Below are 115343 nucleotides of genomic sequence, written 5' to 3'. Positions count from 1 at the left end.
ACGATCACGTCATCGAGTACAACGAGATTTACAACGTCTGCGAGGAATCGAACGACGCGGGCGCGATGTATGCCGGGCGCGACTGGACCATGCGTGGGCACATCATCCGGTTCAATTATCTGCACCAGATCAGGGGCTTCGAGGGCCGGGGCTGCGTGGGAGTTTATCTCGACGACATGTTCGCCTCGGCGGCGATTTTCGGCAATATCTTCCACGAGGTGACCATGGCGGCCTTTATCGGCGGCGGACGCGACAATACCATCGAGAACAACGTGTTCGTGGACTGTTCGCCCGCGCTGCACATAGACGCGCGCGCGCTCGGATGGGCCGGCTATCATGCCGATGGCTGGATCAAGGAGCACCGGGAAAAAGGAACCGTCTGCAACATGGCGTACAACAAGCCGCCGTACAGCGATCGCTATCCCCAACTCGCCGGCATGATGGAAGACGAACCCAAGGCCCCGAAAGGCAACCTCATCGCGCGCAACATCTGCGTCGGCGGAAAATGGGACGACATCGAAGACAAGGCGCGCGGCTATCTCAAGTTCGAGGACAACCTGCTCGATGCCGATCCGCGCTTCGTGGATGCCGCCAACAAGGATTTCCGCCTCAAGGAAGATTCCCCGGCCTTCAAACTCGGATTCAAACCGATTCCCGTCGAAAAGATCGGCCCCTACCCGGACGCCGACCGCGCCTCGTGGCCTATCGCGCGGTAGAAACGCCGCCCTCGGCTTCTGGAAAGAAAAGCCGCTTCAACCAAGACACGAGAACGTCCACTTGAGGAACGGAAGGGTCTAAGTACTTGGCAGTGATAGCCTGTCCCAAAGGCTTTCCTGGTTCCTTTTGCCACGCCAGCCATGTGTGGATAGTGGCCTTGGGTTCATCCTTTTTCGCGAACTCCCTTTCGGTTTCAGGAATGCCGGCAATGCTTGATTTGACATGCTCGAACAGGCAGGAATCTTTCGGCACAAGAAATGACAGGAAGCTCTCCAGAATGCCTTTCTCTTGGTTGTCCGGCATGATCCAGATTCCCATGCGTGGCATCAGAGATCCCGGCGGAGAGGAAATCACGGTGCCTGCACGGTCCGGTTCGGCAGGAACGTCGTTGTATCCCGCTTTCACCAAACGGTCGCGAAGAGATTGCCAGCGCGCGGGCATGTCGGTATCTGCGTCAACGACGACGCCCAACGCTTCCAGATCGCTTTCCTTCAGACGTACAGGGAAGCTGTCCAGCAACCGGCTGACACTTCCCTGTTGCTTGATCTCATCGATTTGCGGGATTCCGCGATTTCCACAAATGTGTTTGAGAACGTGTTCATCGTCGTTTCCTTCAACAAGGAGTATCTTCTTGCCCATCTTGTTATCGCACCTCGATACGGTCGCGAGTGGCGATGGCCAATTCGTCTTCGCGAAAAACAGTCGGAATGATGTCGTCGCCCTTGCGCGTCAAGCGAATGAGAACCCCTTCCTCCTCGGTTTCGCTGGCCGCTTTCTGAAACGCCTCAATCGCATCCCAACTGTGCGAGGTGGCCACGACCTGTATATCAAGACGGCTCGCCAGTTTGAATATCGCCCGCCATGCGTCAGTTTGAACCGTGTGGTGCATCCCATTCTCGAATTCGTCTATCAGGAGCAAGCCTTCTCTGGCATTGACCAAAGAAAGGATGATTCCAAAAAGACGGTTCAGGCCGTCGCCAAACGAACGAAGTGGCACAGGACGTGGCAGGCGCGTCGAACGGACTATCGCTGTGCGCGATTGGCGTGGTCCCTCACCTCCGACCATTGAAACGGCCGATATATCAGGATCAATGATGCGCAAGGCTTCGACAACATCGTTTTCGCGATCCGAGAGCGCGATCTTATCCCACAGCGGGCCCAACTTGGCTGTTCCCTCCCCACCGTAAGGACTCACGAACACGCATGAGAGGCGAGATTCATCTAGGGCGAATTCAGAACGAATCAGTCGGCCGCGAGAGTAACGACGATAGACGTCCAATGTCAATATACGCGCAGTATCGCCGATCTTGATGAGTAGTGCGGGCACTGCATCAGCCTCGCCAAAAAGATCCTGTTGCTGAGGAATCCATCGCCTCGATCCGTCTGCCTGTCGTTCTTCAGAAAACCAGCCTGCTTCCAAGGTCAATGCCATCGAGCGTTGTCTGCCATTCGAAGTGATTACTACGGGATCAAGCTTCGTGGAGAACTCAGGGAAACCATTGAATAGACTCGACAAGGGAAACAATCCCTCTGAATCCAATGGGCGCGCAGGTTCATCAATGTCGCCAGAGTCCTCCTCTCTAAAGCGAAGAATATTGGTGACAACGGTTGGCGATGCGTCAGATGCCAGAACGCGAAGGGCCTCCAGTACCGATGACTTGCCGGTGTTGTTGCGGCCAGTAATTAAAGTGACTCGCCCAAAGCCCTCGATTTTGAGGTCTCTGAGCGCCCGAAATCCCTTGATAGTCAGTATGCCGATTTTGGGTTCCATGGTTCCGCTCCTTCTGCATCATCATACACTGGCACAAACACCTCTTTCCACGCCACTCTTCCACTCCTCTTTTGTGAACCACGACGCGCGTAGATTAGAATACGCATCGGCATTTTGCCGAACAATTCGGAGGGAGCAAGACTGGCGATGGGATCGACAATTCTTCTGCGCGGAATGAGTCTGCTCGGGCTTGCAGTTATCATTCTCATCTGCTACTTACTTTCGTCGGATCGGCGGAAGATTCCGTGGCGGCTGGTGGCGTGGGGCGTGGGCTTGCAGTTGGCGCTGGGGGTATTGGTGCTCGACACGCGGTTTGGACATACTTTTTTCAGCATGGTGGACCGGGCGTTCAACGTCCTGAACGACTGCACGAAAGAGGGTTCTCGCTTCCTTTTCGGCAACCTGGTTGACGATATGAGTATCGGGGCTATCGTGGCGTTTCAGGTGCTTCCGGTCATCGTTTTCGTCTCTTCGTTGTCCATGGTCCTGTTGCATTTTCGCGTGATTCAGGCGGTGGTCAACGGCATGGCGTATGTCCTGCGGCGCACGATGAAAACGTCCGGCGCCGAGACGTTCGCGGCGGCGTTGCAGGTATTCATGGGCATCGAGTCGCTGCCGGCCTCGCGCGGCTACTTGGAACGGATGACACGTTCCGAACTCTTCGTCATCATGACGACGTTCATGGGCACGATTGCGAGCAGCGTGATGGTGGCGTATGCGTCGTTCGGCGCACAGCCCGGCCATTTGCTTGCGGCGTCGCTCATGTGCGCGCCTGCGGCGCTGCTCATATCCAAGATGCTCGTACCCGAAACCGGGAACCCGCTTACGGACGGTTCGGAACGCATCGAGATTCCCGTCGAAAGCCGCAACATGGTGGATGCGGCGGCCCGCGGCGCCTCCGACGGACTTCAACTGGCGCTGAACGTCGGCGCGGCGTTGATTGCATTCATTGGTCTCGTATACCTCGCTAACCTTGCGCTCAAGGGTATTACGGGCATTTCGTTAGAACAGGCGATGTCGTGGCTTTTCCACCCATTCGCGCTGCTGATGGGCGTTCCGTGGCACGATGCGGGCGCCGTCGCGGAACTGCTCGGCAAGAAGACCGTCCTGAACGAGTTTCTCGCCTACGCGGATCTGAAGCCGCTGATTGAGCAGGGCGCGTTGAGTCCCCGTTCCGTGACTATCGTCACTTACGCCCTCTGCGGATTCGCCAATCCGGGCAGCCTCGGCATCCTGCTCGGCGCGTTGAACAACCTCGTGCCGGATCGCCGTTCCGAATTTGCGAGGCTTGGCCTGTTGTCGCTTGTCGCCGGCACCCTGACCAGTTTCATGACGGCCTGTGTGGCTGGAATGCTGACAAGCGAATAAGAAGCGCCCTTCATTTTTTCATGTGAATTTGCATCCAAACGGTTTGCGTGGCACACTTGAGGCGGATTGGAGCGTTGGCGGCATGGCGACTATTCTGGTCATTGACGACGAAGAGCCGGTCCGCATTGTGATGAGGAGGCTGCTTGAGCGCGCTGGGTACAGGGTGATTGTGGCCGAAAACGGACGGACCGGTCTTAAAGCGTTCCGCGACAATGACGTGGATGTGGTTTTAACCGATATTTTGATGCCGGAGCACGACGGATTGGAACTTATCATGAAGTTGCGTGGGGAAAAACCGGATGCAAAAATCATCGCCATGTCGGGAGGAGGAAAAACCGGCGTGATGGACTTTCTGGATCTTGCCGCCTCCTACGGCGCTTCTCGGATTTTATCCAAGCCCGTATCAAACGCGGAACTGCTGGAGGCCGTCGAACAACTCCTTAAACGTGCATAGATTGGTATTGGATATAATAAAGACAAATAAATGGAACGACGCTGATCGTGTTTTCGGGGATGCAGAGTCCCATGTTCTTCGTTATCAATGGTTTATAACCAAGGTGTAGCGTCATGTCGGAATCGGTTGTTCGTGCGCATCTGAATTTGTACGCCGTGCTTCAGAATATCGAGGATCTGTTGCTTCTCGATGCCGAGGCGGCTTCCTGGGCCAAAGATTGGGATCTCTCCCTGCAATTCGCGGTCAGGGGCGGCCCGGCCGCGCATCTTGTCTTTCGCGACGGACGCTGCACGCACGCCATCGGAACCATGCCAAGTCCGGACATCAGTTTGTATTTTCTGACCCATGGGCATCTCAATGCGCTGTTCGATGGAAAAGGCGTTCCGATACCGCTCAAGGGCTTTTCGCGCTTGGGATTTCTGCAGAAAGACTTTACTCGATTGACGGATCGCCTCCAGTATTTTTTACGGCCCGACGCCCAACGGTTGGCGGATCCGGCCTATCTGCGCATCAACACGCATCTTACGCTGAACACCGCCCTGTTTGCCGTCAAGGAACTGGCCGCGCACGATCCGGCATCCAAGACTATTGCCGCGCATATCCCGCACGGCATCCTGCAGGTTGAGGTCCGGCCCGATGGCCCCTGCGCATTCCTTGAATTCAGCCCGCAGGGCATTCGCGCGGCCAAAGGGGTTTGTGCCTCCCCCGCCGCGCGCATGACGTTTCGCGACATCGGCGTGGCCAACGCCCTGCTGACGAATCAACTCGACGCCTTTCTGGCCGTGGCGCAAGGCAGCGTCATCCTGGAAGGCATGCTGCCCATGATTGACAACACGAATCTGATTTTGGACCGCGTGCCGGCCTATCTGGCCTGATGGCGCGCAAACGGCATCCGCCAAGCAACAAAACGGATGGTATGGACAGGACAGACAAGATAAACGGCGTTTTCTTTTCGCCTAGTGTTCATCCGGCGTCGTTTTTCGTCTTTTCGGCGGTTGTTGTCTCGGTTCTGGCTTTCTGGCCCTTGGGCGCCCTAGCCGGCGAAGTCACGATTGATCCGGATAGGCCGGTTTTACACGTCTCGCCGCTTTTGGAATATCTCGTATTGCCCGCTCCCGCCTCGCCGGAAGAATTCCCGCCGCCGCCGGAACAGGGCGATTTTCAACCCATCAAGGGGCCGGACATTCGCTTTGGCCTCACCGATCGTTCCACGGCCTACTGGTTTCGATTGACCATCAACAATCCCTTGGACGTGGAAAACCGTCAATTTCTCAAGGTGGACAACCCGCGATTGAACACGGTGGTTTGTTATGTTCCCAAGCCCGAAGGCGGTTTCACGACATATCACGCGGGCACCGATCATGCCTTCAGCCATTACGCCCAACCGTGGCCGCAGCCCACCTTTCGCATCATCACGGCTCCCCATTCCCAGACGACCCTCTACCTTTGCATTCGAAACAAGGGATGGACCGAGGCGCATGTCTATCTATGGCAAACGTCACCATTCCTGGAGCATATGGCCCGTTGGATACTTATACTCGGATTGTTCTACGGCGTGCTGATCGCCATTGTCCTGCATAACATCCTTATTTCATTGCGGCTGCATGGGCAACCTTTCTTCTATCATGCCCTGTTTGTGCTGGCTTGCATCGGCTATCAGCTGTCGTTTCACGGCACGGCCCACCAGTTTCTTTGGCGCAATGCCCAGTGGTGGACCGACCGTTCCGTGTTCTTCTTCATTGGATTTGGCATATGTCTTGCCTTTCTTTTCACCCGGAGTTTTTTGAACACGGCATCCTTGGCGCCCCGTCTGGACAAAATCCTGGCCGCAATGGCCTTATTGAGTCTCGCGATTCCGCTCGGCAAAACCACCGAATTCCTCTGGGTCAACGTTTATACCCATGTCCTGAGCCTGATAGCCCCACCCTTGCTTATTGCGGCGGGATGGATTTCGCATCGCAGGGGCAACCGGTCCGCACGGGCCTTTTTAATGGGTTGGGGCGTCATGCTCACCGGCGCCATCGTCATTGGTCTGTGGGGACTCAATCTGCTTCCGGATCATTTCATTTTCAGAAATTTGTTCCATATCGGATTTATTTTCATCCCGCTGCTCCAATCTTTCGCACTAATGGATCACATCCGCCATCTGGAACAGCGCAACCAGCAGGAATTGGAGCGTCAAGTGGCCGAACGGACGCACGAACTGCAGGAGGCGCTCGACAATGTCAAGACGCTGCGAGGCTTTATCCCGATATGCGCGCGCTGCAAAAAAATCCGCGACGACGCGGGATACTGGAACAGCATCGAAGCCTATGTTCGCAAACATTCCGACGCGGATTTCACCCACGGCATTTGCCCGGAGTGCACCCGCGTGCTCTATGGAATTGAACTTGACTTGGACAGGAAACCCGGCAAAACAACAACCCGAACACAATCAACCGTACCGCCGGTGCTGTCCGAAGAGGATGAAAACGGGAGTCAATCATGAAGAAGTATGAATACAGCCAATCGGCGGCCCTGTTCGCCCGCGCGGCGAAAGTCATTCCATGCGGGGTATACGGCCACTTCAGCCCGGCGCCCTGCGTGCCCGTCGCGCATTACCCTTTTTTTACGGCACGCGCCAAAGGTTCGCATTTCTGGGATGTAGACGGAAATGATTTCATTGATTACATGTGCGCATACGGCCCCATGGTCCTCGGTTACATGAACCGAGTGGTGGACGCCGCCTACGCAAAGCAGATGGCCCTTGCGGATTCCGCCAGCACAGCCTCCCCGCGCATGGTTGAACTCGCCGAACTGCTTGTGGATCTCGTACCCGTGGCGGACTGGGCGTTCTTTGCCAAAAACGGCGCGGATGTGACGAATTACGCCTTCATGACGGCGCGCGCGGCGACAGGCCGGAAGAAAGTCGTCGGCATCATCGGGGGCTATCACGGCACCTCGCCCTGGATGCAGGCGCCCGGACACCACGGGGTCGTCGAGGACGACCACAAAAACGTGATTCGCATACCGTGGAATGATGTCGGCGCCTTGGAACGCACCATCGCCGCACATCCCGGCGAAATCGCCGCGTTTATCTCGACGCCGTATCATCACCCTGTTTTCGCCGACAACGAATTGCCCGCGGACGGCTATTGGCAGAAAGTTGAAACGCTGCTCCGCCGGCACGGCATTGTTTTTATCGTGGACGACGTGCGCTGCGGATTCCGGCTCGACATGGGCGGGTCGAACGAATACTTTGGGTTCAAGCCGGACCTGATTTGCTTCTGCAAGGCCATCGGAAACGGGTACCCCATTTCGGCGCTGGTCGGCACGGATGCGCTAAAAAACGCTGCGGCGAAAGTGTTTCACACGGGCAGCTACTGGTTTTCGGCGGGTCCCATGGCGGCGGCCATTGCATGCTTGAAGGAACTGAAGCGCCTTGACGGTCCGCGCGTCATGATGGAAAAGGGCACGAAACTTCTGGATGGCATGGTCAAAATCGCCAAGAGCCACGGGTATACGCTCAAGGTATCCGGGGCGCCGTCCATGCCCTACCTGCGCATCACCGACGATCCCAGCCTCATGTTCCATCAACGATTGTGCGGTGAATGCACCCGGCGCGGCGCCTTTTTCACGTCACATCACAACTGGTTCCTCTCCACGGCGCATACGGACAAGGATATCCAGCGCACGTGGGATATTTTCGACGATGCATTTGCCGCCCTGCTGGCCAAACCGGTGAAATCAACAAAAAGGGTTGAGTCCGCCCCCAGACGGAAAAAGATCAGCGAAAAATCGGAGGCCGAATAAAGCGAAGCGGCGGCCCCATTTCAGACAGCCAAAACGCAATCCGTCGCATTACCGGCTCAAATAAGTGGCCGTCTTCCTTACGCGCGTCGTTTGGGGATCAAGGCCGAGCAGTTGTGCGATTTCGCGCGTTTTCGCGAGCCGGCCGCCCACGAGCCGCGTGACAAACCGCACGCACCACCGATCGCCCTCACACGCTTCCAAGGCCAATTCCGCGATGGCGGGACGTATATCCACCGTAACGGAAGCCGGTGAACGCCGTGGCCCGCTGGGGCGTCCCTTCCGCTCGACGAATACGCTGGAGGATTCGACGATTTCGCGTATTCGCACGGCCGCCTCTTTCGGATCGCCGACGGCATATAACCGGTACTCGCAGCCGGTCACGGCGCTCATCAGCGACGGCGCGTTCAACGGGACCTCCGCCGCCTCATACGCACACATTCCCACTGGAAGAGTTGCCTGCAATCGCGCCAGGCACGAATCCGGAGCGATGCGTTCCCGCAACAGCACATCCATGTAATCGGCTTCGGATTCCTCGCCGACAGGCGGCGCGGTCGAAAACGTCACTTTCGGATGCGCGTGAAATCCCTGCGAATGCGACACCGGCAACCGGGCACGCCGCAAGGCGCGAATCCACGCGGCAATCCATTCGAGGTTCGAGAGAAACCGCGCCTCGTCGAAACGTCCGACACGAAAACGCACGCGTTGCGCGGGCGGCGGTTCCTCACGCGATTCGATCACAACCGGCGCGGCGCTTTCCCTGCGATCCGCCGCCTCCCGCCAACGCGCCTGCATCGCGTTGCATTCGGCGGACAATGCCCCGCGCACGCCGCATTGATTGCAGACGGCCCGGCGGCAGTCGGAAGTCTCCGCGCCGTCTTGCGCCTTGGCCCATTCCAAGCGCAGCCAGTCCATCGAAACGCCCGCGTCAATGAAATCCCACGGAAGAGGCGCATCCAACGGGCGTTCGGCAAGCATCGCATCCACCGGATACCGAGTTTCCCCGATGGCCTTGCCCCACGCGTTCATATCGAGTAAATCCGACGACGAATCGAGGCGCGCGCCATGGCGGAAGGCCGATTCGATCAAATCGGCCGCGCGCCGATCCCCGCGCGCGATGAGACCCTCGATAAACGACGATTCCGGTTCGTGGTATCCGAACTTGATCGCCGAAAACCGCTTGAGTTCCCGCGCAAGGATGGCCTGCCGCCTGCGGATTTCATCAAACCCAATCTGCCCCGCCCACTGGAACGGAGTGAACGGTTTCGGCACAAAGGTTGACACCCCCGTTGTAATCCGGGCGCGACGGTTTATTTCTTTTGCGCGGGCGAACGCTTCCCGGCACAGGGCCGCGATCGCCTCGACATCTTCATCCGTTTCCGTCGGCAGTCCAATCATGAAATAGCATTTGACGTGCTGCCACCCGCGCCGCATCGCCTCCCCGATGACCGTGAAAAGCGTTTCGTCGTCGAAATTTTTATTGATCACCGCGCGCAGTCTCGGCGTGGCGGCTTCCGGCGCGAAGGTCAGACCGCTGCGTCGAACGCCAGAAATGGCATCGGCCAGTTCCACCGCGAAGGTGTCGAGCCGCAGCGACGGCGCCGACACGGCCGCATCGTCCGCATGGGCACGACGCGCCGCCTGCGCAAACAAAGTCCGTGCTTCCGGATAGTCGCAACTCGAAAGCGACAACAGTGAAATTTCCTCGTATCCCGTCCTACGAAGCGTCTCGTCCATCAATCGTTCAATGGTGTCAATCGAACGCGTTCGCACGGGACGGCCAATCATTCCAGCCTGGCAGAACCGGCAGCCGTGCGCACACCCCCGCATGATCTCGATGCCGGCGCGGTCGTGGACAAGTTGCGCAAATGGCACCAGATACGATTCGGGCACGGGCGCGGCATCCAAATCGGTCACAGTCCTCCGCACGATTTTCCGTGCGGGATTCGATACGATTGCGCCGTCCGCCCGAACCGCCACGTCATGAAGGGCCGGCACGAACACACCGGATAGGCCGCCCAGGGATTCAAGTTTTTCCCGGCGCGTCCCCTGCCTAAGGCCACGCAAACAGGAAGCGATTTCGCAAACGGCCTCCTCCCCGTCGCCAACGACAAAGGCGTCAATGAACGGGGCCATCGGATCGGGATTCAACGCGCCCGGCCCGCCCGCCACGATGATCGGGTGCGCGTTTGCCCGTTGATTGGAACGCAACGGCAATCCGGCCCGATCGATCATGTTCAACACGCTGGTGTATGTCAGTTCCGACTGGAGGGTAAAACCGATGAAATCCATTTCCGCGAGCGGCGTTTTCGATTCAAGCGTAAACAGCGGCGTTCCCCGCGCACGCAAAACCGCTTCCAAATCCGGCGCGGGCGCATAGGCCCGCTCCGCCCAGCACCACGGCAACCGGTTCAAGATGGCATACAAAATGTGCAGCCCCAGGTTGCCGAGTCCCAACTCGTACAAATCGGGAAATGCGAGACAAACACGCAATTCCACGGCGCCCGTGTCCTTGTGTACGGCATTCCATTCCGTGCCCAGGTATTGGGCCGGTTTCGACACGCGTGGGAGGATTTCATTGAGAACGAGCGACCGGAGATTCATTGGTCCATTATCCCGAAGGCGCCGGCATTCGTTCAAACCTTGCACCGGCGCAATGGCGTTGCGGGATCAACCCTTCCCCGCGAGCGCCGATGCGATCGCTTCGGGACTCGGCGGGATTTCGTCCCAAAAGGCACGTTCCGCGCCATCCTGTATGAGATAAAATCGCGGCGGCGATTCCCCGATAAAACTATAGAACAATCGAATTTGGTCCCCAAGGGAATAGATTGGAAATTCCGGGCGCGTGTTTTCGTAAAAAACCGCGGCCGATCCGGGTTTTTCTTCATAACCCAGCCCAATGATCGGCGGGCATTCGGGATCGGAGGCAAGGGCGTTCAGGGCCGGCACCGTCGCCATGCACTCCTCGCAGGTCATGCTCATCATCGCAACCAAATAAGTCCCTTCTCCGAGGTTCCATGCCCGGCCATCGAGTTCGAATACAAACTGCGCAAACGGCCGATCCTTGGGCTTGACGGATTGAAGGCGTCCCGCCGCAAACGCCGTGAGGGCCGTGGTTGCCAAAATCGCCAGCGCGACGCCGGCAAACAATACTCCCTGCGACGGCTGTGCCTTTTTGCGTCCGCCAAAACCCACGATGGCCAAAACGGCCAGAAGGATGTTCTTTGCCATCGAAATGCCCGGCGACATTTCGATGGGGCCGAAACAGCCGCAGTCCTTCAATCCCGCGAAGGCCCAACCGTACGCGATAAGAATCGTGAACAGCGCGAGAACGATCAATACCAGCAGATGCAGCAATCCGCGCAAGTCAATCCGGGCCAGCAACAAGATTCCGAGCGTCGTTTCCACCGCGAGCGTCGCCAATGCGGCCGCCGCCAGCAATACCGGTTCATGAATTACGCCATAATGCGCGATCTGGACCGAGAACAGGTTGATATCGAGCGCCTTCAGAATGGCGCCCGCCAAAAATACCAGTCCCAGCAGCCGATCGGTCCATGGCGCCAGCGCGTGACATGCGTTTTTGAAAGAAAACATGCGGAAAGTGTACGAAAGCCGCCTCGCCGGGGCAAATCATCTCCGGAATGTGCGATTGGAAGGTTCTTCATGCGCAAACAAGGCGATCGCGTCCGTTGGCGCTGGGATTTTGAAATAGGATACCATTCCATCGGCATCCGAGACGCAACGCACAGACAAAGGAAGCAACGGCATGGAACACGTCAATCCCCCCGAAGGTTCGGTTGTTTCGGTAAACATTTCTGAACGGCAGGGCACATCCAAACAGCCGGTGGACGCGATCGTCATTGATTCGCAAGGGGTAAGCGGCGATGCGCATGCGGGCCATTGGCATCGCCAAGTGAGTCTGCTTGCCGCCGAAAGCATCGAACGGTTCTCAAGGGAGGCCGGCCAGACCTTTCTGCCCGGCGAGTTTGCCGAGAACATCACCACGCGAGGCGTTGGACTGGCCGATGTGGCGATTCTGGATCGACTCTTGCTTGGCGGGTCGGTCGAGTTGGAAGTGACGCAGTTGGGCAAGGAATGCCACGGATCGGGCTGCGCCATATTCCAGCAGGTGGGGCGTTGCGTCATGCCGAAGGAAGGCGTGTTCACCCGCGTCATACGCGGCGGGACGGTCCGGCCCGGCGATGTCCTTGCGCACAAGCCGCGCATCCTGCGCTGCCGCATTGTCACGTTGAGCGATCGGGCCAGCCAGGGCGTTTATCCCGATCGCGGCGGTCCGCGCGTCCGCGAATGCCTCGAGCGTTTTGCAAGGGAGAAGCGTTGGCAACTGGACGCCGCCTCGGCAATCATTCCCGACGACGCGGACCAACTGCGCGGCGCGTTGATTGACGCGCAGGATGCCGGCGTGCATACGGTTTTCACAACCGGCAGCACCGGTCTCGGCCCCCGCGACATTGCGCCCGAAGTCGTCTCCGAACTCGCCGATAAAATAATCCCCGGCATCATGGAGCACATCCGAATCAAATACGGCGCCGACAAACCGAACGCCCTGCTCAGCCGGTCAGTGGCCGCCATTTTCGGCCATACCCTTGTATATACCCTTCCGGGAAGCGTCAAGGCTGTGGATGAATATATGGCCGAAATCCTGAAAACGATCGAACATGCCATTTTCATGCTGCACGGTCTCGACACCCATTGAATACCCGCGTCTTGAATGCCGCGGATGAAGCGTTGTAGAACACGTGCGCGGGTTGCTGGGCGCATTCCTCGACACCGGTTTGGGAACGACGGCGCTTACCAGGCCCGAGGACGTGCTGGCCAATGAAATAATCGTGTTCGGAGATTATGTCCGAATAGACGAGCAGACGTGGGCTCCGGGCATTTCGTACCAGGACGCGAGAATATGCAGACTGACCATCCAGGTAGAAGGTCAATTCTTTTACATTGTAGCCCGCCATTGCTGTCCAAAAGAATTGTAAAAAAAACACAAAACCGCAAGGAGCCACGTTTTACCTCTTTATTCCGTTCATCGGTTCGATATCTGCGACTATCTGCGTCATCTGCGGAAAATCACATGATCCACAGATGACGCAGATATACGCAGATGGAAAACAGGGCACGGATATTCGGGCCAGGCGATTCCGAACTCAAATCCGCATGTCAGAGCGGCCCAAAATACGATTGATCGGGAACACTTCTTCTTCATCGCGAAGAAAAGGTGTCCCAAGAACGCTTTCCCGGAAAAAACGTTGTTTATTTACTCAAAATGGCTTTCTACAAGCCGCCATTTGGACAGAGATGGTAGCCCGCGAAGACTTGATAACCTCGAAAAAAGATTCAGGAAGAGACGTCGATCTGGAAGATGTCCGAGTCTTGGAGACACTCCCGTAAGACACGCCAAGATCGTCGTCTTAATCCGCTCGCTGGCTGTGAACTGTTCCCGGAATGGCGGGGACGGCATATTTGATTATCGTGTTTCTTCAAAATACTCGAAGGCGTCTATGATGTCGAGGTAGACACCGTCGAATCCGGCGGCGAGGATGCGGTCGAGGTAGGCGTCCGCGGAGCCGAGTATGACAGCCTGCCAGGCCGGATCCCAATACCGGACTTTATAGTTGCCGGGCCAGTCGGGGTTTTCGGCGGCGATCCATGAGGGGGGGTGACTGCTCCATGCGCTTTGCCAATAATAACGGTAGTCCTCGGCCTCGCCAATGCTCATGTAGGCGACGACGAGACGACGTCCGCCGCCGGCTTTGGTCTTGAGGGATTCGATGTCCGCGCTGGACAGGGTCTCATCCTGGAAGAACAGGTCCATGATGAAGAGGTCGTAATCCGTGGCGCGAAGGGCCGACAGGAACGCGTCCTTTGTCGGATACCCGCCGGGATTGATAAGGTAGAGGAAATTCTTCGCGTCGGCGAGCGTGTTTACATCGTTATTGTGGGCGAGATAGGGCGCGGACGGATAGCCGGGGATGTTGTCCAACTCGCGGTGGTCGGCGGCAAAACCCAGGTATCCGCGCGCGGCATTCGACGCATACGAATTGTCCATCTTGGCGTGGTCCCAGCAGTAATCCGTCACGAGGGGCCGAATCCCGTGCGCGAGGGCCAGTTCAAGAAATCCGAGCAAATAGTCGCGCTCGTTCGCGGGTGTCGCGACGTTGTCGTTCGTGAAACCGTAGAAGAGGTCTTCGCGGCCCACGCCGTCTATCGCGTTCATGTATTCCTGCGCGGGCGGTCCGTCAGACTCGCCGTTCAGGGACAGCAGTTCCTGTCCGTTCTGCGGAATGACGATGAAGTCTGGGGCGATCGTTTTCGCGTGCGCGGAAATGGACTGGACAAACGCTCGCATGTCCTGGCGGAAATCGCGGTCGCCTTCCGGTTCCAGACAGCACCCGGCCAATGCAATCAGTAAAACTCCCGTCGAAAGCGAGAAACTCGTTCGCATGATGTCATCCTCGCGGCAAGACTGCACTACCTTCAATTAGACATCGGACAGCGGAAGAAATCAACCGCCCGCCGGAGCTTGTGGCGGAGAGCGATCCGCCCTGACACGATTATCATTATGCGCACAAGCATGAAAACAAAAGCATTCTCTTGGATTACTCCACAAGCGATTGAAGAGGTTCATAACTTCTTGTTTCGATTACGATTACGAGCACGAACCGAGTCGCGGTCAGATGAATTTTCAAAATAGTTCTACCGGCGGAAGTCCTTTTGCCTCAAATAAAAATCTACTCGGAGTGGGAAGTTTGCAGTTCGCGGTCAAAGTGGGCAAAATAGCGGCTTGCCCGGTCGCCAAGCCTGCGCTTGCTTTTCCATGCAGCGCCGAATTTCAATTCGGTATTTCATGGCCGGTTTTGAAATCGGCGCCGCGTTGTGCGGGGAAGGTTGCGTGCGCAAACAAGCCAGGAGGAATTATGCCGATGACATCCAAGGAACGCGTATTGGCCGCGGTCAACCACCGTCAACCGGACCGCGCGCCTATTCAGGTTTATCTGACGCCGGAAATTCATGCCCGGCTCGTGGAGCATTTCGGCACACCGGACATCCTTCCGATTCTCGGCGTGGATTTCCGGCACGTCGAGCCGCGGTATATCGGCCCGGAACGCCCGATTCCGCCCGGTTGCGACCATGTGGATGAATGGGGCGTCGGGTACAAGACCATTCATTTCACGACCGGCGCCTATGCCGAGGCGCACCATTTGCCGATGGCGCCGCCCGTGACCCTGGAAGAAGTCGAGGCGTTTCCATGGCCGACGGCCGATTTGTTCGACTATTCGGACATCGAGGCGCAATGTGATCAGTTGAAGGATTTCGCGGTTTGTCACGGCAGCGCGGGCATACCGGATATTGTCAACGGCGTCAGCCGGGGACGCGGCATGGAACAGGTCGTCATGGACATCGTGACGGAGGATCCGGTGGGCGTGGCCATCATTGACAAACGCTGCGACGTCTTGTACGAACGGTGCCGCCGGACGCTCGAAGCGGGCAACGGCAAGATTGACATCCTGTGCTTGGGCGAAGATTGCGGCAACCAAGCCGGACCGATGTTTCCGCCGGACGTGTTCCGGCGCTTTTTCTATCCCCGGCTCAAACGTTTTTACGATCTTGCGCATGAATTCGGCGCGAAAGCCATGATGCACTCGTGCGGCAACACGCGGAAATTGATGCCGATATTCATCGAAATGGGCCTGGACATTCTCGACGCGATGCAGCCGGAACCCCCGGGGATGGACGCGGCGGAAATCAAGGCGGAGTTTGGGGACAGGCTTGCCTTTTGCGGCCTTGTCAGCACCCAGGACACGCTGCCTTTCCGGGACGAGGCCGCCTGCCGCGCCGAAGCCCGCCACCGTTTGGAAGTCGTCGGTAAAAATGGCGGATACATCTTCAGTCCGGCCCACTGCATTCAATCCGATACCCCGCTCGAAAATGTGCTGGCCATTTATGAGGAAGCCCTTGGACTCGAAGCGGGGGCGCTGAAAAATTGGAAGAAGTAACCGACAGGAAAGCCGATGAAACATCTGCCGAAACGACATGAAGTGGCCGTAAATGACACATGGGATTTGTCGCCTTTGTTCAAAAGCGACGAGGCGTGGATGCGCGCGTATCGAAAATTGGAACGGCAGATTCCACGGCTCGCCGGTTTCAAGGGCACGCTGGGCCGTTCCGCCCGTTGTCTGCTGGCCTGCCTGGAATTCCAGACACGATTCGAGCGCGAGGCGGAACGCCTAGGCGAGTATGCCGGACTAAAAGCCGCGGAAGACGTTGGAAACAGTCGGTACCAGGGGTTAGTGGCCCGGTACATGCACCTCGCGACGAATGCCAACGAACAGGCCAGTTACATCGCGCCGGAAATCCAGGCCATTCCTGCGGGGCGCATGCGCGAATTTCTCAAGGACAAATGCCTTGCGCCCTATCGCTTTCAACTCAAAAAATTGCTGCGCTACAAGCCCCATATCCTCTCCCACGCGGAAGAGCGGCTGCTGGCGATGCAGGGCGAGGTGATTGAAGCCTTGCCGCGCATCTTCAACCAGTTGAACGACGCCGACCTTTCCTTTGGCGCATGCGAGGACGATCGTGGGAAGAAAGTTCCGCTCACGCAGGGTTCGTTCCGGAGTTTTCTCGAATCGCACCGGCGCAGCATCCGCAAAAAGGCCTTCGATCAATTCTATGCGGAATACGACGCGCATAAAAACACACTGGCGGCCGCCCTTAACGCCTCGGTATTGCAGGATGTATACCAGGCGCGTGTCCGACACTTTCCCTCCGCGCGGGAGGCGGCGCTTTTCGCGGACAACGTTCCGATCGCGGTCTACGACAACTTGATCGAAACGGTGCGCGCCCATTTGGATATTGTCCACCGGTATCTTGCCATTCGGAAAAAGGCGCTAAGGCTTAAATCGCTCCACGTCTACGACACCTACGTGCCGTTGGTGCAGACGGTCACCCGCCGCACCCCCTACGAAAAGGCCGCGCGGACCGTTTGCGAGGCCTTGTCCCCCCTGGGCAAAGAATATGTCCGCCCGCTGGAGGAAGGACTTCTGAAAAAACGCTGGGTGGATCGCTACGAGAACGCCGGCAAGCAAAGCGGCGCTTTTTCAAGCGGAAGTTACGATGGTCTTCCCTACATTCTCCTCAACTACCGGGACGATGTGCTCGATCATGTTTTCACACTCGCACACGAGGCCGGACACTCGATGCACTCGTACCTCAGCGCACGGAGCCAATCCTTCCAGGACTACCGGTACAGCATCTTCGTGGCCGAGGTGGCCTCGACCTTCAACGAACAATTGTTGAACGCGCACCTGCTCGAACAGGCCAAGGATCGCGAAACACGGGCATATCTTGTCAACCGCGAGATTGACGAGATCCGGGGCACGCTGATCCGGCAAACTATGTTCGCCGAATTCGAGCGGAATATCCATGCTGTCGTCGAAAACGGCGAACCGCTGACACTCGAACGGTTTCGTGCGGAATATCGTTCCCTGCTCGACGCGTATTTTGGACCCGAAGTCGTAATTGACGACGCGTTATCGCTTGAATGTTTCCGCATCCCCCATTTCTACAGCGCGTTCTACGTGTACAAGTACGCGACGGGACTCTCGGCGGCCATTGCGCTGTCGCGGGCCGTCCTGCAAGGCGGCGAGGCAGAGCGAAAACGTTATCTGGCCTTTCTTCAATCGGGCGGGTCGCGGTTCCCTCTCGACCAACTGCGCCATGCCGGCGTGGACCTTTCCCGCCCACGGCCCGTCACCGACGCCATGGAACACTTCAGGGCGCTTGTAAACGAACTTGAAACGCTTGTGTGAAAAAACGTATATCAAGGGATGGACGATGTTTTATACCATTCATGCCACCGATTGTGAATGTTGTTTTCACTAATGGACAAGGGGGTAAAGGCAGTGTTCAAAATGTATTGGATGGTTCTGTTTGTGTTGTTTTTTGTGCCGGTCGTTGCCGCCGGAGACGGCGCATCGGCTTTGTTCGACGATCTTGCTACAATGCCGGATTTCACATCGCGCCGCGAAAGCAGCAGCAATGCGGACCTGTACAAGAACGGCGACGCGAAAAACATCGCGCCCGGGCAGACGCTCACACTGGGCGAACTCGAGGGACCGGGCATCATCACGCATATTTGGTGCACGGTTGGTATGAACGATCCGTTCTACGGGCGTTCGCTGGTACTTCGGATCTATTGGGACGGGCTGGACAAGCCCAGCGTCGAAGCGCCCCTGGGCGATTTCTTCGGGGTAGGCCACGGGGCGTGGATCACCTACACCTCGCTGCCCGCGGCGGTCACATCGAACGGACGCGCCCGCACGTGCTACTGGCGGATGCCGTTTCGCAAGAGCGCGCGCGTTACGTTGACGAACGAATCCGAAGATATCGAATGCGATTCCTTCTACTACTATCTGGACTGGCAAAAGAAGGATTCGCTTCCCGAAGACACGACGTATTTTCACGCACAATACCGGCAGGCCACGCCCGCCGAACCCGGCGATTACACGATCCTCGAAACGGACGGCGCCGGACAGTATGTGGGAACCGTGTATTCCGTCCATCAGATGGAAAACGGCTGGTTCGGTGAGGGGGACGACCGCTTCTACATTGACGGCGAGGAAACGCCCTCGCTACGCGGAACCGGCACGGAAGACTATTTCAACGACGCATGGGGTTTCCGGCCCTTCTCGACGCCCTATTACGGCGTTCCGCTGTTCGAGGGTTATTTCGCCGGGGACCGCGTCACGGCGTATCGGTGGCATTTGATCGATCCTGTGGCTTTCAAGAAATCGCTCAAGGTCACCATCGAGCATCGGGGCAGTATTTTCACGGACGACCTTTTGGAACTGGGCGGTTTTCTCGAGCGGTCGGACTGGATTAGTTCGGTCGCGTTCTGGTATCAGCGACCACCCGCTGGCCTTGATCGCCCTTGGCCTTCCGCAAGGGATCGCCTTCCCCCCTACAAAACCATCGAAACCCATGCGCTCGAAGTCCGCGGAACGCCGTCTCAACTTCTTCTCAAGGAGAAAGACGGCGTCATGTACATGCCCGCACAAGGCGACGGCGCCATCGAACTCGACTTTGAAGTGGCCGAAAAGGGCGTTTACACACTGCAAGCGATAATGCTTTACTCGCTTATAGGCAGCGTCTACCAGCCGATGATTGACGGCAAAGCCTTTGGCGGACCAATTGATTTCAATTCGGTTGGAATGGACCGCTTGCCGGTATCGCTCGACCGGCACACCCTTGAGGCGGGCAAGCATACGTTGCGTTTCGAAGGCCGGGGATCATCGCCCAACATGCGCGCCGGCACAAAACCTCTTTTCGCCCTCGGCATATCCCATCTGATCCTGCTGCGCCTCGAGGACATGAAAGGGTTTCGTGTGGAGATGGAAAAAGCCCTCGCGGAAAAGGCCGGCATCAAGTGATTGCGGCCCTCGTGGGACTCCTGTGCGCCGTCGTCCCGGAGGAACGGGAAGCGTCGTTCGATATCTGGGATTGGACCGCGCCCTGCCAGGATCTGGCCCTATTCGAAACATGGACCGCGGATCTCGTTGCGATGGGATTCAATCGCATCGAGATTTCCGTTCCTTGGAAACATGTCGAGCCACGACGGGGCCAATACGAGATCAAATGGCTTTCTGAACGCCTCGCCGTCTGCAAGCGCCACGGCGCCGGCATGCGGTTGCGCATCAACAGTTACTATGGCGGCGCCACACCCGACTGGTACGACGGCGACACATGGGTCGCGGCGGACGGATCGCCCGTGCCGCAGAAACCGCCGTCCATTATGGATGAGCGCTTCTGGAGTCGCTTCGCTCCTCTTTGCACAACGCTTGCCCGGGCATGCGCCGGCGAGGACGTCTATTTCAGCCCGTTCATCGGCATCCATGCGGAACTGAAATGGTCGGAGTGGTGGAGTTACGATCCTTCGACGCTGGCCGCGTGGCGCAAGGCGATTGCATCGCCCCGCCCCGCTTGGCTGCGCGACGTGGTCGAGCGCAACACGCCTCTCCCCGAAAAACCGCCGGTTCCGGGGCCAACCCAAGGCGTTCCCGACCGCAATCCGGCAAACCGCGCATGGATTGCATTTCGCGAACAGTGCTGGCGCGAAGCCGTAGAACGGTTTGCCGCGGCCGTTCGTGCGGGCGATCCGAAAGCGCGCTTGTCGGCGCCGTTGGGCGAAAGTTACCGGAAAGAAAGCGCAGCGATGTCCAATCTCGACTATTGGGGCTTGTCGCGCGGCATGGATCAGATTGTTCATTCCTACGATTTCTTCTGGCATGTCAAGGATGATGCCTGGACCGCGGCCACGGCGGTGGACAGTTTTCGCGGCATCGCGCAACGGCCCGTTCAATTCGAATTCGATGCCTATCAGTCCACGATTGGGCTTGGATACAGCCACGGCCAACTTCTGGCGATCGGCCGGCAGGCCGCACAAGCCGGCGCTGGATTGAAAGTCGCCAACTACTCGTACAATGCAGAAATGCCCTCTACTTTTCCCTTGTTGCGGGACTTGGTCTCTGTATTCGCCGAACACGGGGAGAATGTACCGCACGGCACGAACCGATTGGTATCCCGTAAAGACACGGTCCTTCTGTTTTTATCAAAGTGGACCCATTATTCATACCGCGAAGCAAACCAATGGGTTCACGACGCCCAATTTGGTGTATACAAGTTGTTTCGCGATCTTGAAATTCCCGTTCGCATCGTGAATGAAGATAATCTTTCCGAAGACCTATCGGGCTACCGGCTGTTGTTCAAAGCCTTCAGTCCGCGGGCCTTGCTGCCCCAAAGCGCCCAGGAACGCCTTGATCGCCATCCCATGCCGGTCATTGCGGATTTGGAAGGGATTCCTCCGCTGTACGCCGAATCTGCCCCTTTGCCGGCGGAAGGCATCGCCCGCCTGAACGTTGCACCGGCCAATGGCCCCATAGGCCCCACGGATCTCGCATCCATGGGAAACGGTTATGCCTTTGCACTGAACACGGCCCACCATAAACTGGCGGCGCACAAGCCCGGTTCCGTCATTCTCGGATATCCGATAGGACTGCTTTACTTGCGCGACAGCGAACCGCGAGCCCATCGGGAAATGATCCGGTGGGCCATGGAACGCGCGGGGACTTCCCGATAGGCAGGCCCCGTCAAGGAAGCAGGCGGCGAATTTCCTGTTCGACCGCTTCCGCCACGACATCCGGCCGGGTTGGGATGGACAGGGTCCAGATACAGCGACTCTTCCGCACCCACAAACGCCTCGTACAGGTTGATCAGCGAAGCGCCGATTTCCCGGCAGGTTTCCATCAGCGTCGGCTTATAGTGCTCGGGCGCCGGTTTCCGTTGAGGAACCTGCTGTTCCTCTGGCCAGCGCAGAAAAACGATCGGGATCCCGCAGGCGCAAGCAGCGGATTGCGCAAACCCTGCTCATTCGTGGACAGTATAAAATGGACGTCACAATTCTAACAGCGTCCCTTTATCTCGTAATTCTCCAGATTCGGTCTCAGCAGCCAGCAAATACCCGGACCGCTGACATGTACCCGGTCCAAGGCCGACATGTCGTGCGCCTTGAGAGGCGCCGGGCCATCCTGCCTCGCCGCCTGTTGCCGGCGGGCTTGCCAGTTCAGAGTCCTATGCGCATCCGCTTCCAATACGGCGGCCGCCAGAATGACGGCGGCAACGGCCAACACGTCGGCAAACAAGACTCTTCACTTCCAGGATCGCTTTTGTTATAATCCGCCCGCTTTGACAGGTTGAGTTGGATAGCGTTACCGCAAATTACCCATGAAAGGGACGATTTCAATGGCGGTGAAATATCATTGTCGGAAATGTGGAAAACGTTTTTTGGACTGGGGCGCCGAGAAACTGGGATATAAGTGCCCGGAATGCGGCGACGAGGAACTGGTGCGTCTGGGCGCGGGTGACGACAAGGCCGTCCGGAAACCCTCACTCAAGCGCAAGCCCCGGCGCCTTATGCCATCCACCGCCCCAGACGAGGCGAACCTCCTCGGCGAAGATTTGGATGAAATCGAACCGGAAGAAACGATCGTCGAAACCACCGATTCCATCTTTCTCGATGCAGATGACGATGATACGCGCACGGACGTGGCCATCGAGGAAGTTATCGTGCCCGACGACCTTGCCGAAGAAGAACCCACCGATGTCGAAGTGGTAGACGATCTTGGCTTCGATGCCGGTACACAAGTTGAAGTGGAAGTGGACGAAGCGCCGATGGCCGATGCCGACGATTGGTCCAAGTAAGATTATCCAATTGGAATATTGAATAAGCCTTATTCTGACAACGGAGGCAAAGACTTGGGTTCGGAGACCAGATCCGCCGCCGTGGTCGCCTGAAGAAAACGAAGCACTTCGTTGCGCACAGGTTCCCACTTGGCGTCCAGTACGCAGAGACCTTCTTCCGGGCATCCTTTTTTCCCCAGCATGCACTCCGTCCACCGTCGGAAATTTTCGAATGGCTCGAGGGCCTCGTAAAGCGTCACCTCATGCGCGGGGTGGGCCAGGCGAACCCCCCCTCGCACGCCTTTTTGCGAGAGAATGATGCGTTCGCGCGCAAGGATATGGAGTAATTTGCCCAAGTAGTTGACTGGCGCATCTATTTCCTTCGCCAGCACCGCCGTCCCCAACCAACTGTCTTCCGGAACTTTGGCCAATTCCGCCAACGCCCGGATCACGTACAAACCCGTCTTCGAAATCATGCATTCCCGACTTTCAACCGGCATCCCCGGCACTTCAAGGACGTGTTTTATACACGACACCGGTACAGAAAATCAAAGTCTGGCACGGGTTTCAGAAACAATCAACCCTTCTGGCGGGAAAGGGCCGGTTCACTGGGCGCCACGGGTTTCAATGCAAGCGATCGCGGGGCAATGATGCCCAAGGACACAATGAACTTGATGGCGTCTTCAACCGAGAGTTTACAGTATCGGGCATCGCCAAGCGCCACCATCTGCACAAATCCCACAGTCATGTTGGGGACGGTCGGCACGAAAACCTTCAGGTATTCGTTTCCATCGGGTAGCCGTATGCGGCCGGTCACGAATCCGACAGCCTTCATGCCGTGTATGGGATAATCAATCAGGACGACTTCCCGGCCTTGCCCTCTTCTGTCATCGCTGGGGGCAAGCCCCTCGATGACCTGTTTTGACGCGATATAGACCGTTTTCACAACCGGAATGCGTTGGATGATTATTTCGGTGAGGGAGAGTAGTTTGCGGCCCAGCACGAAATTGGTCACGAATCCCACCCCGTAAAGCGCCAAGAAGAAGATCAGTACGGATATGGCCACGACCGTGTACGGTTTCATGGGGCCGGCCCATCGAAGGATGTATGGCGACAGTTTGCCCGCAGTGAGATCGTAAAGAAAACCCAAGGCGAAAACGGTGATGCCCAACGGCACGATGACCAATAGTCCCGATACGATCCGCGTGCGCATGTCGTGCCGAAACCGTTGCCACATGTTTTTCTCTTGCCGGCGTCTCTTGCCTAGCATGCCGAATCTCCCCGAGCGCCTGAAGACTCGTCGTCAATGGTTTCCGGCGCCAGAATGCCGCCCGACATAAGGATTTTTACCCCATCCTCGACAGAAAAACCGGTCAGACGTACGAGCGAAGGGTCCATGATCTCGAAGTACCCGCTGGTCGGATTGGGTGTGGTTGGCACGAATACCTTAAAAAATTCGCGCCCTTCGATCTCGATCGTCCCTGTCACGAAGGCAAGCGAATAGACGCCGCGGCGGGGAAACTCGACCAGCGCCACCGACTTGAAACCGTCCCCGTCGCTCTGCGACAACAAGGTTTCGACGATTTGCTTCGAGGCGCCATAAACGCCCTTGACCAAGGGTATGCGTCGGATGATGGATTCCGCAAGGGCTATCAAGCGCCGGCCTACCACCACCGCCGTGACAAGCCCGACCCCATAGAGGACGATAAACAACAACAGGATCGAAAAAGCGGCGGTTAGATAGGCCGGCCATTCCTCGGTAACCCGATTCACCGCAGGAGTAAGACGGCCGGCCGTGAGGCGATAAAACAACTGGATGACATACGCCGAAATGCCCAGTGGCACGATGACCGCCATCCCGGAAATCAGGTTCGCGCGAATGCGCAACCAGATTCGCTCCCAAACGGGCTTCTTACGCGATTTTCTTCTTCGTGCCATGAAAACTTGGGCCGGCGTTTCACCGGGTCGGCGCTATTCCCGCAGCCAACCCTTGTTCCCGCGCCACGCGCACACGCGGATCAGGTTTTGGATTTCTTTGTCTTCTTGGGGCGCGTATTGCCGTAACTGCCGTGCCAGATTTTGCCTCTCTTCGTGCGTCTATCGCCTTTGCCCATTGCATTTCTCTCCATTGCCTTCAAATAAATTATTGGCTGAATGAGGGGATCATAACTTTTCACATACCATACAGACAACCCCCCTCATCATCCACGCCAGTTAGGCCAGGCATAACCGCACGGTCGCCAGTCCACGCGACGGAACGCCCACCGCCACCGAGCCATCCCGGCCAGGCTTGAGGGGTTCCAAGTGTTCCTCATTCAGGTTGCACAGCGACGCTTCAGCGACCGCGCGTTCGCAGACGATCACGGCCTTTGCCTTGCCTTCCGACGGATTCCACAAGCGCACGACAATCCCCCTGCCATCGAACGCCGGTTTGATCGCCGTGGCGACAGCCTTGAGGGATTCGACGCGCAGGAACGAACGCGGCGCGGGTAATTCCGCCGCCGAATGCGTTCGCACGCCGGCCTGCGCGCACGCGACGAGTCGAAGTGCTTCCGGCGCGTCGAATACGCCCGCAAAGGGATACAGCAAGTACTCGAATTCCAACGGCCCAAGCAGTTCGCCGTCCGGTTCGCCGGGCGTGCCGACCGTCTTGAATGTCGAACGGAACAACGTCAGCGCGAGGGATCGGTCGGGCGTTTCCGCGGCCTCGTATTCATGCAGACCAAACGGCGCCAATACAGCCAGACCGCCTGTTTCTGTTTTTACGCCAAAAAAGGACGTGAACGCTTTTTCGGGATTGACACGTTCCTGCCACGCCGCGGATTCCGGCGGCGCCGCGACCGGCCGCTCGACCACGGCAAACGGCGTTTCCGCAAACGACACGTCCGTATCGAGATGCGTTGGAAACAATACACGGAACCGATGGTCCATGCACGTGTTTTCGATCCGCGTCCGCACGCGGACACACGAAGCGCCTTTTTCGACATAAATCCGGTCGGTAACGCGCAATTCGACGCGTTCGCCGGAACGGCGATAGATTCCGCGTTCCATCATGCGCGGCAGTTCGAACACGCGCTCGGCGCGAAACACGGTGCGCAAGGCGCCATCCTCGTCAACGGCCGTTGTCACGCGCGATCCCGGACTGCGGAAGATTATGTCGTCAATCAGCCGCCCACGGGTCCAGCCATCGCCCGAATCACCGCAATCCTCGTAGAGGAACAGGCCGTCGAAGGCAACGCCGCTGGCCTCATGCGTCAAGCAGGCCAAGCCGTTCGGGTGCAAGGTAAAGCCGACAAGGCCCGTGGAAGCAGACAACACGCCCGTCATGCACGAACCGGCATTGCGCGTTCCTTCATCGGTCGGCTCCACGCAAAACCCCGCATAACCGCACGGCGGAAGCGTCATCTCGACGGCAAGATGGTACACGTCTCCCCCATGCGTGGCCTTGCGTCCCATGGAATTGATCGCCTTGAGTTCGACGCCTCGTTCGATACGGGACAGTTGGAACGGAATGCGCCCTCCATCCGCATCCACAAGCGCGAACTTGTTGCAGATTTCAGCCGTTGCGAGACCGTCAACGTACTTTTTCGGCCAGTCCGCGCGAAACGGCACCGCGACCTCGAACACGCCCGATCGCGCGAACGGCAACGGATTGTGGACGACAACGTTCGGCCACGCATCGGGAGCATCGGACGCCTGCCCGACAAGGGCCATCGCGCGGCGCAAGACACCATCGCCGATCAACTCGCACTGATCGAACCGGTATTGCATGTCCCGGTGAACCTGATCGATGCTGCACCCGCCGATTGAATCGTGCGGATGGTTCCGGAGGAGATACTCCCAGGCCTTGTCCACGTAGCGCATGATCGGCACGCAGCCCGCCATCGCCTGGAACGCGGCGTACGGTTCCACCCATTTTTCCAACAGCGCCTGACATCGATCGTTGCGTTCCTTGATTGGATAACGCGACGAAAGGACATGCACGATAAGATATTGGCCGCCGCGGTCCGCCGCGCGCGCCGGTTCGCGCAACTCGCCCGTGCGCTCCGGCAACTGCGCTTCGTGCGCAAGCATTTCTCGCCCGTACTCTTCAAGCGTCGTCCATGAAAACTCGACATCCGGGAAACGTTTTTTCAGTTCGTCCAGCAACCACGGCATTTTTGGATCGGGCCGCTGATGATCGATCGCGTCGAGCAATAAGACGATCGGCGCCTGCGCCCGTTCGGATTCGGACTTGAAATACGGTTCGAAATACCCGGCAATGGCTTCTGTGGGATATTCCTCCCGCTTGAGCCGGCCGCGCACGGCGAAATCAAAGGGGCCATAACTGCCGCAGTCGCGCAGTTTGTTCGTGACCATCCGGCTGCCATCCGGTCCAATCCACACAAAATGCGCCGGATAATTCTCGTCCTGCGTCCCGCGCCAGCAGATCCCCGCGCGAAGGCCGAAGCCGTTCATGATCGTCGGCAACGCGGCAATATGGCCGAACTGATCCGGCGTGTAGGCAAACCGCATCGGCTCGAAACCGAGCGACCGGCACACACGCATGCCCATGGCCAGATTGCGGACATAACTTTCGCCCGAAATCAGCCATTCATCCGGAAGGTCGTACCACGGGCCCGCCAAAAGCCGCTTCGACTTCAGAAACGACACGAGGCGATCGCGGCGTTCGGGACGGATTTCGAGATAGTCCTGCAAGACCACCGCCTGCCCGTCGAGATGAAAACATTTGTACTCCGGATCGCGATCCATCAAATCCATTAGTTCGTCAATCAACTCGACGAGCCACATCCGAAATTCCTGAAACGGCTCGTACCACTCGCGATCCCAATGCGTTCCGACACAATACACAGCCTTCATGCATCCGCTCCCTGCCGCTCCCGCGCGGCGAATTTGATTCCGGGAAGTCTAAAGATCTCCTTGTCTGCTTTCTACTTTCCTACAATCAGGAAAACAAGACGCGAGCGTAGAGGCTTGCACGCAGACGCTTCAAGTACTCTAAAAAACCAGCCGTCCAAGATGAAGGGAGGGGCTTTCAGTCTGAGCATTTCGGATTGAATGCGATGATTTGGCATTTGTCCGCCATTCACAACGCACAGACCGATAGCCGGATCATTCCCTGCATCTATGGCGCATTGCCGGGAGTCAATTGGCGGCGGGTCAAGGTCAGATTATACAGTTCCTCGCCATCCTCTTGGATCAACCGAAAAGCAACTTCGGGATCCGCAACGGTGGCATCGAAATTGAACTCGCCGAATGCGTATTGGCCCTCGATGCCGTACAACTGGGTGGTCCATTCGGGATCGGTCACGGGCGGGCCGGTTCGGGCGCCGAGGCAGGCAGCTCCGAACTCATAGAAGGCGAACCCTCCTGGCCGCGGAATTCGGAATCCACGGGCGCCGTGCCGATCGCCGGATATCAACAGCACGCCGCCAATGTGATTTTTCTCAATGAGTCTAAAGATGCGTTCTCGCCCTTCGGGGTCCCAACGCCCCCAGGAATCCTTGCCGGCGGAGACATAGTCACTCCACATGGTGCCGCAGGACAAAATGATGAAGGGACCTTGGCAATCGAGCAACTGATCCTCAAGCCATTGCATTTGCTCCTCACCCAGAAAGGAACCTTTCTGCCCTGTTCGGAAGTACCTGTTGTCGAGCATGACGATGTCGCAAGGCCCGATGCGTGTACGAAAAAAAACGCCGCCCCGATCATCGGGGAATCCATAAGCGGGGTTGTTCCAGGCTTGCTCAAACACGCGGCGAACCCCCGCCCGGTCCTTGCCGGTGAACCCCGGAGGGATGCCGGCCTTGTCGTTGTCGAAATAGTCATGGTCGTCCCACGTGGCATACACGGGGATTGAGGCAACGAGGCTCCGCCATGCCGGATGGCAATCGCGCAGCAGGTAATCGGCCCGGTGCAGTCCGAGGTGATTGTTTCTGTCCTGCACGGCAATGTCGCCCATCAACAACAACGCGGCGGGATTCCGGCCGCGGATACGGTCGGCCAGAACGTGGTTGCCCAATCCCCAACGGTGAAAACAACTGCCGAAGGCGATTCGTACCCTGCCGGTTCTTGAAGATTCCGGCGCGGTACGGATGGCGGCATCACCCGGAACGGCAATCGGCATGCCATCAATGAGTACCCGGTAAGGGCATCGGGTGTTCGGCGGGAGGCCGGTCACCGGCACAATCGCCGTCAAATCGGACGCATCCGACGTCGTTACGGGGCCAAAAGATTTTTCTTCTCCATTTACAGTGGCACGGACTTCCACCTTCGCCGGTTGCGCGGTCCGCACCCAAATTGTTGCACCATCCGGCGTAACCGATCCCAGCATGGGGCCGCCGAAGTGTAAAATGGCGTTTTCGCTGCAAAGACGGCGTATCCCCGGATCACGCGCGACATCCGCAAAGCTCGCTTGCGGATCCGAAGCCAGCACGGCATAGGCGGCCGAGTACAGTTGCCGCATCGTTTCCGGCTGTTCTCCAAAGAGGTTCAAAATGGAAAGATTGCCCTGCAGGTCCCCGTTGGTTGTTCCTGTTTTTGGCTGGGCTTGAACAGACTGCGCAAGCAGAATGAACACAGCCATCCAGGCGGCGAATAAAGATGCTTTCTTCACGGTTTCTCCTCTTTATCAGAAGGCGCTGGAATCACAACCGTTTGATCCCATAGTCGGCCACTCCGTTTCTTTCGGCCTGTTCGGGGCATAAAACAGAATGGAGTGCATCGGCAAAATCAAGGCCGCTTTTCGTCAGCACACTGCCGTAAGGCCATCTTAGCAAAAAAAGGGAGAACACGGGCAAATCCAACTTTATCGGAGCGTACACGGTTCCTCGTGCTTGGTCGGTTCCCCCCATGCAATAACAAGACGGCGGAAGTTCCCGGATGGGTTTGGGCATCCATCCGGGTGTCGCGGGATTGTGCAGGAATTTGTTTGCAAGGGTACAGCCCCAAGGCCTTTGCTATGCTATAATCACGCGGTAAATCGGCGTGGTGGAAATTGCAACCAATAAATTGGGAACGGGGACGATGAGTGATATTTATGTGCGGAGGCGCGGCAGGCGCCCATCGGGCATGTTGCTGATTACTTTTGTGCTCGGTGTTGCGGTGGGTTTTTCGTCGGCGTTTGTATTGATGGCTGTGAAATCCAGCCATGCCCCGGAAGCGACTCCGGCAACCGTTGTCCAAAAACCGGAACCGCCCGCCCCGTCCGAACCCGCACCGGAAGCGGCCGCGAACACGCCGGCACAGACCGCCGAACCGTTACCGCCCGCCCCGGAAAAAACGGAACCGATAGCCACGAAACCGGTTCCCGGCCCCGACGATTTGTGGCCGGGTCATTTCCTGTTCATCGCCATCGAGGGAACGTCGTTGGACAACTCGACAAAGGTTTTGTTGAAGGAAATCCGTCCGGCAGGAATAGTCTTGCGCGAGTCGAACATGGTTGACGGGGTTCAGACGTCTTCACTGGTTGCCGATATCAAGCGCGAAAGCGGTTTTGGCGATACCTTGGCCGATTGGCCCCTGATAGCCGTCGAACAGGAAGGGGGAAATCTTAATCCGCTCAAAATGGATCCCGCGCCGACTGCGGCTGAATTGGGTAAAAACAAGGATATCAAGGGTGCGCGCGAGTTTGGAAAAGCCTGTGCAGCGGCCGCCCTTTCACGCGGCATCGGCATACTGCTTTCGCCGGTGCTCGACGTGGCGCCCGTTGAAGTCGCTTCTTCCGTTGCGGACAGCCGCACCTACGGCACGGATCAGGAACAGGTGGCCCTGTTGGGTCTTGCGTTTGCGGATGGCATTTCGGCCGGGGGCGCGATACCCGTGGCCAAGATCTACCCGGGCGCCGGCGCGATGCGCAAGATTGACAATGAGGATCGCCTCGTTCTCGAATATGAAGTATCTCGTCTGGCCGAACTCATGTACCCGTTCGACGAGGCGGCCCGTCAAGGCATTGCCGGCATTCTGGCCGGTCATGCCGCCGTTCCCGCGCTGGACGAACAGTTTCCCAAGCGCCCCGCGTCCATTTCCCCGGTGCTGGTGCGCAAGGTATTGCGTGAACACTGGAATTTTCCGAATGTTATTCTCGCGGACAATATGGCCTCGTCCATTATCGAACGATCACGGCCCGCCGATCGGGCGGTTGTCGAAGCGCTCATGGCCGGCTGTGACGCCGTCCTGTTTCTCGACGCGCGTCCCGATCGCATTCGCGCGGCGGCCAATGCCATCCATGAAGCCATCGAGACCAGCGCGCTGTCCCGCGATGAACTCGCCAAGAGCCGCGACCGGCTTCGCCAATGGCAGGATCGTCTTCGTTCAACCGAAATCCCGGCGGCCCCGCCATCCGTCGAACCGGCTCCGGTTTCCCCGGCTCCTGCCCCCCCACCGGTAACCGGGAACGCCTCTGATGCGCCAAGCGGCGAAAAAATAATGCACGTCGTCGAGAAGGGCGAAACCCTTGAAAAGATCGCTCGGCGTTACGGCGTCAAGGCCAAGGATTTGGCGGCATGGAACAATCTCGATGGCAATGTGATCAAAACAGGCCAGAAATTGGTCATTTACAAGGGAGAACCGACGTCTCTTCCGCCGCCGGTGGTGGATGCCGCGCCGGCGGAAGAAACCATCGAACATCTGGTGCTGCCGGGCCAGACGCTTCAAAAGATTGCCGTGCAGTATGGCACAACGGTCAAGAAACTGTTGGAGTTAAACAAAATGGATAAAAGCGATCCGCTGTTGGCCGATAAAAAGATCCGGGTGCCGAAACCCGGGGAATGAAGGGAGTCCGCCGCCATGTATGTGTTTGCCCCTCTTTCGATCGATCAAATTCAACGGGTTCAGGAATTTGAGCGGGCCGAAGGCATCCGCCTGCTTGCTCTGAAGGAAGTCCAAGTCGAACCGGAACTTCTTCCGGCGGACAAACTCATGGCTCTCAACGAATTGGAGAAAAATCTCGGCGTTTGCCTGCTTGCCGTGCGATGAATGGTTCACGGATTGATGGTATACTGAAGCCAGAAGGGTTGACACGTGGCCGCTTCAGGAAATGGAACGGGCAGGCATGGGCCATTGAACGGAGGTTGTCGTCATGGGACTTGAAATCAACTCGCTGAATCGCGCATTGGGCACGCAGCGCATGCTGGCGGATGCGGCCGCCAAGATGCAACGCAAGCAGGCACAACTTGCCGGCGGCCTGCGAATAACCGGCGCCAAAGACGACGCCGCGGGTCTCGCCATCGCCGAAACCTTTCGCGCACGAATACTTCAATACACGCAGGAAGCCAACAACCTGCAAACGGGCATCAATGTCGTTCAAACCGCCGACGCGGCCCTCGGAACGCAGCAGGAAGCCGTCGGACGCATTCGCGAACTGGCCTTGCAGGCCGCCAACGGCGCCTTGACCGATGAGCAGCGCAGCGCCCTCAACCAAGAGGCGCAAGCCCTTCTCGGACAAATTGAGGACACCGCCCGGAACACCGAGTTCAACGGAACCCGGTTGCTCGACGGCTCCACGGGGCCGATTGCCGTCGGAACGGAAGGCGGCGAACAAATCGTCATCAACGCCGGCACGACAAACGCGCTGGGACTGAACGGCCTTGATCTTTCAACTCAAACCGGCGCGGCCGACGCGCTGGAACGACTCGACAACGCGGCAACCGCCCTCGACCGGAACCGTGCCAGCCTCGGCGCGCAGCAAAACCGTTTTGAACAGGCCCTTGCCGTCCGCGGCACAGCCGCACAAAACATGCAGGCGTCCGAATCGCTCATTCGCGACTTGGACATCGCCGGCGCCGTAATCGAACAGACGCGCAACCAGATGCGCCTCATGCAAGGGACATTCGCGCAAATTCAGGGCAACATCTTGCCTCAAGCCGCCGCCCAACTACTGGGCGCGCGTTGAAAATGTTGCCCTCACGGCTTGCCGTGTACAAGATGTAGCGTTTCGACGAGCGCGGAGGGGGTGACGACGCGTATGTTGGGGGAAAGGTGGCGGGCGGCCCATACGGCAGGCAGGTAGCCGCGTGCGGCAGGGTCCGGCTGCATGTCCTTGGGATCGGTTTCCTCGGTCTGCAAGGGCGCGTTGAATTCCGCTTCTTGGAACCATGACCACGCATGGACAATCACCCATGCGAAGCGGTCGTCTTCATTTTTGATCGGCTGCGCCGCCCATTCATTCAACAGACGCGCCACACGATTCGGCGTGCCTTCCCGCGGAAATTCGCCGCGTCCGGCCCATATCGCGTTGCGAGCGGCCATCACGGGCAGGCCGTTGACCCATCGGATGGCTCCGCCGCCGCCCGTATACGGCGCGTACTGGATGACGAACAGACCGCGCAGGTTCGGCATCTCGCGCGCGTAGGTTTCATAGGCGCGCGTCGCTTCCGGCGAATCCCATTGCTGCACGTTGACCATCAGCAGGTTGAGGCCACACGCGTTCATATATTTCGCCGTGCGCCGCGCCTGCATCGCGAGCCAATCCGCGCCCGGACGTTTCCGGCCAAACCAGTCGGGATAGTAGTATCCGCCGCCCAGCAGCACGAAATCATCCTTCGGCGTGGCCGTGTCGCGCAGGTAATCGAGCGTGTACGGGCAGAGTTGCAACAGGTCCATCGCGCATATCGTCCAGCCGAACGGGATCGTGCCGCGAGCCGGGCTTGCCCAATACTGTTGCGCTTCTTCGCCTTTGCAGAAATTCAACATCAGCCATTGCACATTGTCGCCGTCGCTCAGAATGAACGACACGTACCGGGCAGTATCGTCCGGCGCCGCATTCCGGTCCGCCGGGGACGTGAATGGCTTGAATCCATAGTCGAGGCCGGTCTCCCCGCTGGACAATAGCGGCAGGTTGGCGCACCAGTTCGTCGCCGTCTGAAACGAGGCGTACTCGCTGGCGGGACCTGTCTGCGCGTCTTCAAGGCCGATCCCCCAGCCCAGCAACGGCGAACCGGGACGCAGCCGTTCAAGCATTCGTTCATACAACGGCCCCGTCTCGCCAATCACCGGCGCGCGCAGGGCCACGATGGCGTCCCGATTCACGCCGCTCTTCGGATCCTGCCGGCCCAGGACCGACCGCGACAACCGCCCGCTATATGTCTCGAACAACCATGCTTCATCCTTCCCGCGCGCGTCCAGCAACAACGGCAATCCATGCGCCTTGGCATCCGCCTCGATGGATTCCTCGACGGCCACCCCGCCCCACACCGCGCACAGCGATGTTGCGACATTGACGGACGTGTCCGACGGCGTTCCTTCATACAGCGGGCGATCGCCCGGTTCGCGGCGATACAGGATGTATCCCTTTACAATGCCCTGTTCACGATAACGGTCAACCAAATCCCATGTTGAAAGGACGCGTTTTTCGCACGGCACGCCGGTTCGGGCGAGATATGCAGCGAGCCACGTGTCGTAGGAAGGACTGTTCGTCAGACCAATCCACACCATCTCGCCCGAATGATTGCACCGGGTATCATGGGCCACAAGACCGCTTACGGTATTCAGGACGACGCGCACCGCCTCGTTGACCCCGTTGTGCGATTCGCCCAAAACCACCCGATCCGGCAAGGGAAAGGCCGGCCAATAGCGAGCCGGCAGATCCATTATAGTTTGTGCTTCGGAACCCATTCCCGCGGCACATAACGCAAACGCCGCAAGCAACAAGGCTTTACATCGCCAAAGTTCCGTCAGTCCCGGGCCTTCCATCTTCAACCTCATTCTTTCCCTTTCCCGAGCGACCGCAGAAATGCGTCTATGTCAATCTCGTCTCCGCCGCCGCCCTGTTCGGGATGAAAACGCAGGGGAGTTCGAATAAACACCCGCTGGCAGGAAGGGCACAAGTCCAATTGCAGGTGCTTGTAGACCGATTCCTCGATCTCCTGGATGGGACGGTGCTTCAGCCGATTAATCAACGCCAGCATTTCCGCGCGGTGGTCCCGCACGAGATCCGCCAAACCAATCTCGATCGTGTCGTAGGCCGCTTTTACATCCACCTCGACCCTATACCGTAGCGCATCCTTTGGGATTTCCCTGCCGCATCCATCGCACCGGTACGTCACCATGGTTTTTCTCCTTGCCTTCGCCCTGATCCGCCGCATGGCGGACAGGCCCGCCGCCATCAAGACTACTTGCGCGTCAACAATCCGTTCAAATCGGATCGCCGCCAACGGAAATGGATACGTTTGCCTGCGGCTTGTCACGAGGCAAATTTGCGCGCAAGGATGCCTGTATGCTAGGCTTTCACTTCATTGCAACGAAATTCCCCGCAAACCCACGGTATAACCCGATCCGGTGCGTTTTGCGGGATGTGAAAGGAGAAACTGGTGAAAAAGGGCATTCATCCCGACTACGGTCCGGCACGGGTTACATGCGCGTGTGGCAATACGTTTGAAACCCGTTCGACGAAGAAGACCATCAATGTGGAAATTTGTTCGTCCTGCCACCCGTTCTTCACAGGCAAGCAGAAGTTTGTGGACAGCGAAGGCCGCGTCGAACGATTCCAGAAAAAGTACGCCAAGAAAAGCTGATAGTACAGCATGGAGCAAGTCATGCACGACAAACTCCTCGCGGTCGTCGAGGAGTTTGATCGCCTTTCGCGAGAAATGGCCACACAGGAAGTGGCCTCCAATCCCGATGCTTATCGCCGCCATGCCAAGGCGCAAGCGGAGATTCAGGAACTGGTGGCATGTTTCCGGCATTACCAGTTAAACATGGCGCGCCTCGAGGAAGCGGAACACGTCCTGCGTGAGGAAACCGATCCCGAAATCCGCGAATTGGCCGACGAGGAAAAACGCGATCTGACGCGTACCCTGGAGGATCTCGAAGCAAAGCTCAAGATCCTTCTGCTTCCCAAGGACCCGCTCGACGAAAAAAACACCATCGTTGAAATTCGCGCGGGCACCGGCGGCGAGGAAGCGGCCTTGTTCGCAGCGGACCTCTTCCGCATGTACAGCCGGTTCGCCGAACGCAAGGGATGGCGGCTCGAAGTCATGAACACCAATGCCACCGGCCTCGGCGGCTTCAAGGAAATCACCTTCAAGGTGTCGGGGGACAACGTCTACAGCCAGCTCAAGTTCGAAGGCGGCGGACATCGCGTCCAGCGCGTTCCGGAGACCGAGGCACAGGGCCGTATCCACACCTCGGCGGTCACGGTGGCCGTTTTGCCTGAAGCCGAAGACGTGGAAATTTCCATCGATCCGAACGATCTCCAGGTGGATGTGTACCGGTCCTCGGGACCGGGCGGGCAAAGCGTCAATACGACCGATTCCGCCGTCCGCGTCACACACAAGCCCTCCGGTCTGGTTGTGACGTGCCAAGATGAAAAATCCCAGCACAAGAACAAGGCCAAGGCGATCTCAATCCTGCGTGCACGCCTCCTTGCGCACAAAATCGAGGAAGAAAACGCAGCCCGTTCCGCCGACCGTCGCAATCAAGTCGGCAGTGGCGACCGCAGCGGCAAGATTCGCACCTACAACTTCCCGCAGAACCGTCTTACCGATCATCGCATCAATCTCACGCTTCACCGCCTTGAAAGTATTCTTGAAGGCGATCTGCAGGATGTGATTGATGCCCTAATCGCCGCCGACCGCGCGCGACGTCTCGCGGAAGCATAATGGACAGCAGACCGCAAATCACGGTGTCCCGGCGCCTGGCCGCCGCCACACAACGTCTGGCCGCCGTTTCCGATACGCCACGCTTGGATGCCGAAATGTTGCTTGCACACACATTGGGCATCACCCGTTCCGCGTTGCTGGCCCGTTTGCGCGATTGCACGGATGCGCCTGGTTTCGACGCAATTGTCGAGCGCAGGGCCAACGCCGAACCAATCGCCTATATTTTGGGTGAATGGGAATTCTTCTCGCTGTCCTTTGCGGTGCGCCCGCCCCTGCTTGTACCGCGTCCGGAAACCGAGCATCTGGTGGAAACCGTTCTGGCTCATGTCGGCAAGCATCCCGCCCGTGTGCTCGATCTCGGAACAGGAACCGGTTGTATCGCCGTGTCCATAGCCGTCAATGCGCCGAGGGCTTCCGTCGTCGCCACGGATATCCGACCCAAGGCCATTGAAACCGCGGATGAAAACGCAACAAGGCACTGTGTTCGAGAACGCATGACGTTTCGGTTGGGCGATCTCTTCGCGGCGCTCGATGCGGGCGACGGTCCCTTCGACGCAATCTGCTCGAATCCGCCCTATGTGGAAGATTCGGCATGGGACACACTGCCGCCCGTCATTCGGCTCCATGAAGATCACGGGGCGGTATGCGGCGGCCCGGCCGGACTGGACGTGACGGCAAGGATCATCCGGAACGCCCGGCGGCATCTGAGACCCGGCGGGCTGCTGGCCCTTGAGATGGATGACCCTCAGCGTGACGCGATCGCGGCGTTGCTCAAAGAGTCCGGTTATCGGGAAATCGCTTTTACGCGCGACCTTGCCGGCCTCAATCGGGTTGCCTCCGCCCGCCTATAAGCGCTACAAAAAACCGGGTCCACAACGCCCGTCCCTTCCATGGTGTCCATGAAAATCCTTGTTCAACCGCTGAGTTTCTGGTTCGAGCGAATACCATGTTCCCCGTGCTTCGCCAACTAAAAGACCCGGTATTGAAATCCGGCCTGACAGGCCGTCATGCTCGGTTCCGAGGACACCTGCTTCGACCGCATCCTCGCCGACGGATTCGACGGCGTCTGCCTTGACATCCTAGTTGCATTTGAATATTTTGAAGAAACATGATAATCAAATATGATGTTTCCGGAAATGGAGGAGGGTATCGAAATGAAGGTAATTCAAGTCATTATGATAATCATGCTTTCTGTAATTGCTAGTAGTGCATATGCGCTGCGCAGCATTGTTACTGAGGGCTTTACCGATTCAGATTATAAAGGCTACATACCGAAAAAAGTTGTTCTACTTGTTGATAACGCATCTAACAGCATGCGCAAGGAAATCGAGGAAAGCGTCAAGGAGCAACTGGAAAAGGCTGGTGTAACCGTTGTTCTCTATCGTGACCTTTTTCCTCCCACCCGAGAGTGGACTGAGGAAGATGAAAAAAAAGTATTTCTAAAGGAAGAGATTGATTCAGGAATCATCGTTTCTTTTGGAGCAAAGTCGCAGTCGCAGCAGAATGTCGGCACTCATACATTCAGCACAGCAAAATTCAACAGCTTTGGGGCTAGCGGATCTTCAACATCAGTGAACATTAATCGAGTGAAGTCGACAGCAGAGTTTTGCGTCGTGATGAAAGATATTAAGACTATGAAGACAGCATGGTATGCAGATATCACCACGAAGGCTGGTGGCAGTCTGTTTGTCGGTGAATTGCGAGACGCTCGCGCGGTAGCAAAGGGCTTGATAGACGGTCTCAGAAAAAACGGTCATTTACCTGAGGCAGCCAAGAAATGAGGCTCTTCTTGTTTTGGCAATCTTCATTCACCTGCATAACAGGGTTGAATTCTTCGCAGGACACTGCACGTATTCAATATTCCCTGACGAAACAAACCCGTAGTCTGAAGAGGCGACGGCAGAAATAGCCAGAGCCCTATTAGCAGGCCCGGCGGAGATAACGGAAATCGAGAGGTTGGTCGCGAGTACGCCGCATGGTTATCTCTGGTCCAGCTATGACCGCGAAGCCGACGTCCTCTATATTAACTTTAAGAAGCCCGCCATGGCGACCGACAGCGAACTGACCCAGCGCTGACGCGTTCGCATTTCATTTGTTCCCCACGCAATCCGGATGGTATGATCGTTGTTTCCGGCTGGTTTTTTTACGGAGGAGCACGGCCATTACGGCGGAGGAACGGCATACGGTGAGGACGATTTCGGTTCAGGTTCAGGACGATCATCTGGAATTGTTGTCGCGCGCGAAACCGATGCTGGCGCTGTCGGAACTGATATGGAACGCCCTGGACGCGGAAGCCACGGAAGTGCGCATCGAGTTCGCGGACAACGACATGGGCGGCATTGACGCCATCCGCGTGCGCGACAACGGCCATGGCCTCGCCTATGATCATGCCCAGGATGCCTTCCGGAATCTCGGCGGCTCGTGGAAGCGGGAGGAATCGCGCACGGCGAACCGGCGGCGGGCCCTGCACGGCCAGTACGGCAAAGGCCGCTTCCGCGCATTCGGACTCGGCAATTTCGTTCAGTGGATTAGTTCGTTCGATCGAAACGGCGAGCGGCACACGTTTCGCATCACGGGCCGCGCGGCGCGTCTGGGCGAGTTCGAGTTGAGCGACCCCGAACCCTCCGAAGCGCCGATAGGCATGACCGTGGAAATCGCCGATCTGCCGTCCAATATCGGCCTGCTCCGGGGTATCAAGGCCATCCAGGAGGCCACGGACTTCTTCGCCCTCTATCTGCGGCAGTATCCGGATGTGCGCATCGTGTACGACGGCGTTCCGCTCGATCCGGCCAACGCGGAAGATCGCTCGACGGAATGCGATCTCGGCGAGTTCGTCATGGAAAACGGCGAACGGGTCCATGCCTCCATGACCATCGCGGAATGGCTGGTTCCCGGCAAGCGCGGCATCGTCCTGTGTGACGCGAACGGCTTCGCCCTCCACGCGGTCAAGCCGCGCCTGCTGTTCCGGGGCTTCAGCTACACCGCCTTCCTCAAGTCCGCCCATTTCGTGACGCTCGAACGCGAGGGACTCCTGTCCTTGGAAGACATGTCGCCGGATTGCCGGCAACTGCTCGAGGCCGCGCGCCTCGCGTTGCGCCAACATTTCACCCTCCGCGAAATCGAACGGGCGCAGGATATCCTCTCGCAATGGCGGGACGCAGGGATCTATCCCTATGCCGGTGTCCCGGACAACCGCGACGAGGAAACCGAGCGCCGCATTTTCGACATCTATGCCACGCATCTGGCGCAACTCACCGCGTTCTCGGAGGCCACCAACGCCAACAAACGGCTCATGCTGCGCCTGTTGAAGGAACTCATTCATACCGAACCCACGCGCGTCGCGCGCATCCTCGACGAATGGCTGGCCTTCCCCGAAGACAAACAGGAGGAAGTGGCGGACCTGCTCCAGACCTGACCGCCCGTTTTCCATGCCGACACCTTTGGCCATTGCCTTCCCCCGCGACGGGGACATTCTCAACCGGTGCGACGGCGCCGAATCGCCGGACGCGCTGATCGTGACTGTCCGCGGAACGGCGGCCCCCGGTTCCAGCGTGCATGTCAACGGGAAAAAAGCCGCACGCGACGGGAAAATCTTCACCTGCGATGTCGCGTTGACCGAACGGCGCAACGCCATTCACGCCGAGGCGGACGGCCATGCCGCCGCCATCGAGGTCTTCTGGAACCGGGGCAGCCGGAAACGCTATCGCTTCTCCGTGGACGACAACATCCTGTTTCTGAAAGACCTTGGCACAAATCCGGCGGCCTATCGGTCCCTGTTCGATCACTGGTATTTAGGATTTTGGCAATCAATGCACATGAAATACGGGACAAAAATACATATAAACGTGTATTATCAAACCGACGAATTCGATCTGACGCAAATGCCGGATCAATGGCGTGACGAGTGGCGTGCAAATGCCGACTGGCTTCATCTTAGTTTTCATGCCTTGCAGGACAAGCCCGACCGGCCCTACCGGAACGCCCGGTATGCCCAGATGGCGCACGACCATGATTTGGTTTGCGGACACATCCGCCGGTTCGCGGGAAACGAAAACGTGTCGCGCACGACGACGGTCCATTGGGCGGAATGTCCGAAAGAGGCCGCCTTGGCGCTGCGCGACCGGGGCATCGATCAGTTGATAGGATTGTTCGAGGTCCAGGGATACAAAGGCCCTTGCACGACGGGCTATTATCTGAGCCGCGAACAGTGCGCCCATTGCGACAGCCGCGGGGCGTGGTTCGATCGCGAAACCGGATTGACGTTTATCCGCTGTACGTCGGTTGTCAATGCACTGGAAGTCGAGGCGATCGAATCGTACCTGAACCAACGCACGGCGACACCGCAAACCGCGGAGATGGTCGAATTATTGATTCACGAGCAGTATTTTCGGAAGGAATTGACATTGTACCAGCCCACGGTCCTTGAAAAAGTCGAGACCGCGCTGCGCTGGGTGGCCCAACGGGGCTACGAACCGGTTTTCTGGAGCGACGGTTTTTTGGGCGTGTAATCCACATGCGCGCCTCCGGCGTCCATGAAACGAGCGAGCACGGCACATGGCACTGCACGGAATGATGCAACGCACAATATTCGACACGCCCGGTCTTTCGCGGGTCATGCACTGGGCCGGCCTGCTTTGGCTGCGGGTTTTCGGTTGGCGGATGGAAGGCCGTGTTCCCGACGCGCCGAAATACGTGCTCATCGGCGCTCCCCACACCAGCAACTGGGATCTACCCTTCGTGCTGGCCCTCGCGTTTGCCTTTCGCGTGAAAATCTACTGGCTCGCGAAAGAGACGATTTTTTGGGGACCGTTCAGCCCGTTTTTCCGTTGGCTCGGCGGCATCCCGGTGGATCGCAGCAAAGCCAACGGAATGGTCGCGCAGGCCATCGAGGCCTTCGAGCAAAACGACCGGCTCGTCATCTGCATTCCGCCGGAAGGCACCCGGAGCAAAGTGAAGCGATGGAAAACCGGATTTTATTACATTGCCCTCGGCGCCAAAGTGCCCATCAATCTCAGTTTCATGGACTTCGGACGGCGAGCCGGCGGTTTCGGTCCTCTGTTTCAGCCGACCGGCGATATCGAGGCCGACATGAAGGAAATCCAGGCATTCTATGCGCCGATTCGGGGGAAACGCCCGGACCGGTTCGCCGCCGCGCCATCCGGCGGAGAAAATTCCGAAAAGGACACGTGAATCGGGCCATTTCATGAGGCGGGCTCGTCGTTTCCGGGCAAAAGTTCGTCCTTCGTATCATCGGCATCCGGCCCCTTCCCGTCCGAAACACCTTCCGGCATGGGAAGCTGCTCGAAATCCACCGTGCAGACATACCGGAATTGGCCGTAATTGCCGCGGACGTGATCGTAAAAGCCCACGCGGAGCATATATTTCGCCGGAACGGCCTTGACAGTCGTCCCGACCGACGTATACGTGCCGGCTTTCCAGCGCGAAGTCGGCACAACCGGATTGAAATTCCAATACAGGAATTTTGTCCCGCGATCCTTTTCTGGAAGTCGTTCCTTCTGCGACTCGTCTATTTCGGCCAGCAATCCGATGCGCCATGCGTCATCCAAGCGATCATTCAGGTAAAACAACAGGCGAATGGCAAACCGGTTTTCGGCGATCCGCCTGATTTTGTGTCCGCAAAGGTTCACACGGTCGTTCAGTTCATGTTCCGGTTTTTTCTTTTCAGCAAAAATGGCCTCGATTTCTTGCCGGCGCTGCCGGGCCACTTCATCGTCGGGCATGTCGCAGGCAAGGGCATGAAGACGCCCCAGTTGAAACACATCCAGATTGGGTGTAATCGGCGCTTGAAACATTTCTTTCTTTTGCGCGAGCGAACGCCGGTATGTTTCCTCGAATTTTGTTTTGGGAATTCGGTAGAGCGTGCAATCCTCGCCTGTCACCGTGGTATCGGAGGCGTCAACCAGCATTTCGATCGAAGGGTCGCCCCAGCCTTTCATCGTTCCGCCGATTTCGCACATGACCACGGAATACTCACTCGGAATATCCCTTACGATCTTCCACGCATCTTCGGCGCTGGTGATGGGATGAATGTTTTTAAGCGAAAACCCGGTCAGCCGGGCATCCATTCCGATATTGCCAAGCGTGGTCGAAACCACGACATCGGCATAGGCCGTATTCTGACGGATAAACTCGCCGGTTCTTCGGAAAAAGGGGCGCGTTTCCGGGAAAAGAGCGAGCGGCCCCCCGCTCAGCCACAGGATATAGACGGCGCCTGCAATCATAAAGACGACCGGACATGCCGTATTTACAGCCGAAGGCAGTTTGTCTTTTGCCCACGGCGACAACAGCAACAACGGCAACAGCGCAAAGGGACCAACGGCCATGAACGGCACAAAGAACATGGCGGAAAATCCGTGGACATACACTGCGGTCGGGAGGGCATAGGCCATGAGCAGCGGCGGGAGTCCCAGCAGAAGCAATGTCCCCGCCAGATTGGCCGCGGTTGTGGCGGCAAGACGCCGGCGCAACCCCGGCAACATAAACAAGGCAAAGGCCAGCAAGGCCGCGGCACAGGTAATCCAGAACAACCCTACCGCGGATTCACCGAACGCATCGGCAAAATGACCGGACCAGAATCGTTTGAAAAAGTCTTCCGGCGTTTTGGAATACAAACCCGCCCGGCTGGCCAAGGACGACACGTACCCCATCCAAAGAATCTGCAACCCATAGAGCGCAAGCGCAATCAGGGCGGGCAGGCCAAAAACCACCGAGCGTCGAAACCATGTTTTCAATGTGTCGCCCATCTCCCCGCGTGCAACCTTCAGCAGATAGAGAACGGCCACGATAAAAACACCCAGCCAATGCGTTGCCACAACCAGAAAGAGCAGCAGTTTTTCGAGGCATTCAAGCACACGGGCCCTTCGACCGGCTTGCCGGCGGGCCAGAAGCACGGAATCCACCAGCGCCAGAGCCGCGAGCAGCGACACGACGATACGTGTGCCGTATACGAGATTCTGCGCATAAAACATCGGTCCGGGCAGAAAAAGAACCAGCGCAAGGGACGGCAGCGACCATAAAAACGCAATTAGGGGCCGGCCGGTTATTCGATGGGCAAGCGAAAAAGCCAGAAACGCACAGAAAAGCGCCAAGACAAAATGATCCAGCAATCCCAACCGCGTCACCGCATCGTAGCCCGGCGGAATATCGAACAGCCATAACAGAAAATACTGGATGCAGAATCCCGCCGGCGGCCACGCCCCGTAGAATACACGGCGTCCGGTTTCCATGTATTCGATTGACGGCGGCGTCGAGACAAGCGAAAACCTGAGATTCCCAATTCCGCTTTCATGCCAATTGCTCAGGAAGGTAACGGTCCGGCTTGTGCTTGATTGGTGGGCAAAGTCAACGATCTCGCCGGACCAGGGTTTGCGCAGATAAACCGACAACAAAAACAGACACACGGCGATTAGAAAAAGAAACGCAACCGAAAAGACAATCCGAAATCTGCGGTCCACGTTGAAAAACACCCTTCCCATGACGACAACTTATCAGAGTCAAAAAACAAAAGCAAACCGCGGGAAATCTTGACGTGTGGGAATCGCAAAGAAATGGAGGGAAAATCACGATCGGTGGAAAACGACTCATTGCCGAGGCTGTGATATACTCCACGCGCCTGCATTGCATGCCACGGCCAAGGCAACCCGGCCGCAATGCCGTCATTGGTGGTGCGATTTTTTTGTCCGCAACATCCCTGCCTGCCGGGCGGATGCTGCAAACAGGAAAATCAAGGCAATCCCCGCAATGGCAAACCGGTTGCGGCGCGCCTTTGACAGGAGATTTCCGTTGGAAGACGAGAAGGGATCGCGGAGTGATCCGATTGTGCCGCGGGCGGTAGCCGCGATGTCCGAAAAACAGATTCGGCGGGCGCGAATCAAGCGCATCGCGGGGCTGATATTCGCGGGACTTGTCGTGCTCTTTTTCGGCGCGTATCTTGTCCGGCACCGGGATCAGGTGATATCCATCGCCACGCGCCGGGAATTGGCCCTTGCCTTTCCATTGGCGTGTTTCTGCGCCTTTTTCGGTTATTTGTTGCGCGGCGCATTGTGGGCGCTTCTGCGCCGGGAAGTGACGGGGCTGCCCATGAACGCGTGGCGTGGCTTCCATATCGCATCGGTCACGGGCATGGGCCGTTACATTCCCGGAAAGGTCTGGTCCTTCGCCGGCAAGGCCTACATGTCGTCCGAGTCGCCCGAAGACATGCCCGGCCACGTCGCCGCCGTATTGCTGGACAACCTCCTGTTTCTGGCGGCATTTGGTTTCTACGGCGTGGCGCTCTTCCTTGCGTCGGGCGTGTCAACCGCCCTTCTGGGCACGTACAGCGCGGCGGGCACCGCCGTCATGGCCTCGGCGCTCGTTGTCGCGGAGCCGCATATTTTCATGCGCCTGTTCAATTTGGCGCTGCGGATGGCGCACTATCCGCCTCTTGAACGCAAGCCCCGCTACGGCATGGTGGCCATCATCCTCTTGGGCAACATGGCGGCCGCCACCGTATGGGCGGCCTCTTTTCTTATCATGGTGCGGGCGCTGGCTCCGATTGGATTGAGCGCCGCCGTTTTTCTCGCGGGCCTGTTTTGCGCCGGATGGCTGCTCGGATTTTTCGTCCTGATTGCCCCCGCCGGCGTTGGTGTGCGGGAGGGCATCCTGATTCTGGGTTTGCAACAGGCCACCGCGATGTCGGCGGCGGAAATCGTCACGGTCGTCGTCGCAGCGCGTTTTGTTTCGACTTTCGTTGAACTGGCCTGCGCCGGCCTCGTGCTGGCCGTGGCGCTGTTTCACAAGACTCTGAACGATCCGATGCGGGAGTCCGCGCCATGAGAATCCCGCCGCCATCGAGGTCCGGGGTTGCGTCAACCGAAACAAGGAAAGGTCTTGCGACGTGGCACGAAAGATGAAGATCGTTTTATTCGGCAACAGCACGACAATGATTGCGGCCATCCGTTACCGGCTCGTGGCGTTTGCGGAACGCCTCCGCGCGGAGGGGCACACGTGCGTTGTCTGCGTGCAAGCGCCGGTATCGTGGTGGATGCGGTTGTACGAGGGGCGTCCGAAATGGTCGAAAATTCTTTACATGCTGCTGGTGCTCGCGCGGCGCGTGTGGCAATTGCGGCATGTCGTCGGCGCGGATGTCGTGTTCTTTCGCGGTCCCGTATTCGACTATGGCCCTCCTATTTTCGAGCGCATCATTCATGCGTTGAATCCGCGCATGGTCTTCGACATAGACGATGCGATATGGGAGCCGGCGGCGCACGTTACAAGTCCTTTTCTGCGTTTTGTGGATCTCGGCTGGGTGCGGAAGATGAGCGGAATGTGCCGGCACGCCATTGTCGGCAACCGCTACCTTGAGGCATACGTCCATGCGTGCAATCCGTATCTGCCCGTCGCGATTATCCCGACCTGCGTGGACATGAGCCTCTACACACCCAAACAGTGGAAGGACCGCCGCGACGAGGATCCGGTTATTCTTGGCTGGGCGGGACTTCGCGACAACCTGGGTTATCTCGAAATCATCGAACCGGTGCTCCAGCGGCTTGCGAAGAAATATCGCATCCGGCTCGCCATCGCCACACGCGGGCGCACCTACGAACTCGCGGGCGTCGAGGTGGTAAACCATGAGTTCGATCCGGCGCGCGAGGCGGACTACATGCGCGAGGCGGACATCGGCTTGATGCCCCTCAAGGACACGCTTCGCGCCAAGGGCAAATGCGCGTTCAAGGCGATTCAATACATGGCCGTGGGCGTGCCCGCCGTGATTTCGCCCGTCGGCATGAACGCCGAAGTCGTTACCGATGGCATCAGCGGTTTCCTTGCGTCAACCCCCAGCGAATGGGAGCAAAAACTCGAACGGCTCATCGTGGATGCCGGTCTGCGCCAACGCATGGGCGACGAAGCGCGCCGGACGGCCCTTGAACGGTACTCGCTCGATGCCAACTATCCCGTTTTTTTGGACGTCATGAAAAAGGTCGCGGGAGAATCCCCTTCCGATCCGGCCATGCCGGCGTAATGGGTCATTATTCACTTTTCGCGGAAAGGCGCCATCGCTTCGCGGAGGGCACGAAGGGGCGGCATGCCAAAAGTTTCCAAACATACCGTTCCGTCCGGTCGAAGAACATAGGTCGAGGCGTGGCCCGGATTTTTTCCGGCAACGATCGGGATGGCCGCGTCGGCGGGAAAAAACGGACCGTCTACCCTCAGTACGAACAGGACCTCTTTCCCGGGGAAAACGGACTGCGCGGCGGCAAGTCCTTCGAGAGCGGCCGCCGCCCCGGCCGCCTCGCAACAACACACGACGGCAACCGATCGTTCGCGTTGCCCGGCCTCAGGCAACGCCCCGGCGATCAGACGCCCTTCATGCCAAGCCAGTTTTTCCCCGAAAAGCGATGCGCGCGCGGGGCTGGACGAGACCACGAGATCGCCCAGTTCCACATCCTTTTCCGGTTCGGCCAGCAGATTCAGCGGTGCGGCGGAATTTCCGGCTGCGCCGTCCACAGTAACATATTGCGGCACGCCGGGAACGACGCTCGGCCAACGATAATATCCCGCCGAATCCGTGGCGGTGCGCCACAGGCGGCAGCCCTCCTTGCCGAATGTGGCGGAAACCGTTACGCCCGCGACAGGCGTCCGATTTCCCGCCACAACCCGCCCGCGTACCGTCGCCAGCGGCAGGAGTTGGACCCGCGCAGGCCCTTTGGAATCACGAGCAATGGCAAAAAAAGCGCCTTTGTCCGATTTCGTGTCTTCCACAAGGCCCAGCAACGGCCCTTCCGGCGGTAGGGAAGCAAAGCGCACAAGCGCCCGTCCCTGTGTATCGGTCACATACCAGCCCTGCTGTTCGGGGCGCACTATCGAAACAACCGCACCGGGTACCGGATGGCCTTCGGAATCGAGGATTTCCACGGTCCAAGCCGGGATGGGCGCAAGCCAGAAGAACGGCAAAAGCGTTTCCTTGCCCGCGACCACATTCAGCCGCAGGGCCGGTTGTTCGGGAGGAAGATATCCCGGAGCCGATTCGATGCGGAGGACGTTTTCACCTTCCATGGCGGAAATTGAAAAACCGCCGTCCGCTGCGGTCCGGGCCAGCGACGCGAGATTGCCCTGGGTCTCCAACGCAATTCGCGCGCGCGGAATGGGCAGGCCCGAAACCGCATCGCAGACTTTGCCCCGTATGACGCCGGCGCCCGCCGCATAAATCGTGATATTCATTTGCGGCTCGGCGCCGGTCACCGGCAAACGCTCCCAGCCCGCATTGCGATATCCGCCGCCCACCGCCTGGTACAGGTATGCGCCCGGCTTCAGGCGGACGGCGAATTCGCCGCTGCCGTTCGTCCGCATGATGGCCGTGTCGTGAGGCGGCTGGGCGTTCCGCAAAATGACCGGCACGTCCGCCACGGGCCGCTTGGCGTCTCGCAGCACGACCTTCCCCTGAACCAGTATTCCCGGAATGAGCGAGACACGAACGGACTGATCGCCTGTCATGATTTGCTCCACGGCTTCCTGGGCAAAATCGGGGTGGGCGACTTTTATTGCGATAGGACTGCCTTCCGGCATGTGTTCAATCGCAAATCGGCCCGATGCATCCGTGGCGGGCTCGACGAAACCCAGTGCGCGCAGTTTGGCCATGGGAAGGCCGACTTTCGACGGCCCCAGCAGGCCAATGCGGGTAATTCGGGCGCCTTCGACGGGGCGTTTTTTGAAATCGGAAACCATGCCCTCGACTTTTCCCGGCGATCCCAGCCGGAGAACCAACTCCGTAATGTCGGGTTCGGTGAAAAGATTGACCGTTGCCCCGCCGAATGCGGTCCCCTCGGCAATTGCGAAGACGCCCACCACACCCGCGCCGGCGGGATCGGCCGTGACATTGTCGAAGTGGAAAGCGCCGTCCGCGTCCGCGCGCGTTTCCATCAGTCCGCCCGCCAAACCCGGCTCGGCAAACACTCGCGCGCCCGGCAACGGCTTGTCGTTGACGTCGAGCACATGGCCGGAAATGGCATCGCCGCGCGCAACCATCGAAACAATCAACAATGCAACGGCCAAGATCCCGCATCTCATGTACTTTTCCTTTCGTTGACGCGCGTCAGGCGTATATGCGGCAAATCCGCGCCAGCAATCCCACGCCGTATAACGCGGGACGCCGAAGTCCCGGGTAAAAACGGCATGCCTTGCATAGGGCGGGACCAAGCCGGTAGTAAATCCAAATGCAACTGCGTCCCCACAAGAATTTCCGCAAGTAATTATCGCGAAATAGCCGAAAATCCTTCAATGTGTCCTCAAGCGGGGCGCCCTCCAGCAAGGACGTCAAAAAGCAGCGATCCGAATCGAACCGATCCCCCACGCCCGCGGCCAACACTCCTGCCAGCGCGGAAACCAACAGCACAAACAACAATGAAATACCCTGAAAATCGGCCGGATCAATGGGAATGATCGTGCCGCCTTCCCCTTCTCCTTCCCCTTCTCCTTCTCCTTCCCCTTCTCCTTCTCCTTCGCCTTCGCCTTCCCCTTCTCCTTCGCCTTCGCCAGTACTGGACGGATTTTCATAGGGTGCGATAACGGAGCTATTCAGCAGGTCGAATTCCAGCCGGCCGGCATTGAAGGTCACGTTCGCGATATCGTGAACATTCCAGTCGCCGCTGGTGGATAAGAGTTCAGGGCCGACGACGCCGCCTCGCGTGGCAATCCCGCACGGATGCGCCCGCAACGTCAAATGGCCTGGATTGCCGGCGCCCAATCCTTCCAGCACGACATGGATGGGATTGGCCGCAATTCGCGAGGGAGCGGCGGTAGAATAGGTAATGCCATTGTCGGCGCTAATCAGGACTACCACCGCCAAATACACGGCATCGGCCCAAACGACAGGATACGGTTCCCTTCCCATGGCGGCCGCTTCCCGGTCGCCGAGGAGGCCAGTCAAATCGTCGGCCATAAGGAGGGCGAGGATGCCCGACTCGCCTTCCCGAAGCAAGGATTGCGGCATCCGGACGGTCACCCGCCTTGCCGGGCCGGAAGGATCGGAAACGGCAATGACCGCGGGAAGGCCCGGCGGAAGATCGTCCTCGTCCATGCCTCGCCAACGAATCGCGGCCACCGTTCGTTTCGTATCGGAGCCAAGGGCGTATGCGCGGGCCAGCCATGCGGTTCCCGGTGCATTGAGCGAAAAAAAAGGATTGTCCGGCAGGCCGTTGGCATTGACATCGGTCGTATTCAGGGCCTTGGCCAGCGTAAACGACGAAAAATCGGTGACGGCGATGGCTTTCAGGCTGCGCGCCACGACGCCCAGTGCATGCAGGCCAACGTTCATGTCTGCGAGACGCACCGATGTAACCGTGTAGGGGGACTGCGACGCGGAACCGATTGCCACGGTATCGAGGACAAAATCCACCTGCCGGGTATCGTCGGGGCAATCGGTTTCCACCACAATGGGAAGCGGCATCGCGGCTGCGTCGGCCGTGGCAATCAATGTCGTGTACGGGCGCGGGAAAAGAATGGTCGTCTTGGAGAGGGTACAGCCGGCCTTTGCGTTGTCGAAGGGGGCGCCATGTGCAAAAGAAGATCCGAAGGCGGCCAGAACAACGCATACAGCCGCGGGAATAAAGGCAAGCGCGAGGGATGCGAGGCGCCGCACCCCCCGCGTGGAGGGTATTACGAACACGTGCAAACCGTCTTGGAAGTCCAAAGCCCGTGCAGGTTGCAGCGCGCCACGGCGCTGATTACGGCTTCGCGCCGGGGACATACGATCGTGAACTCGACTTCGGGCTGCATGACAACCGGACTAAAGTCGGCCCGTCCCACGAACAGATCATTGATGCGGAGTTCCACCCACTGAATGTGATGCTCGTTGGTGTTCGGGTGTTTGCCGTTACCCACGTTGACGCGAATTTTGGCGGGTTCGCCGGGTTTCATGCAGGCAGGGATGTCAATGACGGGTCCGTGCTTCTCGCCGACGGCCTTGTCGTCCGCGGCATCCTGCGTGTTCATTTTCCAAAATAAATCGGCCATGCTTGATCTCCTGTGTTTCGTTGTCGTTTCCACCTTGAATTGAGTCTACACATGCGGCGCACGCGGGCGCAACAGCCGCGCGAGACCCTGTGCCGGATAACAACCGATCCATGCCTGAATTATTCCCGCGTTATGTCTTCAAGCCGGCCGGTTTCGTCCTGAAGAAGACGGACGACGGGGTTGAGGAGTCCCTTGAGCGTAATCGCCTCGCGGAACACGCTGCGCATCAAAATCGCCGCCATGCCGCCTATCGTTACGGGGCGATCGCCCAAATCGGACAAGGTAAACGGGGCCAGTGCGATGTTCGCCGATCCGATGGGAAGGATGTTGCTGCTCATGCGCATGCGGGCTTCTTCGCAATGCAGTTCCTGCAGAACAAACGAGCGGCCGCGGGTGGTCCCGGATTGTCCGGAACCGGCCGCCTGTTTCGCCAAGGCGGCGAGATTGGTTCCCTGGCCAATTTCATGATGCAAATGGAACCGGACGCCTTCCAGCGTCATGCGCCGAATCGTGGGCGATTTGGAAAATACGGTGGACATCTGAAATTCAATGGAAAGTTGCTGGATTTCGATGGCCGGCCCCGGCTTGAACGTAGGCGGATTTCCAATGACGATATTATCAGCGACGACCATACCTTCAAGGGGATGTATCGCAATACCGCCGGTGGCGATTTTAACGCCAAGGGCATAATGCAGGGCCCGTTCCAGCACAACACGCGAATACACGTCCGCCTGTAGCAACAGATAAATCCCCGCCGCCGCTCCGGCAATCAACAGCAGGCCGGCGGCAATCAAGACCGTCTTGAAGCAACCCATCATGTCCTCATGGCCTTTCAGTCCCGAATTTTCCGGACAACGCAACACGCGAGTGGATTGATTCGCGCTACGGCCATCATATCATCGAAGGACCCGGGCGCATTACCCAAATCCGCACGCACGGAACGCAGCAAGGATACCGCGTCTACGATGGAAGCCGCCGCTTACTGCTTTTCCGCCGCCTCGTTCGCTCAAGCGTGGATTGTGCATTACTTCCACTCCGGTAAGCGAAAAGGCAGGTTGTTTCCCGATGGGCGTTTCGGGATAATCGCTCGCACCTTTGCAAAGGAAATAGGTTGGAGGAACGAACGCCTTGCGAATTTTACCGATTTCGGCAGGTCTGGCGCTGTTGTTTGTATCCGCCTTGGCGCATGGCGGCGATTCGCCGCAATTCCGTGGACCCAACCGAGACGGCCGCTTCGACGAGCAGGGCTTGTTGAAGGAATGGCCGGATGGCGGTCCGCCCCTGCTGTGGACGGCCAAGGGACTGGGGCAGGGTTATGCCTCGGCGTCCGTGTCGCGGGGCAAGATTTATGTGCCCGGCATGCAGGACGATCAGACCGCCTCCCTGTTTGTCCTGAATAGGGACGGCATCATTGAAAAGAAGATCCCCTACGGCAAGGAAACGCTGGACGATCAGGCGCCGGGGCCGCGTTCGACGCCAACGGTCGAGGGCGATCGGGTTTATCTGTTTTCGGGATTGGGCGTGGTCTACTGTCTTGACACGGCAAAGGGCGAGGTTCTTTGGGAAGTTGATGCGCTCAAGCGATTCCATGCCAAAAACAGCCGGTGGAATATCGCGGAGTCGCTGCTTCTCGACGGCGACCGGGTCATCTGCACGCCGGGCGGTCCGGATGCGCTTCTCGCGGCGCTGGACAAAACGAATGGCGAAACGGTTTGGACCACGAAAGGTCTTATTGACCAAGAGGCGTATTGTTCTCCGACAATCGCCGTTCACAACGGGCGGCGCATCCTCCTGACGGAGACCGGCAAGCATGTGGTGGGCATCAATCCGGACACCGGCGAACTGCTCTGGCGGCATATCCATTTCACGGCGTACGACATCCACGCCGTCACGCCGATTTACAGCGAAGGGCTTGTGTACTTTACGGGAGGATACGCATCGGGCGGCGGCGCGCTCGAACTTTCGCCCGACGGCGCTTCCGTAACGCTGAAATGGAAGGACACCAACCTCGATTGCCAGCATCACGGCGTGGTGCTTGTTGACGGATATCTGTACGGGACGAGCCACAAGCAGAACCGGTTGATGTGCCTTGAAATGGCGACGGGCAAACTCATGTGGAGCGCGAAAGAGGTCACCATGGGCGTCGTCGTATACTCGGACGGCATGTTGTATGTCTACGAGGGGCCTAAATCAGGCGTGGTGAGTCTGGTGAAAGCCCAGCCCACGGGCTTCGATCGCACCGGCCAATTCACCGTTACGGAAGGCACGGACAAGCACTGGGCGCATCCCACCATCGCCAACGGATGCCTGTACATTCGCCATGGCGATGCCCTGATGGCGTACGACGTGCGCGCGAAATAGCAGCCGGGCCGAATCGCCTCAGGATTTCACCGGAACAGGCACGCGGGACGTTGTAACGCAAGCGGTCAGGAAATACAAGGCCACGAGCGCCCAGAGCATCATGTATTCGAAGCGGATGCTGGCCATCGGAGCGCCCAGTTGGCTTATTTTCAGGAAGGCGGTGACTCCGCTGGTGCTGGGAATCGCAAACGACAGCATCCGCAGCCATGACGGAATGGCCTCGGGGGGCCACGCAAAACCGACGAGAAAAACCAGCGGAAGCGATGTAAACATGAAAGCAAGCACCGAGGTCTCGCGGTTATGGAAAAACGTCGAGAGAGTAATTCCAAGGAGCACGCTCGACAGGATATACGGCGCCAGCAGTACGGCGAGTCGCCACGGTTCGCAACGCAGGGGGAATTGATAGTAAAGCCTCAGGATGGCCAGGCTGTACAGTGTCGTAAAGACGGCAATGGTCAGGTAAGCGCCCGTGCGGCCCACAACCCGTTCGACGGTTTCAAGCAGGCGCGCACGCCGGGTGGGCATGCCGGCCATGCGTTCGCGGCGCGTGCCGCCCACCATGCCGACACCCAACACAAGCGTCTGCTGAATAATCAGGATAAAGACGGCGGGAATCGCATAGATTCCATAACTGCCACTGGGATTGTAAAGAGGAATCGCGACGAACGGCAGCGGGTCTGCGGTGTTTCGGGCCTTCTCGAAACCGGCGCCGGCGGCCTGAAGCCTGCGTATTTGAATGCCCGCGCCGAGTGTCCGCGCGGCAAAGGTCACACCCGTCCGAAGGGGCGTCGCAAACAACAAGGTGCTTGTGTCGTAATACGCCGCGACTTTCGATTGCCGGCCGCGCCGGATAGTCCGCTCGAAATCCGCCGGAATCACGACGATTCCATACACGTTCCGTTCGAGAAATTCGCGGCGGGCCGATTCCATGTCGGCGGGTCGCGACATAACGCGGATATTCTCGTTGGCATCGAGCATGCGGATGAATTTCCGGCTCAGTTCGCTCAAATCGTTGTCCACCACGGCGACCGGCACTTCCCGCAGGATTTCCTCATGATACGGAACGGGATAGAAAAACGAATACAGCACAACGGCCCCGACGAGCAGAATAAACGCGCCTTGGTTCTTGGCGATGGCCTTGTATTCGGCAAGCCAGAAACGAATCATGTGCGCCCCCAGTAGCGTTCGTCGGAATAAACCTGCTTCAGGCGCCACAGCATCAGGGCCGGACCCAGAAGGGCGAACAGGCACAGCACGGCGGCGGGATAAAGCGAGATTCGGACCGGCGCGCCGCGAAACGCCTGGTCAATGAACACCTGGAAGAAATAGGTCATGGGCAGAATGGATGACCATATCCTGCCGAACAAAGGCATCGCGACCACGGGAAATGTCGCGCCGGTGAACGCGAGCGCGGGCGAGCAGTAAATTCCCGCAAGACTCAGCGCCATGCGGAAATTGGGGAAGATCCCCAAGAGGAGAATGGCGAGGCTCTGATAGGCCAGGATATAGACAAAATAGGCGGCGGTAATCATCCGGACGCTGCCCTGCACGGGAATGCCGAAGTAGAGAAATACAAACGCGTTGGCCACATTGGCCATGAGAAAAAACAGGATCGTGTAGGGCAGCAATTTGCCCGCGACGGCCACGACGATGCTGCCGCCGGCGCGTTCGAGCAGTTCGCGGCCCGTTCCTTCCCGCAATTCGATGCCAAGGACGAAGACCGTGGTCAGCAGGACAAAAATCTGCAACATGTTCGGCAGGACCAGCGGAACGAGGTAATAGGCGTTGTTGGCGGTGGGATTGAAAAGGGTATGGTGGTCCACCGCCACGGGCGAAACGCGTTCCATGGCCGCTTGGAGCGGTTCACCTTTCTTTTGGCGGGTCTTGACGTTGATTCCGGCGGAAACGGCGGCCACGACAGTCTGCATGTCACGCGCGACAAGTCCGGCCGGCAACAGGTACTGGTTATTGTAATATCCGACGATTTTCGGCGACTTTCCGGCATACACGTCGCGTTCCATCTTTTCAGGGATCAGGATCAGGGCGTAGGCTTCGTTGGACTCAATAAGGGTCCGGCCCTGTAGCGGATCGTTGACGCGGTGCGCCACGCGTATCGCCTGGGTGGCATCCATCATCCGAACCAGCTTGCGCGACAAGGCGGAATGATCGCGATCGCACACGGCGACGGGCAATTCGACAGGTTTGCCGGCGCTGAACAGCGAGGCCAGCACCCCGAATGTGGCGAGCGGAAAGACTATCGCGAGCAGCCCATAAAGAGGTCGCGACGTCGCGCGCCGGCATTCACGCGCGACAACGCTCCATACACCGCCCGGCCTGCCCTTCATGGTCATGCGCCTTCATGTCCGCGATCCGCCGGGACCGGCAGTTTGTCCCATTCGACCAGGACCGACATGCCGGGCCGCAACCCTTCGACGCGGCTCACGGGACGCGCGCGCACCTCGAAGGTTTTCATGTCGAAATCGCCGGCGGTTTTCGTGGCGCGCCATGTCGCGAAATCGCCCAGCGGCTTGATGAAGTCCACCCGCCACTCGACCGCCCGGCCGTTCAGCGCGGGCACGCGCCCCTCGAATTTTGTGCCCATCGGCATCCGGCCCAGCAGATCCTCGCGCAAATTGAACACGACCCACACATCGTTCAAGTCCACGATGCTGAACACGGGAAAACCGGGCGTCGCCAGTTCGCCGGGATCGATGATCGCCTCGGCGATTTCGCCGTCAATCGGCGCCTTGAGTTCGGTTTCCGAAAGATAGGATTGCACTTCGGACACCACGCCCCCGGCCTGATTTTCAATGGCGCGGGCCGCTTTTTTGTCTTCCTCGCGCGCGCCGGCCACGGCCATTTCATGGGTGGCGCGCGCGGCCTCGGCCATCTGCGTGGCCGCTTTCCATTTCGCCATGGCCTCGTCGAGGGTCTGCGGGGAAACGTGGTCGCTTTCGTACAACTGCATCACGCGTTCGTAACTTTTTCGGGCCAGTTCGGCATTGGCCAACGCCATTTGCCACGCGTGGCGCGCCGCCTCGATCTCTTGTATACGCGCGCCGTTGTCGGCTTTTTCGCGCACAGCGCTGGCGGCCTCGCGAGCGCTGGTCGCCTGGGCAGCCTTGGCCTCGATTTCGGGACTCTTCAGCGCGGCCAAGATCTGGCCCTTCGCGACGGCATCCCCTTCCCTGACGAAAAGCGTCTCAACGCGGCCCGCAATTTTCGGGGCGACGTCCACCTGCGTGGCGTCCACTTCGCCCTGGACAATCAGCGGCGCCGGTTTGAAGACGAATTGGCTGCCGTAAATGGCCCCGCCCGTCACGCCCGCCAGAATAGACACCAAAACCAACACACGCAACAAAGTCTTCATGCACTACACCTTCTTTGCCGCTCAGGGGTTCCGGGACGGCCTCCGTCCGGCTTTTGCCGGTTGATCCGCAAGGCCGATGCCCGACAAGACGACGCGCACAACGTGGTCCGCCACCGCGCGCACGAATGAATCCGAATATTCCGTGCGTTTCTGTTCGATAAGAATCGCCTCGCGTCCCAGGCAGTAAAAGACGATCTGGCCCGTGATCGAATAGGCCCACAACGTCGCATCCTGCTCCGTCAGGCGCGGCGCGGCGGCGCGGAGCAACTGGCGCAGGACCACGTGGTCGGGATGCAGAATCCGTGCAAAGAGGAATTCGAGCGCCGGGCCTTTCGCGAGCAAGGCGCGCAAAAGCAGTTGCGCGTACCATTCGGGCAAATCCGCCGACATATATGCACGCGCTTCGCGTTCGATCAGTTCGCGCAGAACGCCGACAGCCTGGGATTGGTCCAGCGTGCGCGCGTCCATGCCGTCCAAGGCCTTGTCCCGCCGCGCCACCATCTTGTCCGCCACGTACTGGACCACTGCCAGATACAGGTTGTCCTTGGTCGCATAATGGTAATTGACCGCCGCGATGTTCGTCTTCGACTTGCGGGCAATATCCCGGACACTCGTGGCGTCGAATCCCCTTTGTGCGAACAACTCCCCCGCCGCGATCAACAGCCGGTGCCGTGTCGCGTCTTTTCCTTCGTCTGCGCCGTCCATCCGCCGTTTCATGTTTCGGTCTCCCGTCGAATGCGCGCAGTATACCCCCACCCGGATTATAAATTCAAATGTTTGTTTCAATCGGGCGTTTTTTTGCCAATTGTGCCGCAACAAATGTCATTTTGTTCCTGCAGGCGCCGAATTCCCGGACTATTCCTCGTGATGGGACATTCATGGGCGGTTGCGCATTTCGAAGGTAATCGTGGCCCATTCCCGGGTGATGTCCGCGATCGGGCGGAGTGGCCGTTTTGTTCTTTCGCTTCGTATCCGCGAGCGAGAACTTATCCATGGCCAACACACAAAACCGTACTGCATGAATGTTTAGGTTGAGTTATTTCCCCTGTCATGCATTCACGGGTCTTTTTGGAAATGGTGGAGATGAACGGGATCGAACCGTCGACCTCTTGACTGCCAGTCAAGCGCTCTCCCAACTGAGCTACATCCCCACGGGATGGGCGCTGTTTGCGCCCTTTGTTGATTGAAAGGAAGGCTATCATATTCCCGGCAGGGAATCAACTTTTTGCACGGGAAATGTTGTGGTAGAATGCACCGTGGAAAACGCATGATAGCGTATTCGGCGGTTGCCGGAAGTCATCATCGGAAAGGAACGTAAACGGCGGACACGTCAGGTGGCGTGTCTTTCGAGTAAGTATTGCTTTATTCTCCCGCGTTCGTTCTTACGGGTTGCCGTTTGTTTTTTTCTCCCAAGACTCATTATCTTGGCATTGTTGTTTCCGGGGCATCCGCCGAAATTGAACTGGACAAAGAGAGGGAAAGGCGCGGAAAAAATGGCAGGTTCAACGAAGAACGCCCGGGGCGTCAAGACGATTGGGATACTGACGTCGGGCGGCGATTGTCCGGGGCTGAACGCGGTCATCCGGGCATTGGTTCGCGCGGTGGCGCATTCCGATGTCGAAGTATTTGGGTTTCTCGAAGGTTTCACGGGGCTTGTGGAGAACCGTTTTCTGAAATTGACCGATGCGGATTGCAGCGGGCTGCTCACGGTGGGCGGCACCATTCTTCGCACCAGCCGAAACAAGCCGAACAAGATGCCGGCTCCGGACGGCAGTGTCCGCGACATGACCGGCGCGGCCATCGAAACGTACCGGCGGCTGAATCTTGATTGCCTGATATGCCTTGGCGGCGGCGGCACGCAAAAAAGCGCGTTTCATCTGATGAACGAGGGTGGAATCCATGTGATCACCGTCCCGAAAACGATAGACAACGATGTGTTCGGCACGGATGTTTGCTTTGGTTTCGACACGGGCATGACGATCGGCGCGGAAGCGATCGACCGGCTGCACACGACGGCGTCGAGCCACCATCGGGTCATGATCGTGGACGTGATGGGACACAATACGGGATGGCTGGCGCTGGGTTCGGGCGTGGCCAGCGGCGCGGATGTCATTTTGATACCTGAAATTCCCTATTCGCCCAATGTCGTTGCGGAGTCGTTGCTGGAGCGGATGCGGCACGGCAAGAAATTCAGCATCGTCGTGGTCGCGGAAGGCGCTACCGCCGCGCCCGATGCTCCCCCCCGGAAACGGGGTGTCCGCATGCCCAAGGAAAAGGAAACGAAGACGGTCCAACCAAAAAGCGCCACGCTGGCTGAATATCTTCATCAGGCAACGGGGCTCGAAACGCGCATTACGTCTCTGGGCTACCTTCAACGGGGCGGCATACCCACGCCGACCGACCGCGTGCTTTGCACGGCCTTCGGCGCGAAAGCCGCCGAACTGGCGCTGGCACGCCGCTTTGGCAACATGGTGGCCAAGCGCGGCGAGGAATTCGTGCCGGTCCCGTTAAAGGAGATCGCCGGGAAGAAGCGAATGGTGCCGTTGGATCATCCGCTGATAATGGCCGCGCGCGCGGTCAATACATGCCTGGGTGACCACGTATGAGCGCCGGTCAGCCGTTGGTCCGCAAGTCCAATTCGTAGAGCTGCGCGAAGGTTTTGAGTTGCCGCGCCCCGTCGAGGCAGTACAGGATCGGATGCGGCCCTGGGTAGATTTCGCAGACATCCTTCACACCGGTAAACTCGACCAGCACGCGCGTTGCGCAACCGCCGACCGGCGGGCACTCCGGCGACTCGACGACTTTCCCCGCCCACGCGTCAAGCCGGTTTTCGCCCGAATGGTATTTGCAGAGGGTCACGGATTCGTCCCGGGGCCATACCACGTCCAAGGCCAGCGTTTTCGGGAGTTGATGGAAGAACGGGCGCAGCCGGTAGGGAACGGCCTTTGCCTTCGGACCGAGCAGGCGGTCCGTGCAGGTACAGTGCGATCCGAGATACAGATTCCGCTCGGTGTCGAATTCGGGATTATGCTGGAATCCGCCGCGTCCGAACAGGTTCGCGCCGAGCATCAGCGTAAGCGTAGCGTTCAGATCGTTTTCGCAGCCGCACGGCACGAGCGCCCCGTTGTTCAGCGCGAAACTGAGGCACGGCTTTCGGTGTTTCAGGAAAAGGCATTCGATGGTAATCGCATCGGCATCGTACCGTTCCATGATCTTCAGCACGGCGGCATGTGCGCGAACCGCATCGAGAAAGGCCTCCTCCCCCAGATCCGTCACCTTGCGTGCGTTCGATCGTATCTTTCGGGCAAATCGCCGCATCTCAGACGTCACCACCGTTTCATCGAAGAGCGTGTTGAACTGGGCCGCCGGAATCCCGTGAATGGGCATGTCGAAAAAAGTCTCGCGGTCGTCGGTTTCCGTCTGAAGACGTCCGGACACGCGCAGCAGGCGGCTCTGGCGCATGCGCACCTTCGCATGAATCGCGCGCAATCCCCGTTCAAGCGCGTCCCAATGCTCGATGGAATGGATGTATTGGACCCGTTTAGCCGTGCGAAACCGGGCCGGCGGCAGTTGATGATTGGATCCGACGGGATGGTACAGGATGATTGGGCCCGGGTATGCATCGAGTATCGGGACCATCTTGGCGCTGAAACTGTTCCAGAAATTGAACAGGATCAGCGCGTCGGGTTTGCTCGCGGCAATGTCGGAGATGAAACCCTGTATGGCCGCATCCGTATAGATTGGGGCCGCATCGATTGCACATTCGAGATCCAGTCCCTTGGCCATGCCATTGAGTCGGGACATGAATTTGGCCTGCTGTTCCTCCGGCTTGTACTGGTTTCCCGGCCATGTAAACCAATTCTCCTTGCTCCAGCCGTCCTCGCACTTGCCGTCCAGCACGACCTGTTCAGGCGGATAGAAAAAGGCGCCGCGAACCCTGCCCGGTTTTTTCGGTCCGGGCAAGACGGAAAGCCCGTCGGAAACGGTCCGTCCCAACGCTTCGCGGGTGGTTCCCCATGCGGCGAGGGCCGCTGCGGTTTTCAGAAAGGTCCTGCGATCGCATCCCTTGGTCACGGCGCTACCCTCCGGAAGCCATTCTGCTTCACTTCATGGCGCTATGCCATAAAAAAACCGGAAACAACCGGTTTTGGACGTTATTCCGATGCCGCAGGGCCGAGATTGGGCTTTGGCAGATCACCCATAGGGACATGTTGAAGCGGAGGCGCCTCGGTGTTTTCCGCATTTTCTTCTTCTTCACGTCCGATGCCGAGCATACGATTGATTTCGTCGTAGTTACGGGTGATGGCGATTTCACGGCCACGCCGTTCGCGCAAATCGGCGAGGTAATCGGACAGGATCTGCGCCCGTTTCGCGCTAAGCGCACCTTTTCGCAACTGCTCCTCTTCCTTCGGCCATTCCTCTTGCCATGCTTTTTCATCCGGCGGGGTCTTTTTGAGCAGTTCAACAAAATACAGGTCCGAACGGAAACCTTTGAGAGGGCCGGCAAACGCCCCCGGCTCCTTCTGACCGAGGACATCGTAGACCTCGACAGTCTGCACGTAGATCTGGTCGCTGAACAGGAAATCGCGGCGGGTAAATTCTTTGGATTCCTTGATTTCCAGATTGAGTTCCGGCGCCTTGGCCACCACGTCCTGCAGAGAATGCGCATCGGCGGCCAGTTTCTCGCCCAGTTTCGCCAGTTCATCGGCGCGTTCCGGCGATTGGCGAATCGTCTCGATGGCGTCTTTGACGACTTTTTCACGAACCGCCTCGAGCGGCTGCAAGACCGGCGGTTCGATTTGAATCACCTTGGCGACATACAAATTGGCGCGCCCCTTGATTACCTCTTTGGGAAATTCGTTGAGGGCGACGTTCGCCAAGCCGCTCCGAACGGCCCAAAGGTCTTCCTTCGCCACATTTTCAATACTTTCGCTGTCCCTGGAAATACCTTGAGCCGTCATGACCGGCAAACCGGCTTCGGCGGCGGCCGTCCGCAAATCGCCGGACTCTTTCGCCTTTGCCAGCAAATGCGCGGCCTTTTCCTCGCGAGCCATGCGTTCCCCTTCCGTCAACTTCGGACGGATAATGATTTCACGGGCCTTGACGCTTCGGGCGCCGGTCGCTTCATCCGTGCGTTCCTGCTCGACTTTGAAAATGTAATACGCCCCGAAGGATTCGATGGGATCGCTTACCGCGCCGACCGGAAGCCCAAGCAGCGCCTTGATGTGATCGGGATCATTCGGACCGGGCGCAACCCACTCCATCTCGCCGCCCTGTTCCTTGTCGGGACCTTCCGAATGCTGTTTGGCCAATTCGGCGAAATCGGCCCCCTCCCGCGCGCGCTTCACGAGGTCATCCAGCAACGCGGGCCGCTCCACGGCCAGGGAAACGGCCGCAAATTCGATGTCGCGTTTTTCCGGAAGTTGATAGCGGGTGGGGTCTTTGTCGTACTCCGCCTTGATTTGCTCTTCCGTGGGCACGATTTCAGGATCCACCTTGACATAGCGGATTTGGATTTTGGTGTGATTGTCCTCAAATTGTTTTCGGATTTCCGTGTCGAGCACGCGCGCCGGCGCCATGGCCTGCCGCACAAGCAATTCACGCCCCGCCTGCGCCCGGAGTTCATCGTAAATCACATTCCAGTTGCGGCCCCGTTCGGAATCTATCCACGCATTCCACAACGAGGGGCTGAAATTGCCCTTTTCGTCCTGAAAGGCAGGCTCTTTCTTCAGACGTTCCAACAGCATGGCCTTGTCCATCGCAAAATCGGTTTTCTGAACTTCCATGGTCAACAGGGCGGAATCAATCAAACTGTCCAACACCCGTTCGGCCGTGCCGTCCTTGGCCAGTTCGCTTACCGGCGGACGGGGTCCCCCCTGAGCGCGACGGTCGAGTTCGGCGTTCATGCGCCGTTCGAAATCCATCGCCAGTATCGGACTCTTGCCCACGGTGGCCACGACGCCACTCGTTTGGCCGTCGCCGCGGTGCATTCCTCTGCGGGAACGCCCGGCATAACCGCCCCATACAACAAAAGGCCCGATAATCAGGACGATCAGAACCGTCAGGATTGATTTCTTGTACTTGCGCATCAGATGTACCATGATGCGGATATCCTCCAAAAAGACACGTCAAGATTTCGCCGGCGCTTTTCGCGTGGGTGAAACCGCCAATACAATCCGGAAATCCGAAAGAGACTAGCACACGAATGCCAAACCGCGCAAATTCATGCGAAAACACGACAACACATCGAAGCACTCATTTGAACCGGATCGCATCATCTGCTACCCTCGGCGCGTCATTGTGTGAAAACGTGCCGGGGTAACTCTATGCCAGTGCCGATGATAGATCTTCGCGCCCAGTATCGCCGCATCAAGCCGGACTTGGATGCCGCGGTCGCCGAGGTTTTCGAGACACAGGGATTCGTAGGAGGACCGAATGTTGAAAAACTGGAGGAGGGTATCGCTTCGTATCTCGGCGCCGGCGCCGCCATTGCGTGCGCTTCGGGCACGGATGCGCTGCTGCTGTCGTTAAAAGCCCTTGGAATCGGCCCCGGCGACGAAGTCATCACAACGCCGTTCACGTTTTTCGCGACAGCGGGCGCCATCGCCAATGTGGGCGCGAAACCGGTTTTCGCGGACATCCGGCCCCGGTGTTTTACGATCAATCCGGAGTGTATAGAACCGCTTGTCACGCCACGCACGAAAGCCATCATTCCGGTGCATCTTTACGGCCAGTGCGCCGACATGGAGGCCATCCATGCCATTGCAGCCCGGCACGGCCTCACCGTGATCGAGGACGCCGCCCAGGCGCTCGGCGCCAAACGCCACAGCCGTCCCGCCTGCACGCTCGCGCCAATGGCCGCCATCAGTTTTTACCCGACCAAGAACCTTGGCGGCGCGGGCGACGGAGGCATGGTCATCGCCCAAGACGCGGCCTTGGCGGAGCGCGTCCGCCTGCTGCGCGCGCATGGGGCCGGAACGACCTACATTCATGCGATTGTCGGCACCAACAGTCGGCTGGATGCCCTGCAGGCGGCCGTTCTCAATGTGAAACGGGCCCATCTCGATGAATGGAACGCCGAACGCCGGGCTCGGGCCGCCTATTACACGGAACGGTTCGCGGAGGTCCCCGAAGTGACCGTGCCCGTCGAGTGTCCCGGCAATTTTCACGTCTACCACCAGTATGTAATCCGCCTGCCACGCCGCGACGAGGCCCGGGACTTGTTTCGCGCGCGCGGGGTCGGCTGCGCCGTGTTTTACCCGCTGCCGCTCCACTTGCAGGAATGTTTCCGCTACCTTGGCTACTCGGAACGCGACTGCCCCCACGCGGTGCAGGCCAGCCGCGAGGTGCTTGCATTGCCGATGTTTCCCGAACTCACTCCCGAACAACAGGACGAGGTCGTCGCCCTTGTCAAGGAGCACCTCGCCGGGAAGCCTGTGTTATAATTTTCATGAATAACAAAGCAGGAGACGTGAAATGCGTGTGCGAACGGCGGTTGCCATGGGGCTGGCGGCGCTTGCCACGGGTTGTCTGAGCGATGTGCATGATCGCCGGCCTTTCACGAAAGAATGGCGGAACGAAATCGAGCATGATCGGGCCTTTCAGGAACGCCGGGCTCGAATTGACAAAAAAGATCCCGGGAAACTGAAGGCCGATGGCGGGGCCATCGGACACGATCGCACGGACGGGCCTCCCCTGATTGGAAAACAACAGGGAATTGCCGCCGACGTGGATGTTCAGGGAAATGCCGTCGTCCGGTACGGTGTCCGGTGGTAGTCTGACGACTTTCTAAGGAAAAGGCCGCCATTTCACGAAGAAACGGCGGCCGATCCCTTGGATTTGCTTGTGAGCGACTAGATGCCTTCGATATTGGCGCCGGACACACGCCATACGCCGTCTTTGTCTTTCTTGTATTGCAACTCGACGGTCACGGATCCCTCGTTGGCGCTGGCCTCGATCGGATAAACGCTGGCGGTCTCCTTGTTCACGGTAACCTTGGCGTTGTCCAATACCACCTTGGCGTTGTGTTCTTTGACCAAATCCGGAAACTGGTCCACATAGCCCATCTGCTTGCCCTGCTCGATGTACTCGGCCAGTTTGGCCTTGCCACCGTCCACATCCGGATGATAGAAATCTTCCGAAACGTAGTTCAGAATGGTGTCGGCCTTGCCGGCCAGCAGGTCGGCCACGAGGCTTTGCGTCTGCTGCATCACCAGTTCCTCGGGCTTGGGCTTCTTGCCGGAGGACGCACAACCGGCTGTCAGCAATGCCGCCACACAAAGAACCACCCACATGCGTGTCATGGACTTCATATCGTCCTCCTTTTGCTTGTTTTTCCTTTGTTATCCTCAACGCACGGCGATACCTTACGTTATTTTGACATGAAAAGTCGAATTTGGTTTCATACCGGCGGACTTTGTTGGGGGCCGGTAAACGTCATATACTGATACGGCCGCACAGAAGGATGCGACGCAAGCCATGAGAGAAGCCGAAATACCCGTCACGTTTCAGCCGCATGGGCGGACTGTGTTCGTATTGAAAGACAGCACGCTGCTGGAAGCCGCCGCGCAGGCAGGTATCGCCATCAACACGCCGTGTGGGGGCGGTGGCACGTGCGGCAAGTGCAAGGTTCGCGTGATGGCGAACGCGGAGGATCCCTGTGAAGCGGAACGCGCGACATTGAGCGCCGCCGAATGCAAGGAAGGATATCGCCTGTCGTGTCAGACGCATATCCACAAGGCGATGACCGTTGACATTCCCGAAACATCCGTTCTGGCATCCACGTTCCAGATTCTTTCGGATGCGCACGACACGGTCACCGACGTTTCGGATGCCACGCTGCGAAAAATAGCCGTCGAGTTGCCCGTTCCCGATCGAGGCGACGCGATAGCCGATACCCGCCGGATCGAACGCGCCATCGGTCCCTTTACGCTGGATTTTGACCTGTTGCGCATACTACCTCTGCGTTTGCGGCAGGACGGTTTCCGCGGAACGGCCGTTCTTGCCGATGGCCGACTGCTGGATTTCGAGCCGGGTGACACCCGCGCCCAATGCCACGCCGTCGCCTTGGACATCGGCACGACCACGTTGGCGGGCGCGCTGTTGGATCTGACCACGGGCCGTGAATGCGCCAATGTGGCGCGAATGAATCCGCAAACCCGGTTTGGAGACGATGTCATTTCACGCATTCAATTCACCCGGCAGGAAAGCGATGGGCTGCAATCGCTTCACGAGGCCATTCTGAACGAAGCCAATGACATGATCGCGGAATTGGGGGCGCAGGCGGGCGTCTCGCCTAAGCACATCTACGAGGTGGTGATTTCAGGCAACACGACCATGCAGCAGATTTTCACCGGGATCAATCCGGCGGCGCTAGGCGAGGCGCCGTTCACGCCCGCATGCGCCGATGCGCTTTCGCTGCGCGCCTCGGAACTGGGTATCCGCATCCACCCCCGCGGGCGCGTGTACGCCTTTCCCGTCATCGGGGGGTTTGTGGGCGGCGACACGGTCGCGGGAATCCTGGCGACCTCGCTGCCGAAATCGGATGGGCCCACGATGCTTGTGGATATTGGCACAAATGGTGAGATTGTCGTTGGCCACAAAGGGCGTTTGATCGCCGCCTCGACGGCCGCCGGTCCGGCTTTCGAGGGCGCACGGATCATGCACGGCATGCGCGCAACGGCCGGCGCCATCGAAAAAGTCTTGTTCGACGGGGACGTGCGGATTAGCGTCATCGGCGACGCGCCGCCCGTCGGACTCTGCGGTTCCGCACTCATAGACGCCGTCGCCGAATTGTTGCGGCACGGGATGCTTCTTGGCCAAGGGATGTTGCTGGGCGCGGATGATGTGCCCGATACCGTGCCGCGTCCTCTGCGCAAGCGGCTGGTTTCAACGGAGGACGGGCCTGCCTTTGTCCTTGCAAACGGCGGTGAAACGGCCACAGGAAATCCTGTTCTGCTCACGCAAAAAGACATCCGGGAAGTCCAACTCGCCACCGCGGCCATTCGCTCGGGCGTGGCCATCCTGATGCGTCGTATTGGACTCCGATCCGGCGATCTCGAACGGGTTCTGATCGCGGGTGGTTTTGGCAACTTTATCCGTCGAAGCAACGCGCAGCGCATTGGTCTGCTGCCCGGGGAACTGGATCGCCACCGCATCCAGTACGCGGGCAACACATCGCTGGCCGGCGCGCGGCTGGCCGCCGCCTCAAAACGCGCCCGTGAACGCGCCGAAGAATGGGCGCGGCAGGTGGAGCATGTGGACCTATCGCTCGATGTCGAATTCCAGAACGAATACGTCTCCGCAATGTTCTTCCCCGAATAATCCCCGCGCCCTGCGGGAAGAAAAGAAAAGTCGCCTATCCGCGCGAGGGTATAGTAGACTGTCCGGCATGCAAGGCAAAATCCTGATTGTTGGCGATGATCCTTCATGGGCCGGACTGCACGAATGGCTGGCGGCGCAAGGATTGGAAGTAGACGTTGCGGCGAACGCGGACGAGGCATCCCGCCTTTTAGATAGGTCGGCGCACGATGTTGTTCTTGTGAATCCACGGATTCCGATTGCGAAAGGACACAGCCCCGTCGAATGGATACGGCAACAGGCGCCGGACGCCTTGATCTTGGCCGTTCTCGTTTCCGGCACGACGGGGGAAATCCGCACCGTCATCCGGCAAGGCGCCCACGATGTGTTGCCAGGACCCCGGGAAGCGGAAGAACTCTTCTTGCACCGGATTACTCAGGCGCTTGCCTACCGGCAAATGCGCAAAGAACGTGATCGCCTGCAGGAGTCGCTTCAATCCAAGGCCGGGGAACTCGCCGATCGTCTGGGCCAGTTGGAACTCGCGCACAGCATCCTGCAGGCGCAGGCCGTGGCCATCCAAGTGGATCTCAGCCGCGCCATGCGTATCCAGCGCGGCCTGTTGCCCCGCACCACACCCCGCGCGGACCGTATTTCCGCCGCCGCGGCGTACCATCCGATGGCGAAAGTGGGCGGCGATCTGTACGATGTGTTTCCTCTCGACGATGCGCATGTGGGTTGTTTCATCGCCGACACGTCAGGGCACGGCATCAGTTCGGCGATGTTGACGATCTTTCTCAAGCATGCGATTCAGGGCGCGACATGCGCGAGCGGCGGAGCGGCGCGCATGCCGGGCGAGGTGTTGCGCGAACTCAACCGCACGATTCTTTCCGAGGCGTTCAGCGAAGGGTTGTTCGTGTCCATGACCTGTCTGGTCCTCGACGTCGAGACGTTCACCGCCGCGTATTCCAGCGCAGGGCATCGCCCCCTGTTCGTGCGGCGGAACGACGGAACGATCGAACGCCTGCACCGCCCCGCGCCCGTGCTGGGCGTCAATCCGTTCGTGGCGTATTCGGATGGCGAGATTGTTCTGCAGCCGGGAGAGTTGATTGTCTTCCACACGGACGGCATCACCGAAGCGCGCAGCGTGGAGGGTGAATCGTTCGGGGAAGATCGCCTGGTGGAAGCCGTTCGCGGAGCCGAACCGCATGCGGATACGGTTGTGGCCGCGATCGAACAGGCGCGCAACACCTTTCGAAAAGGCGCGCCGCGCGTGGATGACGCCACCTTGCTGGTTCTGGGCATGGAACCGCAGCGCGTGCCCCTGTGGACGCCGGATGAGCCGGCGCCCCAACCTATTGCGGGCGGTCCACGATCGGTTAAAGTATTGACGGCGCGCAAGAATGGACATGTGTTTATCGGTTTGTCGGGAACGGGGTCGTGGCGGGAGAGCCAACAGGTCTTCGATCTGTGCCGGCAACCCGGCGTGCAATCAATCACGCTTGATCTAACCGATTGCACGCATTTGGACAGCACTTTTCTCGGCGTGCTTCACAATATCGCCACGACCCTGTCGGATGAGACGGGCATCCGTTTCGAAATTCAGAATGTGCCGCGCGAGTTGCTGAAAACCATGAGCGAACTCGGCCTGATTGGCGTACTGATGCACTTTCGCCCCAAATCCATTCCACTGCCCGAGGACATGGCGCCGGTTGAAGGCGGAGCGCCCGCCGGCGAGGAATTGGGCCGTCTGCTCCTGTGGGCGCACGAGGCCTTGGTCGAGGCCGACCCGCGCAACGCCGACCGGTTCGCCGCGGTATTGCAGGTTCTTCACGATCAGGCTCGCGGGGCAAGTCGCGGCGACAAAAGGGGCGGCCTTCCATGAATCCGGTCGAATCGCTCGATTTCGTGATCCCCGTGTACAACGAGCGCGACACGTTACCGGCGCTTGCGGAAGGCATCGCGCGGCATGCCGCGCCGCATCCGTTCCGCATCCTCTTCATTGACGATGGCAGCGACGACGGATCGGACAAGGTTCTGCTCGAATTGCACGAGCGATATCCCTGGGTGGACACGATCCGGTTTCGCCGGAATTTCGGCAAGACCGCCGCGCTCGCCGCCGGTTTCCAGCGTGTACGGGGGGACATCGTCTTTACGATGGATGCCGACCTGCAGGATGATCCGAAGGAGATTCCCCGTTTCATCGAGGCGATTCGCGCGGGGGCCGACATGGTGTGCGGATGGAAACGCAAGCGCCATGATCCATGGCACAAGACCCTTCCCTCGCGCGTTTACAATTGCTGGGTGTCTTGGGTGTTCCGCATTCCGCTTCACGATGTCAATTGTGGATTCAAAGCCATGCGCGCCGAGGTGGCGCGGCATCTGATCCTGTACGGCGAGATGCATCGGCTCATTCCGGTGCTCGCGCAGCAGAACGGCTGCCGTTTGGCCGAATTACCGGTTGAGCATCATCCCCGCCAATCGGGTGTTTCGAAATACGGTTTCGAGCGGTTCATGCGCGGCGCGGCGGATGTCGTCACGGTGCGCTTCCTCGAACGGTACGGCGCATCGCCCGGGCACTTTTTCTATCCCTTGGGCGGTTGCCTGGGGATCATGGGGGGACTGGCGGCGCTGAGATCGGCGCTTGACGTCGCCGTCGGTCGAAACGGGACGGCGCAAGCGCTCGGATTGGCCGGCCTGCAACTGCTGTTGGCGGGCACGATCCTGTTTGGCCTTGGACTCGTCGCCGAACGAAGCGTCCGCATGCGGCCGCCCATCAATCCACCGGCCATGGTCGCATCGGAACACATTCACATAGAAGACAAGGAACCGAGCGACGATTGCCGGTAGCGCCGAAGCAAGGCGCATGCATGGCAACCCATGCCCCCAATCATGTATGCTCCCTCATACAACACCGGATTCCAAATAATATGTTGACCCCTCAAGCGCTATCGCATCGCAGCCATTACTTTCCGCTCGGATTTCCGATAGCGGAACGGGCCTGGCGGCGCTGGAACGCCGCCGACCTGGCCGCCGAAGCACCGGGACAGCCCGGCTATGCCTATCGTGTCCTTGCTGATCGCATAAACGGCGCGCCGCATTTTCATACCTATCCATCACGTCCGGTTCGCGCGGGCGACATGATGGCGTTCGCCCTATTGACCGAGATTTTGCGTTATGTCGTCAACCGGTATTGCCTCGAGGAAAATCCCGGCATCATGCTGGAGGGACTGGACGCGATTCGGTCCGCCGACGGTCCGTCGCTGGTCAATCGTCCGCTTCAGGCGTTTGTTGCGCTTTATCCGCCGCCCGAGGTCTATGCCGGACAGGCGCCCGGCGCGTATCTCTCCGGAACCGAAGCGCTTGTTCCCCACGAGTACGACGCCGCGCGGGAAACCTTGCTATTGCATCTTTCCATGGCCAATCCGGCGGCAGAGGCAATGCGCCCCTTGTTCGACGACGAGGAACTCCGGCAAACAAGCCCGTATCTTTCACTGGTCGAGCGCATCGAGCTCTTTTTCCGGCATTGTCCACCTGTCAAGGGTTTGGGACAAGCGCTTTTTCCCCTGTTGCGCGCACCGATGGAAGCGTCACCGGATTCCCTACAAGGACAACTCGAATATGTCCGGAATCACTGGTCGCCGGTGTTGCCTTCCGATTTGCTTGAACGGATCGTTCTTGTCTCGGATGTCATCAAAGAAGAAACGGCGATGCGCGGCCACGGTCCCGGGCCGATCCAGCCTCTTCGGTTCGGACGGGATGCCGGCTTCAACATTGCCTATCCTGAACCGGAAGCGTTCACGCAAGACCGCGACTGGATGGCGAACGTCGTGTTGATTGCCAAGTCGGTCCATGTATGGCTGGATCAGATTTCCAGGCAATACCAGCGGAACATTACCCGACTCGATCAGGTGCCCGACGAAGAACTGGACCGTCTGGCGCGATGGGGCTTTACCGGACTTTGGATCATCGGAGTGTGGGAGCGGTCGCCCGCCTCGCAACGCATCAAACAACTCATGGGCAACCCCGAAGCGCTCTCCTCGGCGTATTCGCTGTACGATTACACGATTGCGGCGGACTTGGGCGGCGCGGAAGCGCTAGACAACCTGCGGAATCGGGCCGCCGCGCGCGGCATCCGTCTCGCGAGCGACATGGTGCCGAATCATGTGGGCCTATACTCGAAATGGGTCGTCGAGCATCCGGACTGGTTCATCCAGTTGTCCTACCCGCCCTTTCCGGGCTACCGGTTCAACGGGGAGGATTTATCCCGCGATCCGCGGATTGAAATCCGCATCGAGGACGGGTATTGGGAACACCGCGATGCCGCCGTGGTTTTCAGGCGGGTGGACAAACTCACCGGCGACACGCGCTACATTTATCACGGCAACGACGGCACCAACATGCCGTGGAACGACACCGCGCAACTCAACTTTCTCATTCCGGAGGTGCGAGAGGCGGTCATCCAGACAATCCTGCATGTCGCCCGGCAATTTCCCATCATCCGGTTCGACGCCGCGATGACGCTGGCCAAACGCCATTACCAAAGGCTCTGGTTCCCGCAGCCCGGCGACGCCGGCGCGATTCCCTCGCGCGCGGAACACGGCATGTCGCGCGCGGAATTCGACGAGGCGTTTCCGAAGGAATTCTGGCGCGAGGTCGTGGATCGCATCCAAACGGATGCGCCCGATACACTCCTGCTGGCCGAGGCGTTTTGGCTCATGGAAGGCTATTTCGTTCGGACGCTCGGCATGCACCGCGTCTACAACAGCGCGTTCATGAACATGCTGAAGATGGAAGAGAACGAAAAATACCGGCTGACCGTGAAAAATGTCCTCGAATTCAGCCCGGAAGTCCTCAAACGATTTGTCAATTTCATGAACAATCCCGACGAACGCACCGCCGTGGAACAATTCGGACGCGGCGACAAATATTTCGGGGTCGCAGTGCTGATGGTCACCATGCCGGGGCTGCCCATGTTCGGCCATGGCCAGATCGAGGGTTTCACCGAAAAATACGGCATGGAATACAAACGCGCCTATTGGAATGAGGCCGTGGACGAAGGCATGGTCGCCCGGCATGAAAACGAAATCTTTCCGCTGATGCGCAAGCGGCGCCTCTTCAGCGAAGTGGAACATTTTGCCTTTTACGATGCGCACACGCCCGGTGGCGGAGTGGACGAGAACGTCTTCGCCTACTCAAACCGTGCCGGCGACGAACGGGCCGTCGTGCTCTACAACAACGCATACAACACGACGTCCGGCACGGTTCGCGCATCCGTCCCCTTCAACGCGGGAGACAGCGATCACCGGGACCTTCGAACCACCACCCTCGCGGAAGCCCTCGCCCTCGACACGCGCGATGACTGTTTCTACGTTTTTAGCGATCACCGGACCAAACTGGAATACATTCGCCATGCGCCCTCCCTGGCCGCACACGGTTTGTCGTTCGATCTGCACGCCTACGAATACAAGGCGTTTCTCGACTGGCGCGAGATTCACGATCGCGACGGCACATGGCGGCGGCTCGAGGAATCATTAAGCGGACGCGGCGTGCCAAGCATTGAAGAAGCCTATGGTGAAACCGTCCTTGCGCCGATCCACGAACCGTTCCGTCGTGTCATGAACGCCGAAATGTTGCGCGTCCTGATTGCAGGGCCGACCCAGGAACATCGCGCGCAACTCGAAACAGCGCTACGGCAATTCCTCGATGCCGTGACGGCATATCTGGGAACCATCTTGGACGCCAACGCCGTCGTGGCCTCTGTTTTCAGGGAATTGAATACTCTAACCGCTTTGAAACCCCCGAAACCGGTGGATGGTTATTTGATGAAACCGATGGCCGACGCCCGGGAAAAGAACACACTGGAGGCCTTCTGGCGCGTGCCGGTGGCGCTGGCCATCCTGCGGCCCATCGGTCATGCGCGACTCGCGGGCGATTACACCGCGAACGCCGCCGCGCGCATGGACGAATGGATGCTGGCCAAGGTGGCGATGGAGGCCTTTGCACAACTCGACGGCGACGAATCCGCGGCACTCCATGATGCGTTGCTAATCAAAATCCTCTTGACGCATTCGCCGGTGCTCGATTTTGCGCCCAATGCCGGGGGCGCCCTGCTCGTTCGCCGCATGTTTGAGGACGTGTCCGTGCAGCGGTTCTTGGCAATCAACCGCCATCGGGGTTTTTTATGGCTCCGCAAAGAACCGCTTGAACGGCTCGTGTATTGGCTCGTGTTCGAGAACATCGTGGCGCTCCGTTGTATGCGCGGCGCGCGGAAGGAAACGATAATGGCCCGATACCAAAACGGGCAGGATCTTCTTCGCGCCGCGGAAGAAGCGGGGTATCGCATTGACCGGTTGCTTGAATTACTGGGACGCGAGAAGGGCGGCGGCCTATAGGACCGATCCGTCCGATCCGTCCCATTTACGGCTTGGGCGCAAGGAGGCGTAATGAAAGGCTGGGTTATGTCGGGATTGGCGCTGATATCTTTGTCGGCGCTGGGCGCGCCGGATGAATTCGCGCTGGGGCCCGTTGCGTCGAAGACAGACCTGCGCATGATGGTCCGGCGCGACATCGTGGCGCGTTGCTGCCGCTTGCTCGAAGATGCCGCCAAGAAACGCGAGGCCGCGTTTGCTTCCGGCGAATGGGAAAAATGGCGGCAGGATATCCGCGGCAAGGTGAACGCGGCGCTAGGGCGTCCGGTATTCGGCGCAAGTGCGCCCCCGCTGAACGTCCGGCCCATTTCGCGGTATGAGCAATCGGGCTATGTTATTGAAAACGTCCTGTTCGAGTCGTTTCCGGGTTGGGACGTGAACGCGTCGGTCTTCCTGCCGGACGCCTCCGCGTATCCGCCGCCGTGGCCGGGTATCGTCGTGCCTGTCGGCCACAGCGGAAAACAAATGGAAAGTTACCAACTGCCGGCCCAACTATTCGCGCGGCTCGGTTACGCGGCCGTGTTGTTCGATCCGCCCGGAATGGCCGGCGAGAAACAGGGCCGCAACGATCATTTCACCGATGGCGTCCGATGCTATCTCTGCGGCTATTCGTCGAACCGCTACTTCGTGCTCGACGCGCTGCGTTGTGTGGATTACCTTGCGTCGCGGTCCGATATTGATTTGCGCAACGGCGTGGGCATGACGGGTGTGAGCGGCGGCGGAACGACCACGATGTTCGCCGCGCTGCTCGACGACCGCATTCGCGCCATCGGCCCGTCGTGTTGCGCCGTGCCGAACGCACGGCATCCCATACGCGACGCGTATGCCCCCTGCGCCGAAACGCTCGCGCCGAACCGGTTCGCGGACGGCTACGACGATATTGACGTGCTGGCGGCCGCGATTCCCACGCCCGTCCTGCTCATGGCAGGCGCGGCGGACGAAGTTTTCACGGAAGCCATGAGCGAGGCGATTGCCACAGAGGTCAAACGCGATTTCACGCGCGCGGGCCATGCGGACCGATTCGATTTCTTCAAAGATCCCGGCGGGCACGCGTACACCACCGGGATGGCGCTGGCCTTCGTGCGATGGATGGACCGATGGGTGCGCGGGACGCCGGATCGCGCGTTGGAAACGCCGGAAAAGTTGGAGATGGTCGCGCCGGAGTTGTTGCAATGCCATCCAAGGCGCGAGATGGACATCTACACGGCGAACCGCGATTGGGCCCGCAACTTACGCAAGGACCGCAAGGAAACCGTTGCGCCGGAAACCGTGCGTGCGCTCGTTGATGCGCCCATGGAAACGGCCGCTCCCCGCGCGGAAACGGGTCCCGCGACATTGGCATGGGTCCACAATCTGCAAGAGATCCTGATCGAATCCGAGCCGGGCATCGAGTTGCCCGCGACGTTCCTCTATCCTTCCAAACAAGGCTGGCGCGGGCCAGCCGTTTTGTATTTCGACGACCGGGGACGCTGGACGGATCTGCGCAGCAACGGACCGCTTGCCGCAATGGCCGGATTCATCGGACGCGACGAACAGAGCCTCGCCGTGATGACGGTAGACCTACGCGGATGGGGCGACAGCGTTCCCGCGGACCTGCCCTATGAAATCGCGGGATGGGGCGCGCGCGACCGCTGGATGGCATACGTGTCCGCCGCGCTGGGCGACCCGATTTTCGCCATGCGCGTCCGCGACGGGCTGGCCTCGCTGGCGTACCTTCGCTCGCGATCCGAAATCGAACCATCCCGGATTGCCATCGGCGGACGCGGGATGGGCGGAGTCGTTGCACTGCACGTTGCGTTGATGGGCGGAAACCTCGCGGGCGTTTTCAGCGTCGAAGCGCTGTCGGCCTTCGATATGCTCGTCGAATCGCCCGAATACCGATGGTCGCAGGAAGATTTCTTCAGCGGCGTTCTGTGTCATTACGACATCCCCGCGCTCGTGCGTTCGCTGAAAATACCGGTTCTCATGGCAAGTCCGCTCGATGCCATGAAAACCCCATTGGCCGCGGACGCGGCGCATGCGCTGTTCGGCGAGGCAGCCGCCGAAACAAACGACGCCGTCCGTTTTGTACGCCAATTGTTCGGGAAGGAATAAAGCCATGTTCGACCTCTTCGGCAAGAAGCGCCGACGGCGGGAAACGTTGCGCAAACAACCGTTTCCGGCGGCATGGCGCGCAATCCTCGAAGAATCCGTACCCCATTTCAAATACCTTGAACCGGACGACCAGGACGAACTTCAAGGACATATCCAAGTCTTTCTCGATGAGAAAGTTTTCGAGGGGTGCGGCGGTCTCGTAATCACGGACGAAATACGGCTGACCGTCGCCGCGTATGCCTGCCTGATGATCCTGCACCGCGACACGGACTACTACCCGAAACTCGTGACCATCCTGGTGTATCCGTCGGCGTTCGTGGCGGAAAAAACGCAGCAGGGCCCCGGACGCCTGATTATCCACGGCGAAGAAACACGCGTCGGCGAGTCGTGGGATCGCGGCGTGGTCATCCTCGCATGGGACGACGTGCTTGAGAGCCTCGAAACGCCTACCGAAGGCCACAACGTGATCGTCCACGAGTTTGCGCATCAACTCGACCAGGAAAACGGGACCGGCGACGGATATCCCGATCTCGACGACGAGGAGTTGATGGCGGCGTGGCCGGAAGTCTTCCAAGTGGAATACGATCGACTTCTCGAAGACCTCGAAGAAAACCGCGAGACGTTCTTCGAACCTTACGCCGCCGAGAGTCCCGCCGAGTTCTTCGCGATCGCCGTCGAGTACTTCTTCGTCGTTCCGCAGGACCTCGAAGAAGCGCACCCGGAACTGTACGAAGCGCTCATGCAGTACTTTCAGCAGGATCCGGCCTCCTACTGGAATCCATGGGAAGAAGAGGCGTGCTGAGGGACGCCCCAATTCATGGATAAAACGAATTTCCACTCTCCCTTGGCCCCGAGTCCAATTTGTCCCATGATTCAACCCATTTTGAATCTATTCGGCCATTGCATTCCGACGCAATCTTAGGTAGTATGGAAATCGGCGCAGTGGTTATCATTGTATAATTGGCGGTACGAAAGAAAAGGAACAAGCCATGATGCATTCCGGAGAGGAACGCCGAAGATATCAGCGAAGCAAACGGGGGTTTCCGGCCTTTGTGGATGAATCCGGCCCCGGCGTCCTGAACCATATTGACAACGTCAGCGCCAACGGCGTGCTGTGCCACACGGTGAAACCCGTGCCGCTCATGACCAAACTCGGCATCGTACTCGAGTTGCCGAAGCCCCAGGAACGTCGTGTCGAATGCGAAGGCATCATCGTGCGATGCGAACCCCACGAACAAGGCGACGACCATTTCAAAGTGGCCATCCTATTTTCCCGAATTTCCGACGAAGACCGGCAAGCCATCATCGAATTCGTCGAACACGATCTTTCCCAGCCGGAAACGGACTGATACGGGGCCACAAGCCAAGCCGGCCGGCGAAATATCACCATGGCAAATAAGCAGATAACTATTCTTATTGAAACGAATGCGGCGGATGGGCCACGCCCGGCCGTTTGCAAACCGCGCGCCATTCTGATACCCTTCACCTCATCGGTCGGGGCGTAGCGCAGTCCGGTTTAGCGCACTAGACTGGGGGTCTAGGGGTCGCTGGTTCAAATCCAGTCGCCCCGACCATTTAACATACTGAGCGCCAGCAGCTTATAAAAATAGCCGACGGCGCTTTTCCTTTCTTGATTCTTTTGGGGATTTTTGGGTGAGCCATCGTCCTTTATTTCCGAGGGACAAGGGGAATATCGGAGGCATTTCTACTGAATCTATTGGGAACGTCAGGGGAAAAGCGTGGTCCATAACGTTTGCCCTGAAATGGCGCCTTCGCGGAGGATCCGGCGTTCGTCGGGATCGTAGACGGTGGAAGGCGGGCTGAACGGGAGGAGTCCGCCGTCAATGGCGATCGCGATGCCGGACATGTCCATTTCGTCGATCGATCGCGCAGGTTCGCCCCCGCTGGGATTGGCGGAAGTCGAGGTGACGGCGTGGCCGGTGTATTCGCACAATGTTCGCGCAATCGGGCATGAGGTTTCGCGCACGCAGACCTTTTCGGCGCCTGCCGTGATGCCGGGCGCCAGCCATGCGGCCTTGGGAAGCAGCAAGGAAAGCGGTCCCGGCCAGAATGCGCGGATGCAGGCTTCGGCTTCGGGAGAAACGGCGGACACCACGCCGGCCAACTGGGCTGCATTTGCCACGATCAACAAAACCGGCTTTCCGCGATCGCGTTCCTTGATGTCGAAAAGACGCGCCACGGCTTCTTCCGAGAAAGGATCCGCCGCCAGGCCATAGACGGTTTCCGTCGGATACGCGACAATTTCACCCGCGCGAACGGCCTGTGCGGCTTCGCGAATTCCGTCAGGCGTCGGCGGCACAATTTTCATGACAAGCCCCCCACGCCCTGTTCGTGTTCATGTTCATGCGCGAGCACGCGGGCGGGATGGCCGATTTTGTGTTCAGCGGCGCTCACAGCGACTCCAGGTAGTCGCGCAGTTTGCGAAAGGCTTTGCCGCGATGGCTTACAGCCATTTTTTCGCGGGGCGACAATTCGGCAAACGTCAGCGAGTGGCCACGGGGAACGAATAAGGGATCGTATCCGAATCCGTCGTGACCGCGCGGCGCGAACAGGATATGGCCTTCGGTCACTCCCATCTCGATATGGGGCGGCCCGTCCGGTCGGGCAAACGCCGCGCAACAGACGAAGCGCGCGGTGCGTTCGGCTTCGGGGACGTTCGCAAGGGCGGCCAAGAGTTTGACGTTTCGATCCGCGTCGGTTGCGCCGTCGCCGGCATATCGGGCGGAATGGACGCCCGGCCCGCCGTCAAGCGCGTCCACAACCAGCCCGGAATCGTCCGCCACGGCGGGCATCCCAAAACAGCCGCTGAAATACAGGGCCTTTTTGATGGCGTTGGCTTCAAAGGTATCGCCGTCTTCAATCGGGTCATCCACGGGAGGCAGGTCGCCCAGCCCCTTGAGGTTCCACGGCAGACCCTCAAGCAAAAGGGCCAATTCGCGGACCTTGCCGGGATTTCGCGTTCCCACGACGAGCGTTTCAGGCACGGCGCAGCGCCTCCTGCTGCAGGCGGGTCAGCCGGCGGCACGCCTTCGCGGCCACGTCCATCATGCGATCCATGTCTTCGCGCGTGAACGCCTTGCCCTCGGCGCATCCCTGCACCTCTATCAACTGGCCGTTACCGCGCATGACGACATTCATGTCCACCCCGGCCCGGACGTCTTCCTCGTAGGAAAGATCGCACATGACCTTGCCGTCCACGATTCCGACGCTGACCGCCGCGCATGAATCGTACAGGGGAAGCGAGTCCAATTTCCCCGAATCCACGAGGGTTTGCAGGGCATCGTGCAGCGCGATGTACGCGCCCGTTATCGCCGCGGTTCGCGTCCCGCCGTCGGCCTGGATCACGTCGCAATCGAGGATAATCTGCCGTTCGCCCAACGCCGCGCGATCCACCACGTTGCGCAGCGACCGTCCAATCAACCGACTGATTTCCTGCGCGCGGCCTTTTTTGTTGTTGTCGCGGACCGTCCGCTGATCGGTCGAACGAGGCAGCATGCCGTATTCGGCGGTTACCCAGCCAAGACCCTTGTCGCGCAGAAACGGCGGCAGCGTCCAGTCCACTGTCGCGGTGCACAACACCCGGGTTTCGCCAAACGAAATCAGCACGGAACCCTCGGCATATTTCGTGTAATGGCGGACAATCCCGACCGGGCGCATCTGATCGTTCCGGCGATTGTCGGACCGCATGGAATTCTCCCTTTTTATTACCTTGTTACTGTTTTATCCTTAAAAATGATTCTTCGCGACTTGGCAGCATGTAATAGCGTATCGGGAAAGCGCGTAGGACAGGCTGGACAGCCTGTCCCGCAGTGCGAAATTCTGTTGCCTTGGACAGGCTGGACAGGACGTTTATACATTTTCAGATCGGTCGAATGAGACGGTGTTCGAAACGAAGTCCCGGAGGGACGCCTTGAAAATAGCCCAGGACGCCAGTCCTGGGATCTCGCGACGGTGTCGGGGAAGTCCCGGAGGGACGTTTGAAGCCGCTCGTTCCGTTCCCTATGCATCGCTCGCCGCATTCGATCCCGTGCCGTTTTACCTTTGGTCGAAAACACACAATGGTCAAATAGGCTTGCATGGGTATGCGCCATCATGCTTTCTTTTACGCGCTCCGTTTCACACGTCCCTACGGGACTGTTTTTTGACTTTCTTCCGGATCCCAAGAGTTCCTCCTGGGCTACAGTCAAACCGTCCCTACGGGACTAAGGCGTCGTCAATCAACAAACTTTACATTTCGCTCTTTGGAGTGCGCCGTCTGATCGGCGCTTTGGCTGGAATTGGACGGTCTGCCCGGCACTCAATCCAAAGCGCCGAACAGACGGCTCACTCCAAAACCTACTCCACTATTGTACAGTCTATTTGCTGACGCCTCCTAACCTGCCCTTCGCACGACCCCATGCGAGGGGTGTCCTCATCGGTTATGCATAAAGTCCATCGGACTAAAATGTACAAAATCCTGGGACAGGCTGGACAGTCTATCCTGCATTCCATGCCCAAGGCGCTTGGGGGCGATCCAGGATTATTTTGTACAGCATCGCTATTTCTTTTCCGGCGCGGGCGGATTTTCGGGACTCACCACGACAGCCGCGTCATCTTTGTCGGCATGAGGTCCCTGTTGCAAAATCCGATCCGCCGGCGCGGCGACCTGCGTCTCGTGCGTGTCCTTGTGATACTTTTTGATGAGGTTGTCGAAGACTGGATCTTCCTGAAGGATTTCAACAGCCCGCTGGAGTTGCTTGTCTTCGGCGGTTTTTTCGGACGCCTCGTTGCCCGTTATCGTTCCATGGTTCTGCTGGTTGAGCATGGAGGCATCGGTCTTGACCGATTCGAACATCTGTTCGACCAGCGCCCGCTGTTCTTCTTTCGAGAAGGGCACCTCGACATCGGGTTTGATGCCTTCGCTGTCAATGGTGACCTCCGCCGGCGTGTAATAGAGAGCGGTTGTCAAGCGCAGCGCGGTATTGGGCGGCCTCGACAGGGGGATAATTGTCTGCACGCTGCCCTTGCCGTAAGTCTTCACGCCCACCACGATGGCCCGCGAATAGAACTGCAGTGCGCCGGTCACGATTTCCGAGCAACTGGCCGTTTCCTCGTTGACCAACACGACAATCGGCAGTCCCAACGGCACAAGCGGATCTTTTTCCGTGTAGAGTTTCATGTTTTCGGTAAGCGATGAACGCCCCGTTTTGCGGCCCTGTGTATACGTCACCAGCGAATTTTTGGGAAGAAAGAGTTCGCATACATCCTTGGAAGCCGGCAACAGGCCGCCCGGATTCCAGCGAAGATCGAGGATCAATCCCTTCATGTTCTTTTCCAGGAAACCCGAAATGCGCTTCGACAAATCCTTGGCGGTCGTGTCCTTGAAATCACTCACCCGGACATAGGCAAAACCGCTCGGAAGCAGTCGCGCTTCCTTGATGCTTTCAATGGGGATATTGCCGCGTTTAATCGTATAATCAATGATTTGGGGTTCCGCGTTCTCGCGTTTGCGCGCCACCGTGATGCGCACAACCGAATCACGCGGTCCGCGGATGCGCTTCGCCACTTCCTCCAGCGCCATGCCGGCCGTGGAAACGCCGTCAACCTTGTAAATGATGTCGCCCGACAGAATACCGGCCTTGGCGGCCGGTGAATCGGCCAACGGCTGGTATACGATGATATTTTTGTCGTCGTCGAACCGGATTGAAACGCCGATGCCCTCGAATTCGCCTCGGGTTTCCTCCCGCATAATCTTGAATGCGTCTTCCGAAATGAACGAGCTATGCCGGTCGAGCGCGTTCAGCATGCCGACCAACGCGCCTTCGACCACCTTGTCAATATCGGGCGGGCGCACGTATTCGTCGAGGATGATGCCCAGAACGTCGCCGATGGGCTGAATCTTGGCGAAAACGTCCACATCCTTGCCTTGGGCCGATATCCGCGCCACGAACCCGTTCGTCAGAACGAGCGTGGCGACAATCAGAAACGCCAAGAGCGCAATAAATTCCGATTTGCTTTGCCGGTGCTGCATGCGATCCTCCAGCGGCGCCCGTGGCGCCTCCTATCGGGAATATACCAGAATTTTCCCGGCGTTGCGAAACCGCCGGGAAATGAAATGCGAATCGGCGCCCGGAATCCAAAGAAACATTTCGGGGCGGGCCGGGTATTTATTGAAGAGAAGCCCAAACTCCGGAGACGTTGTCAATGAAACGTGCGGTGTGGATGGTTCAATGGATGATTGTGGCGGCGCTGGGTGTGGCATGCGCGGGCGCCGACCTTGCCTGTATCGCGCCACAACCCGTGGCCATTTCCTTTGAATTCGATGGATTGCAGCGCACCTATCGCGTGCACCAGTCGGCCTTGTATGACGGCAGTGTTCCCTTTCCCCTTCTTGTGCTGTTGCATGGAATGGACCAGACGGGCGACGATATGATCCCGCTGACGAACATGAATGCCCATGCCGACCAAATTGGTTTCAACGTGGTATATCCGGACGCCTACAAGGGCAACTGGAACGACGGGCGCAACGTGGCGGGAATCGCCGCGTACGACACCCATGTGGACGATGTCGGTTTTATCCAAGCCGTTCTCGATCGCGTGTCGTCGTCCCTGTATGTGGACGACAGCCGCGTGTACGTGGCGGGCATGTCCAACGGCGCGATGATGGCGCACCGGCTCGTTTGCGAGGCGCCGGAACGCTTTGCGGCCGCGGCCATGGTGGCCGGGGCGCTTCCCGCGAATCTGGCGTCCACCTGCTACCCCGCGCTGCCGGTCCCGATAATCGCTTTCAACGGGAAAAACGACGGGATTGTGCCGTGGACCGGCGGCACGATTGAGATGAACGGCCGCAACCTCGGCGAAACGCTGTCCGTGCCGGCGACGATTGCCCGCTGCGTCGCCAACAACCGCTGCAATCCGACCGCGCAGATTGTCGCAATGCCCGACGCGTCGCCGACGGACGGCACGCGGGTCTACCGTGAAACCTATACGCCGCAAACCGGGGGCGCGGACGTGGTCTTTTATCGTATCGAAGGCGGCGGGCATACATGGCCGGGCGGCGCTTTTTACCAGTTGCTCATGGGAACGATTTCCTACGACATTGACGCCAGCGCCCTGATTGCCCGGTTTTGCCTCGACCATACGCGCTGAGGTATTGGAGCGCATCCGGTTCTACCGCACTTCTTACAGGGCCGCGCGCGCCGACACGACCTTGAAACCCCGCCAGATTCTCAAACAGTGCCCCGATTTCAACGCCTTTTCCTGCAATTGAACGCGGCGCGGTTGTCTGCTATCATTTTGCCACTGTTGCCATTGGGAAACCGAACACTTTCCGGCAAGACGTTCATGTGGCCGGGACGAAAGGCTCAAGTCCGTGTCCGTAGTGATTCAAACACAGAATCTGACGAAAATCTACGAAGCAGCCTTGCGCGGCCAGGACGTTCATGCGCTGAACAACCTGAATCTCACCATTCATTCAGGCGAGATTTTCGGATACCTCGGCCCGAATGGATCCGGAAAAACCACGACAATCAAGTTGCTGCTGGGCCTCATTTTTCCGACTTCAGGCGACATGGAAATCCTTGGCAGCAAGGATATCGGATCCGCCGAGGTCCGCCGCCAGATCGGCTATTTGCCCGAAGGGGCCTATTACCCCGACTTTCTCAAGGGCGAGGAGGTGCTCAAATTCTATGGGCATCTCTACGGTCTTCGCGGCGCGGATTTGCGCCGGCGCATTGACGAAACGCTTGAGATTGTGGGCATGTCGCGCGCGCGCAAACGGCTCATTCGCGGCTATTCGAAGGGGATGCGGCAGCGCATCGGACTGGCGCAGGCCCTCCTGAGCGATCCGCAAATTCTCATTCTGGACGAACCGACAACGGGGCTCGATCCGATCGCCCGAAAGGAAATTCGCGATATTCTCGCCAATCTCCGCGACAAGGGCAAGACGCTTTTGATTTCTTCGCACGAACTTTTGGAAGTCGAATTGATCAGCGACCGGGTCGGCATCCTTTATGAAGGCGTCCTGCAAACCCTGGGAACGCTGGACGAACTCCTGGTCAACCGCGAAGTGGTAGTTCAGGTGGATGGCGCCACCCCGGAAACGATTGAACTCTTCCGCGGCAAGGGGTTGGAAGTCGAAGATGTCGTTGAAAACCGCGCCGCGCTTCGCGTGCCGGATGCCATGTCGGTCTATCAGGCATTGGAGGTGTGCCGGAGCACCGGCGTTACGCTTCAGGCGATTGCGCCGAGGCGGGAAACGCTGGAAGAACTGTTCGTCCGCGTGGTCGGCGGCGCCAAGAACACGAAGAGAGGTTCGTGATGGGCAAAGCAATCGAGTATATGAGAGGTCCGTGGACCATCGCCGTTTATACCTGGCGCGAAGGCATGCGCAAGAAAACGCTGATCGGGTTCCTTATCCTGAGCATCATGGTCATCGTCGGTTCGAGTTTCATGACGGCGTTTCTTACGCAGACCGCCATCGGCGACGCCCAGACGGACGTCGAGGCGAAACTGGTCAAGGACATCTGCGTGACCGCCATCGCGATCTTTGGCGTGCTGATTACGATATTCATCAGCGCCTCGGTCGTGCCTTCCGAAGTCGAAAACAAGGTCATTTACACGGTGCTGTCGAAACCCGTCCGGCGCTTTCAATATCTGCTGGGCAAATTCATCGGCGTGCAATTGATCGTCATCATCAATCTATTGTTGATGGGCGCGCTGTTTTTCATCGCGTTGTACATGCGCCAGCGCATCATGCCGACCCTGCTGCTATGGTCCGTGTTCCTGACCTATTTCCAATTCCTGATCGTGTCCGCGTTCACCTTTGCGGTGTCCTGCACTGCCACGTCCGCGGTCCTGCCGACCATCGCGGGGCTTTTTATTTACATCACGGGCAATCTGACGGAATATCTGAAGGACGTTTATGTGCGGGCCGGGCAGACCGGCGAATATTTCGACGCGCTGATTGGCAAGCTTGCCTACGGGCTGTATCAGGTTTTACCCAACCTGCAAAATTTCAGTCTCAAGGATCAGATCCTCTATTTGCAGCCCAACGATCCACCCCGGGACCTCATGATTGCCAATCTGGTCGTCTATGGACTTGTCTATGCCGTTGCCGGCTTCCTGATTGCCCAGTGGGTCTTCCGCCGGAAGGAATTTTAATCGTTACATGAAGAAGACCTCGAACATCCCCCTTGCGATCCTGATCGCAATCATGCTTGCGCTCGGCGCTTACCAGGGCCGGCGCGTCGGTTTTCTGCGCGAATCCGAGATGTTCTACCGCTGGATTCTCGCGGAAGCAACGCAACTGCGCATGTTTGCCAAGACAGGCGAAACGGACCCCGAAGCCGCGCGTATGAAGGATCGCGAACTGTTCGACCGCGTTCAGCAGGCCGTCGAACCGCACATCACGACGCCCTTGGAAACCGTGGACGAAAAGGGCAATGCAATTTCCCGGCTGGTCGCCCTCACAAAAGACGAAACCAACGATCGCATCGTCTGGGATCTGGCGCGAAGCCCCGTGCTGGACGCCGAACGGAGGGATTTCCTCGCCTTCCTGCGCGAGGGCAAACTCATGGGAGTGTCGTCCGAATTCGACCCGAACCAGATTTATTCCGGCGAGGGTGGCAATGTCGGTTTGAGCAACATCTTCTTCGGTTTCCGTAAGGTCGCGGCAAATTTCGTGTGGCTTCAGGTGGACAAATATTGGCACCAGGGCCTCATGCACCGCATGATTCCGCTCATGCAGACCTGCGTGAAACTGGATCCGACCTTTGTAGACGCCTATCTGCTGGGTTCGTGGCATCTGGCCTACAACGCCACGGCCAAAATGCCCGACACGCCTGAACCGCTCAAGAAGTTCAACCCGAAATACGGCGTCCGGCTTGGCGAAAAAGAAACCTATTACTATCTCGCGATCGATTTTTTAAAGGACGGCATTCGCAAAAATCCCCGTAACTACAAACTCTATTTCGATCTGGGTTTCTCGATTTACAAGGAAAAACTTAAGGATTACGCCAATGCGGTCAAATACCTCTCGGAAGCCATCCGCCACCGGCACGACCGCTGGGTGCCCCGGCAGTTGTACATCTGCTTCGAATTGAACGGGCAATACGAGGAGGCCAAGGCCGGTTGGACCGATTACCTGAACAAGAATCTCGGCAACGTAACCGAGGAACCGAAAGCGCGGCGGTTCATCGCACGAAACGACGGCCTTATTCGGGAACGGAATGCCGAAAAAGCCTTGGAACGGGCGAACGCACTGAAGGATTCGGATCCGGCGCAGGCTGAAGCGGCGCGCCATGAAGCCGAACGCCTGCGGGCCGAGGCCATGGATATTTGGAAAGAAATGACTGAAGGTCCCGACGAACCGGACAGTTTTGCCCTGGGCCGCATCATGCGTATGGAGGCCATAAAACTCATCGAGGAAGAACGTTACCTCGAGGCCATCGCCGTCCTCCAGAATGCATGGTCTAAAAGCGCCCCGTTTGCCGAGGAAGCGCTCAAGATGATTATTGACGTAAAACTCAAGGCGGGCATACCGTTGTCGTTGTCCGAAAAGAAGGCGGTTCTTCGGCGCGAAGAAGCCGAGAAATACCGGAACGCGCCCGTCGAACAGCCGAAGTAGTCTTTGCGAGGATGCCGCCCATGGGAAACCGAGTTCCCGTCCGCCCCACACGCGGGAAATAACCTTTTTTCTTTGGGAAGCACGTTTGGATGGACGTTTTGCACGACCGCATTCGCATGAACCTTGCGGCGATTCAGAAACGAATCACCGAGGCGGCGAATCGTGCGCAACGCCCGCCGGACAGCATTCGGCTTATTGCTGTGACGAAGACTGTATCATTGGCCGAGGTGCGCATATTGCTCGATTTGGGTATCCGGGATTTCGGCGAAAACCGCGTCGAGGATGCGCGCGGGAAAATCGAGGCGGCAGCGGCGCCGGCAACATGGCACATGATTGGAAGCGTGCAGCGCCGAAAGACGCGCGATGTGGTGGCCTTGTTCGATTGCGTGGACTCGGTGGATCGTCTCGAATTGGCCGAAGCGTTGGATCAGCGGGCCGGAGAGGCCGGGAAAATCATGCCTGTACTCGTGGAAGTCAACGTGTCGGGCGAGGAAACAAAGCACGGCTTCACCCCGGAAACGATTGAATCCGCCTTGCACCGCATGGCGCAATTGCGGTATATCCAAGTTCAGGGACTTATGACCATGGCGCCCTTGGTGGACAATCCGGAAATCGTGCGGCCGGTATTTGCCCGTTTGCGCGAGTTGGCGGACCGCTTCGGTTTGCCGGAACGCTCCATGGGGATGTCGAACGATTTTGAGGTGGCCGTTGAAGAAGGGGCCACCCAAGTACGAATTGGAACGGCCCTGTTCGTTTAGTCTTGCGAGGCAATGTCCGCATTATCCAGGATAACGGGTGTTTTTTTTACAAAGTTGATGGGTAAGGGCTTTTCATGAAAGCAAAATTGGAACAAATTGCACGGGAGGCGCTTGAATCCGCCGCAAACGCCGCATCATTGCAGGCCATCGAGGAATTACGCGTCAAGTACCTTGGACGAAAGGGACTCGTGACGGAAGCGCTGCGGGGACTGGCGCAAGTGCCCGCCGAAGAACGTCCGGCCATGGGACAGGCCGCCAATGAGGCCAAGCGTGTCATCGGGGAGGCCATCGAAAAACGGGCCGCTGAAATCGCCGCCATCGAAGCGGATCGCAAGGCCAAGTCAAACCGGGTGGACCTGTCGCTGCCGGGACGCCGTCCACCGCGTGGTCACATGCATGTGATCCCCAGGGTAACCGAAGAGATTCTCCGCATTTTCCAAGACATGGGTTTTCAGGTGGCCACCGGTCCGGACATCGAAACCGAGTATTATAATTTCGATTGTTTGAACACGCCGGCGGATCATCCGGCCCGCGACTCGCACGACACGTTCTTCGTGTCGCCGGGCGTCGTATTGCGCACGCACACCTCCCCGGTCCAGATGCGCGTCATGGAACGCACTCAACCGCCCGTGGCCATTGTCGCCCCGGGCCGGGTTTACCGGGTGGACTACGATGCGAGCCATAGCCCCATGTTCTTCCAACTGGAGGGACTGCTCGTGGACAGGGGCATCACCTTCGCCGACCTGAAGGGCACGTTGATGCACTTTATCCACTCCTTCTTCTCGCGCGACACGAAGGTCCGGTTCCGCCCGCACTTCTTCCCCTTCACCGAACCGTCGGCGGAAGTGGACATCTCATGCACCGTATGCAAGGGCGCCGGATGCCGCGTCTGCAAAAACAGCGGCTGGCTGGAAATCCTCGGATGCGGCATGGTTCATCCCGAAGTGTTCCGCCACGCGAAATACGACTATGAACAATACACGGGCTATGCCTTCGGTTTGGGCGTGGACCGCATCGCGATGCTGAAACACGCGATTGACAGCATCGGACTTATCTACGAAAACGACTTGCGCTTCTGTGAACAGTTCTAACAAAACGGAGAATGTTTCATGCGGGTGTCCCTGAATTGGCTGCGTGAATATGTTGACCTCCCCGTCGGTCCCGACGAATTGGCCGAACGTCTGACCATGCTCGGCATCGAAATCGAGGCCGTTGAACGTCCCGGCGCGGGGATGAAGAACATCTTCACGGGCCGCATCCTGAGCATTGATCCGCATCCGAATGCGGATAAATTAGTGGTATGCAAGACGGACATCGGGCGTTCCGAACCGTTGCAGATCGTATGCGGCGCAAAAAACATGAAAGCGGGGGATATTGTCCCCACAGCCGTCGTCGGCGCGGTCTTGGCCGAAAGTTTCGAGATTGGCGCGCGCAAGATGCGCGGTGTCGAATCGCAGGGCATGATGTGCTCGGCCCGCGAACTCGGACTCGGCGAGGATCATACCGGTCTAATGATTCTTCCCCCGGACACGGCGGTTGGAGAGGATGCCATACCGCTTCTTGGGTTGGATGACGTCATTTTCGAGATAGAAGTAACGCCCAACCGGGGCGATTGGGCCTGCATGATCGGCGTGGCCCGCGAATTGGCGGCGTACTATGGCCTCGAACTGCGCATTCCCACCCTGCAATTCATTGAATCCGCGGAAGAAGTCTCGTCATTGTCTTCGGTGACCATCCAAGATCCGGACCTGTGTCCGCGGTACTTAGGACGTGTCCTGATGGACGTGCAGGTCGGGCCGTCGCCACAGTGGATGTGCCGGCGATTGATCGCGGCGGGCCAGCGCCCCATTAGCAACATTGTGGACATTACGAATTATGTCCTGATGGAAACCGGCCATCCCCTCCATGCGTTCGATTATGCGCTGCTGCGGGAGAACCGCATCGTGGTGCGCCGGGCAAAGCCTGGAGAAACAATGGTCAGCATTGACGGCGAGGAACGGAAACTCGGCGGCGACATGCTGATCATCGCCGATGCGGAAGTCCCGGTGGCCGTCGCGGGGATCATGGGCGGGAAGGACAGCGAAGTGAACGACGGCACGCGCGCCATCTTTCTCGAAAGCGCGGTGTTCAATCCCTCGTCCATTCGCAAGACCGCGCGAACGCTTGGCATGCAAACCGAGGCCTCGATGCGTTTCCAGCGTGGCGCGGATTTCGACATGGCCTATTATGCGTGTAATCGGGCGGCTATGCTCATGCAGCAACTGGCGGGCGCCCGAATCGCCCGGAATGTACTGGACGAAAACCCGATCAAGCCGTCCCCGAAGCATATTACTCTCCGTTACAGCCGTTCCAACGCCCTGCTGGGGACACCGGTGGAACCCGAATCGCAACGAGGCATCATCGAACGCCTCGGATTTGCAATTGTCGCGTCCGATGACGTTTCCTGCACCGTAAAAGTTCCATCATGGCGGCACGACGCCTCGCAGGAGGCGGATCTCATCGAGGAAATCGCGCGGTTCCATGGTTATGACCGGATAGCCGCCACATTGCCCTTCATCCGCCAGAGCGGGGAAGTCTTTGCACCGGGCGAAAACATCATACGCGACCTCCGGCGCTATCTGACCGGATTGGGTCTGACCGAGTTCTTCAACTGGACCTTCAGTTGTGCGGACGATGTGTCAAAAAGTGGATTGGACGAATCGTTCCAGGAAATGGTCGTCCTCCAAAACCCGTTGTCGGAAAAACTCGCCACCATGCGCAGTTCGCTGATTCCCGGCCTGTTCAACACCGTTTCCCGGAATGTTCGCCATGGCAATCCGGACATCATGGCCTTCGAAATCGGCCCCGTTTACCGTCCTAGGCCCGGCCAGCCCCTGCCGAAACAGGAGATGCGCGCGGGCATCGTCCTATGCGGAAAAAACGGACCGAAGCAATGGAGTCGCCCCCAATTGGCGCTCGATTTCCACGATCTCAAGGGATACACGGAAGCCGTTTTGGATTATTTTGCGACAAAGGCGGTCTTTGAAGACGACACATTCGGACCTTTCCAGCCGGGGCAGTGCGGCAAAGTTGTCGTAAACGGCAAGACAATCGGCCGGTTGGGCGAGGTCCGGGAGGCAATCCTAAAAACGTACGACATTGATCAACCTGTTTTTGTCTGCGAACTGGATCTCGAAACTCTAATCAGCACGCCCATCCCGATCAAACGGTTTGAACCCATTCCGTCCTTCCCGCCGTCACGTCGTGATCTGGCGGTTTTGGTGGACATGGAGGTCCCGGCGGGGGCGCTGCGCGACGCGGCACTGGAAACGGGGGGCAAATGGCTGGTCTCCGTCGAGATTTTCGACGTCTACGCCGGCAAACAGGTGCCCGACGGCAAAAAAAGCGTGGCCTTGAGCCTCGTGTTTCAATCCAATGAAAAAACCTTGACCGATGCCGAAACACAAAAGGCATGGGACCGCATTTTGAAACGGTTACAGACGGGATTTGCCGCGGAGTTGCGTTAGCCGATGGGTAAGCCTGCATTGTCATGGGGTTTGGTGTTTAGGGAATGGAGCATCAATGCGGACAAGATGCCCTTTCTGATCCTTTCCGTACTTTTTGTGATCGTACTCGTAATCGAAATAATGAATTACGAATATTTTCAATCATTTTCCAGAGAATACAATAGAACGCTTTTTCACCCCCACCGGGGCGCCCCACGGGCTCATGACAATTCGTAATCAAGAACAGAACCTGGGACAGAGAAATTTCATGCCATCTCGCGTTTTCGAGTGCAAGCACGAGTACGAGTACGCGCACGAAAGCCCCGTTTGCCACCCCGAAACCCGAAATCCGAAGCCCGAATCCCGCCAATGAATCCGTTGCTCGCCCAACAAATCAAGCAAATCCTCCGGGACATCAAGGATCTCAAGACCGATTTGCATGAAACACAACGGCAACTGAAAAAAATCACGGCCGCGCGCGACGAGATGCAAACACGCCTTTGGTCGCAATCCAAGGAACTCGCCGTATTCAAGGAACGCATGGATGAGTATGCCACACTAAAATTGGAGAATGATCGCCACAAGGCCATGCAGGAAGAGATTGAGCAACGCCTCGCCAAAATCCTGGAATACACCGAAGCCCTGACGGCGGAGATTCGCGCATGAAACCGGAGACCGTTGAAGTCGTCGTGGGCCGCATGCGTCTTAACGTTCCGGTTTTCACCGACGAGGAGACCACCCTACGCATTGCCGAACAGGTCAATGCCCGTCTTGAAGAAATCGAGAAAAAAAGTCCCCGCGTGGATAGTCTGCTGACAGCCCTGTCCGCGGCAATGTCCTTTGCGTGCGAACTCGAAAACGAACGGATCCAAGCCGAGAAAGCGATCAAACAGGCCGAGGAAGATTACGAGGCCCAACAGCGCGAGTTCTTTCACGCCCTCAATCGCATCGCCCATGCGCTCCGGGAAGAATCCGGCGACGAAACGTAAACCCGAAACGTGTCCGCCATCCCGTTCCGAATTATGCGCGCAATCGTGCAGCCAGACGGCGCGCGGCGCGAAGCGCAAGGCCCATGATGGTAATTTGCGGATTGACGCCCAGCGAACCGGGCACCACCGAGCCGTCCATAATGTAGAGATTGGGAACGTCGTGGGCGGCCAAGTCGAAATCAACGACCGAATCGGCGGGCGATGAACCCATGCGGCACGTGCCGAGCGGGTGAAACGCCATCATTTCGAGATAGGACGGTTTCACGGGCGCGGACTCGAACGCCTTGAGATCGCCGGGCGATTCAAGGGACATCATGGGAAGGAAATTGGTGAAGACCCTTTTGGCTCCGGCGGCAAAAAAGATTTCGGCCAGCCGCGCAATGCCGAACCGCATCGTTTCCGCGTCGCGCCGGCTTGTCTGATACAGCACAATAAAGGGCAGGCCGAAGCGCCCCCGCAACACGCGGCCCGACGCCGTATCGGCAACCATCACGCCGAATCCGGACAGGCGCCGGTAATCGGCCGCGAGATTCTTGAGGGCATGGCCCGCGCCGGGCGCGCCGGCAATCATGAGGCCGGGCGGTGTAAAAATGCCTTCCAGCATGATGCCGCGATCGGCCCAGCGGTCAACATAGGCTCCTTGGGGCAACCCCTTGAACCCGTCCACGATTTCGTCCATCTCGGCCAATACCCGGGTTGCTGGATGCACATGCAAGCCGCGTCCCACGCGTTCCGATGAGTTGGCCACATCGTTCCGCAACAGAAACGCCGGGGTCTGAAACGCGCCCATCGCAAGCACGATGACGTCCGCTCGAATCTCAAATCGCCCCTCCGGGCCTTGGCCGGCCACTCCCACCGCCTTCCCGTCATTCATCAGAAGCCGGTCCACCCGGCGCCCTGCTAGAAGCCGGGCGCCCGCCCCCAGCGCTCGCGGAATAAAATTCTTTTCCATACTCTGCTTGGCGCCTTCGGGACAACCGTACTGGCACTGGCCGCGCCCCTTGCAGTCGCGAATATTGTGTCGCAACGGCTTCAGTTCGACGCCGAGGGCGTCACATCCGCGCTTGAGGATACGGCCGTTTCCGCCCAGGATTTCCGTGTCCACGGTCGTTACGGAAATGCTCTCCTCAATGTCCGAAAAAAACGGTTCCAGTTCCTCGTAAGAAGGCCCCCCCCACGCCGCAACCCGGTCGCGCGGCGGACGAAAACAGGTCGAACTATTGATAATGGTCGAACCGCCCACGGCCTTTCCGATGGGCATGGGAATGAACGGGCGCCCAAGCGCCACGGTCATCGCGGCGTCGGCGTACATGTTCGTGAGACCGTCGAGGACTCCTTGGTGCCCGGCGGTGCCGTGGACGCCGCCCTGTTCGACAAGAATGGTGTCAATGCCGGCTTCGGCCAGCGTGGCGCCGGCCACGGCCCCGCCCGCACCCGTTCCAATAACGGCCGCTTTGCAATAATAGGTCATGGTCTTCATGGGCGTACCCTCGCAGCGGGATCGTATCCCACGGCATCCATGGCCTCAGGTTGTTCGAAGAAAGGCACCAGGATCAGCACTTTGGCAATTATGACGCATGTGCGCAGCATCACACTGCGCCGCGCCTCGAGGCGCATCAGCCATTCGGCGCGCCGATCCGCGGATAAAGAGACCAAGCGGCGTCCGAACGCCGGAACCGGCGTCCAGTTGAGGAAATGGAGCGACAGGCGCATGGCCAGCAACGTTGGCACATCCATCACCGCCAGCATCCGGGTTGTGCCGTCGAGGCTCGCTTCCCGAACGTCCGCGAATCCCAAGTCGAACCGGCCGCCCCGTGGCATAAAAGCTTCTCCAAGGGCCGCAAGGATGCGATCCTCGCCGCGCGTTAGATTTCGTTCCCCCCCGGCGGCGGCATACCACAATAGCGCCGTGACCAGAAAGATCGGGCCGTCCGTAAGAAATCCCACCATGTAGGCCAGATGGCCGTGCCGTATGAAAAAGACGGTGTAACACGCGGTCGAGCAGGTCTTCGAGAGAAGCAGGATCGGAATCATGTTCCCATGACGGCGCGGGTCGCGGTACGCCTGCACGGAAATCCACGTTAACATTGCCATCATGGAAACCGACAAGATCCGCCAGAACGCGCCTTCGGGCGCATCGGTGGGCATCGGGTACAGCGGCAAGGGCAGCGTGTACCGGCTGATCGCGTTGATAACTCCGGGAATGGATGCGCCAATCACCAGAAAAGCGGCCGCGCCCAGCGCGTACATCCCGGCGCTAATCAACATCCACCCGCGGAAAACACGTTCCGCGGGCGTCCACACATTCTTCGCCATGGCATCCTCCCCGCACGTCCGGCATTTCTTCTCGCGACCGGGCGTCTATTTCCACCAGTTTTCCCGGCGCACATTCGCGTCGTGATAATGTTCGCGGAAGTACCGAATCATGACATCCACATACGAAGACACCGGCGGGCAACTTATGCCCAGACGCGCCAGCGCCGCCGTGCTCTTTTCCAGATTGTAGTCAATCGGCTGTCCCGCGTAGAGAAACGCCGTCCACGGGATACCGGTCAGTATCTCGAACAATTTCGTGCGCGCTATGGGCGCCATCAAACGCGGGGACACGTGGAACAAGGGCCGGCGTTTCGGCCACCGGTCGCAGATCAAATCCAAAAAGTCGTTATACGTGATCGGATTCGGATCCATCAGCGAATAGACCGTTCCCGGAGGCGCGTCCCCCTTTTCAAAAAGCGCGAAAAATCCGTCCGTCACAAAGTCCACCGGCGCAATGTGGCATTTGGTCGGGCCGGAATCCGGCACCATCCAGTGCAGCCCGCGCGCGACCGTGATCATCGCGTAGTACGGCCCGTCAATCTTTTCGATATATCCTGTCTTCGAGTCGCCCACGACCACCGACGGCCGCATGACCACTGCGGGAACCTTGTCCATCCAACGTTCGCGCACGAGTTTCTCGCTGAGGAATTTCGTTTCCTCGTAATAGTTCTTGAACTTTTGCCCTTTGTCGAAATCATCCTCCGAAAACGCCCCCACGTGCGTCCCCGCGACAGCCAGCGTGCTCGTGTGGGCGAGTTTTTTAAACGGCCCTATCGTTTCCAGGAAATCGAGCAGGTTTTTCGTGCCGTCCACATTGATGCGCATGGCGACGTCCCGTGTTACGGAGAGGTTGTACAGCGCGGCCAAATGGATGGCATGCGTAACGCGCCCGCGGAGTTCATCCTGCAGGGCCGGGTCGAGGCCAAGCCCCGGTTTTGTGATGTCGCCGTCAATGACCCGCGCCGCCGCGCGACGTTTCGGATCCTTGACCGTTGCATCCAAATGCGCCTTAAGTCTGTTGAGAAACGGCCCCTGTTCAAGCAGATAAAGATCGTAATCCGTCTCGTCGAGATAATGGCGCAGGATATAGCGCCCCAGGAAACCGCCCGCGCCCGTAAACAACACGACTTTGTCCGGCATGGCCCACCCTCCGCGTTTGTCCGTTTACCGGACCCATTGTACACCAATGCAAAGGACGGCTGTCCACATCGCGTCATCGGCCGAAAAAATGCCCCCTACAGGCTCCGGGCCGCACACAAGGAACGCGGGAAGGATGCCGCGTCCATGGTAGAAGCGGCATCTTGGTCGGCTTTCAGATATCTTGCCCGCCCAAACCCGTCATTAGACGCGGATAGCGGACCGGTTTCCTCTCATTCCCTAAATCCTGCTATCCTGTGGCGCATTGGATAGGTCTGATACGAGGCGAAATGGCTGTGTTATCCGAAAAATCCGTCCTTGCGATCGTGCCGAACTGGCTGGGCGACGTGGCGATGTGCACGCCCGCGCTTCGGGCTATGCACCGGCGTTTCGGCGCTTTCACGGTCGCGGGTGTTCCGTCGGCGTGCGATTTGCTCGAAGGGCTTCCGTGGTTTCGCCGGATTGTTCCCTTTCCGGCGCACGCCCCGCTGTCCGCGCTGGTGCGCACCGCGATCAAGTTGCGGCCCTTTGCCCGCGATTTGACGGTGGTGTTTCCGCATTCATTTCGCGCGGCCCTGCTTGCGCGGCTCACGGGATCGCGCCGCCGCGTGGGGTATGCCTGCAACGGACGGACCGTCTTGCTCACGCGAGCGGTCGCGTTTCCGCGCGAAGAGGGCAAACGGGTTCCCATCTATACAGCGGAGGAATACCTTCGCCTCGTCGCAAAGATCGGATGCGAAGACGATAAAGGCGGACTTGAACTGCATGCGGATCCCGTGGAAGCCGGGCGAATCCGATCGCTGTTCCAGGGGGGCGGACCGCGCATTGGCATTGCGCCCGGCGCGGCCTTCGGCCCAAGCAAACGCTGGCCCGTCGAACGGTTTGCGGCGGTGGCGGACGCGCTTTACAACGACGTGTCCGCCGAATGCCTGTTGCTGACCGGCCCGGGTGAAGACGCACTCAGGCGGCAGTTTCTCGAGGCCGCAAAAAATCCCGTCGTTCAACTCGATGGCCAAGGATCGGTCGGGCGTCTCAAGGCCGCGATCTCGCAACTCGATCTCCTCATCGGCAACGACAGCGGGCCGCGCCATGTCGCCATCGCCTTCCATGTGCCCGTACTCTGCATCATGGGACCCACTTCACCCCTTTATACCCACAGCCCATACGAACGCGGTCGCGTCGTCCGGGTGGATGTAGACTGCGGCCCGTGCCAGAAACCCGTCTGCGAAACCGATCACCGGTGCATGACCCGTATCACTGTGGAGACCGTCGTCGAAACCGCGAAAGACATTCTTGCAATTCGGTAATACAAGAACATCCGCCTTATGAAAGGGCCTTTTCCGGTTTATTGCGCGAAAGCCGCCGGCGCACAGCTTCCATGTAAAGATACACGGCGGGGGTGATATAGAGCGTAAGCATCTGGGAAACGATCAATCCGCCGACAACGGCGAGTCCGAGCGGACGGCGCGATTCGGATCCGGCGCCCATACCGAGCGCAATCGGCAAGGTGCCCATCAGGGCGGCCATGGTCGTCATCATGATGGGTCGGAACCGCGTGAGGCAGGCGTGATAGATGGCGTCATGCGCGCTGACGTTGGGGTCTTTTTGCGCCTCGATGGCAAAGTCCACCATCATGATGGCGTTTTTCTTCACAATGCCGATAAGCATGATCACGCCGACGAGGGAGAAAATATTGAGTTCCGCGCCGAACAACAACAGGGTGGCAAGCGCGCCGACGCCGGCGGCGGGCAATCCGGAAAGAATCGTGAGGGGATGGATGAAACTTTCGTACAGGATGCCGAGGACGATGTAGATGGCGACAATGGCGGCGATCACCAGAACCCCCATGCCGGCCATCGAAGAACGAAACGCCTGCGCCGTGCCCTGGAAACTGGTTGTAATGGAGTCCGGCAGCACTTGCCGGGCAACGTCATTGACCTTGTCAACGGCTTCGCCCAAGGAAAATCCGGGCTGGAGGTTGAAGGATAGGGTGGCGGATGGAAGCTGGCCGAGGTGGGTAACGATAAGGGGTCCCACGGATGGGCGAAGCGACGCAATCGTGTTGACGGGAACAAGGCGACCCGTATTGGAACGGACATAAAGCATCGAAAGCGCATGGGGATCAAGCCGGTATTCGGGCTTGAGTTCGACGACAACGCGATATTGGTTGTTGGGCGCGAAGATAGTGGATATCTGTCGCGAACCGTACGCCGCATACAATGCGTTTTCAATTTGTGCGGCGGTAATGCCGAGCGCCGAGGCCTTGTCGCGATCAATTTCGATTTCAAGTTCCGGATTGGACAGTTGCAGATCCGTGGTTACGTCCTGTAGGCCGGGAATATCGCGCACCCGGGCTTCCAGCATGGGCGCAAAGCGGTAAAGTTCGTCCGTGTCGGGCGATTGCAGCGTGAATTGGTAAAGGCTTTTTGTCGCCTGGCCGCCGATGGTGATGCTGGGGCGATTCTGCATGAAGGCGCGAATGCCGGGCTCCTGCGCGAGTTTGATGCGCATTCGCTGGATAAAATCGTCCACGGAATCCCGTTCGTGGCGAGGTTTCAAGCGCATGAACATCCGGCCCGAATTGTTGCCTTGCGTCATGCCGCCGCCCCCGACGGACGACATGAAACCGGCCACGGCCGGATCCTGCGCGACGATTTCGGCAAGGGCCGTCTGGTGACGCCGCATGTCCGTGAAGGAAATCCCTTGGGGACCCTCGGTGGAACACACCACTTGCCCGGTGTCTTCGGCTGGAATGAAGCCTTTCGGCAGAACGCGAAACAGGTAAAGGGTTCCCGCGAGCAACGGGATGAGCGTAAGGACCGTAATCAGGCGATGGCGGATGGCGATCCGAAGGCTCCAGTCGTACACCGCCAACATGCCGTTGAACATCTTTTCGAGCACGTTGTACAGCAGGCCGTGCGAGGCGTTGGCGCTTGGCCGAAGAAAACGGCTGCACAACATCGGCGTCTGCGTCAGCGAGATGAATCCGGAAATGAGAATGGCGACGCTGATGGTCACGGCGAACTCATTGAGGAGGCGTCCGATGAGTCCGCCCATGAACAGGACCGGAATGAAAACGGCCGTCAGCGAGAGAGTCATCGAAAGAATCGTAAACCCGATTTCGCCCGAACCGCGATAGGAGGCCTCCCGGGGCGTTTCGCCTTTTTCCATGTGCCGGACGATGTTTTCGATCATGACGATCGCATCGTCCACGACGAACCCCACGCTGAGCGTCAGCGCCATGAGCGAAAGGTTGTCCACGCTGTAGTCGAGCAGGCGCATGACGGCAAACGTGCCCACGAGCGAGAGAATCAGTGCGAGGCTCGGAATGACGGTCGCCGTGATATTGCGCAGAAACAAAAAAATGACCAGTATGACGAGCGCAATCGCCAGCACAAGGGTGAATTTGACGTCGTTCACCGATTCGCGAATGGACTCGGACCGGTCGAAAAGGATCTCCATTTTCACGGACGCCGGGATCTGCCGGCGAAACGCGGGCAGCAGTTTTTTGATGGCGTCCACGACGGCAATGGTATTTGTGCCGGGCTGTCTTTGGATGGCAAGGACGATGCCCCGCTCGTTGTTGTACCATGCTGCGATACGGTCGTTTTCAACGCTATCCACCGCCGTGCCGATGTCTTCCAGGCGCACAGGCGCGCCGTTTCGCCATGCCACAATCAAGGGCAGATAGGACTTCGCATCCAACAACTGGCCATTGGCCTGTAAAACAAAGGCCTTTGCGTCACCCTGCAAATCCCCCAACGGGGTATTCACATTTCCGGTTTGAATCGCGGTCACGACCTCATCAATGCCGATTTTGCGCGCGGCCATCGCCTCTGGATCGAGATGGACCCGAACCGCGTATTTCTGGGAGCCGAACACCTGCACTTGCGCGACGCCGCTGACCATCGAAATACGCTGCGCGATGGTGGTGTCGGCCCACTCGTTGACTTCGGACAGCGGCAGAACCGGGCTGCTCAACGCGAGATAGAGGATGGGTTGGTCGGCGGGATTGGACTTGCGGAACGACGGCGGCTGGGGCATGTCGCGCGGCAGGTCGCGTCCAGCGGCCGAGATGGCCGACTGCACGTCGAGGGCCGCATCGTCAATGTTTCGTTCGAGGCTGAACTGGAGCGCGATCTGCGTGGAACCGAGCGCGCTGATCGAATTCATCGAGTCAAGGCCGGCAATGGTCGAGAATTGCCGTTCGAGTGGCGTGGCGACGGACGACGCCATGGTTTCAGGGCTCGCCCCCGGCAAACTGGCGGACACGGTCAGCGTGGGAAAGTCCACATTGGGAAGATCATTGACGGGCAACGCGCGATACCCAAGCACACCGGCCAGGAATATGGCCAACATCACCAGGGTTGTCATGACGGGCCGTCGAATGAACAACGCGGAAAAGTGCATTACCGCTTTTCTCCCGCGGGCGGCTTTTCATCCGCGACGACGGCCGTGGCGCCCGGCATCAGTTTGAGATGGCCGTCGGTAACGACCGTTTCTTTTTCCGCGACGCCTTCCGTGATGATTGTTACATCCTCATGACTTTCTCCCGTGGTCACAGGACGCAATTCGATGGTCTTGTCATCTTTCAGCACATACACATACGTGCCCTGCTGGCCCGTCTGTACGGCGCGCGACGGAACGACGACGGCCTTTTCGCGGGCGCCGACCCTCAGGAAGACCCGAACAAACTGTCCCGGCCACAACAACCCGTCTTCATTGGGAAACACGGCCTTGAACCGTATCGTGCCCGTGCTCTGGTCTACCTCGTTGTCCACAAACGTCAACGATCCTTCGGCAACGCTCCCCTCCCCGCCTTGGGGCCGGGCCGTGACGTCAAGGGGGCCTTGCGCCATGGCGGCCCGGACCGCGCCCAAATGGCGTTCAGGCAAGGTAAACGACACATGAATGGGCGCGATTTGGTTGACGACGACCATCGGCGCCGCGTCGTTGGCTTTCACAAGGTTGCCCGCATGAATCAACAGGCTGCCGGTCCGGCCGCCAATCGGCGAACGAATGGTACAGTAGCCGAGTTTGAGCGTTGCGTCTTCAATGGCCACCTTGGCGGCGCGAACGCTCTCCTCGGCGGATTTGATGGCGGCCTCGGATGCGGCCACAACGGCCTTCGACGCCTCCGCAGCGGCGCGGACCTTGTCGAATTCCTCCTTTGACACCATGCCTTTCGGCAACAACGGCTTGTTTCGCTCGAATTCGGCCTGGGCGTTTTCGGCTTGCGCCTTGTCACGGGCCCACTGGGCACGGGCCTGATCAGCCATGGCGATCATCTTGGCCAGATTGGCCTCGGCTTGGGCAAGCGCCACTTGGTAGGGACGCGGATCAATCGAGAACAGTATCTGATCCTTTTCAACAAGGTCGCCCTCCGTAAAATGAACCTCCGTCAATTCCCCTCCAACCTGCGCGCGAACTTGAATCGTCGTTATGGGGACGACGGTTCCAATGCCGTTCAATAGAATGGGAACGGATTGAATGCGAGCCATGGCCACTTTGACTAGGGCGGGCGGCTTGGCGGCCTGCTTTGGATCGCCTGAACCGCCAGGAGACGGCTTGCATCCAAGCCCGGCCACGACACAGGCCACGACTATCGCCGCCGTTGCGGGCGCCCGCCGTACCGCTGTTATCTTTCGTCTCATTCGCTTTACTCCATGCGGCCGGAACGAAACGGCCGGATATCCGTGTCACACTACCGGATATACCGGCAGGTTGTCATCGGTCTTCCTCCATGTCCAGCGCGATGCCGCGCCGCTCAAGCAACGTGCCTTCCGCGGCATACAAAGCCGTCAACGCCTGTATGTAGGAAACTCGCGCTTGGACCTCTTCGATGCGCGCCTGGATAAGATCACGCTGGACAATCATGAGATCCAGTTCGGTCGTCATACCGGCCTCATAACGCCCCTGCGCAACGCGCAACTGCTCGGTCCGGCTGGCAACGGCTTCACGGGTGGCGGGAATGCGTTCCCAATACCGCGCCACCTGAATGGCGGCCTGCCGCACCTCGGACACAATGCCCTGCTCGACGTTCGCCACCGACCGGTTGGCCTGTTCGGCGGCCAATCGCGACCGCGTATGGCGCGCACGCTCCGCGCGGTTCAAGATGGGCGTGCGGACATTCAGGCCAATCTGGTAGTTGTCGTACGGCGTATCCCCGAAGTGGTTGATGCCGTCTCCCGGTTCCGTTCCATGGCTGATTCGGCCGTAGGTTCCGACGAGGTTGACTTGCGGAAGGCGATCGTTTCGCGTGCCGGCCACAGCCAGTTCCGCATTGGCGGCGGCGAGTCGGGCTTCGGCCAATTCAGGGCGATAGACAACCGCCAACTTTTCGGACTCGTCCGCGTCCACATTCACCTCGGTTGTTTCAGGCGCGTCCAGCAAGTCGAATTCGACGTTCCATGCCTGCGCACCGCCAGGATTGATCAACCGGACGAGCGCCACGGTCTGAGCACGGATGGCGGCCATGGCGTCGGTTAAATCCGCGCCGCGCGACGCTTTTTCGGCGCGCGCCGCCGCCACATCGCCCTCGATGGCCTTGCCGACGGCAAAAAGGCTTTCGGCGCGTTGTAGTTGTTCATCGGCCAGTTTCAAGGCAAACTGCCGGATGGCGAGCACCTCGTTGGCCAGCGCCAGATTCCAATAGGCCGTCTCGACCTGGCGCACCGTCGCCAGCACGACCGCCCTGAACGCATGCCCGCTTTGGGCGGCCCTGTTACGGGCCTGCCGTAACGCAACTAGGTTGGCGTTGAGGCCGGCGCCTTTCAGGAGCGGCTGCTCGATGCCGATGGTCGCCTCCCCTTGATGCACGTCCCGGCTCGACACGGCCATATCGCCCGAAAGGAACAACCGGGTTCCTGTTGGAAGTGTTTCCTGAAGGGTCAGCGAGGAAGACGTCGTGGTGGCGCGCACCACACCTGGCATCCCGGCCACGACGTTGGCCGGATTGGCAATGTGGCCGTAGGACACCGTTCCCAGCAAAGTCGGATCGAATGCGGCGCGCGCTTCCGGTATATATGTCTCGCCGATGCGCGGCCCAAACCGTGCAACATCCATGTCGCGATTATTCCGCAACGCCGTAATCAACGCGCCGTCACGTGTCAATTTGACCCGATTGGCTTCCGCGGAAACAGGCGGAACAGGTTCGGCCCTTTGTTCAATAGGCGCCGGAACCCCAAGACCCTCCGGCGTTTCCTTGGGCAGTGCAACGGTATCGGGTGTCCAACGCGGAGTTGCTGAAACACATCCCAACGCCAGCGCCCCCAAAAAGAGGGTTGGCATCAGATGGGGAATCCATGAACACTTCGGACGCATGAATCTGAAAGTATCATAGTACGGAAGCAAAGCACAATCCGGCCACGCTATCCGCTATCCGAGGGCGACATCGAGGATCATCATAATGGTAAAACCCGCCATGGCGCCGACGGTCGGTATGTCGGTGTCGCCCTTGCGCTGCGCTTCCGGGATGAGTTCCTCGACAACGACAAAGATCATGGCGCCGGCCGCAAACGCCAGCGCATACGGCAGGATGGGGCGCATGAACAACACCGCCGCCGCCCCCAGGACGCCCGCCACCGGCTCCACCGCGCCGGAAAGCTGCCCGCAAAAGAAACTTTTTTTCATGCTTGCGCCTTCGCGGCGCAGAGGCATGGAGACGGCCGCTCCTTCGGGAAAATTCTGCAGGCCGATACCCAAGGCCAACGCAATGGCCCCGCCCATCGCCGCGCCCGGAATACCGTGGGCCACCGCGCCGAAGGCAACGCCGACCGCCAGTCCTTCCGGGATATTGTGCAGCGTAATCGCAAGGACAAGCAGCGTGCTGCGCTGCCAAGACGTCTTGATGCCTTCGGCCTCGGACATGGCGAAACCCTCATGAAGGTGCGGCAGTATCTTGTCCACCGTCCACAAAAAGGCGCCTCCCGCGAGGAAGCCAATGGCCGCCGGCAACCATTCGGGCATACCCAGTTCGCCGCTCAGTTCGATGGCCGGCGCAAGCAGCGACCAGAAACTCGCGGCAATCATCACGCCGGCCGCCATGCCCAGCATCCCGTCGAGCAGCCGCTGGTTGATTGTCCGCGTAAAAAAAACCAGGCTGGCGCCCAGCGCCGTGACAAACCATGTAAATAGAGTCGCCAGCAACGCCTGGACAATCGGATTCAGTTCAAGAAAAAAACGCATGCGTGCCTCCCTCGCTTCGCAAAATGTTACTTGGCCCTGTGGCCGCGGGTTCGAAGCAGTTTGTACTCGATGCTGTCCACAAGCGCGGCATACGAGGCGCTGATGATGTTTTCCGAAACGCCTACCGTGCTCCATCGGTCCTGCAAATCGCTCGACTCGATCATCACGCGCGTCTTCGCGCCGGTAGCCGCCTGGGCGTCTATGATGCGGACCTTGTAGTCTTCCAGATGGACGGCGCGAAGTTCCGGGTAACAGGGTTCGAGCGCCTTGCGCAAGGCGCCGTTCAGCGCGTCAACGGGGCCGTGGCCCTCGGACACCGTATGCTGGATGAGGCCGTCGGGCATCTCGACCTTGACCGTTGCCTCGGAAACGGATTGCGGATCGTCGCCCTGTTGCGTTACCGTGGCATGGAATCCATGCAACTTGAAAAAACGACGATGCTGGCCCTTGACCTTGCGCATGAGCAATTCAAGCGAGGCGTCGGCGCCCTCAAATTCGTATCCCTGGCTTTCGAGTTCTTTGATGCGCGAGAGGATACTCCGCATTTCGGGCGTGTCCTTGTCGAGCGAGACGCCGAGGTCCGCGGCCTTGTGCAGCAGACTGGCCCGTCCGGACATCTCGCTGATGGCGACATGCGTTCGATTTCCCACTGCGGCGGGATCCACATGTTCGTAACTCGTTTTTTCCTTGCGGACGGCGTCGGCGTGCATGCCGGCCTTGTGCGTGAAGGCATCCCGCCCCACATAGGGATCGCAGTCGCGCGGCGTCATGTTGGCCAGTTCAGCCACTAAATGCGACAAGCGGGACAGATTGGCGAGTTGTGCGGGCTTGACAACCGGAATACCCATCTTGAGTTGCAAATTGGGGATAATGGTGGACAGATTGGCATTGCCGGTGCGTTCGCCGTACCCGTTGATGGTGCCTTGCACATGGGTTACGCCTTCGTGTACGGCAATGATTGAATTGGCCACGGCGCATCCCGTGTCGTTGTGCGTGTGAATGCCCAGTTTCACCTTCGGGAGATGCGCGCGCACCGTTCGTATTGCGGCCGCTATTTCATGCGGGAGCGTTCCGCCGTTCGTGTCGCAGAGAACCAACGTTTCGGCGCCGGCCGCCGCGGCGCGTTCGAGCGCGGCCAAGGCATATCCGGTATCTTCTCGGCAGGCATCGAAAAAATGCTCGGCATCCACGATCACCCGGCGGCCCCGCGATCGAAGATAGGAAACGGAATCCTCAATAATCCGTAGATTATGATCCAGCGAAACACGCAGGACGTTCGCCGTATGCGAAGGCGAAGTCTTCGCGAAGATGGTAACGACTTTCGTATCCGCTTCGAGAAGCGCACGAATATTGGGATCGTCTTCGACGGCGGATTTCGGGTGGCGCGTGCTGCCAAAGGCTACAACCACCGCCTTCTTGAGCGGCAAGTCCTTGGCCTGTTTGAAGAAATCCGCCGCTTTGGGATTGGAGCCGGGCTGCCCCCCTTCGACGAACGTGATTCCGAACGCGTCCAACGCCCGCAAAATGCGGATCTGATCCCCCGATGAAAATTTGATGCCCGGTCCCTGCGCGCCGTCGCGAAGGGTAGTGTCATATATCTCAATTGTGCTTTGCATTAAGTTGACTCCATCCGAATAAAGGCCGACAAAACCGTCCAGTATTGCGGGTGTTTTACTCCATTTATCGCAAGGGGTCAAGCGTTCGCCAACTGCAAACCCTCGAATTCTTCAAAAAAAGACGTTTCGTCTGATTGACTTGGCAGGCCAATCTCCGTATTCTTGGCCCCCGGAAAAGCATGGACGGGGTTCGGATTTTTTTACCATGAAACGGCTTTTTGCACGAAAAACGATCGATCTGCTGATGGAGGAAATGGCCGGCGACCACCGGTTGCGGCGAGTGCTGGGGCCGTATTCGCTGACGGCGCTGGGTATCGGCACGATCATTGGCGCGGGCATCTTCGTCATCGTGGGAACGGTGGCCCATGACAAAACAGGGCCCGCGATTATCGCGTCCTTCGTCGTGTCGGGCATCGCATGCATTTTCGCCGCGCTTTGCTACGCGGAATTCGCCGCGATGGCGCCCGTGGCGGGATCGGCCTATACCTACGCCTACACGACGCTCGGTGAAGTCTTTGCATGGATTATCGGATGGGATCTCGTGCTCGAATACACAATGGCGTCGGCCTCTGTGGCGCACGGATGGTCCCACTATTTCCAAAACTTCATCGGATTGTTCGGCCTTTCCATTCCTGAAGTTCTTTCCCGCGCACCGTTCAACACCGATCCCGCCACCGGACATTTCGTCATGACCGGAACCCTGGTCGATCTGCCCGCATTAATCATCTCCGCCATCCTGACGATTATCCTGGTGGTCGGCATCCGCGAAAGCGCCGGGTTCAATGCGATTATGGTGGCCATCAAACTGTTGGTCGTCCTGTTTGTCATCGTGGTAGGCATGTTTTTTGTCGATCCCGCCAACTGGCGGCCGTTTGCGCCCTATGGATGGAAGGGATTGAGTTTCTTCGGAGAAGCCTTCGTATGGGGACGCGGCGCCTCCGGGCAACCCGTGGGCGTGCTGGCCGGTGCGGGAATTATTTTCTTCGCCTATATCGGCTTCGACGCCGTTTCGACGCATGCCGAGGAGGCCCGCAAGCCCCAGCGTGACGTTCCCATCGGAATCATTGCCTCGTTGCTCATCTGCACCGCCCTCTATATTGCGGTGGCGGCTGTGTTGACCGGAATGGTTCCCTACGACAAGATTGACATAGATGCGCCGGTCGCAGTGGCCTTCCAGCATGCGGGGCTTCCGTGGGCCACGTTCATCGTCTCGCTGGGCGCCTTGGCGGGCATCACATCCGTGCAAATGGTGCTAATGTTGAGCCAGCCGCGCATCTTGCTGGCCATGGCGCGCGACGGCCTCCTGCCCGCGAGTTTCTTCGGCAGCGTCCATCCCACGTTCCGAACGCCGTGGAAGTCCACGATTCTGACGGGTATCGTGGTCGCGTTTTTCTCGTCGTTTTTCCCGTTGCGCGTCCTGTTGGAACTGGTGAACATCGGCACGTTGCTGGCCTTCGTGATTGTGTGCCTGGCCGTGCTTATCATGCGAAAAATTCAGCCCGGCGCCAAACGCCCGTTCCGCGCGCCGGGCGGCGCGTTCGTGCCGGTCATGGGCGCGCTGCTGTGCGGCATTCTGATGTTCTCCCTGCCGTCGAGCAACTGGTTGCGCCTCCTGCTCTGGCTGGCGGCCGGATTGGGCATCTATATTTTCTACGGACGCCACCACAGCGTTCTCGAAAAAATGCGGGCAGGCCAGAAACCATGACGGCGAAAGAACGCGTCCGGACCGCCATCACACACCGGCAACCCGACCGCACCGCGCTCGATTTTTCCGCGCGCGGCGAAGTGATTGAAAAACTGCGCCAACGGCTCGGACTGTCCGGCCATGCGTCCGTCGAAGACCGGTTGGGGATGGATCTGCGCGGCGTGGGACCGGACTTTGCGCGGCCATGCGAATCGCTCGCGTATGCGGATCCGACCCTCGCCATTGTCAACGGCGATGTGCATTGCGACATCTGGGGCGTCGGATTTCGGCCCAACCAAACGTCGTGCGGATTCTACATGGACCTTGCCCTAAACCCCTTGCAAAAGGCCGAAACCGTTGCCGATATCGAGCGGCATTCATGGCCTTCGCCGGACTGGTGGGATTATTCGCACATCGAGGAGACAGCCAAGGCCCATGCGGACTATTGGATACTCGGACACAGCCGCGGCATCTTCGAAATCAGCTGGTTTCTTCGCGGTTTTGGGGAATTTCTATCGGATCTGGCCTGCGAACCGGCCCGCGCGGAGGCCGTCATGGATCACGTGCAGGCCTACCTGATGGAACGCGCGCGCCGCGTGCTCGAAGCCGCAAACGGCCACATGGACATGATGGAATACAACGACGATGTCGGCGGCCAGGACGGTCTTCTCATGGCGCCGGACATGTGGAGACGGTTCCTCAAGCCGCGGATGGCCGCCTTTATCGCCATGTGCAAAACGCACGGTGTCAAGGTAAAGTACCATTCTTGCGGAAGTGTCCGCGCGATCATCCCGGACCTGATTGATATCGGCGTGGACGTGTTGAATCCGATTCAGGCCCGGGCGGCCGGCATGGACGCGGAAGAGCTCAAGCGCGAATTCGGGGCGCATCTCACTTTCAACGGCGGCATAGACACCCAAGATCTCCTGCCCTTCGCGCCGGTGAAAACCGTCCGGGAAGCCACCCGCCGTCTGATAGACATCGTCGGCAAGGATGGCGGCCTGATTCTGGCGCCGTCGCACGTCTTTCAGGACGACGTCCCCCTCGAAAATATCATTGCGGTCTACGAAACCGCTCTCGGCGCGCCGTTGATGTGAACCTTGCCGTGGCGTTCACACGAAAACGGCTTCAAGCGGACAGGGCCTCCCTGTAGACGGCCATTGTTTGTTCCGCACAAAGACGCCAGGAAAAACGCTTGGCCTGTTCACGGCCCGCGTCGGAAAGCCGCGCACGGAGGGCTTCGTCGGAAACCGCCGCGCGCAAGGCCTTCGCAAATGGTTTCTCGTCATCCGCCGGACACAACAGAGCGGCGCCGCCCGCCACTTCAGGAATCGAGGAATTGTCCGCGGCGACCACAGGGCATCCGCAGGTCATGGCTTCGAGAATGGGCAATCCAAAACCTTCATACCGGGATGGAAACGCAAAGGCGTCCGCGGCCGAATAGAGCGCCGAAAGATCGGTTGTCGTCCGCACAAATCCCAAAAGCCGGACGCGGTCTGCTAGTTTCAGCAATTCGATGGTTTCGAAGATCGGCCCGGCATTCCAGCCCGTGCCGCCCGCCAAAACCAACGCATGCGGCACATCGTTCGCAATCCGCGCGAAGGCCTTCAGCAGCAGGGGAAGGTTTTTGCGGGGTTCAAGAGTCCCAACAAACAGGATATACGGCTCCGCCAATGCAAACTGTGCCTGCACCCGTTGCCGGGCCTCGTCGCGATCCATGGCCGAAAAGTCCTCGTCAACCGCCTCGTACACGACCCTGACCTTCGACGCATCCACCGGGCAGAATTTCAATATATCGGCTTTCGTGGATTCCGAACACGCGATGACCGCATCCGCTTCCTGGATGAAACGCCCGACATGCCTCGCGAACAGGCCGCTGATTTTCGGACTGCACAATTCGGGCGCGGCCATGAAGGCGAGATCGTGAATCGTCACCACACGCCGCGCCGATTGCGTCGGGGCGAGGAAGTAATTCGTCGCATGGTAGATATCCGCGCCGCCGAGCCATGTGTCCACCTTCGGCCAAGCCAGATGGTCCCACAATCGGTAGACTACGCGTGTCGGTAATGGGAAATGACGACACCGTACCTTGTGCGCCATGGCGCCTAATTCGACCCGGACCGATCCGGACGAAAATCCAAGAAAGACGTCACCGGTCCCCAGCGCAAGAAGATGCTTCAATAGGTAATGGCAGTAATTCCCAACCCCGGTGCGCATGGCCGTAATCGGGCCGACATCCAAGGCAATGCGCATTGTATTCCTCCATGTTCGGCCCGACAACACGTGAATCGGTCGTCAAGGCCGCGCCGGTTGTCCTGCCGGAATGCCAATCCCCGTCAGACAGCCGATTCGGCCATTTCCGCCACGACAATTTCACCTCGTCCCCGCGCTTTGGCGTCCCGAAGCGCCTTCATGGCCCGCGCATACAGGCTGGGCCAGTCTTGCCCGCCGGACGGCGCCTCGACAATGCCGGCGGTGAAACTCGTCGTAATGCCGGCAATGGCATCGGCGGAGGCCACGAAGCGATCGAGGATGCGCAAAAGAAGCGTCTTGGCGCCTTCGGCGGCCGTTTCGGGCAAATACAGCACAAATTCCTCGCCGCGAAGGCGTCCAGCAATATCCACGCTGCGGACATTGGATAGAATGATGCCCCCCAGACAGGTCAACATCAGATCGCCCATGGGATGCCCGTGTTCCTTGTTGATGGCCGCCAGATCGTCCACATCCAAGGCCGCCAGACAAGCGATGTGCCGGTATCGAATCAGCCGTGCCAGATCTTCGCGCACTTCCATCTCCACGCTCGGACGGTTGAGCAGGCGCGTCAAGGGATCCACGCGCACCAGTTCCTCGTAGGTGCGCCGCCGGGACAAAACGGCCTCGACCCGCGCCACGATCACAATGGGATCGCACGGTTTGACAATATAGTCATCCACACCCGCGCGAAGCGCCCGAATCTGACGTTCCGCCCCGCCGTCCTCCGTGAGGAAAATGAACGGGATATCGCGTATCCCCGGATCAAGCATGAACCGTTCGCGCAGACTGCATCCGTCCATGTCCGGCATGGCAATTTCCGACACCACGATATCGGGCGGCGTTTCTTTGACGTTCTTGAGTGCATCCCACCCGTTGTCGGCTGCAAACACGCGAAAGCCCGCGCGCTGGAGATGTTCCCGCACTCGCAAAAGGGTTTGGGCATCACTGCCCACAATCAAGGCATTGAATTCCGTGACGTTTGTTGCCACCAGTCAAACCTCCGCGTTCACGACTCCGGTATGGCGCCCGTCGAAAGAATGAACAGAAATTTTGGCGTACTACAACACCATCTCGTCACCGCACAACGATTTTTTCATAAATCATCTTCTCGGCGCAAGGCTTCAGAAACATCAATCAGCACGCAAGTATCCCGGCATGGATGCCGCATCTACCCCTTGGAAGCGAACTGTTGACGCTTTTTCGTCTCATCGTTTGAATAAAAACGTCATGCCCAAACGAGCAGATAGTCGTTTTTCCGTCTGAAAGTCACAATCAAGAGACCCTATTTTCCCGGTCGTGCCAATAAAGACACAGACAATGGGATCGCCTTGGCCTACGTAAGGAAAACACCTAAGGCTGCTCAGCCACAATACATCGATCAAGGGCATGATTTCTTTGTCCGCAACTTCCGTGTTTCACACACAGAAGTTGCAGACAAAGAAACTACACTGTGAAATGGAGACGAAGGGTTTACCGCACATGTCTCCCCTGTCACTCTCCTTGCATATCCAATCCAACCGGCTACCGGTTGCGGTCTTTCCCGACGAAAACAGCCGGTAATTACTTGCCAAAATTGGGTTCAATCTGTTAGCATTGCGGGGAAGGTAAAATTGTCCCCAGCAAATCGAACTCTCTTTGGGTGACAAGGCAACTTTTCGCATGCGTATTTCTGTGAGGTGTGCACGTTGACGGGACTTGTTCTAGGCGAATCGGCGCGATCGGTGGATCGGACCGCATGGGTATTTCGCGAGGAACGGCAAATCCAGTTGCTGTATTTCCTTACGGATATGCTGATGTATTGGTTGGCGCTGAGTCTGGCCACCTTGACGCGGTGGGACACCCTGGCGCAGATTGATTTCCTCGCCCTTCACCGCGACAGGCTCATTTGCCTGATTATCCTGGCGGCCGCCATGATTATGGCCGGCAGTTATCGCACCTCGTGCATCACGGATCGTTTTGATGCAGTGTATTATGCCGTGCTGGCGGCGGCTATCGCCGGCTTGGTCTCTTTCGCGCTAACTTCGGTCTTGACGGCCGAGTATCGCACGATTTCCCGCCGCGAACTGGTCGTCAGCGCCGGACTCGGCGCCGTGTTAATTGCCTGCTGGCGCTATTATGCCGCATCCGTCGTCGCGCGATTTCAAACGATGCATCGGTATTTCTTCATTCTGGGAAGCCCAATCAATGCGGAGCGCATCGCCAAGGCCATCGCAAACAATCGTTCCGGCGGCCGCATCGAGGCGCAATTCGTCACGCTTGATGCGCTCAAGGAAAAAGTACGGCGTCGCAAAGAAGAATCCAACCCGAATTTCATGCCCGTGGAAGACGCCATCATCGCACTCGAAGAACACAGCCACGGACAACTCGACGAGATCATCGAATTTTGCCGGGAACATTGCCGGCGAACCTTCCTGCATCCCACCTTGCGTGACGTGATGCTGTTTCAGCGCCATCATCTCCAGGCGATCGCCGGCATTCCTTTGATCGAAGTGGCGTCGCAACAGGCCGCGTCGCCCTACCTGTACTTGAAACGCCTGATTGATCTCACGGCGGCGGCGACAGGCCTTCTCGCGGCCCTGCCGATTTGCATGGTTACGGCGCTGGCCATCAAACTGACCTCGCCCGGTCCGATTCTGTACGTTCAGGAACGACTGGGGCGGGGCGGAAAGCCCTTTCGCATCTATAAATTCCGTTCCATGACGGCGGGTCCGGAACTCCGAAATGACGCGGGGCACGTGCTTGCGACGGAAAATGATCCGCGGATTACGCCTGTCGGACGCTTCATTCGCAAGCACCGTATAGATGAAATCCCGCAATTGTTCAATGTTTTACGTGGCGACATGAGTCTGATCGGACCACGTCCGGCGTGGCGTGAATTTTACGAAACGAATCGTGCCGCGTTGCCGCTAATCGATCAACGACTGGCCGTGCGCCCCGGGCTGACGTGCCTGTCGCACGTGCTCGGCACGTATTTTTCGGAGGCGGAAGATCGCCTGTTGTACGACCTCGTATATATCAATACGCTTTCCCTCATGACGGATCTCCGGATTCTCATATCCACGATTCGGATCGTGCTTAGCGGAAAAGGCGCACAATAGATGCCAGTGATTCCGGCGGCGACAACCCGAAAAGTGCTTGTGGCATGGGCCGTGCTGATTGCGGCGGGATTTCTGGCCGCGGAGGGATTGACCGCGTGGCTGGCCCGGCATGGCCAAATTTTACGCGCCAACGACTACCGCACCTACTTGGGATTCGCTGCGGATTTCGTCGAGAAAAACGATTTTCCGCGGGCGCTCGCCCAAACCGAGGAAGCCAAACGGAAAGCCCGACATGAACCGGCCCCATACGAGGTGGCGGGCGATATCCATTATCGCCTCAAGCAATGGGACAAGGCTATCGTGGAATACGACCGCGCCTTTGCCCGCAACAGTTCCGCGGCGGGACCCCGGCTCAACAAGGTCTGGGCGCTAATCGAACTGGGCCGGAACGATGAGGCGGCGGCATTCGGACGGCAGGCCATGGACGAGGGATACCGTTCGCCGGCAATGGCCCGATTCGTGGCCGAAGCCTGTTTCCGCGCAGGAAAACACGCCGAAGCGATCCCGTATTATGAAGAGGCCCTGCAGGGTTATCCGAACGATCTATATCTGCTTGAACATCTCCGCCAGTGTTTCGCGGCGACCGGACGTCCAGACCGCGCCAGAGAGATGTCGGATCGCATTGCCGATGTCGAAGCCTCCATCAATCGCATCGCCGCCTCCGGATCATAGGATCTTCCCAACCATGGCTTCCAGCGTTTCGCTTGTTCTCGTGATGAAAAACGAGCGGAAAAACATCGAACGAATATTTCCCACGATCCTGTCACAGGAATTCGACGCCCCTGTCGAATACATCTACGTGGACAGCGGCTCGACAGACGGCACCATCGAGTTCATGCGCGAACAGGGCGTGGGGGCCATCGTCATCCCGCCGGAAGAGTTCCATCACGGCCGCACGCGCAATCTCGCCGCCAGACGCGCGAAAAACGATGTCATCGTTTTTCTGAGCGGCGACGCCGCGCCCACGGGTCCCCGCTGGCTGTACAACCTCGTGCGGCATTTCGACGATCCAAAAGTCGGCGCCGTTTATGGACGGCAAATCCCCCCGGAAGGCATGGGACCGATGCGCCGCCACGCCCTGGAACATGAGTATCCGGCGGAAGGTTTTGTACGCGACTTGGCCGCCGCCGGCAGCATCCATCCCGGCCTGTTCCGCTTCTCGAACGCCAACAGCGCGGTTCGCCGCGAATTGTGGCAGCGGTTTCCCTACAACGAAACCGTCGTACTCGCGGAAGACCAAGGGATGTGCCGCGATGTGCTCATGGCGGGCTATCGCGTCGTCTACGATCCCGAAGCGGCGGTCGTCCATGGCCATGAGCGCAACCTCCGGGGAGAATTTCAGTTCGCCTTTGAAAACGGTTTGTCGTTGACCCGCATGGGCATTCTGCGTAATCCGGCAATCGGCGGCGAATTCGGATACGGCCTGCGCCGTGTCCGCGACGACGTCCGGCATTTCATCTCAAAGGGCCGATACGGTTGCGCCCTGCAAAGCCTTTGCGTGAATGCCGCCAAATGGATCGGCGTCCAACTCGGCAAGCGCGGCGACGAACTGCCTCGCGCCTGGGTCCGCCGGATCTCCCCGAAAGCCCGACCCTGAGAAACCGGTTTTATGTCACGGACGAGGGTTGAACGCTACTCCTCCGGCGCATCGAAGCGGATGTTGTTCGTTTCAAACTGTTTTAACAAGTCGGCCTTGTCCACCGCCTTGCGATACGCCTCGTCCGGATCGACCAAATCCTCCTTGACCAGCCGGGCCAGTTCCTGGTTCAGGATGGTCATTCCCTCTTTTTTGCCGGTCTGCATGATGCTCATGATCTGCGGTATCTTGGATTCGCGGATCAGCATGCCGACAGCGGCATTCACGACCAACACCTCGATGGCCGCGACGCGTCCGCCTCCCTTCTTCTTGAGCAGATTTTGCGCAACGACACCTTTCAACGTGGACGCGAGCATGGTTCGAATCTGCTGCTGCTCGTCGGCGGGAAATTGATCGATCAAACGGTCAATGGTGCCAATGGCCGTGGTGGTGTGAAGGGTTCCGAAGACCAGATGGCCCGTTTCAGCGGTTTCGAGCGCAATGCGCGTCGTTTCGAGATCGCGCATCTCGCCCACGAGCACGATATCCGGATCTTCGCGCAGCGCCGCGCGCAACGCGCTCTTGAAACTCATCGTATGTGCATGGACTTCGCGCTGGTTCACAAGGCAGCGCTGGTTCGGATGGACAAACTCAATCGGATCTTCGATTGTGATGATGTGATCGGTTCGCGTTTTGTTAATGTGATCGATCATGGCCGCAAGGGTCGTTGATTTTCCGCTGCCTGTCGGCCCCGTCACAAGGACCAAACCTTTGTTTAGCACGCAAAACTTTCGAACCGACTCCGGCAGTTTGAGTTGTTCCATCGTAAGGATTTGCGAGGGAATAACGCGCAGCACCGCGCCAATCCCCTTGTGATCCCGGAAAACGTTCACGCGATAGCGAGCCACGCCCGGCACCTCATAGGCGAAATCGGTGTCGTTTGTCTCGTTGAATTCTTTTTCGTTGCGCGGGGGCATGATCTCGTAAATAACCGTCTTGGCGCGCTGGGCGTCAATCTCATCCTCGCGTAGGCGGATGATTGAACCGTCCTTGCGGAAAATCGGCTTGCATCCCGTGCAATAATGCAAATCCGATGCGCCGTGCTCCACCATCATTTGCAGATATTTGTCTATTTCAGCCATGTCCCAATCCTCCTGAATGTTCGCCACGCACAGCGTACCATCCCCCTCGCACCGATACAAGCGAGCGGGCCGCGCATCCTCAAACGCCATTGGAATGCTTTATTTTTCGGGGCCGAACCGATAACTTGAGAGTACCGAGTTCTTGAGATCAAAGGATGAGAATTTCCACGATGATTGGCATTTCCGGGCAATCCATGTCGGATCCGGCAACGAGATCTTGTGTTCAAATTGAAAATGGCTGCTCTGTAGCGCCGATATCCAAATCGGCATGTCGTGTTTCAGCAAGCCGATTTGGAAATCGGCGTTACATTCCGAAACCTTCACGACTCCGAGAACACGGTGCTCTCAAGCAATAACCACTCGCACCCACCAATGACTCAGGCCCGCCAACATGGCTGAAAACCGACAAAGATGCCGCTTGTGGGGTGATGATGATCGCCTGCACGTTTGGATAGGTCGCATTGGTTCGATTGCGGCAGCGAGTAGGCGGAAAGAGGGCGCTTCTACCGTGGACGCGGCTTCTTGGCCGCATTTCGTGCGTGCAAAATGGGGATCGAATACAACATATTGCGTTTTTTCTTCTTTTCTGATACAACATGCAGTGTAGCGTTCACGGTTCCAACCAACGAAAGGAGAACGAACATGGCTTGTGGATGCAAAGGCAAGACGGCCGCGAAGAAAGCGCCCGTGAAAAAAGCCGCCGCGAAGAAACCGGCTGCGAAAAAGAAATAACCACGGCCCGTACGCGAAACCAGAGGCCGGGATGGATGTTCCGTCCACGCCTCTGGTTTTGTTCTTGCTTGTCATTTACGGCGCAATTCGATCTACAATAGCGGCGTCTCCGTTGGGCCAGGGAAGCGTCTTATATGAACAACCGGTATGCCGCCGCCGTTGCAACAGGTCTCGCATTGGCCTCGTTCGCCTTGGTTTACACTTTTCTGGGCGACGGCATCCTTCAGGACGGCGCTGTACCGGAAGGCCGTGAGCATCGCGCGGCGCTGGCGATACGCGATGATGTAACGCCATTCCAAAAATGGGGCACGATGCTCTTCACCCTGCGCTATCTGACGCGGCATTACGACCACGCGTGGTACTTCACGCAATCACGGAAGGGTGATAAGAAAGAGGCGTTCCTTGCCGCACTGGATCATGCCCTACGGCGCTATCGCGCGGTTGACTTGTTTCTACTCGCCCACACGAACCAATATGTGGACTGGGTGAAGAGCCTGCCCGACGATCACCGCCGGCGGCTGCGCCTGGTCTACAACACCGGTTGCCACAATCTTCCGCAGGGCCGGCACTGGCTGGATCTCGGCGCGAAAATCTATGTGGGCCACCCCGGCGAAAGCACGTCACCCGTCTTCTACTTCTATTTTCTGCGCCGCTGGACGCACGGCGACAGCATTCGCAAGGCCGTGGAGGAATCGAACATTCTGGCTTGGCGGAAATTCCGACAGGTGGAGGCGGCCACCTTCGGGCGGTTGAACGCCGAATCGTTCGTGCGCGAGTCGTGGGCGTCTTGCCGCGGCGACAATCATCTCCGTGTGGAGGATTTCCCGGAATGAGGGCGTATTGGCATCTCGCGCTTGCACCGGTAGCGCTGTTGCTTCAACTGGCGCCGCCGATCTTTATTCGGGCCGTCGCGGCGATGGCCTACGGAGCGCAACCGTTCCTGGACGAGTACCATGTCTGGCCCTTGTCCATCCTGGGCATTGCTTTCTGGGGTATAACCGGATTGCTGCTGGGAACCGTGTCCGCTTATCTGCTTCTGACCCGTTCACGGCTTCGCGTGGCGGTCCCGCTCATCCTCTGCTGCAGCATTCCGTCCCTCATCGGCGGATCGGTCTATCTGCTCGCGCTGTTTACTTTCCTCGCCATCGTGTAGGAGCGCGAGTGAAAATGTCATTTCATTGCTGTCCAAAAGAATTGCAAAAAACCACAAAACCGCAAGGAGCCACGTTTT

93 protein-coding genes and 2 tRNA genes (1 of these 95 running past the window's edge) are annotated in these 115343 nt (G+C 58.6%); 53 read left to right on the top strand and 42 right to left on the bottom strand.

The features are described from left to right. On the top strand, window positions 1–716 hold the 3' end of the coding sequence (locus tag P5540_03560; GenBank protein HRT63878.1) for a right-handed parallel beta-helix repeat-containing protein. The gene continues 1351 nt to the left of window position 1, outside the view; only the last 716 of its 2067 coding nucleotides appear in the window; its start codon lies off the left edge, out of view; the stop codon is at window positions 714–716. On the opposite strand, the gene P5540_03555 is transcribed toward P5540_03560, so the two are convergent. Beyond that, a complete protein-coding gene (locus tag P5540_03555; protein ID HRT63877.1) occupies window positions 703–1356 on the bottom strand; it encodes a hypothetical protein in 654 nt (217 codons plus the stop codon). The two genes, P5540_03560 and P5540_03555, sit on opposite strands and share 14 nt — an antisense overlap. A 4-nt stretch (window positions 1357–1360) precedes the next feature. Then, window positions 1361–2488: an AAA family ATPase gene (locus tag P5540_03550; GenBank protein HRT63876.1), complete on the bottom strand. Its 1128-nt coding sequence runs from the start codon at window positions 2486–2488 to the stop codon at window positions 1361–1363. A 147-nt stretch (window positions 2489–2635) separates the two neighbouring features. Here P5540_03550 and P5540_03545 point away from each other — a divergent pair, with 147 nt between their 5' ends. The 5 genes from P5540_03545 (at window position 2636) to P5540_03525 (ending at window position 8102) form a co-directional block, all read left to right on the top strand. Then, on the top strand, window positions 2636–3856 hold the full coding sequence (locus P5540_03545; protein ID HRT63875.1) for a nucleoside transporter C-terminal domain-containing protein: 1221 nt from the start codon (window positions 2636–2638) through the stop codon (window positions 3854–3856). Between the two features lie 82 nt (window positions 3857–3938). After that, entirely contained in the window at window positions 3939–4310 is a 372-nt protein-coding gene (locus tag P5540_03540; protein ID HRT63874.1) for a response regulator, read from the top strand. Between the two features lie 113 nt (window positions 4311–4423). Then, window positions 4424–5185: a hypothetical protein gene (locus P5540_03535; protein ID HRT63873.1), complete on the top strand. Its 762-nt coding sequence runs from the start codon at window positions 4424–4426 to the stop codon at window positions 5183–5185. A gap of 41 nt (window positions 5186–5226) precedes the next feature. Next, entirely contained in the window at window positions 5227–6798 is a 1572-nt protein-coding gene (locus P5540_03530; GenBank protein HRT63872.1) for a 7TM diverse intracellular signaling domain-containing protein, read from the top strand. Continuing rightward, window positions 6795–8102 carry an aminotransferase class III-fold pyridoxal phosphate-dependent enzyme gene (locus tag P5540_03525; protein ID HRT63871.1) on the top strand — a complete coding sequence of 436 codons (1308 nt, stop codon included), beginning with the start codon at window positions 6795–6797 and terminating at the stop codon, window positions 8100–8102. The genes P5540_03530 and P5540_03525 overlap by 4 nt, the downstream gene beginning before the upstream one ends. Window positions 8103–8150: 48 nt before the next feature. On the opposite strand, the gene P5540_03520 is transcribed toward P5540_03525, so the two are convergent. Together P5540_03520 and P5540_03515 are read right to left on the bottom strand one after the other, a co-directional pair. Beyond that, a complete protein-coding gene (locus P5540_03520) occupies window positions 8151–10703 on the bottom strand; it encodes a TIGR03960 family B12-binding radical SAM protein (protein HRT63870.1) in 2553 nt (850 codons plus the stop codon). A 66-nt stretch (window positions 10704–10769) separates the two neighbouring features. Beyond that, the gene (locus P5540_03515; GenBank protein ID HRT63869.1) at window positions 10770–11693 is read right to left on the bottom strand and encodes a hypothetical protein; all 924 of its coding nucleotides are present in this window, start codon (window positions 11691–11693) and stop codon (window positions 10770–10772) included. Window positions 11694–11865: 172 nt separating this feature from the next. Here P5540_03515 and P5540_03510 point away from each other — a divergent pair, with 172 nt between their 5' ends. Next, window positions 11866–12816, top strand: a complete 951-nt coding sequence (locus P5540_03510) for a molybdopterin-binding protein (protein ID HRT63868.1) — start codon at window positions 11866–11868, stop codon at window positions 12814–12816. 768 nt (window positions 12817–13584) lie between these two features. On the opposite strand, the gene P5540_03505 is transcribed toward P5540_03510, so the two are convergent. Beyond that, the gene (locus P5540_03505; protein ID HRT63867.1) at window positions 13585–14562 is read right to left on the bottom strand and encodes an endo alpha-1,4 polygalactosaminidase; all 978 of its coding nucleotides are present in this window, start codon (window positions 14560–14562) and stop codon (window positions 13585–13587) included. 478 nt (window positions 14563–15040) lie between these two features. On the opposite strand from P5540_03505, the gene P5540_03500 reads away from it, so the two are divergent. The 4 genes from P5540_03500 to P5540_03485 all read left to right on the top strand — a co-directional run bounded on the left by P5540_03500 (window position 15041) and on the right by P5540_03485 (window position 21252). Continuing rightward, window positions 15041–16114: a uroporphyrinogen decarboxylase family protein gene (locus P5540_03500; GenBank protein ID HRT63866.1), complete on the top strand. Its 1074-nt coding sequence runs from the start codon at window positions 15041–15043 to the stop codon at window positions 16112–16114. Window positions 16115–16129: 15 nt separating this feature from the next. Beyond that, window positions 16130–17926, top strand: coding sequence for an oligoendopeptidase F (gene pepF / locus P5540_03495; protein ID HRT63865.1), 1797 nt, complete (start codon window positions 16130–16132; stop codon window positions 17924–17926). 102 nt (window positions 17927–18028) lie between these two features. Next, window positions 18029–19546, top strand: a complete 1518-nt coding sequence (locus tag P5540_03490) for a DUF2961 domain-containing protein (GenBank protein ID HRT63864.1) — start codon at window positions 18029–18031, stop codon at window positions 19544–19546. After that, window positions 19543–21252: a hypothetical protein gene (locus tag P5540_03485; GenBank protein ID HRT63863.1), complete on the top strand. Its 1710-nt coding sequence runs from the start codon at window positions 19543–19545 to the stop codon at window positions 21250–21252. Before P5540_03490 ends, P5540_03485 begins: the two co-directional genes overlap by 4 nt. Before the next feature lie 322 nt (window positions 21253–21574). On the opposite strand, the gene P5540_03480 is transcribed toward P5540_03485, so the two are convergent. Then, window positions 21575–21814, bottom strand: a complete 240-nt coding sequence (locus P5540_03480) for a hypothetical protein (protein ID HRT63862.1) — start codon at window positions 21812–21814, stop codon at window positions 21575–21577. Window positions 21815–21956: 142 nt separating this feature from the next. On the opposite strand from P5540_03480, the gene P5540_03475 reads away from it, so the two are divergent. Further along, window positions 21957–22373, top strand: coding sequence for a hypothetical protein (locus P5540_03475; protein HRT63861.1), 417 nt, complete (start codon window positions 21957–21959; stop codon window positions 22371–22373). A 29-nt stretch (window positions 22374–22402) separates the two neighbouring features. On the opposite strand, the gene P5540_03470 is transcribed toward P5540_03475, so the two are convergent. The 6 genes from P5540_03470 to P5540_03445 all read right to left on the bottom strand — a co-directional run bounded on the left by P5540_03470 (window position 22403) and on the right by P5540_03445 (window position 28968). Continuing rightward, window positions 22403–22828 (bottom strand): Rrf2 family transcriptional regulator, encoded by a 426-nt coding sequence (locus tag P5540_03470; GenBank protein HRT63860.1) that lies wholly within the window; start codon window positions 22826–22828, stop codon window positions 22403–22405. A gap of 101 nt (window positions 22829–22929) precedes the next feature. Then, window positions 22930–23622, bottom strand: coding sequence for a DUF502 domain-containing protein (locus P5540_03465; GenBank protein HRT63859.1), 693 nt, complete (start codon window positions 23620–23622; stop codon window positions 22930–22932). After that, on the bottom strand, window positions 23616–24239 hold the full coding sequence (locus tag P5540_03460) for a DUF502 domain-containing protein (protein ID HRT63858.1): 624 nt from the start codon (window positions 24237–24239) through the stop codon (window positions 23616–23618). The genes P5540_03465 and P5540_03460 overlap by 7 nt, the downstream gene beginning before the upstream one ends. A 131-nt stretch (window positions 24240–24370) precedes the next feature. Further along, the gene (locus tag P5540_03455) at window positions 24371–24466 is read right to left on the bottom strand and encodes a 30S ribosomal protein THX (GenBank protein HRT63857.1); all 96 of its coding nucleotides are present in this window, start codon (window positions 24464–24466) and stop codon (window positions 24371–24373) included. A gap of 100 nt (window positions 24467–24566) precedes the next feature. After that, window positions 24567–27212 carry a glycoside hydrolase family 38 C-terminal domain-containing protein gene (locus P5540_03450; GenBank protein ID HRT63856.1) on the bottom strand — a complete coding sequence of 882 codons (2646 nt, stop codon included), beginning with the start codon at window positions 27210–27212 and terminating at the stop codon, window positions 24567–24569. A gap of 265 nt (window positions 27213–27477) precedes the next feature. Then, the gene (locus P5540_03445) at window positions 27478–28968 is read right to left on the bottom strand and encodes an alkaline phosphatase D family protein (protein HRT63855.1); all 1491 of its coding nucleotides are present in this window, start codon (window positions 28966–28968) and stop codon (window positions 27478–27480) included. 410 nt (window positions 28969–29378) lie between these two features. Between P5540_03445 and P5540_03440 the strand changes: the two genes are divergently transcribed. The 3 genes from P5540_03440 to P5540_03430 all read left to right on the top strand — a co-directional run bounded on the left by P5540_03440 (window position 29379) and on the right by P5540_03430 (window position 32244). After that, the gene (locus P5540_03440) at window positions 29379–31124 is read left to right on the top strand and encodes a glycoside hydrolase family 3 N-terminal domain-containing protein (protein HRT63854.1); all 1746 of its coding nucleotides are present in this window, start codon (window positions 29379–29381) and stop codon (window positions 31122–31124) included. A 15-nt stretch (window positions 31125–31139) separates the two neighbouring features. Then, on the top strand, window positions 31140–31328 hold the full coding sequence (locus tag P5540_03435) for a hypothetical protein (GenBank protein ID HRT63853.1): 189 nt from the start codon (window positions 31140–31142) through the stop codon (window positions 31326–31328). 103 nt (window positions 31329–31431) lie between these two features. Next, entirely contained in the window at window positions 31432–32244 is an 813-nt protein-coding gene (locus P5540_03430) for a flagellin (protein ID HRT63852.1), read from the top strand. Window positions 32245–32255: 11 nt separating this feature from the next. On the opposite strand, the gene P5540_03425 is transcribed toward P5540_03430, so the two are convergent. Both P5540_03425 and P5540_03420 read right to left on the bottom strand, forming a co-directional pair. After that, entirely contained in the window at window positions 32256–34055 is a 1800-nt protein-coding gene (locus P5540_03425; GenBank protein ID HRT63851.1) for a GxGYxYP family putative glycoside hydrolase, read from the bottom strand. Then, window positions 34052–34399 (bottom strand): hypothetical protein, encoded by a 348-nt coding sequence (locus P5540_03420; protein ID HRT63850.1) that lies wholly within the window; start codon window positions 34397–34399, stop codon window positions 34052–34054. The genes P5540_03425 and P5540_03420 overlap by 4 nt, the downstream gene beginning before the upstream one ends. Window positions 34400–34660: 261 nt before the next feature. Between P5540_03420 and rpmE the strand changes: the two genes are divergently transcribed. The 7 genes from rpmE to P5540_03385 all read left to right on the top strand — a co-directional run bounded on the left by rpmE (window position 34661) and on the right by P5540_03385 (window position 41140). Continuing rightward, window positions 34661–34864 (top strand): 50S ribosomal protein L31, encoded by a 204-nt coding sequence (gene rpmE, locus P5540_03415; GenBank protein ID HRT63849.1) that lies wholly within the window; start codon window positions 34661–34663, stop codon window positions 34862–34864. A 21-nt stretch (window positions 34865–34885) separates the two neighbouring features. Continuing rightward, window positions 34886–35950 carry a peptide chain release factor 1 gene (prfA, locus tag P5540_03410; GenBank protein HRT63848.1) on the top strand — a complete coding sequence of 355 codons (1065 nt, stop codon included), beginning with the start codon at window positions 34886–34888 and terminating at the stop codon, window positions 35948–35950. Next, window positions 35950–36801: a peptide chain release factor N(5)-glutamine methyltransferase gene (gene prmC, locus P5540_03405; protein ID HRT63847.1), complete on the top strand. Its 852-nt coding sequence runs from the start codon at window positions 35950–35952 to the stop codon at window positions 36799–36801. The genes prfA and prmC overlap by 1 nt, the downstream gene beginning before the upstream one ends. A gap of 303 nt (window positions 36802–37104) precedes the next feature. Then, a complete protein-coding gene (locus P5540_03400; GenBank protein HRT63846.1) occupies window positions 37105–37731 on the top strand; it encodes a hypothetical protein in 627 nt (208 codons plus the stop codon). 404 nt (window positions 37732–38135) lie between these two features. Further along, a complete protein-coding gene (locus P5540_03395; protein ID HRT63845.1) occupies window positions 38136–39365 on the top strand; it encodes an ATP-binding protein in 1230 nt (409 codons plus the stop codon). Window positions 39366–39378: 13 nt separating this feature from the next. Continuing rightward, window positions 39379–40458 carry a hypothetical protein gene (locus P5540_03390; protein HRT63844.1) on the top strand — a complete coding sequence of 360 codons (1080 nt, stop codon included), beginning with the start codon at window positions 39379–39381 and terminating at the stop codon, window positions 40456–40458. Window positions 40459–40504: 46 nt separating this feature from the next. Then, complete coding sequence (locus P5540_03385) at window positions 40505–41140, top strand: lysophospholipid acyltransferase family protein (GenBank protein HRT63843.1); 636 nt, start codon at window positions 40505–40507, stop codon at window positions 41138–41140. Window positions 41141–41151: 11 nt separating this feature from the next. Here the strand turns inward: P5540_03385 and P5540_03380 are convergent, their stop codons facing one another. After that, window positions 41152–43425: a hypothetical protein gene (locus P5540_03380; protein ID HRT63842.1), complete on the bottom strand. Its 2274-nt coding sequence runs from the start codon at window positions 43423–43425 to the stop codon at window positions 41152–41154. Window positions 43426–43789: 364 nt separating this feature from the next. On the opposite strand from P5540_03380, the gene P5540_03375 reads away from it, so the two are divergent. Both P5540_03375 and P5540_03370 read left to right on the top strand, forming a co-directional pair. Next, a complete protein-coding gene (locus tag P5540_03375; GenBank protein HRT63841.1) occupies window positions 43790–44785 on the top strand; it encodes a hypothetical protein in 996 nt (331 codons plus the stop codon). Window positions 44786–44846: 61 nt separating this feature from the next. After that, window positions 44847–45971: a glycosyltransferase gene (locus P5540_03370; GenBank protein HRT63840.1), complete on the top strand. Its 1125-nt coding sequence runs from the start codon at window positions 44847–44849 to the stop codon at window positions 45969–45971. A gap of 11 nt (window positions 45972–45982) precedes the next feature. On the opposite strand, the gene P5540_03365 is transcribed toward P5540_03370, so the two are convergent. The 4 genes from P5540_03365 to P5540_03350 form a co-directional block, all read right to left on the bottom strand. Next, entirely contained in the window at window positions 45983–48016 is a 2034-nt protein-coding gene (locus P5540_03365; protein ID HRT63839.1) for a hypothetical protein, read from the bottom strand. A gap of 25 nt (window positions 48017–48041) precedes the next feature. Beyond that, window positions 48042–49613, bottom strand: coding sequence for a hypothetical protein (locus P5540_03360; GenBank protein ID HRT63838.1), 1572 nt, complete (start codon window positions 49611–49613; stop codon window positions 48042–48044). After that, the gene (locus P5540_03355; protein ID HRT63837.1) at window positions 49604–49960 is read right to left on the bottom strand and encodes a class II SORL domain-containing protein; all 357 of its coding nucleotides are present in this window, start codon (window positions 49958–49960) and stop codon (window positions 49604–49606) included. The genes P5540_03360 and P5540_03355 overlap by 10 nt, the downstream gene beginning before the upstream one ends. Window positions 49961–50079: 119 nt before the next feature. Further along, window positions 50080–50778: a hypothetical protein gene (locus tag P5540_03350; GenBank protein ID HRT63836.1), complete on the bottom strand. Its 699-nt coding sequence runs from the start codon at window positions 50776–50778 to the stop codon at window positions 50080–50082. Between the two features lie 310 nt (window positions 50779–51088). Here P5540_03350 and P5540_03345 point away from each other — a divergent pair, with 310 nt between their 5' ends. Further along, window positions 51089–52321, top strand: coding sequence for a PQQ-like beta-propeller repeat protein (locus P5540_03345; protein ID HRT63835.1), 1233 nt, complete (start codon window positions 51089–51091; stop codon window positions 52319–52321). Window positions 52322–52339: 18 nt separating this feature from the next. On the opposite strand, the gene P5540_03340 is transcribed toward P5540_03345, so the two are convergent. The 5 genes from P5540_03340 to P5540_03320 all read right to left on the bottom strand — a co-directional run bounded on the left by P5540_03340 (window position 52340) and on the right by P5540_03320 (window position 56842). Next, window positions 52340–53488 carry an ABC transporter permease gene (locus tag P5540_03340; GenBank protein ID HRT63834.1) on the bottom strand — a complete coding sequence of 383 codons (1149 nt, stop codon included), beginning with the start codon at window positions 53486–53488 and terminating at the stop codon, window positions 52340–52342. Then, window positions 53485–54666: an ABC transporter permease gene (locus tag P5540_03335; GenBank protein HRT63833.1), complete on the bottom strand. Its 1182-nt coding sequence runs from the start codon at window positions 54664–54666 to the stop codon at window positions 53485–53487. Before P5540_03335 ends, P5540_03340 begins: the two co-directional genes overlap by 4 nt. 2 nt (window positions 54667–54668) lie before the next feature. After that, on the bottom strand, window positions 54669–55691 hold the full coding sequence (locus P5540_03330) for an efflux RND transporter periplasmic adaptor subunit (protein HRT63832.1): 1023 nt from the start codon (window positions 55689–55691) through the stop codon (window positions 54669–54671). 21 nt (window positions 55692–55712) lie between these two features. Beyond that, window positions 55713–56408, bottom strand: coding sequence for a CerR family C-terminal domain-containing protein (locus P5540_03325; GenBank protein HRT63831.1), 696 nt, complete (start codon window positions 56406–56408; stop codon window positions 55713–55715). Between the two features lie 358 nt (window positions 56409–56766). Next, window positions 56767–56842 (bottom strand) — tRNA-Ala (locus tag P5540_03320). A gap of 342 nt (window positions 56843–57184) precedes the next feature. Between P5540_03320 and P5540_03315 the strand changes: the two genes are divergently transcribed. Continuing rightward, window positions 57185–58297, top strand: coding sequence for an ATP-dependent 6-phosphofructokinase (locus P5540_03315; GenBank protein ID HRT63830.1), 1113 nt, complete (start codon window positions 57185–57187; stop codon window positions 58295–58297). 7 nt (window positions 58298–58304) lie between these two features. Here the strand turns inward: P5540_03315 and P5540_03310 are convergent, their stop codons facing one another. Then, a complete protein-coding gene (locus P5540_03310; GenBank protein ID HRT63829.1) occupies window positions 58305–59765 on the bottom strand; it encodes a hypothetical protein in 1461 nt (486 codons plus the stop codon). Between the two features lie 80 nt (window positions 59766–59845). Continuing rightward, window positions 59846–61792, bottom strand: coding sequence for a SurA N-terminal domain-containing protein (locus P5540_03305; protein HRT63828.1), 1947 nt, complete (start codon window positions 61790–61792; stop codon window positions 59846–59848). Window positions 61793–62017: 225 nt separating this feature from the next. Here P5540_03305 and P5540_03300 point away from each other — a divergent pair, with 225 nt between their 5' ends. Continuing rightward, on the top strand, window positions 62018–63136 hold the full coding sequence (locus P5540_03300) for a DegT/DnrJ/EryC1/StrS family aminotransferase (GenBank protein HRT63827.1): 1119 nt from the start codon (window positions 62018–62020) through the stop codon (window positions 63134–63136). 31 nt (window positions 63137–63167) lie between these two features. Then, window positions 63168–63467 (top strand): hypothetical protein, encoded by a 300-nt coding sequence (locus P5540_03295; protein ID HRT63826.1) that lies wholly within the window; start codon window positions 63168–63170, stop codon window positions 63465–63467. 77 nt (window positions 63468–63544) lie between these two features. On the opposite strand, the gene P5540_03290 is transcribed toward P5540_03295, so the two are convergent. Further along, a complete protein-coding gene (locus P5540_03290; GenBank protein ID HRT63825.1) occupies window positions 63545–64003 on the bottom strand; it encodes a hypothetical protein in 459 nt (152 codons plus the stop codon). Window positions 64004–64169: 166 nt separating this feature from the next. Here P5540_03290 and P5540_03285 point away from each other — a divergent pair, with 166 nt between their 5' ends. From P5540_03285 to P5540_03250, 8 genes are all read left to right on the top strand, one after another. Then, window positions 64170–66014, top strand: coding sequence for an ASKHA domain-containing protein (locus P5540_03285; GenBank protein ID HRT63824.1), 1845 nt, complete (start codon window positions 64170–64172; stop codon window positions 66012–66014). A gap of 67 nt (window positions 66015–66081) precedes the next feature. After that, window positions 66082–67872: a SpoIIE family protein phosphatase gene (locus tag P5540_03280; GenBank protein HRT63823.1), complete on the top strand. Its 1791-nt coding sequence runs from the start codon at window positions 66082–66084 to the stop codon at window positions 67870–67872. Beyond that, the gene (locus P5540_03275) at window positions 67869–68837 is read left to right on the top strand and encodes a glycosyltransferase family 2 protein (protein ID HRT63822.1); all 969 of its coding nucleotides are present in this window, start codon (window positions 67869–67871) and stop codon (window positions 68835–68837) included. Before P5540_03280 ends, P5540_03275 begins: the two co-directional genes overlap by 4 nt. A gap of 80 nt (window positions 68838–68917) precedes the next feature. Beyond that, entirely contained in the window at window positions 68918–72382 is a 3465-nt protein-coding gene (locus P5540_03270) for an alpha-amylase family glycosyl hydrolase (GenBank protein HRT63821.1), read from the top strand. A gap of 51 nt (window positions 72383–72433) precedes the next feature. Next, complete coding sequence (locus tag P5540_03265; protein ID HRT63820.1) at window positions 72434–74512, top strand: acetylxylan esterase; 2079 nt, start codon at window positions 72434–72436, stop codon at window positions 74510–74512. A 4-nt stretch (window positions 74513–74516) separates the two neighbouring features. Next, window positions 74517–75314, top strand: a complete 798-nt coding sequence (locus P5540_03260; protein HRT63819.1) for a zinc-dependent peptidase — start codon at window positions 74517–74519, stop codon at window positions 75312–75314. Between the two features lie 187 nt (window positions 75315–75501). Next, window positions 75502–75861 (top strand): PilZ domain-containing protein, encoded by a 360-nt coding sequence (locus P5540_03255; protein ID HRT63818.1) that lies wholly within the window; start codon window positions 75502–75504, stop codon window positions 75859–75861. Window positions 75862–76007: 146 nt separating this feature from the next. After that, a tRNA-Pro gene (locus P5540_03250) sits at window positions 76008–76086 on the top strand. Between the two features lie 152 nt (window positions 76087–76238). Here P5540_03250 and P5540_03245 read toward each other — a convergent pair. From P5540_03245 to P5540_03230, 4 genes are all read right to left on the bottom strand, one after another. Further along, window positions 76239–76841, bottom strand: a complete 603-nt coding sequence (locus tag P5540_03245) for an L-threonylcarbamoyladenylate synthase (protein ID HRT63817.1) — start codon at window positions 76839–76841, stop codon at window positions 76239–76241. A gap of 82 nt (window positions 76842–76923) precedes the next feature. After that, entirely contained in the window at window positions 76924–77517 is a 594-nt protein-coding gene (gene rdgB, locus P5540_03240) for an RdgB/HAM1 family non-canonical purine NTP pyrophosphatase (GenBank protein ID HRT63816.1), read from the bottom strand. Continuing rightward, on the bottom strand, window positions 77510–78220 hold the full coding sequence (gene rph / locus P5540_03235; GenBank protein ID HRT63815.1) for a ribonuclease PH: 711 nt from the start codon (window positions 78218–78220) through the stop codon (window positions 77510–77512). The genes rdgB and rph overlap by 8 nt, the downstream gene beginning before the upstream one ends. Before the next feature lie 850 nt (window positions 78221–79070). Further along, window positions 79071–80543 carry a S41 family peptidase gene (locus P5540_03230; GenBank protein ID HRT63814.1) on the bottom strand — a complete coding sequence of 491 codons (1473 nt, stop codon included), beginning with the start codon at window positions 80541–80543 and terminating at the stop codon, window positions 79071–79073. A 173-nt stretch (window positions 80544–80716) separates the two neighbouring features. Here P5540_03230 and P5540_03225 point away from each other — a divergent pair, with 173 nt between their 5' ends. From P5540_03225 to P5540_03185, 9 genes are all read left to right on the top strand, one after another. Beyond that, window positions 80717–81661 (top strand): PHB depolymerase family esterase, encoded by a 945-nt coding sequence (locus tag P5540_03225; protein HRT63813.1) that lies wholly within the window; start codon window positions 80717–80719, stop codon window positions 81659–81661. 223 nt (window positions 81662–81884) lie between these two features. Then, complete coding sequence (locus P5540_03220) at window positions 81885–82832, top strand: ABC transporter ATP-binding protein (GenBank protein HRT63812.1); 948 nt, start codon at window positions 81885–81887, stop codon at window positions 82830–82832. Next, window positions 82832–83674, top strand: a complete 843-nt coding sequence (locus tag P5540_03215; GenBank protein HRT63811.1) for an ABC transporter permease — start codon at window positions 82832–82834, stop codon at window positions 83672–83674. Before P5540_03220 ends, P5540_03215 begins: the two co-directional genes overlap by 1 nt. Before the next feature lie 7 nt (window positions 83675–83681). Next, on the top strand, window positions 83682–85139 hold the full coding sequence (locus tag P5540_03210; protein ID HRT63810.1) for a hypothetical protein: 1458 nt from the start codon (window positions 83682–83684) through the stop codon (window positions 85137–85139). 89 nt (window positions 85140–85228) lie between these two features. Then, entirely contained in the window at window positions 85229–85897 is a 669-nt protein-coding gene (locus tag P5540_03205; protein HRT63809.1) for a YggS family pyridoxal phosphate-dependent enzyme, read from the top strand. Between the two features lie 74 nt (window positions 85898–85971). After that, entirely contained in the window at window positions 85972–86988 is a 1017-nt protein-coding gene (gene pheS, locus P5540_03200; GenBank protein ID HRT63808.1) for a phenylalanine--tRNA ligase subunit alpha, read from the top strand. 18 nt (window positions 86989–87006) lie between these two features. Further along, entirely contained in the window at window positions 87007–89403 is a 2397-nt protein-coding gene (gene pheT / locus P5540_03195; GenBank protein ID HRT63807.1) for a phenylalanine--tRNA ligase subunit beta, read from the top strand. A 348-nt stretch (window positions 89404–89751) separates the two neighbouring features. Continuing rightward, window positions 89752–90048 carry a hypothetical protein gene (locus P5540_03190; protein ID HRT63806.1) on the top strand — a complete coding sequence of 99 codons (297 nt, stop codon included), beginning with the start codon at window positions 89752–89754 and terminating at the stop codon, window positions 90046–90048. After that, window positions 90045–90371: a cell division protein ZapA gene (locus tag P5540_03185; GenBank protein ID HRT63805.1), complete on the top strand. Its 327-nt coding sequence runs from the start codon at window positions 90045–90047 to the stop codon at window positions 90369–90371. The genes P5540_03190 and P5540_03185 overlap by 4 nt, the downstream gene beginning before the upstream one ends. 31 nt (window positions 90372–90402) lie before the next feature. On the opposite strand, the gene P5540_03180 is transcribed toward P5540_03185, so the two are convergent. From P5540_03180 to P5540_03170, 3 genes are read right to left on the bottom strand one after another with little or no spacing between them, the layout of a single operon-like run. Continuing rightward, window positions 90403–91851 (bottom strand): GMC family oxidoreductase, encoded by a 1449-nt coding sequence (locus P5540_03180; protein ID HRT63804.1) that lies wholly within the window; start codon window positions 91849–91851, stop codon window positions 90403–90405. Next, complete coding sequence (locus P5540_03175) at window positions 91848–92687, bottom strand: hypothetical protein (GenBank protein HRT63803.1); 840 nt, start codon at window positions 92685–92687, stop codon at window positions 91848–91850. The genes P5540_03180 and P5540_03175 overlap by 4 nt, the downstream gene beginning before the upstream one ends. A 45-nt stretch (window positions 92688–92732) precedes the next feature. Further along, window positions 92733–93827 carry an SDR family oxidoreductase gene (locus P5540_03170; GenBank protein HRT63802.1) on the bottom strand — a complete coding sequence of 365 codons (1095 nt, stop codon included), beginning with the start codon at window positions 93825–93827 and terminating at the stop codon, window positions 92733–92735. A gap of 287 nt (window positions 93828–94114) precedes the next feature. Between P5540_03170 and P5540_03165 the strand changes: the two genes are divergently transcribed. Beyond that, window positions 94115–95131 carry a glycosyltransferase family 9 protein gene (locus tag P5540_03165; protein HRT63801.1) on the top strand — a complete coding sequence of 339 codons (1017 nt, stop codon included), beginning with the start codon at window positions 94115–94117 and terminating at the stop codon, window positions 95129–95131. Between the two features lie 16 nt (window positions 95132–95147). Here P5540_03165 and P5540_03160 read toward each other — a convergent pair whose 3' ends face one another. The 5 genes from P5540_03160 to cimA all read right to left on the bottom strand — a co-directional run bounded on the left by P5540_03160 (window position 95148) and on the right by cimA (window position 103627). Continuing rightward, on the bottom strand, window positions 95148–98234 hold the full coding sequence (locus P5540_03160; GenBank protein HRT63800.1) for an efflux RND transporter permease subunit: 3087 nt from the start codon (window positions 98232–98234) through the stop codon (window positions 95148–95150). Further along, a complete protein-coding gene (locus P5540_03155) occupies window positions 98234–99478 on the bottom strand; it encodes an efflux RND transporter periplasmic adaptor subunit (protein ID HRT63799.1) in 1245 nt (414 codons plus the stop codon). The genes P5540_03160 and P5540_03155 overlap by 1 nt, the downstream gene beginning before the upstream one ends. Before the next feature lie 73 nt (window positions 99479–99551). After that, the gene (locus P5540_03150; protein ID HRT63798.1) at window positions 99552–101114 is read right to left on the bottom strand and encodes a TolC family protein; all 1563 of its coding nucleotides are present in this window, start codon (window positions 101112–101114) and stop codon (window positions 99552–99554) included. An 87-nt stretch (window positions 101115–101201) separates the two neighbouring features. Further along, window positions 101202–102011 (bottom strand): ZIP family metal transporter, encoded by an 810-nt coding sequence (locus tag P5540_03145; protein HRT63797.1) that lies wholly within the window; start codon window positions 102009–102011, stop codon window positions 101202–101204. Window positions 102012–102037: 26 nt separating this feature from the next. After that, on the bottom strand, window positions 102038–103627 hold the full coding sequence (gene cimA, locus P5540_03140; GenBank protein ID HRT63796.1) for a citramalate synthase: 1590 nt from the start codon (window positions 103625–103627) through the stop codon (window positions 102038–102040). A 205-nt stretch (window positions 103628–103832) separates the two neighbouring features. Between cimA and P5540_03135 the strand changes: the two genes are divergently transcribed. Both P5540_03135 and P5540_03130 read left to right on the top strand, forming a co-directional pair. Then, the gene (locus tag P5540_03135; GenBank protein HRT63795.1) at window positions 103833–105332 is read left to right on the top strand and encodes an amino acid permease; all 1500 of its coding nucleotides are present in this window, start codon (window positions 103833–103835) and stop codon (window positions 105330–105332) included. Then, window positions 105329–106408 carry a uroporphyrinogen decarboxylase family protein gene (locus tag P5540_03130; protein HRT63794.1) on the top strand — a complete coding sequence of 360 codons (1080 nt, stop codon included), beginning with the start codon at window positions 105329–105331 and terminating at the stop codon, window positions 106406–106408. Before P5540_03135 ends, P5540_03130 begins: the two co-directional genes overlap by 4 nt. Before the next feature lie 31 nt (window positions 106409–106439). On the opposite strand, the gene P5540_03125 is transcribed toward P5540_03130, so the two are convergent. Both P5540_03125 and P5540_03120 read right to left on the bottom strand, forming a co-directional pair. Continuing rightward, window positions 106440–107564 carry a glycosyltransferase family 1 protein gene (locus P5540_03125; protein HRT63793.1) on the bottom strand — a complete coding sequence of 375 codons (1125 nt, stop codon included), beginning with the start codon at window positions 107562–107564 and terminating at the stop codon, window positions 106440–106442. A gap of 83 nt (window positions 107565–107647) precedes the next feature. Then, window positions 107648–108553, bottom strand: a complete 906-nt coding sequence (locus P5540_03120; GenBank protein ID HRT63792.1) for a diguanylate cyclase — start codon at window positions 108551–108553, stop codon at window positions 107648–107650. Between the two features lie 696 nt (window positions 108554–109249). Between P5540_03120 and P5540_03115 the strand changes: the two genes are divergently transcribed. The 3 genes from P5540_03115 to P5540_03105 are packed head-to-tail and all read left to right on the top strand — an operon-like array spanning window position 109250 to window position 112259. Then, window positions 109250–110662 carry an exopolysaccharide biosynthesis polyprenyl glycosylphosphotransferase gene (locus P5540_03115; protein ID HRT63791.1) on the top strand — a complete coding sequence of 471 codons (1413 nt, stop codon included), beginning with the start codon at window positions 109250–109252 and terminating at the stop codon, window positions 110660–110662. After that, a complete protein-coding gene (locus P5540_03110; GenBank protein HRT63790.1) occupies window positions 110663–111334 on the top strand; it encodes a tetratricopeptide repeat protein in 672 nt (223 codons plus the stop codon). 13 nt (window positions 111335–111347) lie between these two features. Beyond that, window positions 111348–112259, top strand: a complete 912-nt coding sequence (locus P5540_03105; GenBank protein ID HRT63789.1) for a glycosyltransferase — start codon at window positions 111348–111350, stop codon at window positions 112257–112259. A 35-nt stretch (window positions 112260–112294) separates the two neighbouring features. Here the strand turns inward: P5540_03105 and P5540_03100 are convergent, their stop codons facing one another. After that, window positions 112295–113380 carry a type IV pilus twitching motility protein PilT gene (locus P5540_03100; GenBank protein ID HRT63788.1) on the bottom strand — a complete coding sequence of 362 codons (1086 nt, stop codon included), beginning with the start codon at window positions 113378–113380 and terminating at the stop codon, window positions 112295–112297. An 866-nt stretch (window positions 113381–114246) separates the two neighbouring features. Between P5540_03100 and P5540_03095 the strand changes: the two genes are divergently transcribed. Together P5540_03095 and P5540_03090 are read left to right on the top strand one after the other, a co-directional pair. Then, window positions 114247–114945, top strand: coding sequence for a hypothetical protein (locus P5540_03095; protein HRT63787.1), 699 nt, complete (start codon window positions 114247–114249; stop codon window positions 114943–114945). Continuing rightward, on the top strand, window positions 114942–115265 hold the full coding sequence (locus P5540_03090) for a hypothetical protein (GenBank protein HRT63786.1): 324 nt from the start codon (window positions 114942–114944) through the stop codon (window positions 115263–115265). The genes P5540_03095 and P5540_03090 overlap by 4 nt, the downstream gene beginning before the upstream one ends. Window positions 115266–115343: the final 78 nt, after the last annotated feature.

This window comes from Candidatus Hydrogenedentota bacterium (assembly GCA_035450225.1).
GTDB lineage: Bacteria > Hydrogenedentota > Hydrogenedentia > Hydrogenedentales > SLHB01 > DSVR01.
Note: the sequence above shows the minus strand (reverse complement) of the source record. Positions and strands in the feature narration are given on the sequence as shown.

Coding starts and splice junctions, on each gene's coding strand:
- P5540_03275 (HRT63822.1), top strand. CDS start 67,869: ATGAATCCGGTCGAATCGCTCGATTTCGTGATCCCCGTGTACAACGAG.
- P5540_03455 (HRT63857.1), bottom strand. CDS start 24,466: ATGGGCAAAGGCGATAGACGCACGAAGAGAGGCAAAATCTGGCACGGC.
- pheT (HRT63807.1), top strand. CDS start 87,007: ATGCGGGTGTCCCTGAATTGGCTGCGTGAATATGTTGACCTCCCCGTC.
- P5540_03400 (HRT63846.1), top strand. CDS start 37,105: ATGAAGGTAATTCAAGTCATTATGATAATCATGCTTTCTGTAATTGCT.
- prfA (HRT63848.1), top strand. CDS start 34,886: ATGCACGACAAACTCCTCGCGGTCGTCGAGGAGTTTGATCGCCTTTCG.
- P5540_03180 (HRT63804.1), bottom strand. CDS start 91,851: ATGAAGACCATGACCTATTATTGCAAAGCGGCCGTTATTGGAACGGGT.
- P5540_03465 (HRT63859.1), bottom strand. CDS start 23,622: ATGCTAGGCAAGAGACGCCGGCAAGAGAAAAACATGTGGCAACGGTTT.
- P5540_03190 (HRT63806.1), top strand. CDS start 89,752: ATGAATCCGTTGCTCGCCCAACAAATCAAGCAAATCCTCCGGGACATC.
- P5540_03110 (HRT63790.1), top strand. CDS start 110,663: ATGCCAGTGATTCCGGCGGCGACAACCCGAAAAGTGCTTGTGGCATGG.
- P5540_03425 (HRT63851.1), bottom strand. CDS start 34,055: ATGAGGTTGAAGATGGAAGGCCCGGGACTGACGGAACTTTGGCGATGT.
- P5540_03505 (HRT63867.1), bottom strand. CDS start 14,562: ATGCGAACGAGTTTCTCGCTTTCGACGGGAGTTTTACTGATTGCATTG.
- pheS (HRT63808.1), top strand. CDS start 85,972: ATGAAAGCAAAATTGGAACAAATTGCACGGGAGGCGCTTGAATCCGCC.
- P5540_03125 (HRT63793.1), bottom strand. CDS start 107,564: ATGCGCATTGCCTTGGATGTCGGCCCGATTACGGCCATGCGCACCGGG.
- P5540_03105 (HRT63789.1), top strand. CDS start 111,348: ATGGCTTCCAGCGTTTCGCTTGTTCTCGTGATGAAAAACGAGCGGAAA.
- P5540_03450 (HRT63856.1), bottom strand. CDS start 27,212: ATGAAGGCTGTGTATTGTGTCGGAACGCATTGGGATCGCGAGTGGTAC.
- P5540_03225 (HRT63813.1), top strand. CDS start 80,717: ATGAAACGTGCGGTGTGGATGGTTCAATGGATGATTGTGGCGGCGCTG.
- P5540_03350 (HRT63836.1), bottom strand. CDS start 50,778: ATGATGGGTTGCTTCAAGACGGTCTTGATTGCCGCCGGCCTGCTGTTG.
- P5540_03435 (HRT63853.1), top strand. CDS start 31,140: ATGTATGTGTTTGCCCCTCTTTCGATCGATCAAATTCAACGGGTTCAG.
- P5540_03145 (HRT63797.1), bottom strand. CDS start 102,011: ATGCGTTTTTTTCTTGAACTGAATCCGATTGTCCAGGCGTTGCTGGCG.
- P5540_03215 (HRT63811.1), top strand. CDS start 82,832: ATGGGCAAAGCAATCGAGTATATGAGAGGTCCGTGGACCATCGCCGTT.
- P5540_03135 (HRT63795.1), top strand. CDS start 103,833: ATGAAACGGCTTTTTGCACGAAAAACGATCGATCTGCTGATGGAGGAA.
- P5540_03095 (HRT63787.1), top strand. CDS start 114,247: ATGAACAACCGGTATGCCGCCGCCGTTGCAACAGGTCTCGCATTGGCC.
- P5540_03270 (HRT63821.1), top strand. CDS start 68,918: ATGTTGACCCCTCAAGCGCTATCGCATCGCAGCCATTACTTTCCGCTC.
- P5540_03470 (HRT63860.1), bottom strand. CDS start 22,828: ATGATTTCGAAGACGGGTTTGTACGTGATCCGGGCGTTGGCGGAATTG.
- P5540_03535 (HRT63873.1), top strand. CDS start 4,424: ATGTCGGAATCGGTTGTTCGTGCGCATCTGAATTTGTACGCCGTGCTT.
- P5540_03420 (HRT63850.1), bottom strand. CDS start 34,399: ATGGTGACGTACCGGTGCGATGGATGCGGCAGGGAAATCCCAAAGGAT.
- P5540_03155 (HRT63799.1), bottom strand. CDS start 99,478: ATGAGACGAAAGATAACAGCGGTACGGCGGGCGCCCGCAACGGCGGCG.
- pepF (HRT63865.1), top strand. CDS start 16,130: ATGAAACATCTGCCGAAACGACATGAAGTGGCCGTAAATGACACATGG.
- P5540_03525 (HRT63871.1), top strand. CDS start 6,795: ATGAAGAAGTATGAATACAGCCAATCGGCGGCCCTGTTCGCCCGCGCG.
- P5540_03295 (HRT63826.1), top strand. CDS start 63,168: ATGCGTGTGCGAACGGCGGTTGCCATGGGGCTGGCGGCGCTTGCCACG.
- P5540_03290 (HRT63825.1), bottom strand. CDS start 64,003: ATGAAGTCCATGACACGCATGTGGGTGGTTCTTTGTGTGGCGGCATTG.
- P5540_03090 (HRT63786.1), top strand. CDS start 114,942: ATGAGGGCGTATTGGCATCTCGCGCTTGCACCGGTAGCGCTGTTGCTT.
- P5540_03335 (HRT63833.1), bottom strand. CDS start 54,666: ATGAAGGGCAGGCCGGGCGGTGTATGGAGCGTTGTCGCGCGTGAATGC.
- P5540_03170 (HRT63802.1), bottom strand. CDS start 93,827: ATGCCGGACAAAGTCGTGTTGTTTACGGGCGCGGGCGGTTTCCTGGGG.
- P5540_03490 (HRT63864.1), top strand. CDS start 18,029: ATGTATTGGATGGTTCTGTTTGTGTTGTTTTTTGTGCCGGTCGTTGCC.
- P5540_03285 (HRT63824.1), top strand. CDS start 64,170: ATGAGAGAAGCCGAAATACCCGTCACGTTTCAGCCGCATGGGCGGACT.
- P5540_03510 (HRT63868.1), top strand. CDS start 11,866: ATGGAACACGTCAATCCCCCCGAAGGTTCGGTTGTTTCGGTAAACATT.
- rph (HRT63815.1), bottom strand. CDS start 78,220: ATGCGGTCCGACAATCGCCGGAACGATCAGATGCGCCCGGTCGGGATT.
- P5540_03245 (HRT63817.1), bottom strand. CDS start 76,841: ATGAAAATTGTGCCGCCGACGCCTGACGGAATTCGCGAAGCCGCACAG.
- P5540_03265 (HRT63820.1), top strand. CDS start 72,434: ATGAAAGGCTGGGTTATGTCGGGATTGGCGCTGATATCTTTGTCGGCG.
- P5540_03540 (HRT63874.1), top strand. CDS start 3,939: ATGGCGACTATTCTGGTCATTGACGACGAAGAGCCGGTCCGCATTGTG.
- P5540_03340 (HRT63834.1), bottom strand. CDS start 53,488: ATGATTCGTTTCTGGCTTGCCGAATACAAGGCCATCGCCAAGAACCAA.
- P5540_03160 (HRT63800.1), bottom strand. CDS start 98,234: ATGCACTTTTCCGCGTTGTTCATTCGACGGCCCGTCATGACAACCCTG.
- P5540_03210 (HRT63810.1), top strand. CDS start 83,682: ATGAAGAAGACCTCGAACATCCCCCTTGCGATCCTGATCGCAATCATG.
- P5540_03500 (HRT63866.1), top strand. CDS start 15,041: ATGACATCCAAGGAACGCGTATTGGCCGCGGTCAACCACCGTCAACCG.
- P5540_03305 (HRT63828.1), bottom strand. CDS start 61,792: ATGGTACATCTGATGCGCAAGTACAAGAAATCAATCCTGACGGTTCTG.
- P5540_03255 (HRT63818.1), top strand. CDS start 75,502: ATGATGCATTCCGGAGAGGAACGCCGAAGATATCAGCGAAGCAAACGG.
- P5540_03205 (HRT63809.1), top strand. CDS start 85,229: ATGGACGTTTTGCACGACCGCATTCGCATGAACCTTGCGGCGATTCAG.
- P5540_03555 (HRT63877.1), bottom strand. CDS start 1,356: ATGGGCAAGAAGATACTCCTTGTTGAAGGAAACGACGATGAACACGTT.
- P5540_03130 (HRT63794.1), top strand. CDS start 105,329: ATGACGGCGAAAGAACGCGTCCGGACCGCCATCACACACCGGCAACCC.
- P5540_03515 (HRT63869.1), bottom strand. CDS start 11,693: ATGTTTTCTTTCAAAAACGCATGTCACGCGCTGGCGCCATGGACCGAT.
- P5540_03185 (HRT63805.1), top strand. CDS start 90,045: ATGAAACCGGAGACCGTTGAAGTCGTCGTGGGCCGCATGCGTCTTAAC.
- P5540_03280 (HRT63823.1), top strand. CDS start 66,082: ATGCAAGGCAAAATCCTGATTGTTGGCGATGATCCTTCATGGGCCGGA.
- prmC (HRT63847.1), top strand. CDS start 35,950: ATGGACAGCAGACCGCAAATCACGGTGTCCCGGCGCCTGGCCGCCGCC.
- P5540_03355 (HRT63837.1), bottom strand. CDS start 49,960: ATGGCCGATTTATTTTGGAAAATGAACACGCAGGATGCCGCGGACGAC.
- P5540_03530 (HRT63872.1), top strand. CDS start 5,227: ATGGACAGGACAGACAAGATAAACGGCGTTTTCTTTTCGCCTAGTGTT.
- P5540_03175 (HRT63803.1), bottom strand. CDS start 92,687: ATGGCGAAGAATGTGTGGACGCCCGCGGAACGTGTTTTCCGCGGGTGG.
- P5540_03440 (HRT63854.1), top strand. CDS start 29,379: ATGAGTGATATTTATGTGCGGAGGCGCGGCAGGCGCCCATCGGGCATG.
- P5540_03520 (HRT63870.1), bottom strand. CDS start 10,703: ATGAATCTCCGGTCGCTCGTTCTCAATGAAATCCTCCCACGCGTGTCG.
- P5540_03230 (HRT63814.1), bottom strand. CDS start 80,543: ATGCAGCACCGGCAAAGCAAATCGGAATTTATTGCGCTCTTGGCGTTT.
- P5540_03300 (HRT63827.1), top strand. CDS start 62,018: ATGCCAGTGCCGATGATAGATCTTCGCGCCCAGTATCGCCGCATCAAG.
- P5540_03325 (HRT63831.1), bottom strand. CDS start 56,408: ATGAAACGGCGGATGGACGGCGCAGACGAAGGAAAAGACGCGACACGG.
- P5540_03365 (HRT63839.1), bottom strand. CDS start 48,016: ATGAGATGCGGGATCTTGGCCGTTGCATTGTTGATTGTTTCGATGGTT.
- P5540_03150 (HRT63798.1), bottom strand. CDS start 101,114: ATGCCAACCCTCTTTTTGGGGGCGCTGGCGTTGGGATGTGTTTCAGCA.
- P5540_03385 (HRT63843.1), top strand. CDS start 40,505: ATGGCACTGCACGGAATGATGCAACGCACAATATTCGACACGCCCGGT.
- P5540_03165 (HRT63801.1), top strand. CDS start 94,115: ATGGCTGTGTTATCCGAAAAATCCGTCCTTGCGATCGTGCCGAACTGG.
- P5540_03260 (HRT63819.1), top strand. CDS start 74,517: ATGTTCGACCTCTTCGGCAAGAAGCGCCGACGGCGGGAAACGTTGCGC.
- P5540_03430 (HRT63852.1), top strand. CDS start 31,432: ATGGGACTTGAAATCAACTCGCTGAATCGCGCATTGGGCACGCAGCGC.
- P5540_03390 (HRT63844.1), top strand. CDS start 39,379: ATGCCGACACCTTTGGCCATTGCCTTCCCCCGCGACGGGGACATTCTC.
- P5540_03545 (HRT63875.1), top strand. CDS start 2,636: ATGGGATCGACAATTCTTCTGCGCGGAATGAGTCTGCTCGGGCTTGCA.
- P5540_03315 (HRT63830.1), top strand. CDS start 57,185: ATGGCAGGTTCAACGAAGAACGCCCGGGGCGTCAAGACGATTGGGATA.
- cimA (HRT63796.1), bottom strand. CDS start 103,627: ATGCAAAGCACAATTGAGATATATGACACTACCCTTCGCGACGGCGCG.
- P5540_03100 (HRT63788.1), bottom strand. CDS start 113,380: ATGGCTGAAATAGACAAATATCTGCAAATGATGGTGGAGCACGGCGCA.
- P5540_03550 (HRT63876.1), bottom strand. CDS start 2,488: ATGGAACCCAAAATCGGCATACTGACTATCAAGGGATTTCGGGCGCTC.
- P5540_03330 (HRT63832.1), bottom strand. CDS start 55,691: ATGAAGACTTTGTTGCGTGTGTTGGTTTTGGTGTCTATTCTGGCGGGC.